This window comes from Pseudomonas sp. 65/3-MNA-CIBAN-0223 (assembly GCF_040310425.1).
GTDB classification, from domain to species: Bacteria; Pseudomonadota; Gammaproteobacteria; order Pseudomonadales; family Pseudomonadaceae; genus Aquipseudomonas; species Aquipseudomonas gregormendelii.
In genome coordinates, this window is record NZ_JBEOPV010000012.1 from 1 (window position 1) to 115,343 (window position 115,343).

Annotated in this window: 100 protein-coding genes, 1 tRNA gene and 3 pseudogenes (1 of these 104 running past the window's edge); 54 read left to right on the plus strand and 50 right to left on the minus strand. The window is 61.7% G+C overall.

From position 1 onward, the window contains the following. Positions 1-256: 256 nt before the first annotated feature. Genes AAEZ09_RS16210 through AAEZ09_RS16220 form a run of 3 tightly spaced genes read right to left on the minus strand, consistent with a single transcriptional unit; the run spans position 257 to position 2,279 of the window. Positions 257-895 carry a response regulator gene (locus AAEZ09_RS16210; protein WP_350600021.1) on the minus strand — a complete coding sequence of 213 codons (639 nt, stop codon included), beginning with the start codon at positions 893-895 and terminating at the stop codon, positions 257-259. Next, positions 895-2,154, minus strand: a complete 1,260-nt coding sequence (locus AAEZ09_RS16215; RefSeq protein ID WP_350600022.1) for a HAMP domain-containing sensor histidine kinase — start codon at positions 2,152-2,154, stop codon at positions 895-897. The genes AAEZ09_RS16210 and AAEZ09_RS16215 overlap by 1 nt, the downstream gene beginning before the upstream one ends. Positions 2,155-2,156: 2 nt before the next feature. Further along, positions 2,157-2,279, minus strand: coding sequence for a hypothetical protein (locus AAEZ09_RS16220; protein ID WP_269082902.1), 123 nt, complete (start codon positions 2,277-2,279; stop codon positions 2,157-2,159). 158 nt (positions 2,280-2,437) lie between these two features. Here AAEZ09_RS16220 and AAEZ09_RS16225 point away from each other — a divergent pair, with 158 nt between their 5' ends. From AAEZ09_RS16225 to AAEZ09_RS16250, 6 genes are all read left to right on the plus strand, one after another. Next, complete coding sequence (locus AAEZ09_RS16225) at positions 2,438-3,622, plus strand: lanthanide ABC transporter ABC transporter substrate-binding protein PedA1 (RefSeq protein WP_350600023.1); 1,185 nt, start codon at positions 2,438-2,440, stop codon at positions 3,620-3,622. Between the two features lie 45 nt (positions 3,623-3,667). Next, positions 3,668-4,627: a YVTN family beta-propeller repeat protein gene (locus AAEZ09_RS16230; protein WP_045060438.1), complete on the plus strand. Its 960-nt coding sequence runs from the start codon at positions 3,668-3,670 to the stop codon at positions 4,625-4,627. 5 nt (positions 4,628-4,632) lie between these two features. After that, positions 4,633-5,364: a lanthanide ABC transporter ATP-binding protein PedB/LutE gene (locus tag AAEZ09_RS16235; protein ID WP_045060437.1), complete on the plus strand. Its 732-nt coding sequence runs from the start codon at positions 4,633-4,635 to the stop codon at positions 5,362-5,364. Beyond that, a complete protein-coding gene (locus AAEZ09_RS16240) occupies positions 5,361-6,152 on the plus strand; it encodes a lanthanide ABC transporter permease protein PedC (RefSeq protein ID WP_350600024.1) in 792 nt (263 codons plus the stop codon). Before AAEZ09_RS16235 ends, AAEZ09_RS16240 begins: the two co-directional genes overlap by 4 nt. A gap of 167 nt (positions 6,153-6,319) precedes the next feature. Beyond that, a complete protein-coding gene (locus AAEZ09_RS16245; protein WP_205892750.1) occupies positions 6,320-6,877 on the plus strand; it encodes a PQQ-dependent catabolism-associated CXXCW motif protein in 558 nt (185 codons plus the stop codon). Positions 6,878-6,933: 56 nt separating this feature from the next. After that, entirely contained in the window at positions 6,934-7,599 is a 666-nt protein-coding gene (locus tag AAEZ09_RS16250) for a response regulator (protein WP_045057702.1), read from the plus strand. Positions 7,600-7,665: 66 nt separating this feature from the next. On the opposite strand, the gene nahK is transcribed toward AAEZ09_RS16250, so the two are convergent. From nahK to AAEZ09_RS16270, 4 genes are all read right to left on the minus strand, one after another. Next, positions 7,666-10,260 carry a hybrid sensor histidine kinase/response regulator NahK/ErcS' gene (gene nahK, locus AAEZ09_RS16255; protein WP_350600159.1) on the minus strand — a complete coding sequence of 865 codons (2,595 nt, stop codon included), beginning with the start codon at positions 10,258-10,260 and terminating at the stop codon, positions 7,666-7,668. Then, a complete protein-coding gene (gene nosP, locus AAEZ09_RS16260; RefSeq protein ID WP_350600026.1) occupies positions 10,229-11,392 on the minus strand; it encodes a nitric oxide-sensing protein NosP in 1,164 nt (387 codons plus the stop codon). The genes nahK and nosP overlap by 32 nt, the downstream gene beginning before the upstream one ends. Positions 11,393-11,726: 334 nt before the next feature. Then, complete coding sequence (locus tag AAEZ09_RS16265; protein WP_350600027.1) at positions 11,727-12,911, minus strand: porin; 1,185 nt, start codon at positions 12,909-12,911, stop codon at positions 11,727-11,729. Between the two features lie 173 nt (positions 12,912-13,084). After that, positions 13,085-13,891 (minus strand): sulfite exporter TauE/SafE family protein, encoded by an 807-nt coding sequence (locus AAEZ09_RS16270; protein WP_045057698.1) that lies wholly within the window; start codon positions 13,889-13,891, stop codon positions 13,085-13,087. A 158-nt stretch (positions 13,892-14,049) separates the two neighbouring features. On the opposite strand from AAEZ09_RS16270, the gene AAEZ09_RS16275 reads away from it, so the two are divergent. After that, complete coding sequence (locus tag AAEZ09_RS16275) at positions 14,050-14,913, plus strand: MBL fold metallo-hydrolase (protein WP_350600028.1); 864 nt, start codon at positions 14,050-14,052, stop codon at positions 14,911-14,913. 110 nt (positions 14,914-15,023) lie between these two features. Here the strand turns inward: AAEZ09_RS16275 and bkdR are convergent, their stop codons facing one another. After that, the gene (gene bkdR / locus AAEZ09_RS16280) at positions 15,024-15,512 is read right to left on the minus strand and encodes a Bkd operon transcriptional regulator BkdR (protein ID WP_122839594.1); all 489 of its coding nucleotides are present in this window, start codon (positions 15,510-15,512) and stop codon (positions 15,024-15,026) included. Positions 15,513-15,697: 185 nt separating this feature from the next. On the opposite strand from bkdR, the gene AAEZ09_RS16285 reads away from it, so the two are divergent. The 5 genes from AAEZ09_RS16285 to AAEZ09_RS16305 all read left to right on the plus strand — a co-directional run bounded on the left by AAEZ09_RS16285 (position 15,698) and on the right by AAEZ09_RS16305 (position 21,916). After that, a complete protein-coding gene (locus AAEZ09_RS16285) occupies positions 15,698-16,933 on the plus strand; it encodes a 3-methyl-2-oxobutanoate dehydrogenase (2-methylpropanoyl-transferring) subunit alpha (protein ID WP_350600030.1) in 1,236 nt (411 codons plus the stop codon). A 1-nt stretch (position 16,934) separates the two neighbouring features. After that, positions 16,935-17,993: an alpha-ketoacid dehydrogenase subunit beta gene (locus AAEZ09_RS16290; protein ID WP_045057695.1), complete on the plus strand. Its 1,059-nt coding sequence runs from the start codon at positions 16,935-16,937 to the stop codon at positions 17,991-17,993. Further along, the gene (locus AAEZ09_RS16295) at positions 17,994-19,265 is read left to right on the plus strand and encodes a dihydrolipoamide acetyltransferase family protein (protein ID WP_350600032.1); all 1,272 of its coding nucleotides are present in this window, start codon (positions 17,994-17,996) and stop codon (positions 19,263-19,265) included. A gap of 3 nt (positions 19,266-19,268) precedes the next feature. Further along, complete coding sequence (gene lpdA / locus AAEZ09_RS16300; protein ID WP_350600033.1) at positions 19,269-20,654, plus strand: dihydrolipoyl dehydrogenase; 1,386 nt, start codon at positions 19,269-19,271, stop codon at positions 20,652-20,654. 242 nt (positions 20,655-20,896) lie between these two features. After that, positions 20,897-21,916, plus strand: coding sequence for a branched-chain amino acid aminotransferase (locus AAEZ09_RS16305; protein WP_225568458.1), 1,020 nt, complete (start codon positions 20,897-20,899; stop codon positions 21,914-21,916). Between the two features lie 205 nt (positions 21,917-22,121). Here the strand turns inward: AAEZ09_RS16305 and AAEZ09_RS16310 are convergent, their stop codons facing one another. The 3 genes from AAEZ09_RS16310 to AAEZ09_RS16320 form a co-directional block, all read right to left on the minus strand. Then, complete coding sequence (locus AAEZ09_RS16310) at positions 22,122-22,967, minus strand: TIGR03915 family putative DNA repair protein (RefSeq protein ID WP_350600035.1); 846 nt, start codon at positions 22,965-22,967, stop codon at positions 22,122-22,124. After that, positions 22,964-24,184 carry a putative DNA modification/repair radical SAM protein gene (locus tag AAEZ09_RS16315; protein ID WP_350600036.1) on the minus strand — a complete coding sequence of 407 codons (1,221 nt, stop codon included), beginning with the start codon at positions 24,182-24,184 and terminating at the stop codon, positions 22,964-22,966. Before AAEZ09_RS16315 ends, AAEZ09_RS16310 begins: the two co-directional genes overlap by 4 nt. Positions 24,185-24,350: 166 nt before the next feature. Continuing rightward, positions 24,351-24,689, minus strand: coding sequence for an FKBP-type peptidyl-prolyl cis-trans isomerase (locus tag AAEZ09_RS16320; RefSeq protein ID WP_045057689.1), 339 nt, complete (start codon positions 24,687-24,689; stop codon positions 24,351-24,353). Between the two features lie 129 nt (positions 24,690-24,818). Here AAEZ09_RS16320 and AAEZ09_RS16325 point away from each other — a divergent pair. Continuing rightward, positions 24,819-25,878, plus strand: a pseudogene (locus tag AAEZ09_RS16325) (M4 family metallopeptidase). Beyond that, positions 25,875-26,198: a protealysin inhibitor emfourin gene (locus AAEZ09_RS16330; protein WP_045057687.1), complete on the plus strand. Its 324-nt coding sequence runs from the start codon at positions 25,875-25,877 to the stop codon at positions 26,196-26,198. The pseudogene AAEZ09_RS16325 and the gene AAEZ09_RS16330 overlap by 4 nt, the downstream one beginning before the upstream one ends. Before the next feature lie 101 nt (positions 26,199-26,299). On the opposite strand, the gene AAEZ09_RS16335 is transcribed toward AAEZ09_RS16330, so the two are convergent. Then, positions 26,300-26,608, minus strand: coding sequence for an RcnB family protein (locus AAEZ09_RS16335; RefSeq protein WP_045057686.1), 309 nt, complete (start codon positions 26,606-26,608; stop codon positions 26,300-26,302). Between the two features lie 193 nt (positions 26,609-26,801). Between AAEZ09_RS16335 and AAEZ09_RS16340 the strand changes: the two genes are divergently transcribed. Further along, a complete protein-coding gene (locus AAEZ09_RS16340; RefSeq protein WP_350600038.1) occupies positions 26,802-28,613 on the plus strand; it encodes a monovalent cation:proton antiporter-2 (CPA2) family protein in 1,812 nt (603 codons plus the stop codon). Positions 28,614-28,769: 156 nt separating this feature from the next. Further along, positions 28,770-29,870, plus strand: a complete 1,101-nt coding sequence (locus AAEZ09_RS16345; RefSeq protein WP_350600039.1) for a DNA alkylation repair protein — start codon at positions 28,770-28,772, stop codon at positions 29,868-29,870. 94 nt (positions 29,871-29,964) lie between these two features. On the opposite strand, the gene AAEZ09_RS16350 is transcribed toward AAEZ09_RS16345, so the two are convergent. Continuing rightward, a complete protein-coding gene (locus AAEZ09_RS16350) occupies positions 29,965-30,867 on the minus strand; it encodes a LysR family transcriptional regulator (protein WP_350600041.1) in 903 nt (300 codons plus the stop codon). Positions 30,868-30,988: 121 nt separating this feature from the next. Here AAEZ09_RS16350 and AAEZ09_RS16355 point away from each other — a divergent pair, with 121 nt between their 5' ends. From AAEZ09_RS16355 to lldD, 3 genes and pseudogenes are all read left to right on the plus strand, one after another. Further along, complete coding sequence (locus AAEZ09_RS16355; RefSeq protein ID WP_350600042.1) at positions 30,989-32,635, plus strand: GMC family oxidoreductase; 1,647 nt, start codon at positions 30,989-30,991, stop codon at positions 32,633-32,635. Positions 32,636-32,835: 200 nt separating this feature from the next. Beyond that, positions 32,836-34,458: an MFS transporter gene (locus AAEZ09_RS16360; RefSeq protein WP_045057681.1), complete on the plus strand. Its 1,623-nt coding sequence runs from the start codon at positions 32,836-32,838 to the stop codon at positions 34,456-34,458. 241 nt (positions 34,459-34,699) lie between these two features. Beyond that, a pseudogene (lldD, locus tag AAEZ09_RS16365) lies at positions 34,700-35,855 on the plus strand (FMN-dependent L-lactate dehydrogenase LldD). A gap of 11 nt (positions 35,856-35,866) precedes the next feature. Here lldD and AAEZ09_RS16370 read toward each other — a convergent pair. Together AAEZ09_RS16370 and AAEZ09_RS16375 are read right to left on the minus strand one after the other, a co-directional pair. After that, positions 35,867-36,229, minus strand: coding sequence for a DUF427 domain-containing protein (locus tag AAEZ09_RS16370; protein ID WP_045057679.1), 363 nt, complete (start codon positions 36,227-36,229; stop codon positions 35,867-35,869). Between the two features lie 131 nt (positions 36,230-36,360). Next, the gene (locus AAEZ09_RS16375; protein WP_350600044.1) at positions 36,361-36,519 is read right to left on the minus strand and encodes a hypothetical protein; all 159 of its coding nucleotides are present in this window, start codon (positions 36,517-36,519) and stop codon (positions 36,361-36,363) included. Between the two features lie 38 nt (positions 36,520-36,557). Between AAEZ09_RS16375 and AAEZ09_RS16380 the strand changes: the two genes are divergently transcribed. The 4 genes from AAEZ09_RS16380 to AAEZ09_RS16395 all read left to right on the plus strand — a co-directional run bounded on the left by AAEZ09_RS16380 (position 36,558) and on the right by AAEZ09_RS16395 (position 40,594). Further along, positions 36,558-38,507 (plus strand): DNA topoisomerase III, encoded by a 1,950-nt coding sequence (locus AAEZ09_RS16380; RefSeq protein ID WP_350600045.1) that lies wholly within the window; start codon positions 36,558-36,560, stop codon positions 38,505-38,507. Positions 38,508-38,585: 78 nt separating this feature from the next. Further along, positions 38,586-39,215 carry a glutathione S-transferase family protein gene (locus AAEZ09_RS16385; RefSeq protein WP_045057677.1) on the plus strand — a complete coding sequence of 210 codons (630 nt, stop codon included), beginning with the start codon at positions 38,586-38,588 and terminating at the stop codon, positions 39,213-39,215. A gap of 25 nt (positions 39,216-39,240) precedes the next feature. Further along, complete coding sequence (locus AAEZ09_RS16390; protein ID WP_350600047.1) at positions 39,241-39,744, plus strand: GNAT family N-acetyltransferase; 504 nt, start codon at positions 39,241-39,243, stop codon at positions 39,742-39,744. Positions 39,745-40,264: 520 nt separating this feature from the next. Then, the gene (locus AAEZ09_RS16395) at positions 40,265-40,594 is read left to right on the plus strand and encodes a hypothetical protein (protein WP_045057705.1); all 330 of its coding nucleotides are present in this window, start codon (positions 40,265-40,267) and stop codon (positions 40,592-40,594) included. Between the two features lie 70 nt (positions 40,595-40,664). On the opposite strand, the gene AAEZ09_RS16400 is transcribed toward AAEZ09_RS16395, so the two are convergent. Beyond that, positions 40,665-42,167: an aldehyde dehydrogenase family protein gene (locus tag AAEZ09_RS16400; RefSeq protein ID WP_350600048.1), complete on the minus strand. Its 1,503-nt coding sequence runs from the start codon at positions 42,165-42,167 to the stop codon at positions 40,665-40,667. Positions 42,168-42,396: 229 nt separating this feature from the next. On the opposite strand from AAEZ09_RS16400, the gene AAEZ09_RS16405 reads away from it, so the two are divergent. Next, positions 42,397-42,912, plus strand: a complete 516-nt coding sequence (locus tag AAEZ09_RS16405) for an HvfX family Cu-binding RiPP maturation protein (protein WP_350600050.1) — start codon at positions 42,397-42,399, stop codon at positions 42,910-42,912. A 52-nt stretch (positions 42,913-42,964) separates the two neighbouring features. After that, the gene (locus tag AAEZ09_RS16410; protein ID WP_045057673.1) at positions 42,965-43,663 is read left to right on the plus strand and encodes a dienelactone hydrolase family protein; all 699 of its coding nucleotides are present in this window, start codon (positions 42,965-42,967) and stop codon (positions 43,661-43,663) included. A 75-nt stretch (positions 43,664-43,738) separates the two neighbouring features. Here the strand turns inward: AAEZ09_RS16410 and AAEZ09_RS16415 are convergent, their stop codons facing one another. Further along, positions 43,739-44,353, minus strand: a complete 615-nt coding sequence (locus AAEZ09_RS16415) for a cell wall hydrolase (protein WP_045057672.1) — start codon at positions 44,351-44,353, stop codon at positions 43,739-43,741. A gap of 199 nt (positions 44,354-44,552) precedes the next feature. Here AAEZ09_RS16415 and AAEZ09_RS16420 point away from each other — a divergent pair, with 199 nt between their 5' ends. The 4 genes from AAEZ09_RS16420 (at position 44,553) to cahR (ending at position 49,043) form a co-directional block, all read left to right on the plus strand. After that, the gene (locus AAEZ09_RS16420) at positions 44,553-45,404 is read left to right on the plus strand and encodes a CAP domain-containing protein (protein ID WP_045057671.1); all 852 of its coding nucleotides are present in this window, start codon (positions 44,553-44,555) and stop codon (positions 45,402-45,404) included. A 199-nt stretch (positions 45,405-45,603) separates the two neighbouring features. Continuing rightward, a complete protein-coding gene (chrA, locus tag AAEZ09_RS16425) occupies positions 45,604-46,962 on the plus strand; it encodes a chromate efflux transporter (RefSeq protein WP_350600051.1) in 1,359 nt (452 codons plus the stop codon). A 92-nt stretch (positions 46,963-47,054) separates the two neighbouring features. Then, the gene (locus tag AAEZ09_RS16430) at positions 47,055-47,933 is read left to right on the plus strand and encodes a serine hydrolase domain-containing protein (RefSeq protein WP_350600053.1); all 879 of its coding nucleotides are present in this window, start codon (positions 47,055-47,057) and stop codon (positions 47,931-47,933) included. Positions 47,934-48,038: 105 nt separating this feature from the next. Beyond that, positions 48,039-49,043, plus strand: coding sequence for a transcriptional regulator CahA (cahR, locus tag AAEZ09_RS16435; protein ID WP_045057668.1), 1,005 nt, complete (start codon positions 48,039-48,041; stop codon positions 49,041-49,043). A 37-nt stretch (positions 49,044-49,080) separates the two neighbouring features. On the opposite strand, the gene AAEZ09_RS16440 is transcribed toward cahR, so the two are convergent. The 3 genes from AAEZ09_RS16440 to AAEZ09_RS16450 all read right to left on the minus strand — a co-directional run bounded on the left by AAEZ09_RS16440 (position 49,081) and on the right by AAEZ09_RS16450 (position 52,875). Then, positions 49,081-50,409: an MFS transporter gene (locus tag AAEZ09_RS16440; protein WP_350600055.1), complete on the minus strand. Its 1,329-nt coding sequence runs from the start codon at positions 50,407-50,409 to the stop codon at positions 49,081-49,083. Positions 50,410-50,614: 205 nt separating this feature from the next. Further along, positions 50,615-51,826 carry a creatinase gene (creA, locus tag AAEZ09_RS16445; RefSeq protein WP_045057666.1) on the minus strand — a complete coding sequence of 404 codons (1,212 nt, stop codon included), beginning with the start codon at positions 51,824-51,826 and terminating at the stop codon, positions 50,615-50,617. Between the two features lie 14 nt (positions 51,827-51,840). Then, positions 51,841-52,875 (minus strand): GlxA family transcriptional regulator, encoded by a 1,035-nt coding sequence (locus AAEZ09_RS16450; RefSeq protein ID WP_350600056.1) that lies wholly within the window; start codon positions 52,873-52,875, stop codon positions 51,841-51,843. Between the two features lie 233 nt (positions 52,876-53,108). On the opposite strand from AAEZ09_RS16450, the gene speF reads away from it, so the two are divergent. Next, positions 53,109-55,292, plus strand: coding sequence for an ornithine decarboxylase SpeF (speF, locus tag AAEZ09_RS16455; protein ID WP_045057665.1), 2,184 nt, complete (start codon positions 53,109-53,111; stop codon positions 55,290-55,292). A 203-nt stretch (positions 55,293-55,495) separates the two neighbouring features. Here the strand turns inward: speF and AAEZ09_RS16460 are convergent. Then, positions 55,496-57,172 (minus strand): annotated as a pseudogene (locus tag AAEZ09_RS16460) (MFS transporter). A 421-nt stretch (positions 57,173-57,593) separates the two neighbouring features. On the opposite strand from AAEZ09_RS16460, the gene AAEZ09_RS16465 reads away from it, so the two are divergent. From AAEZ09_RS16465 to AAEZ09_RS16490, 6 genes are all read left to right on the plus strand, one after another. Further along, positions 57,594-58,904, plus strand: coding sequence for a flavin-containing monooxygenase (locus tag AAEZ09_RS16465; RefSeq protein WP_350600057.1), 1,311 nt, complete (start codon positions 57,594-57,596; stop codon positions 58,902-58,904). 21 nt (positions 58,905-58,925) lie between these two features. After that, entirely contained in the window at positions 58,926-59,342 is a 417-nt protein-coding gene (locus AAEZ09_RS16470; RefSeq protein ID WP_045057663.1) for a RidA family protein, read from the plus strand. A 139-nt stretch (positions 59,343-59,481) separates the two neighbouring features. Next, the gene (locus tag AAEZ09_RS16475; RefSeq protein WP_045057662.1) at positions 59,482-60,159 is read left to right on the plus strand and encodes a DUF1028 domain-containing protein; all 678 of its coding nucleotides are present in this window, start codon (positions 59,482-59,484) and stop codon (positions 60,157-60,159) included. After that, entirely contained in the window at positions 60,156-61,307 is a 1,152-nt protein-coding gene (gene argE, locus AAEZ09_RS16480; RefSeq protein ID WP_350600060.1) for an acetylornithine deacetylase, read from the plus strand. Before AAEZ09_RS16475 ends, argE begins: the two co-directional genes overlap by 4 nt. Positions 61,308-61,603: 296 nt before the next feature. After that, positions 61,604-63,019 (plus strand): purine-cytosine permease family protein, encoded by a 1,416-nt coding sequence (locus AAEZ09_RS16485; RefSeq protein WP_045057660.1) that lies wholly within the window; start codon positions 61,604-61,606, stop codon positions 63,017-63,019. Positions 63,020-63,178: 159 nt separating this feature from the next. After that, positions 63,179-63,397: a PLD nuclease N-terminal domain-containing protein gene (locus AAEZ09_RS16490; protein WP_122839556.1), complete on the plus strand. Its 219-nt coding sequence runs from the start codon at positions 63,179-63,181 to the stop codon at positions 63,395-63,397. Between the two features lie 240 nt (positions 63,398-63,637). Here AAEZ09_RS16490 and AAEZ09_RS16495 read toward each other — a convergent pair whose 3' ends face one another. The 4 genes from AAEZ09_RS16495 to AAEZ09_RS16510 all read right to left on the minus strand — a co-directional run bounded on the left by AAEZ09_RS16495 (position 63,638) and on the right by AAEZ09_RS16510 (position 68,806). After that, entirely contained in the window at positions 63,638-64,186 is a 549-nt protein-coding gene (locus tag AAEZ09_RS16495) for a cupin domain-containing protein (protein ID WP_045057658.1), read from the minus strand. Between the two features lie 243 nt (positions 64,187-64,429). After that, positions 64,430-65,713 carry an NAD(P)/FAD-dependent oxidoreductase gene (locus AAEZ09_RS16500; protein ID WP_350600062.1) on the minus strand — a complete coding sequence of 428 codons (1,284 nt, stop codon included), beginning with the start codon at positions 65,711-65,713 and terminating at the stop codon, positions 64,430-64,432. A gap of 54 nt (positions 65,714-65,767) precedes the next feature. Then, the gene (locus tag AAEZ09_RS16505) at positions 65,768-67,258 is read right to left on the minus strand and encodes an aldehyde dehydrogenase (protein ID WP_350600063.1); all 1,491 of its coding nucleotides are present in this window, start codon (positions 67,256-67,258) and stop codon (positions 65,768-65,770) included. A 171-nt stretch (positions 67,259-67,429) separates the two neighbouring features. After that, on the minus strand, positions 67,430-68,806 hold the full coding sequence (locus AAEZ09_RS16510; protein ID WP_350600065.1) for a glutamine synthetase family protein: 1,377 nt from the start codon (positions 68,804-68,806) through the stop codon (positions 67,430-67,432). Positions 68,807-69,086: 280 nt separating this feature from the next. Between AAEZ09_RS16510 and AAEZ09_RS16515 the strand changes: the two genes are divergently transcribed. The 5 genes from AAEZ09_RS16515 (at position 69,087) to AAEZ09_RS16535 (ending at position 74,415) form a co-directional block, all read left to right on the plus strand. Continuing rightward, on the plus strand, positions 69,087-69,848 hold the full coding sequence (locus AAEZ09_RS16515) for a gamma-glutamyl-gamma-aminobutyrate hydrolase family protein (protein ID WP_045057654.1): 762 nt from the start codon (positions 69,087-69,089) through the stop codon (positions 69,846-69,848). Between the two features lie 321 nt (positions 69,849-70,169). Continuing rightward, on the plus strand, positions 70,170-71,312 hold the full coding sequence (locus AAEZ09_RS16520; protein WP_205894210.1) for an ABC transporter ATP-binding protein: 1,143 nt from the start codon (positions 70,170-70,172) through the stop codon (positions 71,310-71,312). Between the two features lie 29 nt (positions 71,313-71,341). Next, positions 71,342-72,223 carry an ABC transporter permease subunit gene (locus AAEZ09_RS16525; RefSeq protein WP_205894213.1) on the plus strand — a complete coding sequence of 294 codons (882 nt, stop codon included), beginning with the start codon at positions 71,342-71,344 and terminating at the stop codon, positions 72,221-72,223. Further along, a complete protein-coding gene (locus tag AAEZ09_RS16530; protein WP_045057651.1) occupies positions 72,220-73,101 on the plus strand; it encodes an ABC transporter permease subunit in 882 nt (293 codons plus the stop codon). The genes AAEZ09_RS16525 and AAEZ09_RS16530 overlap by 4 nt, the downstream gene beginning before the upstream one ends. Positions 73,102-73,317: 216 nt before the next feature. Further along, entirely contained in the window at positions 73,318-74,415 is a 1,098-nt protein-coding gene (locus AAEZ09_RS16535) for a polyamine ABC transporter substrate-binding protein (protein WP_045057650.1), read from the plus strand. Positions 74,416-74,637: 222 nt separating this feature from the next. On the opposite strand, the gene thpR is transcribed toward AAEZ09_RS16535, so the two are convergent. After that, complete coding sequence (thpR, locus tag AAEZ09_RS16540; protein ID WP_350600067.1) at positions 74,638-75,177, minus strand: RNA 2',3'-cyclic phosphodiesterase; 540 nt, start codon at positions 75,175-75,177, stop codon at positions 74,638-74,640. Positions 75,178-75,237: 60 nt separating this feature from the next. Here thpR and AAEZ09_RS16545 point away from each other — a divergent pair, with 60 nt between their 5' ends. Further along, positions 75,238-75,432, plus strand: a complete 195-nt coding sequence (locus AAEZ09_RS16545) for a hypothetical protein (protein WP_045057648.1) — start codon at positions 75,238-75,240, stop codon at positions 75,430-75,432. Between the two features lie 14 nt (positions 75,433-75,446). On the opposite strand, the gene AAEZ09_RS16550 is transcribed toward AAEZ09_RS16545, so the two are convergent. From AAEZ09_RS16550 to AAEZ09_RS16560, 3 genes are all read right to left on the minus strand, one after another. After that, positions 75,447-75,800 (minus strand): DUF1428 domain-containing protein, encoded by a 354-nt coding sequence (locus AAEZ09_RS16550; protein ID WP_350600068.1) that lies wholly within the window; start codon positions 75,798-75,800, stop codon positions 75,447-75,449. Positions 75,801-75,802: 2 nt separating this feature from the next. Continuing rightward, positions 75,803-76,885, minus strand: coding sequence for a hypothetical protein (locus tag AAEZ09_RS16555; RefSeq protein WP_045057646.1), 1,083 nt, complete (start codon positions 76,883-76,885; stop codon positions 75,803-75,805). A gap of 92 nt (positions 76,886-76,977) precedes the next feature. Further along, positions 76,978-77,139 carry a hypothetical protein gene (locus AAEZ09_RS16560; protein WP_160298059.1) on the minus strand — a complete coding sequence of 54 codons (162 nt, stop codon included), beginning with the start codon at positions 77,137-77,139 and terminating at the stop codon, positions 76,978-76,980. Positions 77,140-77,323: 184 nt separating this feature from the next. Here AAEZ09_RS16560 and AAEZ09_RS16565 point away from each other — a divergent pair, with 184 nt between their 5' ends. Beyond that, the gene (locus AAEZ09_RS16565) at positions 77,324-77,602 is read left to right on the plus strand and encodes a hypothetical protein (RefSeq protein ID WP_045057645.1); all 279 of its coding nucleotides are present in this window, start codon (positions 77,324-77,326) and stop codon (positions 77,600-77,602) included. 56 nt (positions 77,603-77,658) lie between these two features. Here AAEZ09_RS16565 and srmL read toward each other — a convergent pair whose 3' ends face one another. Further along, the gene (gene srmL, locus AAEZ09_RS16570) at positions 77,659-78,807 is read right to left on the minus strand and encodes a PheS-related mystery ligase SrmL (RefSeq protein ID WP_045057644.1); all 1,149 of its coding nucleotides are present in this window, start codon (positions 78,805-78,807) and stop codon (positions 77,659-77,661) included. Positions 78,808-79,065: 258 nt separating this feature from the next. Next, on the minus strand, positions 79,066-80,103 hold the full coding sequence (locus tag AAEZ09_RS16575) for a GGDEF domain-containing protein (RefSeq protein ID WP_350600070.1): 1,038 nt from the start codon (positions 80,101-80,103) through the stop codon (positions 79,066-79,068). Positions 80,104-80,380: 277 nt separating this feature from the next. Between AAEZ09_RS16575 and AAEZ09_RS16580 the strand changes: the two genes are divergently transcribed. Together AAEZ09_RS16580 and AAEZ09_RS16585 are read left to right on the plus strand one after the other, a co-directional pair. Beyond that, positions 80,381-82,006, plus strand: coding sequence for an NADP-dependent glyceraldehyde-3-phosphate dehydrogenase (locus AAEZ09_RS16580; RefSeq protein WP_122839543.1), 1,626 nt, complete (start codon positions 80,381-80,383; stop codon positions 82,004-82,006). 44 nt (positions 82,007-82,050) lie between these two features. Then, complete coding sequence (locus AAEZ09_RS16585) at positions 82,051-83,094, plus strand: FUSC family protein (protein WP_350600161.1); 1,044 nt, start codon at positions 82,051-82,053, stop codon at positions 83,092-83,094. 9 nt (positions 83,095-83,103) lie between these two features. On the opposite strand, the gene AAEZ09_RS16590 is transcribed toward AAEZ09_RS16585, so the two are convergent. Beyond that, on the minus strand, positions 83,104-83,997 hold the full coding sequence (locus tag AAEZ09_RS16590) for a DMT family transporter (RefSeq protein ID WP_350600072.1): 894 nt from the start codon (positions 83,995-83,997) through the stop codon (positions 83,104-83,106). Positions 83,998-84,132: 135 nt separating this feature from the next. Between AAEZ09_RS16590 and AAEZ09_RS16595 the strand changes: the two genes are divergently transcribed. Together AAEZ09_RS16595 and AAEZ09_RS16600 are read left to right on the plus strand one after the other, a co-directional pair. Next, a complete protein-coding gene (locus AAEZ09_RS16595; protein ID WP_045057639.1) occupies positions 84,133-84,570 on the plus strand; it encodes an Lrp/AsnC family transcriptional regulator in 438 nt (145 codons plus the stop codon). Positions 84,571-84,627: 57 nt separating this feature from the next. Continuing rightward, on the plus strand, positions 84,628-84,957 hold the full coding sequence (locus tag AAEZ09_RS16600) for a YceK/YidQ family lipoprotein (protein WP_045057638.1): 330 nt from the start codon (positions 84,628-84,630) through the stop codon (positions 84,955-84,957). A 57-nt stretch (positions 84,958-85,014) separates the two neighbouring features. Here AAEZ09_RS16600 and AAEZ09_RS16605 read toward each other — a convergent pair whose 3' ends face one another. Beyond that, a complete protein-coding gene (locus tag AAEZ09_RS16605; RefSeq protein WP_045057637.1) occupies positions 85,015-85,686 on the minus strand; it encodes a Bax inhibitor-1/YccA family protein in 672 nt (223 codons plus the stop codon). A 123-nt stretch (positions 85,687-85,809) separates the two neighbouring features. On the opposite strand from AAEZ09_RS16605, the gene AAEZ09_RS16610 reads away from it, so the two are divergent. Both AAEZ09_RS16610 and AAEZ09_RS16615 read left to right on the plus strand, forming a co-directional pair. Beyond that, positions 85,810-85,897, plus strand: a tRNA-Ser gene (locus AAEZ09_RS16610). A 272-nt stretch (positions 85,898-86,169) separates the two neighbouring features. After that, entirely contained in the window at positions 86,170-86,448 is a 279-nt protein-coding gene (locus AAEZ09_RS16615) for a hypothetical protein (protein WP_163019433.1), read from the plus strand. An 83-nt stretch (positions 86,449-86,531) separates the two neighbouring features. Here AAEZ09_RS16615 and AAEZ09_RS16620 read toward each other — a convergent pair whose 3' ends face one another. From AAEZ09_RS16620 to AAEZ09_RS16690, 15 genes are all read right to left on the minus strand, one after another. Beyond that, entirely contained in the window at positions 86,532-89,087 is a 2,556-nt protein-coding gene (locus AAEZ09_RS16620) for a bifunctional diguanylate cyclase/phosphodiesterase (protein WP_350600073.1), read from the minus strand. A gap of 148 nt (positions 89,088-89,235) precedes the next feature. Next, positions 89,236-89,418 (minus strand): hypothetical protein, encoded by a 183-nt coding sequence (locus AAEZ09_RS16625; protein WP_045057847.1) that lies wholly within the window; start codon positions 89,416-89,418, stop codon positions 89,236-89,238. Between the two features lie 53 nt (positions 89,419-89,471). Then, positions 89,472-91,298, minus strand: a complete 1,827-nt coding sequence (locus AAEZ09_RS16630) for an ABC transporter ATP-binding protein (RefSeq protein ID WP_350600075.1) — start codon at positions 91,296-91,298, stop codon at positions 89,472-89,474. Between the two features lie 100 nt (positions 91,299-91,398). After that, positions 91,399-92,607 (minus strand): acyl-CoA dehydrogenase family protein, encoded by a 1,209-nt coding sequence (locus AAEZ09_RS16635; RefSeq protein WP_350600076.1) that lies wholly within the window; start codon positions 92,605-92,607, stop codon positions 91,399-91,401. Positions 92,608-92,631: 24 nt separating this feature from the next. Then, complete coding sequence (locus tag AAEZ09_RS16640; protein ID WP_350600078.1) at positions 92,632-94,344, minus strand: dipeptide ABC transporter ATP-binding protein; 1,713 nt, start codon at positions 94,342-94,344, stop codon at positions 92,632-92,634. Beyond that, positions 94,341-95,204 (minus strand): ABC transporter permease, encoded by an 864-nt coding sequence (locus AAEZ09_RS16645; protein WP_350600079.1) that lies wholly within the window; start codon positions 95,202-95,204, stop codon positions 94,341-94,343. Before AAEZ09_RS16645 ends, AAEZ09_RS16640 begins: the two co-directional genes overlap by 4 nt. Then, positions 95,201-96,193 carry an ABC transporter permease gene (locus AAEZ09_RS16650; RefSeq protein ID WP_350600081.1) on the minus strand — a complete coding sequence of 331 codons (993 nt, stop codon included), beginning with the start codon at positions 96,191-96,193 and terminating at the stop codon, positions 95,201-95,203. The genes AAEZ09_RS16645 and AAEZ09_RS16650 overlap by 4 nt, the downstream gene beginning before the upstream one ends. After that, entirely contained in the window at positions 96,190-97,788 is a 1,599-nt protein-coding gene (locus tag AAEZ09_RS16655) for an ABC transporter substrate-binding protein (protein WP_350600082.1), read from the minus strand. Before AAEZ09_RS16655 ends, AAEZ09_RS16650 begins: the two co-directional genes overlap by 4 nt. Positions 97,789-98,092: 304 nt before the next feature. Continuing rightward, complete coding sequence (locus tag AAEZ09_RS16660) at positions 98,093-99,751, minus strand: dipeptide ABC transporter ATP-binding protein (protein WP_350600084.1); 1,659 nt, start codon at positions 99,749-99,751, stop codon at positions 98,093-98,095. Continuing rightward, positions 99,748-100,635 (minus strand): ABC transporter permease, encoded by an 888-nt coding sequence (locus AAEZ09_RS16665; protein WP_350600085.1) that lies wholly within the window; start codon positions 100,633-100,635, stop codon positions 99,748-99,750. The genes AAEZ09_RS16660 and AAEZ09_RS16665 overlap by 4 nt, the downstream gene beginning before the upstream one ends. A 47-nt stretch (positions 100,636-100,682) precedes the next feature. Continuing rightward, positions 100,683-101,735 carry an NADP(H)-dependent aldo-keto reductase gene (locus tag AAEZ09_RS16670; protein WP_350600086.1) on the minus strand — a complete coding sequence of 351 codons (1,053 nt, stop codon included), beginning with the start codon at positions 101,733-101,735 and terminating at the stop codon, positions 100,683-100,685. A 37-nt stretch (positions 101,736-101,772) separates the two neighbouring features. Continuing rightward, the gene (locus AAEZ09_RS16675; RefSeq protein WP_350600087.1) at positions 101,773-103,122 is read right to left on the minus strand and encodes an LLM class flavin-dependent oxidoreductase; all 1,350 of its coding nucleotides are present in this window, start codon (positions 103,120-103,122) and stop codon (positions 101,773-101,775) included. Then, positions 103,119-104,393, minus strand: a complete 1,275-nt coding sequence (locus AAEZ09_RS16680; protein WP_350600088.1) for an acyl-CoA dehydrogenase family protein — start codon at positions 104,391-104,393, stop codon at positions 103,119-103,121. The genes AAEZ09_RS16675 and AAEZ09_RS16680 overlap by 4 nt, the downstream gene beginning before the upstream one ends. A gap of 23 nt (positions 104,394-104,416) precedes the next feature. Then, positions 104,417-105,349: an ABC transporter permease gene (locus AAEZ09_RS16685; protein ID WP_350600090.1), complete on the minus strand. Its 933-nt coding sequence runs from the start codon at positions 105,347-105,349 to the stop codon at positions 104,417-104,419. Further along, on the minus strand, positions 105,346-106,941 hold the full coding sequence (locus AAEZ09_RS16690; protein WP_350600091.1) for an ABC transporter substrate-binding protein: 1,596 nt from the start codon (positions 106,939-106,941) through the stop codon (positions 105,346-105,348). Before AAEZ09_RS16690 ends, AAEZ09_RS16685 begins: the two co-directional genes overlap by 4 nt. Before the next feature lie 1,231 nt (positions 106,942-108,172). Here AAEZ09_RS16690 and AAEZ09_RS16695 point away from each other — a divergent pair. The 3 genes from AAEZ09_RS16695 (at position 108,173) to AAEZ09_RS16705 (ending at position 111,031) form a co-directional block, all read left to right on the plus strand. Continuing rightward, positions 108,173-110,326, plus strand: coding sequence for a TonB-dependent receptor family protein (locus AAEZ09_RS16695; protein ID WP_350600093.1), 2,154 nt, complete (start codon positions 108,173-108,175; stop codon positions 110,324-110,326). A gap of 91 nt (positions 110,327-110,417) precedes the next feature. Continuing rightward, positions 110,418-110,585, plus strand: coding sequence for a hypothetical protein (locus tag AAEZ09_RS16700; RefSeq protein WP_350600094.1), 168 nt, complete (start codon positions 110,418-110,420; stop codon positions 110,583-110,585). A gap of 155 nt (positions 110,586-110,740) precedes the next feature. Further along, the gene (locus tag AAEZ09_RS16705) at positions 110,741-111,031 is read left to right on the plus strand and encodes a hypothetical protein (RefSeq protein WP_205893780.1); all 291 of its coding nucleotides are present in this window, start codon (positions 110,741-110,743) and stop codon (positions 111,029-111,031) included. A gap of 248 nt (positions 111,032-111,279) precedes the next feature. Here AAEZ09_RS16705 and AAEZ09_RS16710 read toward each other — a convergent pair whose 3' ends face one another. Next, positions 111,280-111,477 carry a YbdD/YjiX family protein gene (locus tag AAEZ09_RS16710; protein ID WP_122839522.1) on the minus strand — a complete coding sequence of 66 codons (198 nt, stop codon included), beginning with the start codon at positions 111,475-111,477 and terminating at the stop codon, positions 111,280-111,282. Between the two features lie 10 nt (positions 111,478-111,487). After that, the gene (locus tag AAEZ09_RS16715) at positions 111,488-113,545 is read right to left on the minus strand and encodes a carbon starvation CstA family protein (protein ID WP_350600095.1); all 2,058 of its coding nucleotides are present in this window, start codon (positions 113,543-113,545) and stop codon (positions 111,488-111,490) included. A 397-nt stretch (positions 113,546-113,942) separates the two neighbouring features. Here AAEZ09_RS16715 and AAEZ09_RS16720 point away from each other — a divergent pair, with 397 nt between their 5' ends. Then, positions 113,943-115,304, plus strand: a complete 1,362-nt coding sequence (locus AAEZ09_RS16720; protein WP_205893781.1) for a cache domain-containing protein — start codon at positions 113,943-113,945, stop codon at positions 115,302-115,304. 30 nt (positions 115,305-115,334) lie between these two features. Beyond that, positions 115,335-115,343, plus strand: the beginning of a protein-coding gene (locus AAEZ09_RS16725) for a response regulator (protein WP_350600097.1). 624 nt of this gene lie beyond the right edge of the window; 9 of the gene's 633 nt are visible here — the first part of the coding sequence; its start codon is at positions 115,335-115,337; its stop codon lies off the right edge, out of view.

Consider the following 115,343-nt stretch of genomic DNA (forward strand, 5'->3'; position numbering starts at 1 on the left):
AACACATCTTTGTATGTCAGCACCAACGAGCTTAGACCTCTCTCGCTGGGTGCTGGGTCAACATACAAGGAGCTGCCAAGTGAAACGAGGCTGCGATCTTTTGATTTTGGTGGTGGCTAAACCAGATCAAAAGATCGCAGCCTCGTTTCACTCGTCAGCTCCTACACAATGGTTTGCCTCCCAAACGTCATGATTGATGTACAACATTTTGTGGGCAGACCAAGCTCGCTTCTACCGTGGAAATGGGTGTGTTCTTTCACCCCGCCTTGCGCACCACTCCCATATCGATGCCCAGATGCACCAGCTCGGCGTGGGAGCTGACTTGCAGTTTGCTCTTGAGCAAGGTCAGGTGATTGGAGACGGTCTTGGCGCTGATGCTCAATTGCTCGGCAATCATCCGGGCCGGGGTGCCCTTGGCGAGCATCACGAAAATCTCCAGCTCGCGCTGGGTCATGCTCTTCAGGCGCGGGTCGCTGGCGTCGTGTTGCGGATGGCAGGCCAGTTGCGTGGCCAGGGGTTGTTCGATATAGGCGTGCCCGGCCAGGATGCGCCGCACGGCTTCGATCAGCACCTCAGGTGCCGAGCTTTTCGTCAGGTAACCCGCAGCACCCGCTTCCAGTGCCTGGCGCACCAGCGGTAATTCATCGTGCATGCTGAAAAACAGCACACGCAATTGCGGCAGGCGCTGACGCAGGCGGCGGGTGGTCTCCAGGCCGCTGATGCCTGGCAGGCCAAAATCCATGATCACCAGGTTCGGTACTGCTTCCTGGACGCGGATCAAAGCCTCTTCGCCAGTGGCCGCTTCACGCACCTCCAGGGCGGGCAGCAGCGCGCGCAGCAAACTGGCGTAGCCCTGGCGGACCACGGCATGGTCATCAACCAGCAGAATATTCATCACACCTCCAATGGCATGTTCAAGGCCAGCGCCCAACCGGCACCGGGATAGCTGATAATCCGCAGCACGCCGCCCAGGCTGCGGGCGCGCTCGCACATCGAGTACAGGCCGACGCCCGGTTGCTGCGGTTGCCGGGCGCCTCGGCCGTTGTCGCGCACCAGCAAACGCAAGCGCCCACCCTGATGCTGCAGGCGGATCCGCACCTGGCTGGCATCGGCATGGCGCACGATGTTGGTCAAGGCCTCCTGCAGCAGTCGATAAAGATGGGTTTTACTGCTGCTGGACAACGCTGGCATCTGCACGCTGACCCGCAGCTGGCATTCGATGCCCTGGCGCACCTGCCATTGCTCCACCAGCAAAGCCACTGCCTGCTCCAGGGGCAGATGCTGCAGTACTACCGGGTAAAGGTCCTGCACCAGGGCGCGAAATCCTTGCTGCAGATGCTCGCAGTGGTGTTCCAGTTCGCGCACCGTGCGTTCCACTGCTTGCGGCTGGTCCGCGACCCAGCGCAGCAGACAGGCCTGGGCGCGAATACCCGCCAGGTACTGGCCGAGGTCGTCGTGCAGGGTCTGCGCCAGATGAGTGCGCTCCTGCTCCTGCACTGCCAGCAAGGTCCGGGTCAAATGCGCGTTATCGGCGCAAGCCTGCTCCAGCGCCTGGGCCATCTGATTAAAATGCGTCGCCAGCTGCCGTGCTTCAGGAACCCCTTTGGTGGGCAGGCGCACCTTGAGCTGGCCGTCGGAGACTTGCTTCAGTGCTCGGAGTAATTCATCGAGCAGGCCCATGCCGCGGCCAACCGCCCAGCGAATGGTCAGCAGGCTCACCAGCAGCGCAAGGCCGCACAATGCCAACAGTTGCTGGAGGGAATCCCAGACCTCGTCGATCTCGTCACGCGGATCGACCGCAATCTGCACCCGACGGCCATCCTGCAGCTCCAGCACCCGCTCGTGGTGCCGCGCCTGGGCAAACAGCACGCTGGCAAGCCACGCGTCCGGGCCATGTTGGGTGCCCGCCCGAGGCGCTTCGCCGGGTTCCAGCCAGCGCACCCGCACATGCCGCAAGCTGCGGGTGAGCCCGGGTTGCAAACTGGCCGGGTCGCGCCCGGCCGTTTCACTCAGGTACTCGACCACGGCCTGGGCCGATTGCAGTTCTCGCTCCACATCCGCCAGCGCCTGATGCAACAGCAAGCCCGTGCACGCCAGCGTCACCAGGGTGAAAAACCCGCACACCCAGAGGTTGATTCGCCATAGCGCCGACATGCCTAGCGCCCCGGCGTCGCGGAGAACACCGCCAGCGGCGCGGGGCGCGAGCCATGCAGTTTATCCACGCCGATCAGGCTGAGGATCAGCAGGAACGGCAGCAGTAGCGCTTTGAAAATCCGCATTGCCCAGCGCCTCCAGAGGTCGTGGCTGTTACAACCCATGCTAAAACCGCGCTGCGCAGGTGGAGTTACTACCTTGGTACTGGCTGACTGGTACTTTCTGCATATTTCTTATCGCCCTTCGGGTTCCTATGCTGGCGCTACCTGGAACGGAGTGCACCATGCGCCAGCTAGCCCCCTACGCCCTGACCTGCCTGCTGGTAATCGCCTGCACCGCCCTGCCGTCCGCTCACAGCCGGGCCGCCGAGGCGCCGTTGCAGGTGCGGATCGGCTACCTGGGTTATCGCCCCGACCCGGGTCCCTTGCTGTCGAACATCATTGCCGAACCGGTCGATGCCGGCTTGCGCGGCGCCGAACTGGCGATCACCGACAGCAACAGTACCGGGCGCTTTCTCAACCAGAGCTACACCCTGGTCGACGGCAGTGCCGACAGCCCGCAAGCCCTGCTCGAGGCCGCCCAGGCGCAATACCGGCAAGGTCTGCGGTTGTTCGTGGTGAACGCCCCGGTCGACAGCCTGCGCCAACTCAGTGCGGCCCTGCCCGACAGCCTGCTGTTCAACGCTGGCAGCCCCGACGACAGCTTGCGCACCACCGACTGCCTGGCGAACGTGCTGCACAGCCTGCCGAGCCGGGCGATGCTGGCGGACGCCCTGGCGCAATTCCTGGTGGTGCGCAAATGGCAGCGGGCGCTGCTGATCGTCGGCCCGACCGCCGACGATCAAGCCTATGCTGCGGCCCTTCGGCGTGCAGCGAAACGCTTCGGCTTGAAGCTGGTGGCGGAGAAAGCCTGGAGTTTCGACAACGACCAGCGCCGCAGCGCCCAGGCCGACATGCCACTGTTCACCCAGACCGCCGAGTACGACGTGGTGCTGGTAGCCGATGAGCGCGGCGACTTTGGTGAATACGTGCCCTACCAGACCTGGTACCCACGCCCCGTCGCCGGCACTCAGGGCCTGACCCCGGTGGGCTGGCACAAAACCGTGGAAACCTACGGCGCCGCGCAGTTGCAGAAGCGTTTCGAAGCCCTGGCCGGACGCTGGATGAACGACCGGGATTTTGCCGCCTGGATCGCCGTGCGCAGCGTCGCCAGCGCGGTGAGCAAGCTGCGCCAGGCAGATCCCCTGGCAATCCGTCAGCTGCAACTCAGCGATCAACTGCCCCTGGACGGTTTCAAGGGCCGCAAGCTCAGTTATCGGCCGTGGAACGGTCAACTGCGCCAGCCCATTCCTGTCGTGCAACCCCGGGCGCTGGTCAGCACCTCGCCCCAGGACGGCTTTCTGCACCCCTTCAATGAGATGGACAGCCTGGGCTACGACAAGCCCGAGGTCAGCTGCCGCTTTCCCTGACCCCTGACTTTCAAAAACTACAACAACAACAAAAAGGAATTCGCCATGCGCCGCACCCTGCTCTCATGCGCCCTGCTGCTCGCCGCCGGGCATGCCGCGGCCAGCACCGCCTGGGTCTCCAACGAGAAGGACAACAGCCTCAGCCTGATCGACATGCAGACCCTGCAAGTCACCGATACCCTGCCCGTCGGCCAGCGTCCACGAGGCCTGTTGCTGTCCCACGACAACACGCTGCTGTACATCTGCGCCAGCGACTCGGATCGCGTGCAGGTCATGGACGTCGCCACGCGCAAGATCATCAAGGAACTGCCATCCGGCAAGGACCCCGAGCAGTTCGCCCTGCACCCTAACAATCGCTGGTTGTATGTCTCCAACGAAGACGATGCGCTGGTGACGGTGATCGACACCGAAACCTCCAAGGTGCTGGGCCAGATCAGTGTCGGCGTCGAACCCGAAGGCATGGCCGTCAGTCCCGACGGCAAATGGGCGGTCAACACCAGCGAAACCACCAACATGCTGCACTGGATCGACACCAGCACCCAGACCCTGGCGGACAGCACGCTGGTAGACCAGCGCCCGCGCTTCGTCGAGTTCACCCCAAACGGTGCGCAATTGTGGGCCTCGGCGGAAATCGGCGGCACGGTGACCATTCTCGACGTTGCAACCCGCCAGGTGCTCAAGACCCTGACGTTCCAGATCAAGGGTGTGCACCCGGACAAGGTGCAGCCGGTGGGCATCAAGCTCAGTGCCGATGGCAAATACGGCTTCGTTGCCCTCGGCCCGGCCAATCATGTGGCGGTGATTGATGCCAAGACCTTCGAGATCCTCGATTACCTGCTGGTGGGCCGGCGAGTCTGGCAGATGGCGTTTACCCCGGATCAGAAGCAGCTGCTGGCCACCAACGGGGTCAGCGGTGACGTATCGGTGATCGATGTCGACAGCCTCAAGGTCAGCAAGTCGGTCAAGGTTGGACGTTATCCGTGGGGCGTGGTGGTCACGCCATGAACGCCATGAACGCGCTGGAGGTCAGCGACCTGAGTTTTGCCTACGGCGCGCGGGAGGCGCTGCGCAAGGTGAGTTTCAGCCTGGCGCCAGGGCGGTTTGCCGCATTACTGGGGCCCAACGGCGCCGGCAAATCCACGCTGATCGCCTTGCTCACCCGACTCTACGACCTGCAACGCGGCGACATTGTCGTGGGCCAGTGCTCACTGCGCACTACGCCACGCCCGGCCCTCAGGCAGTTGGGTGTGGTGTTCCAGCAAAGTACCCTGGACCTGGACCTCAGCGTCGAACAGAACCTGCGCTACCACGCGGCGTTGCATGGCCTGGGCCGCCGCCAGACCGCGCTGCGGGTCGATGCCGAGCTGGCCCGCCAGGGCCTGACCGAGCGGCGCGGTGAACGGGTTCGCGAGCTCAATGGCGGGCACCGCCGCCGGGTGGAAATCGCCCGTGCGCTGTTGCACGAACCGCGCCTGCTGCTGCTCGACGAGGCCAGCGCGGGCCTCGATCCAGCCAGCCGCCTGGCCCTCAACCAGCATATCCGCAGCCTGTGCCGCGAGCAGCAGATCAGCGTGCTCTGGACCACTCACCTGCTCGACGAAGTGCAAGCCGGCGACGACCTGTTGATTCTGCATCAAGGACGCCTGGTCGCCAGCGGTCAGGCTGATGCCCTGAGCCTTGAGCACGGCGGCGACCTGGGTTCGGCTTTCGCGCACCTGACCAACCCGGGAGCTTCACGATGAATGCCTACTGGCAATGCTTCAGCGGCATCGTGCTGCGCGAATGGCTGCGCTTTGTGCTGCAACGCACGCGTTTCCTCAGCGCGCTGGTGCGGCCTTTGCTGTGGCTGCTGGTGTTCGCCGCCGGTTTCCGCGCAGCGCTGGGGATCGCGATCATCGAGCCCTACGACACCTACATCCCCTACGAGGTGTACATCATCCCGGGCCTTGCCTGCATGATCCTGCTGTTCAACGGTATGCAGGGCTCGCTGTCGATGGTCTACGACCGGGAGATGGGCAGCATGCGCGTGCTGTTGACCAGCCCGCTGCCGAGGACCTTCCTGCTGGGCAGCAAGCTGCTGGCCACCGCGCTGATTTCGCTGTTGCAGGTGTATGCCTTCCTGGCGATTGCCTGGGTGTACGGCGTGCAACCGCCGGCCATGGGCCTGCTGGTCGCCTTGCCCGCGTTGCTACTCGTGGCGTTGATGCTCAGCGCACTGGGGTTGTTGCTGTCCAACGCCATCCGCCAGCTGGAGAACTTCGCCGGGGTGATGAACTTCGTGATTTTCCCGTTGTTTTTCCTGTCTTCGGCCCTGTATCCGCTGTGGAAGATGCGCGAGTCGAGTGAGTGGTTGTACTGGCTGTGCGCGATCAACCCGTTTACTCATGCGGTGGAGTTGGTGCGGTTTGCGTTGTATGAGCGGTTCAATCCGCTGGCGCTGGCCGTCTGTGCTGCATTGACCCTGGTGTTTGCGCTGCTCGCAGTGTTGACCTTCAACCCGCAACACGCGGCCCTGCGCAAATCAACCTGAGCCCGCATCGTGTTGGGCACCCCGACAGTGGAGCTTCATTCATTCACCGGGAACGGGGTGCGCAGGGTAAAAATTACTACTTTAGTACTGGTTTTCCTGTCTATCGTCGCATTCCCAAAGCACCGCGACTGGCATGTAATGGGTGCATAACTATAAGGATTGCCCCCATGCCCCGTGCCCGACGTCGCCTTCTGCGTCCCACACTCGCTGCGCTGTCCCTGAGCTTGCTCCTTTGCACCGCCCACGCCGAGACCGCGTTGTTCTCAGCCGACGGTTATCGCATCGGGTTGTACCGCAGCCCTACCCCGGCTCAAGCGCAGGGCGCGACGATCATCGACACCGCCGCCCTGCAAGCCCTGCTGAGCCAGACCCCGCGTCCGGTGTTGATCGACGTCTACCGCCGCCAATGGCTGCAAGGGAAATTCATCGAAGACCAGCCCCACGAAAATCTACCCGGCAGCCATTGGCTGGCCAACACCGGTGACGGTGACCTGACTGCGGCCTGGGCAGAGTATTTCGCGCGTAACCTTGAAGCCTTGACCCAGGGTAATCAGGCACAACCACTGGTGTTCTACTGCCGCTCCGACTGCTGGTTGAGCTGGAATGCGGTCAAGCGCGCTGCCGCGATGGGCTATAAGACACTGTACTGGTACCGCGACGGCCTGGACGCCTGGCAGGCGGCCGACCTGCCCGTGACACCCGCCCAGCCCGAACCCTTTCCCTGATCTTTACGCGTGCGTGTTGTTGCCCCACCATAATCAAAATAATGAGGTGAAAGGCTATGTACAAAATTCTGATTGCCGACGATCACCCGCTGTTTCGCGAAGCCATTCACAATGTCATCAGCGACGGATTCCCCGGCAGTGAAGTGATGGAAACCGCCGACCTGGACAGCGCCCTGCTGTTGACCCAGGACCACGACGACCTGGACCTTATCCTGCTCGACCTGAACATGCCCGGCATGCATGGCCTCAATGGCCTGATCAACCTGCGCAACGAGGCGCCGACCATTCCGGTGGTGATTGTCTCAGCCGAACAGGACAAACAGATCGTGCTGCAAGCCATCACCTATGGCGCGGTGGGCTTCATCACCAAATCCTCGCCACGGGTGCAGATGACCGAGGCCATCCAGCAGATCCTCAACGGCAACGTCTACCTGCCGCCGGACATCATTCGCACGCAGAAAAGCGGCACCCATCGGCGGATGAACGATACGCCCAGCTTTCCCCCGGAACTGCTCCAGGCGCTGACGCGCAAGCAGTTGCTGGTACTGGAGCGCATGACCAAGGGCGAATCGAACAAGCAGATCGCCTACACCCTGGAAATCGCCGAGACCACGGTGAAGGCGCACGTATCGGCGATTCTGCGCAAACTCAATGTGCACAATCGGGTGCAGGCGATCTTGAGTGCAGGGGATATAGATTTCGGTTCATACCTGCGGCGTTAAGTGGCCTGCAAGATCGGATCGTGCCCATCGCGAGCAGGCCGGCAGTACCGGCTCAAGACTCAAGGCTCAAGGCCTGCCAAGCAAATGACTCATCGCCGTCTTCAGCTTCATTGGCCGCACCGGCTTGTGCATCAGGGTGTGGCCCAGCTCGCGAATCTGCAGTTTCAGCTCGTTGCTGTAGTTGGCGGTGATCATCATGGCCGGGATCGTGCAGGCCCGGCGCGCATTGATGCGGGCCACAGCGTCCACGCCGTTCTGCTCGTTATCCAGATGATAATCGGCGATCAGCAGATCGGCGTCCTGGTGGTAATTGTCCACCTGCCTCGCCAGGTCCTGCTCTGACAACGCGGTGACCACCACACACCCCCAGGTCTCCAGTAACGTGCGCATGCCCGCGCAAATGGCGGCGTCGTTATCCAGCACCCATACCCGTGCCCCGCGCAGGCGTTCCAGCATGGGCTCACTCATCAACGGGTTGGGTAACGCCTTGGGCGCAGTCGCGCTGATCGGCACCTCGACAGAAAACATCGACCCCCTGCCCGGCCATGAACGCACGTGAATCCGGTGCCCGAGTATCCCGGCAATTTTTTCCACGATCGCCAGGCCCAGCCCCAGGCCGCGATCCTGATCCGGACGCTGCACATCGCCGCGCTTGAACTCCTGGAAAATCTCCTCCAGGCGGTTCTCCGCGATGCCCATGCCGCTGTCCCAGACCTCGATCGACAAGCGCTGGTGATGCCGTCGACAACCCAGCACCACACGACCGCTGTAGGTATAGCGAATGGCGTTGCTGAGCAAGTTGCGCAGGATCCTGGCGAGCAACTGGATGTCGCTGCGCACCAATGCCGAACAGCCGATGAAGTGCAGTTCAAGTCCCTCGCTGCGGGCCACCTGGGTGTACTCGGCGGCGAGGTTCTCCAGCAGTTCGCTGAGGGCGAACGGCGCGATGTCGGCCTTGATCACCCCGGCATCAAGCTTGGAAATATCCACCAGGGTGCCCAGCAGGTTTTCCACGTCCTCCAGCGAATTGCTGACGTTGCGCACCAGGATTTCGTTGGCCATCGGCTCCCGGCGCTCAAGCAAGGCACTGGTGAACAGACGCGCGGCATTCAGTGGTTGCAGCAGGTCGTGGCTGACCGCGGCAAGAAATTTGGTCTTCGACAGGTTGGCCTGTTCGGCTTCGAGCTTGGCCTCGCGCAGCCGCGACTCCACTCGTCGACGCTCATCGATTTCACGCAGCAACTGGTCGTTGAGGGTGGTCAGTTCCGCCGTGCGCTCACGCACGCGCAGCTCCAGGTTCTGATACGCCTGATGCAGCGCCTCGGCGGTACGGCGGCGCTCGGTGATGTCGCGGATCAACACGAAGATCCCCACCACTTCCCCGGTGGCCAGGCGATTGGGCACGTAGGAGCGCAACATGTAGCGCTCCTGGTTATTGATATTGGTTTCGGCGAACTCGAACGTCACGCTCTCCCCGGCCAGGGCCCGGGCCACATAGGCTTCCAGGCGCTGATAATGTTGTTCGCTGTGCACCTCGCGCAGGCTCTGGCCGAGCATTACGCCCCGGGGCCAGCAGTACCATTCTTCGTAGACCTTGTTGGTGAACTCGTAGACCAGGTCGGCATTGAGGTAGGCGATCAGCGCCGGCACGTGGTCGGTGATCAGGCGAATCCAGCGCTCGCTCTCGCTCAGGGCTTCAGCGTGCTGGTAGCGTTCGGTGATGTCGGTGAAGGTGTTGACGAAGCCGCCGGTGGGCAGCGGGTGAGTGCGAATTTCCAGCACCCGGCCATCGTACAGGCGCTGTTCGCACTCCTGCACCGGCCGCCCGTTGACGTCGCGGCTGGCAGGGGTCAACAGGTGCAGTTCACTGTCGGCGATCACCTCGGCAAACGGTCGGTGGGCCGCCACGGGCGCCAGGCCACTCAATTCGAGGAAGCGCCGGTTCCACAGTTCCAGCACGCCGTCGGCATTGACCATCGCCACACCCTGGGACAGGTTGTCGACCGCACGCTGCAACAGGTGGGATTTTTGCGCCACCGCCTGCTCGCGGCGCAGGGTCTCGTTGAGTTTGACGTCTGTGATGTCGGTAAACAGGATCACCCGGCCGCCTTCCTGGGTCGGCCGCTCGCTGACTTGCAACCAGCGCCCGTCCTGCAGACGATACAACAGGCTTTCGTCGGCGTGCCCACGAGGCTCTTCGGTGAACAGCCCGGTCGCGCTCATCAGCCGTTTGACCTCGGCCAGGCGCATGCCCGCATTGATCCGCACGCGGCTATGGATCCAGAACGCCTTGAAGCGGCTGTTGAACAGGACGATGCGCTGGTCGGCATCGAACAGCACGAATGCATCGGAAATACTTTCGATGGCGTCGATCAAATGCTGGTGGGCCGTTTCCGCGCGCAGGCGTGCTTCGCTGAGCAAATGGTTGCCCGACTTGAGCTCGGCCATGGCCTGGTTCAACGCATCGGTGCGCTCACGCACCTGCTCGGCCAGTACCACTGAGTGCTGGAAGGCCGCGTAGGGATCATTGCCCCGGGTGACGCCCGACTCGATGCGCTCGATCAGCGCGCTGTTGATCCGCTGCAGTTTGTGGTTTTCGTGCCGCAGGCTGGCGAGTTGCGCCTGGAGTTCAGCGCTGTCCAGGGCTGCGGCCCCGGGCAATGGCAACGCCGGTGAAGGTCTGGTTGATATGCATGCCATTGAACTGTTCTCCGTAGGTGTTGAAACCCATCACCCGCTGGTCACGCAAAAATGCCCCGACCTGCTCCAGGTTGCCGCTGTTTTCCAGCTCCATGCGCCGCAGGAAACAGTCGCAGCCGAGGGTCAGCAGCAGCTCGCCAAGTCGCTCGTGCAAGCCGTCGAACAGGTCTTGCAGGTTGGGCAGCATCGGCCCCGGCGTCATGACCGTGAGGACGATGCCGTTTTCCACCGCGCAATAGAAACTCAGGCTCAGGTCCGGATGAACCTGCTGGATGGCCCGCACGTAGTACTGGTCGTTGATGCGCACCGCCAAGGGGTGCGCGGCGAAGATCCGGTGATCGAGCTCGGCCACCGGCACGCCGATGTGCCGGGCGTATTCCTCGGCGGCGGGCTCGGCATTGAGCTCAAAGACCCGCCGCGACGCGCTGTCGGCGCCAGTCACCACCAGTTTTTCCGCCCGGGGCAGAATGTGGTGGGTGGTGAACACTTCGAAATCCAGCCAGGTGTTGACCAGCACCACCACGGCCGCGCCGCTGTGGAACTCGCCGCCGAAATACACGTGGGTACGCGTGAGATAGTTGTCGTCACCGGCCGAGCCACCAAAGTGCGGGATATCGCCCAAGGCGGCGCTGAGGGCAGCCAGGACCATTTCTTCACGGCTCGACAAGCCATCGAGCAGGGTCAGGGCGAAGCTGTTGCCCTTGATCGGTGCCAGGGTATTGCTGCGACAACCGCTGACCAGTCGCTCGACCATCTGCTGGGCGTCGATCAGGCTGAAACGCTCCATTTCATCGATGAGCTCAGCGTCGATGGAGAAGTGCCGATGATCAAACCCCACCGCCGTCACGCAATTGCGTCCGTAGCCCAGCGGGGTGATTTCCCCGGCGCTGGTGCAACCGACCAGGCGAATCCCGCCAAAGCTCTGCTGCAATGCCTGGCCAAGCGCCTGCAGGTTGTATTCGGCGGAACAGAAGAACAGCACGAAGCCCAAGTGCGGATGCAGCAACTGCCGCGCCAGCTCCTGGGCCACCTGCTGGGCATCGGTGGCCTGGGACATCGCACTGACCACACCGTCACTGTAAACCTGCTGCATTGTCGCCTCCCGCAGGTGCGCGTGTATGAGGCACGAGTGTACGAACCCGGCAGGCTGCGACCTATGCTACTTGGGTAGCGGGTAGCCGCTTCGATGGGATGAGAGTCGCACCGAATATCGCAAACACGCCCCCCTGTAGGAGCGAGCTTGCTCGCGATGGACATTAACGATAACGCGACCTGCCTGCATACACGCGAGACCTGTGCCCCCATCACTGTAGGAGCGAGCTTGCTCGCGATGGACGTTAACGATAACGGGGACTGCCTGCATACACGCGGTGCCTGTGCGTCCATCGCGAGCAAGCTCGCTCCTACAAGGGGGGGCGAATTTGCTCTTACCAGGTCAACACCGCCCCCACTGCAAAGGTATCGGTGTCTTCATTTTGCGCACTGGTGTCGTGCCCGTTGATTTCGAACTGGTTGTACTCGGCCACCAGCTTGAGGTTGCTGTTGACGTCATGGAACAGCGCAATACCGCGGGTCTCGTAATCCGCGCCGCTGCCGACCACGCCATTGCCGTCGTCCTGGGTCTTGCCATAGGACAGCGCCAGGCGGTTCTTGCCGAGTTTGTAAGAGCCCTGCAGCAGGTAACCGTCGCTGTCGACGTTGCGCAACGTCGGCTCCCCGGCGTTGTTGGTGAAGAACGGGTTGATGCCCTTGGCCTGGAAGCCGGAACCGGTCAGCGACAAGCCACCCATCTTCGCCTGCACACCGTAACCAACGCCCTTGGAGGTCACGGACTCGACGCTTGAGTCAGTGTTGTCCGAGGTCTGGTAGCTGCCGTTGACCCAGCTGTAGATCTGCGCACCGGCCAGGTCGAACTGGTAGGTGATCTCGCTCTCGGTTCGCGGGTTCTCCTGGTAGGCCTTGCCCGTCGGACTGCTGTCGTTGGTGTCCACCGGGTCCATGATCCCCACCGCCACCCGCAAACCGTCCATCACCGGCGTTCGGTAGGTGATCTGCGAAGTGGGGAACGGGTACGGATAACCACTGCCGATATTGCCGAACGACACGCCGCCACCGTCCACCAGGCCCAGGGTATCGCTGACCTGGCCGTAACCGGCGAGCAGTTCGTCGAGCAGGATGTTGGAGCGGGCAAACAGGCCGAAGTCCTTGCCGATCAGCACCTCGCCCCATTCGGGATTGGCGACCGTGCCGTAGAACTGGCGGACGTCGATGGCCGTGTCGGTGCCATTGGTTTGACTGTCGTTGATGGTTACCCAGAACGAAGCGCGCGCACCGAGCTTCAGGTCATCGATCTGCTTGCCCATGTTGAAGCCCAGGTAATTGGGCAGGAAGCCCATCTTGACCCGCGACTGGCGCCGGTCGTACTGCTCGCCCTCGCGGTCCACATCACTGTTGACGTAAAAGGCGTTGATGTAGCCGTCGGTGGAAAAAGTCGTCTGGTCCTTGTCGTACAGCACGATCTCGGCTTGGGCCATCGGGCTCAAGCCCAGGGCCGACAGGCTGGCGATCAGGGCAGGCAAATAACGATGCTTGAAATTCTTATTGTTGTGCATGACGCGCTCCGCAGCGGGGACTGGATGTCGGAGGCGATTATCGAAAGTGCACCGGCGGCGTCATACGCTGCCTTTGGGGCGATCAGCAGGTGCTTTGGACTGGCTGGCGTGAGGCGGCAAGTTGGGCGTAAGACCGGCCCGCGCCTGGGCCCGCCACTTAGGGTGTAAGACGCTCAGACGCTTGCGCGCAGCAACATACAGGCCGCGATGACCAGGCACAGGCTGGCGAACCCGACCTGCAGCGCCCGGGGCGGGACCCGCGCACAGAATCGCCGGCCGATGATCATGCCGACGATGCTGGCGATAATGAAGCTCACGCCCAGGCCTTCGATGCGCACTCCCGCGTGGAAAGCGCCGATCACACCGATGGCCGAGATCAGGCTGATCACCATCAGGGAAGTGGCGACGATGCCGCGCATCTGCACGTCGGTCAGTTGCTTGAACGCCGGGACGATCAGAAACCCGCCGCCTACCCCAAGCAAGCCGGACACCACTCCCGTGACTGCGCCCAACGCGGCCAGGGTCGCGGTGCATTTGGCGGTCCAGGAAAAGCGCCCGGTCTGCTGGTCGAGCATGCAGTTTTTCTGGCCCCAGTTGGCATGGCCGTGGTCGCTCGGCCCCTCGCCCTGGCGCTCGCGACGCAGCATGCGCCAGGCGACCATGATCATCAGCAGGCTGAACAGCATCATCAGGGCCTTTTCCGGAAGCTGATGAGCGAAAAAAATCCCCACCGGCGAAAAGATCGCCCCCAGCAGCGCAATGAGCAACGCTGCGCGATAACGCACCAGCCCGTGGCGCAGACCGTCAATGGCGCCCACTGCGGCCGCACTGCCCACGGCAAACAAGGCAATGGGCGCTGCCTGGGTCATGCTCAGGCCCAGCCCCAATACCAGCGCCGGCACCGCCAGAATGCCGCCCCCCGCCCCGGTCAACCCAAGGACCAGGCCCATCACCCAACCAAAAAAAATTGCCAGTAGCATAAAAAATCTTAATCCATGAAAAGCCGGGAACGCCCAGTATCGCTGGTGTACAGGATAGAGCCAGGGCGCGATTTTTCCTTCCCCCAATTGCCAGGGGCTGGCCAATCCGGGGCAAATGAATCTACGCTGACCGCTTGTTCAACAAAGAACCGGCCAACATGCCTGCCCTGATTGAAGCTTTTCTTGACCCTGCCTCATCGACCTGGAGCTACGTGATCCACGAGGGCGATGGCAGTGCCTGCGCCATCGTCGACCCGGTGCTGGATTACGACGCGGCGGCCGGTCGGACCGGTACGGTCCAGGCCGATCGCATCAGTGCATTTGTGCGTACTCACCAATTGCAGGTGCAGTGGTTGCTGGAAACCCACGCCCATGCCGATCACCTGTCAGCGGCGCCCTACCTGCGTCGCGAACTGGGCGGCAAGATCGCGATTGGCCAGTCGATCAGCAAGGTCCAGGACGTATTCAAGCACCTGTTCAACCTGGAGCCCGGGTTTGCCGTCGATGGCTCGCAGTTCGATCACCTGTTTGCACCGGACGAGTCATTCATGATCGGCAATCTCAAGGCGACGGCCTTGCACGTGCCCGGGCACACCCCGGCGGACATGGCCTATCTGATCGACAGCACGCTGATTCTGGCGGGCGATACGCTGTTCATGCCGGACGTAGGCACCGCCCGCTGCGACTTTCCAGGGGGAAACGCGAACCAGATGTTCGCTTCCATCCAGAAGCTCCTGGCGTTTCCGGCCGGCGTAAATTTGTACGTCTGCCACGATTACCCGCCAGAGGGCCGCGAGCCCAACTGCGTGACCACGGTTGGTGAGCAGCGCCGAAGCAATATTCATGTGCGTGACGGCGTCGACGAAAGCGAGTTTGTGGCCATGCGCAACCAGCGCGATGCCGGTTTGGGCATGCCGAACCTGTTACTGCCGGCGATTCAGGTGAATGTGCGGGCGGGGAATTTGCCGCCGGCTGAAGACAATGGCGTGAGTTACCTGAAAATCCCGCTGAATACATTTTGACTGCGAAAGATCGCAGCCTCGTTTCTCTCGACAGCTCCTACGGGATTGAGGCGGCGCATAGGCTCAATGTAGGAGCTGGCGCAGCCTGCGATCTTTTGATCTTTTGATCTTCAGGTAGCCAGCGTCAACCCATTCGCCGGCAACGGCAGCGCGGTCTTATAGCGCACCTGCTTGAGCGCAAAGCTGGAGCGGATGTTCGCCACCCCCGGCACCTTGGTCAGAAAATCCATCATGAAACGCTCCAGCGACTGAATGGTCGGCACCAGCACCCGGATCAGATAGTCCGGGTCGCCGGCCATCAGGTAGCACTCCATCACTTCCGGGCGATCGGAAATCGCCTCCTCGAAATGCTGCAACGCCTCCTCCACCTGTTTTTCCAGGCTGACGTGAATGAACACGTTGACGTGCAACCCCAGCAGCTCGGCGTCCAGCAGCGTGACCTGCTCGCGAATCAGGCCCAATTCTTCCATCGCCTTGACCCGGTTAAAGCACGGGGTGGGCGACAGGTTGACCGAGCGCGCGAGGTCGGCGTTGGTGATGCGCGCATTCTCCTGAAGGCTGTTGAGAATGCCGATGTCGGTACGGTCCAGTTTGCGCATGAGACAAAATCACCTGTTTTTTATGTTTATGCAGGTTTTTTATCCTCAAATGATCTTCGGCGCAACGAAACAGAGAGAAATATTCTTCTTGAGCCGGCCTATGATTGTTGTAGGACAAGATTTCTTCCACAGAAGAATGACCGTCAGCTCACTACAAGAAATTCACAAGATCGAGCGTAGAAGCCATGAATCAAGCGTACGAACCGCTGCGCCTGCACGTGCCCGAACCTTCGGGTCGCCCAGGCTGCAAAACCGACTTCTCCTACCTGCGTCTGACCGATGCCGGCACGGTGCGCAAACCCCCAATCGACGTTGAACCGGCCGACACCGCAGACCTGGCCAAGGGCCTGATTCGCGTGCTCGACGACCAGGGCAATGCCCTGGGTCCATGGGCTGAAGGCGTACCGTCCGAGATCCTGCGCACAGGCATGCGCGCCATGCTCAAGACGCGCATCTATGACAACCGCATGGTGGTTGCCCAGCGTCAAAAGAAAATGTCGTTCTACATGCAAAGCCTTGGCGAAGAAGCCATCGGCAGCGGCCAGGCCCTGGCGCTGAATGTCGATGACATGTGCTTCCCGACGTATCGCCAGCAGAGCATCCTGATGGCGCGCAACGTGCCGCTGTTGGACCTGATCTGCCAGCTGCTGTCCAACGAGCGCGACCCGCTCAAGGGACGCCAACTGCCGATCATGTACTCGGTCAAGGATTACGGCTTCTTCACCATTTCCGGCAACCTCGCCACCCAGTTCGTACAGGGCGTGGGTTGGGGCATGGCCTCGGCGATCAAGGGCGACACCAAAATCGCCTCGGCGTGGATCGGCGACGGCGCCACCGCTGAGTCGGACTTCCACACCGCCCTCACCTTCGCCCACGTCTACCGTGCACCGGTCATCCTCAACGTGGTCAACAACCAGTGGGCGATCTCGACTTTCCAGGCGATTGCCGGTGGTGAAGCCACGACATTCGCCGGTCGTGGCGTAGGTTGCGGCATTGCCTCCCTGCGGGTCGATGGCAACGATTTCGTCGCGGTCTACGCGGCTTCTGCCTGGGCCGCCGAACGCGCCCGCCGCAACCTTGGCCCAACCATGATCGAATGGGTCACCTACCGCGCCGGCCCGCACTCCACCTCCGATGATCCATCCAAATACCGACCTGCCGACGACTGGAGCTGCTTCCCGTTGGGCGACCCGATTGCGCGCCTCAAACAGCACCTGATCAAGATCGGCCAGTGGTCCGAAGAGGAACACGTCGCCGTCAGCGCCGAACTGGAAGCCGAAGTCATTGCCGCGCAGAAAGAAGCCGAGAAGTACGGCACCCTCGCCGGAGGCCAGATTCCGAGCGCCGCGACCATGTTCGAGGATGTCTACAAAGAGATGCCGGAGCACTTGAAGCGCCAGCGTCAGGAGTTGGGGATCTGACATGAACGATCACAACAACAATATCGAGCTGGAAACCGCCATGACCACGACCACCATGACCATGATCCAGGCCCTGCGCTCGGCCATGGATGTGATGCTTGAACGTGATGACAACGTCGTGGTCTTCGGCCAGGACGTGGGCTACTTCGGCGGCGTGTTCCGTTGCACCGAAGGCCTGCAGACCAAATACGGCACCTCGCGGGTGTTCGACGCGCCGATTTCCGAAAGTGGCATCGTCGGCGTAGCCGTCGGCATGGGTGCCTATGGCCTGCGTCCGGTGGCAGAAATCCAGTTTGCCGATTACGTTTACCCGGCCTCCGACCAGATCATTTCCGAAGCGGCGCGCCTGCGCTATCGCTCGGCGGGCGAATTCACCGCTCCGATGACCCTGCGCATGCCTTGCGGCGGTGGCATCTACGGTGGCCAGACCCACAGCCAGAGCATCGAAGCGATGTTCACCCAGGTTTGCGGCTTGCGCACGGTGATGCCGTCCAACCCCTACGACGCCAAGGGCCTGCTGATCGCGTCAATCGAGAACGATGACCCGGTGATCTTTCTGGAGCCTAAGCGCCTGTACAACGGCCCGTTCGACGGGCATCACGACCGCCCCGTAACCCCTTGGTCGAAACACCCGTCGGCGCAAGTGCCGGATGGCTACTACACCGTACCGCTGGACGTGGCCGCGATTGCGCGTCCGGGCAAGGATGTGACCATCCTGACCTACGGCACCACGGTCTATGTGTCGCAAGTTGCCGCGGAAGAAACCGGCATCGACGCTGAAGTCATCGACCTGCGCAGCCTGTGGCCGCTGGACCTGGAAACCATCGTCAAATCGGTGAAGAAGACCGGACGTTGCGTGATCGTTCACGAAGCGACCCGCACTTGCGGTTTCGGCGCCGAACTGGCCGCCCTGGTGCAGGAACACTGCTTCCACTACCTGGAAGCGCCCATCGAGCGCGTCACCGGTTGGGACACCCCCTACCCGCACGCGCAAGAGTGGGCGTATTTTCCTGGCCCGACCCGAGTGGGCGCGGCTTTGCATCGGGTTATGGAGGTCTGAATGGGCACGCACGTTATCAAGATGCCGGACATTGGCGAAGGCATTGCAGAAGTGGAATTGTCGGTATGGCACGTCAAGGTCGGTGACCTGGTCGTCGAGGACCAGGTGCTGGCCGATGTCATGACCGACAAGGCGATGGTTGATATTCCATCGCCGGTTCATGGCAAGGTGATTTCACTGGGCGGCGTGCCCGGGGAAGTCATGGCGGTCGGCAGCGTCCTGATCAGCATTGAGGTCGAAGGCGCCGGCAACGTCAAAGAGTCGGCCCAGCCGGTGGTTGCCGCTGTAAAAGAAGCACCGGCACCGAAAGTCGAAGCCGCTGTAGCACACAAACCGGTCGCCGCTGCGCCGCCACGAGCAGCTGTTTGCCAGGGCCCGATAGTCGCTCGCGAGGCCGATGAACGCCCGCTGGCCTCTCCGGCCGTGCGCAAACATGCGCTTGATCTGGGCATCCAGCTGCGTCTGGTGCGTGGCACCGGCCCTGCCGGTCGGGTGCTGCACGAAGACCTCGACGCCTACCTGGCGCAAGGTCAGTCGAGCGCATCGAGCGTCACCGCCGCGTACGCGCCGCGTAACGACGAAGAGCAAATCCCGGTGATCGGCATGCGCCGCAAGATTGCCCAGCGCATGCAGGACGCCACCCAGCGCGCCGCCCATTTCAGTTATGTCGAGGAAATCGACGTCACGGCCGTGGAAGAACTTCGCGTGCACCTGAACGAAAAACACGGCGCGACCCGCGGCAAGCTGACCCTGCTGCCGTTCCTGGTCCGCGCCCTGGTGGTTGCCCTGCGTGATTTCCCCCAGATCAACGCCCGCTACGACGACGAAGCCCAGGTCATCACCCGCCTTGGTGCCGTGCATGTCGGCATCGCCACCCAGGCCGACATCGGCTTGATGGTGCCGGTGGTGCGTCACGCCGAAGCCCGCAGCCTGTGGGACAACGCCGCAGAAATCTCGCGCCTGGCCAGCGCTGCACGTAATGGCAAGGCCAGCCGCGACGAGCTGTCCGGCTCGAGCATTACCCTGACCAGCCTTGGCGCGTTGGGCGGTATCGTCAGCACGCCGGTGCTGAACCTGCCGGAAGTGGCCATTGTCGGCGTGAACAAAATCGTCGAGCGCCCGATGGTCGTCAAAGGCCAGATCGTGATCCGCAAGATGATGAACCTCTCCAGCTCCTTCGATCACCGCGTGGTCGATGGCATGGACGCGGCGCAGTTTATCCAGGCCGTTCGCGGCTTGCTCGAACAACCCGCCACCCTGTTTGTGGAGTAGGTCATGCATCAGACTTTGAACACCACGCTGCTGATCATCGGCGGCGGCCCTGGCGGTTACGTGACCGCGATCCGTGCCGGCCAGTTGGGCATCCCGACCATCCTGGTGGAAGGCCAATCCCTGGGCGGCACCTGCCTGAACATTGGCTGCATTCCGTCCAAGGCACTGATTCACGTCGCCGAGCAGTTTCACCAGACTCGCCACCACAGCCAGCACTCGGCCTTGGGGATAAGCGTGGCGGCCCCCACCCTGGACATCGGCAAGAGCGTCGAGTGGAAGGACGGTATCGTTGATCGCCTGACCACTGGCGTTGCCGCGTTGCTGAAAAAGCACAAGGTCCAGGTCATTCAGGGCTGGGCCAAGGTCATCGACGGCAAAACCGTCGAGGTCGGCGACACGCGAATCCAGTGCGAGCATCTGGTGCTGGCCACCGGCTCCACAACCGTGAACCTGCCGATGCTGCCGATTGGCGGTCCGATCATCAGCTCGACTGAAGCCCTGGCGCCGACCTCGGTGCCCAAGCGCCTGATCGTCGTTGGCGGAGGTTATATCGGCCTGGAGCTGGGGATTGCCTATCGCAAACTGGGCGCTGACGTGAGCGTGGTCGAGGCGCAGGAGCGCATTCTGCCGGCTTACGATGCCGAGCTGACCCAGCCTGTGCATGACGAGCTGAAAAAGCTGGGCGTGAAGCTTTACTTGAAGCATAGCGTCCAAGGCTTTGATTCTTCTAGCAATACCCTCCAGGTTCTTGAGCCGGGGGGCGACACGCTGAATCTGGAAATGGATCAGGTGCTGGTGGCCGTCGGTCGCAAACCCAACACCCAGGGCTGGAACCTTGAGGCCCTGAACCTGGACATGAACGGTGCAGCGATCAAAATCGACGGCCGCTGCCAGACCAGCACGCGCAACGTGTACGCCATCGGCGACCTGAGTGGCGAACCAATGCTCGCGCACCGCGCCATGGCCCAGGGCGAAATGGTCGCCGAGCTGATCAGCGGCAAATCCCGCGAGTTCAACCCGACCGCCATTGCTGCCGTGTGCTTCACCGACCCGGAGCTGGTGGTGGTCGGCAAGACCCCGGACGACGCCAAGGCTGCCGGGCTGGACTGTATCGTTTCCAGCTTCCCGTTCGCGGCCAATGGCCGGGCAATGACCCTGGAATCGAAAAGCGGCTTCGTGCGGGTCGTGGCGCGTCGGGACAATCATGTGATTGTCGGCTGGCAGGCGGTCGGCGTCGGGGTTTCGGAGTTATCGACAGCGTTCGGCCAGAGCCTGGAAATGGGCGCTCGCCTGGAAGACATTGCCGGCACCATCCATGCGCACCCGACCTTGGGGGAGGCGGTGCAGGAAGCGGCGTTGCGTGCTCTGGGGCATGCGTTGCATCTGTAGTTCAGAACAATGGATGGCGGCAGAAATGGCCCCATCGCCAACAAGCTAGCTCCCACATTTGGAACGCGTTCCCCTGTGAAAGCTAGCCCGCTGGCGATTTCTTGAGGCCAACTCGATTTATCTGCCTGTCATCCGATAGTCCGGGCTGCGAAACAGGCCCGGAATGAAGTATTGTTGTCCCCATCCAAAAAACGTCAGAAGCCTTGAACCGCTTTGGCGGTTGTTCAGTGATAGAGGGTGTCATGGGTAACGAAAGCATCAATTGGGACAAGCTGGGTTTTGATTACATCAAGACAGACAAGCGCTATCTCTCGTACTGGCGTAACGGCGAGTGGGACAAAGGCACCCTGACCGAAGACAACGTGCTGCACATCAGCGAAGGCTCCACGGCCCTTCACTATGGCCAGCAATGCTTCGAAGGCATGAAGGCCTATCGTTGCAAGGATGGCTCGATCAACCTGTTCCGCCCTGACCAGAATGCCCTGCGCATGCAACGCAGCTGTGCGCGCCTGCTGATGCCGTTCGTCGAAACCGAGCAGTTCATCGAAGCCTGCAAGGAAGTGGTTCGTGCCAACGAGCGTTTCATCCCGCCTTACGGTACCGGTGGCGCGCTGTACCTGCGCCCGTTCGTGATCGGCGTAGGTGACAACATCGGCGTGCGTACTGCGCCGGAGTTTATCTTCTCGATTTTCTGCATTCCGGTCGGTGCCTACTTCAAGGGTGGCCTGACGCCGCATAACTTCCTGATCTCCAGCTATGACCGCGCGGCCCCGCAAGGCACCGGTGCGGCCAAGGTCGGTGGCAACTACGCGGCCAGCCTGATGCCAGGTTCCCAGGCGAAGAAAGCCCACTTCGCCGACTGCATCTACCTGGATCCGATGACCCACACGAAAATCGAAGAAGTCGGCTCGGCCAACTTCTTCGGGATCACCCACGACAACAAGTTCGTCACGCCGAACTCGCCGTCGGTGCTGCCGGGCATCACCCGTCTGTCGCTGATCGAGCTGGCCAAATCGCGCTTGGGCCTGGAAGTGATTGAAGGCGACGTATTGATCGACAAGCTGTCGGACTTCAAGGAAGCCGGTGCTTGCGGTACTGCTGCGGTCATCACGCCGATCGGCGGCATCAGCTACAACGATCATCTGCACGTGTTCCACAGCGAAACCGAGGTTGGCCCGGTTACCCAGAAGCTCTACAAGGAGCTGACGGGTGTACAAACCGGCGATATCGAAGCGCCCGCTGGCTGGATCGTCAAGGTCTGACCTGACGCTCGCGACACCCTGGCCCTCTATTGCTGCTGCAGTGGGGGGCTTTTTTTTGCCTGGGGTATAACAGAATCGGATAGGTCTGTAGGAGCTGACGAGTGAAACGAGGCTGCGATCTTTTGATCTGGCTTTTTCAAAAACAAGATCAAAAGATCGCAGCCTCGTTTCACTCGTCAGCTCCTACCCAGCTCCTGCGGGGCTCTTACCGGGTTCCACGGGAAGACTCAATGTTGGTTTGACCAATCCGCTTGCCCTGGCGCCCCTTGATCCCGCTGGCCTGGCCATCCTGCTGCTTGCCCGTACGGGCCTGGGTGATCAACCCCGGGATCAACGCCCCCTCCGGCAGGTTCTTCCAGAATCGGGCGGGCAAGTGCCCTTCCATGACCTTGGGGTTCAACCGCGCCGGGTTGAAAATATGGCTGTAGTAGGTCAGCCACATGTCACCGTGCGGATCGTCTACGTTCTGCGCCATCTGCTGCCATTGCACCGGGCATTGACGCAGGTAGTTCAACTGCTCGCCATCGTAATAGACCCCATCCCTGGGCGTGGCAATCATCCAGCGATGGCGCCCCATGCGGCCAATGAAATGCTCGCTTGCACTGTGCAGAATGTCGTGGGCGGGCTCATGCCAGGCGACATATTGCGGCCCGACGCAGCCGGGCAATTCAACGAATCGCACAAATGCATGTAAATGATGAGACTCACGCTGTACCTGTTTGATTCTTCTCTGTAATTCACTGCCCAGCTTGTCCCCGGACATCATTGCAGTGCGATCCCCATGACTGACTCGCCACAGCACCTCATACAACAGGCTCCAGCGCTGATCACCGCGATAACGGGCGGCTTGTTCGAGGGTGTCGAGCAGCGTTCGCGGAATGCGCGCCAGGAACGGCCCCTGTGATTCGGGCAGCGCGTGATCGCTGGCGAACAGGTCCTGCACGCCTTCGCTGGCCCACGCCACCAGGCTTGGATCAACCTCATGGCTCAGGAGCCAGCGCGCTTGCAGGCGCCAGGTCTCGAACAAGTCGTCGCAATCGAGATTGATCATCCCCACAACCCCATTTGCTGCGGCTGCGGGCGGTCGCGCAGTTGTTGATACAGCAGATGGCTGGTGACTTCCGCTTGCTGCGGATGGTAGTCGCTGGTGATGAAGAACGGCTTGGCCTTGGCCAGCACACAGCGCATGCGCGCCAGGTCTTCGTAACGGATGCGACGCTGACGACGCAGTTCCACCAGACGCTCGGTCGTGCGCAGGCCAATGCCGGGAATGCGCGAGATCAGGGACGCCTCGGCACGATTGAGGTCCAGTGGGAAAATATCCCGATTCTCCAGCGCCCAAGCCAATTTAGGGTCGATGTCCAAGGCCAGGTGGCCCGGGCCTTTGAACAGCTCCCCGGCGGTGTAGCCATAACTACGCAGCAGGAAGTCAGCCTGGTACAACCGGTGCTCGCGCATCAAAGGCGGCGCGGCCAGGGGCACGCTTTTCGGACTGTCGGGGATCGGACTGAACGCCGAATAATAGACCCGGCGCAATTTGAAGTTGCCGTACAGCGACTGGGCGCTGTGGAGAATGGTGCTGTCATCGGTGTCATCGGCGCCCACGATCATCTGCGTGCTCTGACCGGCTGGCGCAAACCTCGGCGCTCGCGGCTCGTTGAGAACGGTTAGAACGCCCGTGTAGATCGTCTGCATCGCGCCTTTAATCGAGCCAATGTGTTTTTCCGGTGCCAGGGTTTGCAAGCTGGCGTCCGTGGGCAACTCGATATTGACGCTGAGCCGGTCGGCATAGCGCCCCGCTTGCTCGATCAGCGCCGGATCGGCCTCGGGAATCGTCTTGAGATGGATATACCCGCGAAACTCATGCTCTTCACGCAACAGCCGCGCCACCCGAATCAACTGCTCCATGGTGTAATCCGCCGAACGGATGATCCCGGAGCTCAGGAACAACCCACTGACGCAGTTACGACGATAGAAGTCCATAGTCAGCGTCACTACTTCTTCCGGCGTGAACCGCGCCCTTGGCACGTCGCTGGAGCGGCGGTTGACGCAGTACTGGCAATCATAGAGGCAGAAATTGGTCAGCAGGATCTTCAGCAACGACACACAGCGCCCGTCGGGGGTATAGCTGTGACAGATGCCCATGCCATTGCTCGCCCCGAGGCCGCTTTTGCCCTCGGAACTGCGCTTGGGCGCACCGCTGCTGGCGCAGGACGCATCGTATTTGGCGGCGTCGGCGAGAATGCTGAGTTTGTCGATGAGTTCCATGGGGGGCACGCCGCTAACTGTTTGGATATACAGTATAGGGTCGCTGGTCGGGGTTCAAGTTGTTAAACAGCCCTTGGTCCGATTTTTGGAGGGATCAGAGAAGGTCAAAAGATCGCAGCCTCGTTGCACTCGGCAGCTCCTACAGAGTTGAACACGCGGCCAGCGCTCAATCGTCCCGGGTCAGTACTTCCAGCAATTCGATCTCGAAGATCAGGTTCGAATTCGGCGTAATCGCGCCCATGGTCCGCTCGCCATAAGCCAAATGCGCCGGCACCAGCAATTTACGCTTGCCGCCCACCTGCATGCCGAGGATTCCCTGATCCCAGCCCTTGATGACTCGACCCGTGCCAATCACGCACTGAAACGGTTTGCCCCGGCTGTAGGATGAATCAAACTCCGTGCCGTCTTCCAGCCAGCCGCGGTATTGAGTGGTGATCAGGGCGCCCTTGACCGCCGCCTTGCCGTCGCCTGGCAACAGGTCAATGATCTGTAATTCGTCGTTCATGAATCTTGCTCGCTAGCGGTTAATCAGGGCGTTGTCGCAGAATTCGGCGTGGTTGGCAATCCATGGAACTGAAACGGCAACCGTCCGTCCACATGAGTATCGACTCCGTACTCAGGAAAGGACGCTCTGATGACCGACCCACCGCACAGTTTCATTCCGCCCTATATCCTCAACCGCTTCATTGGACGCGGCTCCGAGCGGCAGCGTTCCAGTGCGCTGAGCACCCTCACCCACGTGCGTACGCTGCGCCACACTCCTCGCCCGCCGACGCGCCCGCCTGCGACCACCTTGCTGCCACCGTCCACTCGGCCCGGCTTGGCCGAGCGCAGTATCCATGACACCCAGGGGCAAGATGCTCCTGCCGGGGATGCCAGTACGTGTTGAGGGCCAGTCGGCGACGGGCGACCCAGCGGTCGACGAAGCGTATGACGCCTTGGGGGCCAGCTATGATTTCTTCTGGAAAGTGCATGGCCGCGACTCGATCGACAATCAGGGTTTTGCCCTCATTGGCAGCGTGCATTACGGGCAGGAGTACGAGAATGCGTTCTGGAACGGTACGCAGATGGTGTTCGGCGACGGCGATGGCGAAATCTTCGAGCGCTTCACTCGCTCCCTGGATGTAATCGGCCACGAATTGACCCACGGCGTGATCGAAAGTGAAGCCGGGCTCCTTTACGCCGATCAGTCCGGGGCGCTGAATGAATCGATATCGGACGTGTTCGGTGTATTGATCAAGCAGCATGTACTGGGCCAGACCGCCGAAGAGGCTGACTGGTTGATCGGCGCCGACCTGCTCGCGCCACAGATCAAGGGCGACGGCCTGCGCTCAATGGCCCACCCCGGCACCGCTTACGACGACCCGCTGCTCGGCAAAGACCCGCAACCCGGGCACATGCGCAATTTTGTCGTCACCGAGGAAGACAATGGCGGCGTGCACATCAATTCCGGCATCCCCAACCGGGCGTTTTACCTGGCGGCCCAGGCGCTGGGCGGATTCGCCTGGCAGAAAGCCGGCCATATCTGGTACGACACGTTGTGCGACCCGCGTCTGGGCACGCAAGCGTCATTCAGTGAGTTTGCCGCGCTGACCATTGAGCAGGCGCTCAAGCGCTTTGGCCCGGACGAACAGTCCGCGGTGGCGCAAGCCTGGGCTGATGTGGGTGTAGAACAGAATCGGGAGTCATTATGAAAACCCTGCCAACCTTGGGCGATGATGCAGTCGTCCACCTTTCCCGCCAGGGCGGCGTCGCCGCCATCCATGCCCTGACACGCCCGCGCAGCATCGAATTCGCGCAATGCGACATCGAGCAGCGCTCTCGCATCTGCAGCGTGCTGGAAGGCTGCCTGCCCTACACCGAACAGGCAGCAGGCCAGGGTGATCAGCGCTTTTATGAAATCGAAGTGCTCTATCGTAGCGGCGAGCAGGATGACCGGATGGTGATGAAAGTGCCTGAAGACCAGGCACCTGGAGATCTGGTACATCTGTGGGACAAGGGCGAAGTGTTTTAAGTCAGCCGAAGGCTGGCAACTCAACCTCCGGTTGCCTGGCAAGGGGCTTCAGACGCAGCCTTTATCCCGCATTGCCGAAGCTTCACCGCATGACCGGGCGTTTATTTTTCCACCGGCGTGATATCGACGATCGTACCGTTGGTGATCATCACCATCATGTACTTGTCATGCACCTGCACCCACTGAGCTTGCTCTACAGGGGCTTTCAGGCCTTTAGCTTTCCAGTTTTTCAGCGCTTTTTCAGGGCGCTGATAGATATCCGGGGCGCGGTCATTGACATTCAGTTCACGGGTATTGGTAGCACTTGGCTGCACGGTTTTTTCAGGTGGGTCAGCCGCTTGAACGATGGGACTGATTCCGGCAACGCCGGCGGCAATGGCCAGGGCGGCGATGAGGGTTTTGCTGTTCATGGTTGATCCTCCAGAAATGTCGTAATACCTGAACTCCGACTACGGGCGGAGAAAATCATTCACTCACGACGCAACGATTCGCCAAGGCCGGCAAACAGGCTGCATTCATACAATCATGCCGGCCCATGGCTGACGCATCCGGTTACAGGCTTTATCCTTGTCGCCCCCGCCGTACCGAGTTCTGGAGTAAGCCATGCCCCATGAAGGCAACCTGTTGCAAGCCGCTGTCGTCTTTCTGTTTGCGGCGGTGCTGACCGTGCCCCTGGCCAAGCGCCTGCAACTGGGCGCGGTGCTGGGCTATCTGTTTGCGGGAGTGATCATTGGCCCGTCGGTGCTGGGCCTGATCGGCAATCCACAGAGCGTCAGCCATATTTCCGAGCTCGGCGTGGTGTTGCTGTTGTTCATCATTGGCCTGGAGTTATCACCGAGACGGTTGTGGGTGATGCGCAAATCCGTGTTTGGCGTCGGCCTTGCACAGGTCCTGCTGACCGGGTCGGTGATTGGCTTGACCGCCTTGTTCATGTTCGGCCAGCCGCTCAACAGTGCCATCGTGCTGGGTCTGGGCCTCGCCCTGTCCTCCACCGCCTTCGGCCTGCAGAGTCTCGCCGAGCGCAAGGAACTGACCAGCCCCCACGGCCGACTGGCCTTTGCGATCCTGCTGTTCCAGGACATCGCGGCGATCCCGCTGATCGCCATGGTGCCGCTGCTGGCGGGAGGCGACCACACCTCCACTGCAGCCGAAGATGTCAATCATGGGTTGCGGGTGCTCGGCAGTATCGCCGTGGTGGTGATCGGCGGGCGCTACCTGTTGCGGCCGGTGTTTCGCGTGGTGGCCAGGACGGGGCTGCCGGAAGTGTCCACCGCCACCGCGTTGCTGGTGGTGATCGGCACGGCGTGGCTGATGGACCTGGTGGGCGTGTCGATGGCCCTGGGGGCGTTTCTCGCCGGGCTGCTGCTGGCGGACTCCGAGTACCGTCATGAACTGGAAGCGCAGATCGAACCGTTCAAGGGTTTGCTGTTGGGCCTGTTTTTCATCAGCGTCGGCATGGGCGCCAACCTGAGCCTGCTGCTGAGTGCACCGATCACCGTGCTGGGCCTGACCCTGTTGCTGATCGCCATCAAGTTGCCGCTGCTGTTTGTTGTCGGGCGGCTGGCCGGCGGCCTGGGCAAGGTCAGTGCGATTCGCCTGGGTATCGTGCTGGCGGCGGGCGGTGAATTCGCTTTTGTCGTGTTCAAGATCGGCCGCGACCAGGGCCTGTTCGAGCCGCGCCTTTACGATTTGCTGGTGTTGACCATCACCTTGTCCATGGCCGTGACCCCGCTGCTGTTGCTGGTGTGCGCACGCCTGGTGAGCCCGAAGGTGCAGCCGGTGGTGGTGCCGGAGAAGTTTCGTGAGATCGACACCGACGCCCCGCGAGTGGTGATCGCCGGCATGGGCCGCATGGGGCAGATCGTCGCGCGGATCCTGCGGGCGCAGAACATCAAGTTCGTCGCCCTCGACACGTCAGTGGAAACCATCGAATTGTCTCGCAGTTTTGGCGGCGTGCCGGTGTTCTACGGCGATCCAATGCGCCCGGAAATCCTCAGCGCCGCCAAGGTCGAGCAGGCGGAGTATTTTGTGATTGCAACCGATGACCCCGACGCCAACATCAAGACTGCCGAGGTGGTGCACAAGCTCTACCCGCACATCAAGATCATCGCCCGCGCCCGTAACCGCCAGCATGTGCACCGCCTGGTGGACCTGGGAGCCGAGGCGATTCGGGAAACCTACTATTCGAGCCTGGAAATGAGCCGCCGCACGCTGGTAGGGTTGGGCCTGACCCAGGCCCAGGCCGACGCCCGCATCAAACGCTTCAAGCATCACGATGAACAGGTGCTGGAAGCCCAGCATGCGATTTATGACGATGAGGCCAAAGTGCTGCAGACGGCGCAGGAAGCCAGGGCGGAATTGGCGAAGCTGTTTGAGTCGGATCAGCTGGAGGAGGAGAAATTGGGTAAGGTTTGAGTTGTTGTTGTGTGGAAGACCGCCATCGCGAGCAGGCTCGCTCCCACATGGGAGCAGTGCATTGTCTGCGCCGCCTCTGGTTGCTCCGGGTGGCGTCTCGACGATGAACGATGCCGCGGCAGATTCAGATAAGTAATGAATTCAAAGGAACCCACAATGGCTGCTGATCAACCCGCTCCTGCGCTCAAGGAAATCTTCAACGCCGAGCGCCTCCGGCACATCGCGACCGAGATGAGCGCGGTGTATCCCGAGTTCAATGCCAAGGCATTCATGAAGATGGCCAACGAAGGCCTCGCCGAATTGTCGATCATGCAGCGAATGGCCCGGGTCAGTGACTGCCTGTATGCGGTGCTGCCGTTGAGCTACGAGGAAACCCTCGGCGTGCTGCGGGCCTTGGCGCCTCGGTTGAACAGCGGTTTCGTCAGCATTTCATTGCCGCATTATGTCGCGACCTACGGCAGCCATGCGTTCGAAGAGTCGATGGCCGCCCTCAAATACTTCACCACGTTCGGTTCATCGGAGTTTGCAATCCGATATTTCCTGCGCAGCGATTTCGAGCGCACCCTGGCGGTCATGCACCAGTGGTCGCTGGATGACAACGAACACGTCCGCCGCCTGGCGAGCGAAGGCAGCCGGCCGCGACTGCCCTGGTCTTTCCGGCTGGAGCGGATTCAGGCTGATCCGGGCCTGGCCGCGGCGATCCTCGACAACCTCAAGGCCGACGACAGCCTGTACGTGCGCAAGTCCGTGGCCAATCATTTGAACGACATCACCAAGGAGCATCCCGACTGGGTGCTGGACCTGATCGAGGGCTGGGCGCTGGAGAACCGGCACACTGCCTGGATCGCCAAACACGCCCTGCGCAGCCTGATCAAGCAAGGCAATCGACGGGCGCTGGCGATCATCGGCGCAGGCGGCAAGGCCGAGGTCCAGATCACGGACGTTCGGGTTGAGCCGCCAGTCATTACGCTTGGTGAGAAGATCACTCTGTCGTTTGCCGTGCAATCCACGGTCGAGCACGGCCAGCGGCTGGTGATCGATTATGCGATCGACTACGTCAAGGGCAATGGCAGCACCTCGGCGAAGGTGTTCAAGCTCAAGGCGCTGACCCTGCCGGGCAAGGCTTGCGAACGAGTAGCGCGCAGCCAGCAGATCAAGGAGCTCACCACCCGCCGCCATTACGCGGGCAAGCACGCGGTGCATGTGATGGTGAACGGCGAGCGGTTGGCCACAACGGCCTTCGAGATCCTGCCGTGAAACACCAATCCCTTGTTCGCGATGGAGGTACACGATAAGGCGGGGCAACAGGTTACCCGCCGCGACCTTTAGACCATCGCGAGCAAGCTCGCTCCTACAGTGCAGCTTGATCCGTGCCCAGCAACAGGCCCTGCTCGCTCTCACACAACGCCACCACGTAGTCCCACAACACCCGCAGCCGCACCGACTTGTGCAACTCGCGGCGGGTGCTGATCCAGTAGCTGCGCAGAAGGCTTTCATCCGGCAGTAGCGCCACCAACCCCGGGTCGGCACTGGCCATGTAGCACGGCAGCACCGCGATCCCCAGCCCCGAGCGGGCCGCCTGCTGCTGGGCGATGACGCTGGTGCTGTGGAACACCACCTGGGGGTTGCGGCAGAAACTGTTGAGAAACATCAGTTCCTGGCTGAACAGCAGGTCGTCGACATAGCCGATCCACGCATGCCGGCCGAGGTCTTCGCGGCTGCGCAGCGGGGGCGCACGATCCAGGTAATCCTGGCTGGCATAGAGCGCCAGGCGGTAGTCCGTGAGCTTGCGGGTGACCAGCATGTCGGCCGCCGGCCGTTCCAGGTGGATGCTGATTTCGGCTTCGCGGTTGAGGATGCTGACAAAACGCGGCACCGCGACCAGCTCCACTTCCAGACCGGGGTAACGCTCGAAGAGGTCGCTCATGCGGCTGGCGAGAAACATGATGCCCAGCCCCTCGGTGACCCCCACGCGGATCTTGCCGAGGGGCGCCGTCGATTGGGTCATTTCTTCCTGGGCCAGCAACGCGACGTTTTCCATGGCCTCGGCGTGTTTGAGCAGCGCTTCGCCAGCAGGCGTCATCTGGTAACCCTGGGCATGCTGGACGAACAGCGCGGTCCCCAGGCTTTTTTCGATGGCTTCGATATGCCGGGCGACGGTGGCATGGGTGGTGTTCAAACGACGCGCGGCGGTGAGCAAGCGCCCGCTGCGCTGAAGTTCAAGAAAAAACCGCAGGTCATTCCAGTCGAACATCGATCGTCCCCAAGGCCGCACTGTTTAAAAACGCACAGCGGCTGCGCAAAAATTAACATTCTTTAAACGAAAGCTAACAACTAGGATGACTGACAACAAGAACAACAATACGAGGTCAGGGATGCCGACTTCCCTTGATGAATACGACTATGTAGTGGTCGGGGCCGGTCCGGCCGGTTGTTTGCTGGCCAATAGACTCTCGGCCAACCCGCAGCATCGGGTGTTGCTGCTCGAAGCGGGCGGTCGCGATAACTATGCGTGGATTCACATTCCGGTGGGTTACCTGTTCTGCATCGGCAACCCGCGTACCGACTGGTGCTTCAAGACCGAAGCGCAAGCCGGGCTGCAAGGGCGCGCCCTGAGCTATCCACGGGGCAAGGTGCTGGGCGGCTGCTCCTCGATCAACGGCATGATCTACATGCGCGGCCAGGCGGGCGATTACGACAACTGGGCCGCCGACGGCAACCCCGGCTGGGGTTGGGACCAGGTGTTGCCCCTGTTCAGGAAAAGTGAAGACCACTTTGCCGGCGACTCGCAGTTTCATGGCGCTGCCGGGGAATGGCGGATCGAACGCCAGCGCCTGTCCTGGCCGATTCTGGACGCATTCCGTAGCGCCGCCGAACAGAGCGGAATTGCCAGCGTCGATGACTTCAACCAGGGCGACAACGAAGGCTGCGGGTATTTCCAGGTCAACCAGAAAGCCGGGGTTCGCTGGAATGCGGCCAAGGCGTTTCTCAAGCCCGTGCGGCACCGGCCCAATCTCACGGTACTGACTGACGTCGAAGTTGATCGCGTACAACTGGACAATGGCCGCGCCTCGGCGGTCATCAGCCGCTGCCAGGGCCAACCGAGAACCTTCAGGGCTCGCCAGGAGATCATCCTGTGCGCAGGCGCCGTTGGCTCGCCAAGTATCCTGCAACGCTCGGGCATCGGCCCTCGCCCACTCCTGCAATCACTCGGCATCGGTGTGGCCCATGAACTAGCGGGGGTTGGCGGCAACCTGCAGGATCACCTGCAACTGCGGCTGATCTACAAGCTGGAAAATGCCCGCACCCTGAACCAGATCGCCGGCAGCGTGTGGGGCAAGATGGGCATGGGCCTGCGTTACCTTTACAACCGCAGCGGGCCGCTGTCGATGGCGCCGAGCCAGTTGGGCGCTTTTGCCCGGTCGGGGCCGGAGCAAACCTCGGCCAACCTCGAGTACCACGTGCAGCCGCTGTCGCTGGAGCGCTTCGGCGAGCCGTTGCATGCCTTTCCCGCCTTCACTGCGTCGGTGTGTGATTTGCGCCCCCAAAGTCGTGGTCGCGTGGAAATCCGCAGCGCGAATGCCCAGGACGCGCCACTGATCCAGCCCAACTACCTGAGTCATCCGCAAGACCTGCGGGTCGCGGCGGATGCCATTCGCCTGACCCGGCGCATCGTGTCGGCACCCGCCCTCGCCCGCTTCAACCCGGTGGAATATCTGCCCGGGGACAGTTTGCAAAGCGAGGAAGAACTGCACGAAGCGGCCGCGCGCATCGGCACGACGATTTTTCACCCGGTGGGTACCTGCCGCATGGGCAACGATCGGGACGCGGTGGTCGACGCGCAGCTCAAAGTCCACGGCATCCCCGGTCTGCGGATTGCCGACGCTTCGATCATGCCAAGTATTACCTCGGGCAACACCTGTTCGCCTACGCTGATGATTGCGGAAAAGGCCGCTGAATTGATCCTCAATCCAACCTTAAGGAGCACCACCACGCTAAAGGAACGGGTCACCACCACCTGAAACCCCCGCGCCCCCCCGTAGGAGCTGCCGGAGGCTGCGATCTTTTGATCTTGAAAAGCAACATCAAAAGATCGCAGCCTTCGGCAGCTCCTACGGCGGCGGGGCCTGCACGCACTACCTACATCGAAGTACCGGCACCCGCCCACAAGGCAGGCGCCGACAGTGGAACAAAAAAAACAATCACTGTAAGGGATACCGATATGTCAGAACATGTTCAGCCGCTGGAGACCGTGGGCCGCGCCGAGATCGGTCACGACACCCGCAAGGTCATCTTCGCCTCGTCACTTGGAACGGTCTTCGAGTGGTACGACTTTTTCCTCTACGGCGCGCTCGCCGCAGTGATCAGCAAGCAGTTTTTCTCGGGGGTCAATGACACCACGGCGTTCATCTTTGCCCTGATGGCCTTCGCGGCAGGCTTCATCGTGCGGCCGTTCGGCGCGCTGGTGTTCGGCCGACTGGGCGACATGATCGGGCGCAAGTACACCTTCCTGGCGACGATCGTGCTGATGGGCGTGGCGACCTTCTGCGTCGGCCTGTTGCCCACCTACGCCAGTATCGGCATTGCCGCGCCCATCATCCTGGTGGTGCTGCGCATGCTCCAGGGCCTGGCCCTGGGCGGTGAATATGGGGGGGCGGCTACCTACGTGGCGGAACACGCACCGATCGGCAAGCGCGGCTTCCACACCAGCTGGATCCAGTCCACCGCAACCCTCGGCCTGCTGCTGTCGCTGCTGGTGGTACTGGGTTGCCGCTATTTCACCGGCGACCAGTTTGAAGTCTGGGGCTGGCGGATTCCGTTCCTGTTTTCCATCGTGCTGCTGGGGATTTCCACCTGGATTCGCCTGAGTCTGCACGAGTCCCCCTCATTCGTGAAAATGAAAGAGGAAGGCAAGCTCTGCAAGCAGCCGATTCGTGATTCCTTCGGCAAATGGGAGAACCTCAAGGTGGTGCTGATTGCCCTGTTCAGCATCAACGCCGGTCAGGCCGTCACCTTCTATGCGGCACAATTCTATGTGCTGTTCTTCCTCACCCAGTTCCTGAAAATGGACCCGGCCCTGGCCAACAGCCTGCTGATCATCAGCGTGATCATCGGCGCGCCGTTCTTCATCTTCTTCGGCTGGCTGTCGGACAAGGTCGGGCGCAAACCGGTGCTGATGCTTGGACTGCTGCTGGCCACGGTCCTGTACTTCCCGATCTTCAAATCCCTGGCGCACTATGCCAACCCGGCCATTGACCTGGCCAGCCAACAGGCGCCGATCACCGTGCTGGCCGACCCGGCCACCTGCACCTTCCAGTTCGATCCAGTGGGCAAAGCGAAATTCGACAGCCCATGCGACAAGGTCAAGACCTTCCTCGTCAAGCAAGGGCTGCCCTACAGCAGCGCCGCAGCCCCCGCTGGCAGCGCCGTGCAGGTCAGCGTCGGCGACGTGAAGATCGATGGCTATGACGAAGCCGCCCTGCGCGGTGCGATCACCCTGGCCGGTTATCCGTCACAGGCAGACACCCAGCTGATCAACAAACCGATGATCGTGGCATTGATCGTCGGGCTGATCATCATCTCCGCCATGTGCTACGGCCCGCTGGCAGCGTTGATGGTCGAGCTGTTCCCGACGCGGATTCGCTACACCTCGATGTCCCTGCCCTATCACATCGGCAACGGCTGGTTCGGTGGCTTCCTGCCGACGGTGTCGTTTGCGCTGGTGGTGTACACCGGGGATATTTTTTACGGACTCTGGTACCCGGTGCTGATCACCGGGGTGAGCCTGGTGGTCGGCTTGATCTGTTTGCGTGAGACGAAAAACGTCGACCTGGACACCAACTGACAGCAGACGAAAAAACGCCCCGCACACGCGGGTAATGCTATCCAGTTAAGGCTTTTGCTGGAGCGAGCTTGCTCGCGAAAAACGCATAGACACCGCGTTTAACCAGGCTTAACGCGTTATCGTTGACGTTTTTTCGCGAGCAAGCTCGCTCCTACAGTGGTCGGTTTTCGTTTAACTGAAGAGTATTTCGGTAACCTGAGCACATGGGTCATCGCAATCACCAGACCGAGGCAGCGTCTTCATGATCATTTCATCTGCATCCGACTATCGCGAGGCGGCGCGGCGCAAACTCCCGCGCTTTTTGTTCGATTACATCGACGGCGGGGCCTATGCGGAGCATACGTTGCGCGCCAACAGCGCCGATCTTAGCGGCATCAGCCTGCGCCAGCGGATCCTGAAAAACGTCGAGACCCTGAGCCTGGAGACCACCCTGTTCGAACAGAAACTCGCAATGCCAATCGTGTTGGCGCCGGTCGGCCTGACGGGCATGTTTGCCCGACGGGGTGAAGTCCAGGCCGTCAGGGCTGCGCAAAACAAAGGCATCCCCTTGTGCCTTTCGACGGTATCGGTGTGTTCGATCGAGGAAGTCGTCGCCCAGAGCCAGCAACCGATCTGGTTTCAGCTGTACGTGCTCAAGGACCGCGGTTTCATGAAAAACGCCCTCGAGCGAGCCAAGGCGGCCGGCGTAAAGAACCTGGTGTTCACCGTGGACATGCCCACGCCCGGCGCGCGTTATCGCGATGCGCATTCAGGGATGTCCGGCCCGTATGCTTCGTCACGGCGCATGCTGCAAGCCATGACCCGGCCCGACTGGGCTTTCAACGTCGGCCTCATGGGCCGTCCCCATGATCTGCAACATTTCCAGATACCTCGGCAAGGCCGTGACCCTGGAGGATTACATGGGCTGGCTGGCGAATAATTTCGACCCGTCGATCAGCTGGAGTGACCTGGAGTGGATACGCGATTTCTGGCAAGGACCGATGATCATCAAGGGCATCCTCGATCCCCAGGATGCCAGGGACGCGGTCAGCTTCGGGGCTGATGGCATCGTCGTGTCGAACCATGGCGGCCGCCAACTGGACGGCGTGCTCTCGACCGCCCGGGCATTGCCGCCGATCGTGCAAGCCGTGGCGAATGACCTGACCGTGCTGGTTGACTCGGGCATTCGTTCGGGACTGGACGTGGTGCGCATGCTCGCGCTGGGTGCCAAAGGCGTCCTGCTGGGACGATCAATGGCCTACGCGCTGGCCGCCGACGGTCAACGCGGAGTGGAAAACATGCTGGATATCTTTGCCAGGGAAATGCGCGTGGCCATGACCTTGACCGGGGTGACGTCGATCGATCAGATCGACGAAACCACCTTGGTCCAGGCACAGCGGCTATCGGACCTGGTTTAACTGGCGTTTTATCAGACCTCGGCGTCCAGCAATTCGAACTTAACCTGATTCGGGTAGAACGCGACGTAATCCTTGATCTGCGCCACCGACACCTTGGGCTTCTCGTAACTCCACACCGCGTTGGCCCCCTCATGCCCGGGAACCTGCAGGCTGAAATAGCTGGCGTCGCCCTTGTACGGGCAATAACTGGTGTGATCGGTGCGGGCGAAGTACTTCTCGTCGATGTCTTCGCGCGGGACGTAATACACCGGCGGGTAATTGGCCTCCAGCAGCACCAGCGCGCGCGAGGACGCGGCCACCTGGATGCCGTGGAATTTCACCAGAAGGCAGCCCGGTTGTTCAGCAATGGTAATGACAGCGGGGGGAGTTGACATGGAGTGGATTCCTCTTGGAAGACTTGACTCAATCGGTGCGAAAGCTTGTACCCGCGGGGGGCGAGCATCCTCATAAAGGGCAGCTTGGCGTGGTCAAAACCTGCATCACCAGCTATCAGGTATAACCCAAGTTACGCCTGCACGAACGCTTCACAGCCGAACGGAAGCTTCACTCCACGCCCTTCGGTGACGGGCTCGGCCCAACGGCAGTGGCTCAGGGCAACGAACGGAAACTCATCCGCTGTACATCCATACAGATAAAGATTGATCCCTCGCCCGTCAACCGCCATTCTGTGCACCTCTCGTACACTGAACATCGATGGTGGTCATGCGGCTGTACCTCTGTGAAAAACCTTCCCAGGCCAAGGATATTGCGGCCGTGCTCGGCGCCCGGCGTCGCGGCGATGGCTGCTGGCTGGGTACGGACGTCACGGTGACCTGGTGCATCGGCCACCTGCTGGAAACCGCGCCACCGGATGCCTACGACGCACGCTACAAGCGCTGGGTGCTGGCAGACCTGCCGATCATTCCTGATAAATGGAAGATGACTGTCAAGCCGCGCACTGCCAGCCAGTACAAGGCAGTCAAACGGTTGCTGGGCGAAGCCGATGAGCTGGTGATCGCCACGGACGCCGACCGCGAAGGCGAAATGATCGCTCGGGAGCTGGTCGAACATTGCCGGTATCGCGGGCCGATTCGTCGCCTCTGGTTATCGGCGCTGGATGACGCATCAATTCGCAAGGCGCTGGCGGCGCTCAAGCCGGGAGCCGAGACGTTCAGCCTGTACCACTCCGCCCTGGGCCGCTCCCGGGCCGACTGGCTGATCGGCATGAACATGAGCCGCTTGTTCACCCTGCTGGGACGGCAGTCCGGTTATCAGGGAGTGTTGCCGGTCGGTCGAGTGCAAACGCCCACCTTGCGCCTGGTGGTGGATCGGGATCGCAGCATTGCCGATTTCGTCCCGGTCGCCTATTGGGCGATTGACGTGCAACTGCTGCACGACGGCACACCATTCACCGCGCAATGGCGCGCAGCTTCCGAGGTTTGCGACGACCAGGACCGCTGCCTGAACCCGGAACTGGCCCGGCAGGCCGCAGCAGCTATCAGCCAGGCGGCCAGCGCCCGGGTGGTCAAGCTGCGTACCGAGCGCCTGCGTGAAGTCGCCCCCCTGCCCTTCGACCTGGGCACTTTGCAGGAGGTCTGTTCGAAGAAACTGGGCCTCGGTGCCCAGGAGACGCTCGACATCGCCCAGGCACTCTACGAAACCCATAAAGTCATCACCTATCCTCGAAGCGACTGCGGCTACCTGCCGGTCAGTCAGCACGGCGAGGCGCCCGGCATTCTGGCAGCGTTAAGGCAGGCCGATCCCGGCCTGAACGCATTGAATGATCACCTTGAACCGCACCGACGCTCCCGCGCCTGGAACGATGCCAAGGTCAGCGCTCACCACGGGATCATCCCCACGGCGGCAGCAAAGAACCTCGAGCGACTGGTGGGCAAGCAGCGGGCGGTGTACACATTGATTCGCGCACGCTACCTGGCGCAGTTCCTGCCCAACCACGAGTATGACCGGACCCAGGCCGACTTCGACTGCGCCGGGCAAGCGCTGCGAGCTGTTGGCAAGCAGATCGTCGAGCCTGGCTGGAAACGCGCCCTGCCCGAGGCCCTGGCCCCGGCCAAGGGACGCGAAGCGCCGGTTCCGCAAACCTTGCCGACCCTGGCCGAAGGTCGTGAATGCAAGGTTGTCGACGTCAAGCTCAAGGACCTCTGGACTCAGCCGCCCAAACCCTTCACCGAGGGCGACCTGATCAAGGCGATGAAAAATGTCGCCAAGCTCGTGGAAGATCCGCTGCTCAAGCAAAAACTCAAGGACACTACCGGCATCGGTACCGAAGCGACTCGCGCGTCGATCATCCAGGGGCTGCTCGACCGCGGCTACCTGATTAAAAACGGCAAGGCGCTGGCCGCGACCCCGGCGGCATTCAGCCTGATCGACGCCGTGCCCCGGGCCATTGCCGACCCGGGTACCACGGCGATCTGGGAACAGGCGCTGGACATGGTGCAGAGCGGCGAGATGAGCCTGGAAGAGTTTGTCACCAAACAGGCCGCCTGGATGAGCAAACAGGTGGCCCGCTGCGCAGGCCTGAGCCTGACCATCAGCGGGCCTGCAAGCCCGGCAGGGCGCGGAGCCACGCCGTGGAAAAACAAACGCAAACCGTCCAAGCGCAAACCGGCCACCAGCACCCGGCGCACGGCAAAACCGGCAAACAAACCATAAGGGCACTTCGCGCGGACTGTGATGGTCTAGTGTTGTTCAAGCCCGGCGCCAGCCCTACTACCTGAAAAGGCCAAGAACATGATTATCGTCCATCACCTGAACAACTCTCGCTCGCAACGGATTCTCTGGCTGCTGGAAGAACTGGGCATCCCCTATGAGCTCAAGCGCTACCAGCGTGACCCGAAGACCAACCTGGCACCGCCGGAGTTGAAGGCAGTCAATGCCCTGGGCAAATCCCCGGTCATCGAAGACGGTCAACAGACGTTGATCGAGTCTGCGGCCATCATCGATTACCTGATCCGACGCCACGGCCAGGGCCGCCTGCAACCTGACCCCGCCACAGCCGCCTATGATCAATACGTGCAATGGCTGCATTTCGCCGAAGGTTCGGCGATGCTGCCACTGATGCTGAACCTGTACGTGGGTCGACTGGGCGAGGCTGGCGCGCCATTGCATCCACGGATCAACTCGGAAGTGGCCAACTACCTGGGTTACCTCGACACGGCGCTGAGCCAGGGCGACTACCTGCTGGGCGCTGAATTCAGCGCCGCGGACATCCAGATGAGCTTTATCGGCGAGATCGCCAGGGCGCAAGGCAAACTCGGTCAGTACCCGCACGTCGCCGCCTGGGTCGACCGCTTCCAGAAACGCCCAGCCTACGCTGCCGCACTGAAGACCGGTGGTCCATACGATTTCGCGCCCCACTGATCGACCTGGTCAGGAGCCACTTTTAATGCCCGTGATAGAACTGCACGCCGCCCAACGCGACGATCTGGACACCATTGAAAACCTGATGCAGTTCTACCTGTACGACTTCAGTGAATGGCTCCCGCTGAAGCTCGCAGGGCACGGTTTCTTCAGTATCCAGCCCCAGGTGGACTACTGGAGAAAGTCGGCCACCCGGCCCTTCCTGATTACGGTTGACGGCGAACTGGCCGGCTTCGTGACCGTCGACGACCAGACCCACCTCGATGGCGCGCAGTTGAACTTGGGTTATCTGTTCGTCACTCGACGTTTTCGTGGCCAGGGCGTCGCGAAGTTTGTCGTCTCTGCCCTCTTGAGCGTCCACCCGGGCCAATGGCAAATTTTCCATATCGATGCAAACCAGCCGGCACGGCGGTTCTGGGCCGGACTCATACCGATTCTCACAGGCCACCAGTACAGCATGCACCAGCGACCGGTGGATGGACATCCCTGCACCTTTTACCGCTTCGAAACCCCGCCCCAGGCCGTCTGAACGGGGCGCGCTGCCTCGCCCTGCTCATTCCAAACCGCTTTGTCCGACAATATGTAGTGAACAAAAATAATCACTACATAACCATTGACGCCTCCGATTTGCCCTTGCATGATGCAGACATCTCCCCGATCGGGAGTACGGCAACATGTTTGAGCAAGCTCGTCTGACCGCCGAGCTGTTATTCCCGGATACACGCTGCCCACAAGGCAGATTGAAGAAGCTGACCTGGCCCGAACGTCCAGTACAAGGACGAGAAGCGCTGGCGATCAATCCTCATGAAGCTTGTGGCCGACCCTGAAAAGTCGGCAGTGGCCTCCAGGTTTTCGCTGCTTCTCTTCGTTGTGACGCTATTGCGTAGCAGTTATTCAACACGACTACATGCAACAGACGCGGGACCTCGCCACATTCGGCGAATGAACGCTGACGTCCTGGTTTCGGTGCCAGGGATCAACTAACCGGATGGGCTACCTGTATTAGCGAACCAACTTTGAAAGATCACCAAATGGTCAAGGGGCAAATCATGAATCTGAACAATCAACCCACTATCGAAGAACTGGCTCGCATGTTCGCTGCGCAAAAAGACAGCCACGACAGCCATATTCTGTGGATCAGCAAGTCGGGCCAGGTTCATATGGACTGCCTGGCAACGCACGCCGATGAGACGGAATTCGACAAGAACAACCAGAACCTGCTTGCCCGACTGAAGATGTACCGTCGCGGCCAGGGCTACGTTGGCAAGAAAGCCGCCGCTGATAAAGACTTCATCGGCAGTGTTCTGCAAACGCTGAAACAGGCGTGGGCGTCGATGCAGAACCAGAACGAAGTTCGGGTGATTGACCGGTTCTACTGATACTTCACACCTCTAATATAAAAAGGGCCTGCTCTCGCCAAAGAGCAGGCCCTTTTTTGTAGCCAGCTTTTTAGCGTTTAACGCCCAGATCAATCTGGGTCATGCGACTGCGAATGGTGAACACCCCATCCCCCGAGAGAATCGCGCTGCGTGCAAACAGGCGACCGCTCTCCCAGTTCGAAAGGCCCAGCTCCGGCTTGTTCAATGCGTACTGGCCATCCACCCAACGGGTGATTCCGTTACCCACGAAAGGCGCATTCACCGCGTTGTAGAAGCGCTCCTGGATGCTGGCGTCCTCACTGATCAACGACACCGTGAATTGCGGGCTGTAGCGGTTGAACAGGTCGATGGACTGATCCAGGTCATCCACGATTTTCAGACTGACTTCGGGCGTTTCCTCCCATTCCCATTCACGCCCCAGTTGAGCCTCGGGCAATGGCTCAGCCAGCGCTTCGGTGCGGTAGCCATCGGCGCGATAGACCTCGACACTCGCCGTTTGCCACTCCGGCGGCAAGCGCCCTTCGCTGCCCTCGACGATGTGCAATTTGCAGCCTTGACCACGGCTGTTGCCGGCCTGCTGCAGGGCGTCGAGAAACAACGGCACCAATTCAGCGGCCCGGTCGCGGTGAATCAGGCAGACGTTCAGGGTGTTGCAGACTTTACGGTCGAGGGAGTTGCGCACCACGGCGGCAAAACGCCGGGCGTCGGCGTCCTTGTCCGCTATCAGCCAGGCACCTCCGGTGCCGTGCAGGCTGACGGCGGTGCCGGCCTGCTGGGCGATACTGCCCAGCTGGCTGACTGCGCGGCCAGAACCTCGGGCCACAGCCAGCGACAGGCGCCGGTCGGCGAACATGGCCCAACCCGCTGCGTGATTGACACTTTCCACCAGCGACACAGCGCCGGCGGGCAAGCCGGCATCCGCCAGCGCCGGGTTCAATGCATGGGTAACGATGGCCTGGGCAGTGCCCAACGCATCACTGCCGATGCGCAGCACGGCGGTGTTGCCCGTACGCAGAACGCCAGCAGCGTCGGCAAAGACATTCGGTCGACCCTCGAATACAAACGCAACAATGCCCAGCGGTGAGACCACCTGCTCGACCTTCCAGCCGTCATGCTCGACGCAACTGATGACTTTGCCGCGAGACGCCGACGCATCGCGCCAGGCCTTGAGTCCGGCGATCATGTCGCGGCGCATCGGCTCATTGGCCAGCAGTCGCGTGGTGGAACGTCCCCGGGCCTTGGCCCGCTCGATATCGGCCAGGTTCGCCGCCTCGATCAACGCCCAGGCCTGCGGGCTTTCCAGGCGCTGCGCGAAGTGGTCGAAAAATTCGCTGATCGCCTCATCCGACACGGCCGACATCGCCTTGAAAGCCGCTTCGGCGCGCTCGATCGCCACGGCTGCCGCTTGCTGGTCAGCCACCGGAATCAAGAGCAATTCACCACTGACCTGCTCCACCAGAAGGTGGTCGCCGGGCTGGAACCGCTCAGCCAGTTCCGGGCTGACGACAGTGACACGATTCCCGGCGAATGGAATGGGCGTGCCAGCGACTAGACGATCGAGCGCAAGAGACATGAAGCGGTTTCACCATGCAATGGAGGGGCAGAAAAGGTACCGGAAAATCCCCGAAGCGTCATTCCCGGCATTTCAACCAGCTCAAGCGTATCCATGTGTATCCACCCCCATCCCCGACACACTAACCCTCCAGTCCCCTGGCCCACGACACATCGCTGATACACCCGGCTGATGAAATCCGCCTGTCGATTGGCCAGGCCGATCAAAACGCGCAACGGAGATCCCGCCCATGAACACCTCACTCTCTTCGGCCGTCAAAGGCCTGCACTTCAACCTCGACCGCGCCGGCCGCTGGATGGCGCCGCTGACCTTGCGGGTGTTCCTGGCCTGGGAATTCTTTGAGTCGGGCCTGGAAAAGTGGAACGGGCAGAATTGGTTTGCCGGCATTCAGGAGCGATTTCCGTTTCCGTTCAACCATGTCCCCGCCACCTTCAACTGGGAACTGTCGATGTGGGCCGAGCTGATCTGCGCCCTGGCCCTGCTGGTGGGCCTGGGCACGCGAGTCTCGGCGCTCATCCTGATGGTGGTGACCGTCGTCGCCACCGCAGCGGTCCACTGGCCGGCCGATTGGTCTACATTGAGTGAGCTGGCCCAGGGCTACGCCATCAGCAACAAGGGACATGGCAACTTCAAGCTGCCGCTGATTTACCTCGCCGCTCTCCTTCCGCTGGTATTGACCGGAGCAGGCAAACTCAGCCTCGATGCGCTGCTGGCATGCACTTTCTGGCGCCGTAACATTCGTTGAAATGTTACCGTGGCAAGCTACACCCCCCTCACTCGCGTAGACAGGAGCCACCATGAGCGTAACCACCCAATGGATCGAGATCGACAGCGCCGACGGTAAATTCGGTGCTTACCTGGCGATTCCCCACACGCAAAAAGGCCCGGGGATCGTATTGATCCAGGAGATCTTCGGCGTCAACGAGCACATCCGCTCGGTCGCCGAACAATACGCTGCCGACGGCTACCTGGTGGTCGTGCCGGATCTGTTCTGGCGTAGCGGCGCGCGCATCGAGTTGACGTACGACGAAGCCGGCTGGAAACGCGCCGTCGAACTGATGAATGCCACGGACATCACCAAAGCCCAGGACGACATCAAGCTGGCCATTGCCGCTCTCAAGGACCAGCCGGGCCTGGATGGCGGCGTGGCCTCCATTGGCTACTGCTTCGGCGGCCTGCTGTCCTACCTGACCGCCGCCAACGGCCTGGTGGACGTGGCGATCACCTACTACGGTGGCGGTATCCAGGACCAATTGGACCGCGCCGACGAAATCACCGTGCCGCTGTTGATGCACTTCGGCGAAGAGGACAGCCACATTCCACTGGAAGCGGTGGAAAAAATCGCCGAGCGCTTCGAGAACAACGACTTCGTGGAAATCGTCATCTATCCGCAAGCCGAACACGGTTTCAACTGCTCGCACCGCGACAGCTACAACCAACGGGCTGCGGCTGAAGCCCATGGCAATACGCTGATCTTCCTGGGTCAGGAACTGTAAGACGGCGGCACACGAAAAAGGCACCTGAGAAGGTGCCTTTTTTGTCGCCCATTCCTGAAGCTCGTCTCCACGCCCCTACTTCGCGTCCCCGCCCCGCGGCTTGTAGAACCTGAACCTGCCGATATCCGCCGTCTTGATGTACTTGCCCGCCCAATCCGGCCGCACCGTTTTGTCATGGAAATACATTGCCCCCAGTGTCCGGTCATTGAGCGTGCGGTTCAGCGCCTTGCGCGCGATTTCCTTGGCGACCGCGTACTCGGCATCCTCCCTGACCTGATCCGAACGCCCGTCGCACCACCAGGAAAACTGACAGTTACGGCTTTCCGAGCCCTCCTTGACCACTGCGCATACCGTGTCGGGAAAACCTTCGTGCCCCAGGCGGTTCATGACCACGCTGGCCACGGCTTCCATTTCCCGGGTCTGCCTGCCCTTCGCCTCCCAGTAGATGGACCGCGCAAGACAGGTTATGGCGTCATCCAGCGGCGCCGAGCCGGCGGGATCGACCGCCTGCACCTCCGAGGTGGTGATCGCCTCGGCTTTGGGCACCGGTACGTCGGGGCCTTTTTCCGCCGCCTTTTGCTCAAGCACCTCAGCCTTGTCCTCGGCTTTTTGCTGTTCAAGTTCAGTGGCCATCACCTGGCCGCCGACCAGGGAGAGTGCCAGGCAGGTTGCAGTCCACATCAAGCGCATGATCGACCCTTCTCAAAGAACCGGATGGGGCAGCGCATTATCGACGCTGTTAAGCGCTAATCGGCGGCCTGGCTTGATTGTAGTCGCCCCAATTCATTTCATCCGGCGGCCAATAAAACTGTTTCCTGGCACAAAAAGGCATTGCGCAAGCGGGGGTGAAATCGCGCATCATGGGCGCAGTCTGCCCAAGGGGATTTTCATGCGCTTCATTTCATCCGTTATGCGCCTCGCCGCGTTGTCGCTGGGCCTGTCATTCGCCGCCCAGGCGCTGGCGGTCGATGAGAAACAACTGATCGATTCGATCAACCTCTACCGCACCCAGCCCCAGCGTTGCGCCGACCAGGTATCACCGGAACTGCCGCCACTGGCAGGTGATCCACGCCTGGCACTGTCGGCGACAAACGTGCGCAACCTGCAGCAAGCCATGGCCAGTGCCGGCTACCCGATGGTCAATGTGCAGGCGATCACCCTGTCCGGCCCGCGCGATGCGCAATCGGCCATGCAAGCCATTCGGGAAAGTTTCTGCCACGTGGTGCTCGACCCGCAGTTTGTCGACATCGGCGTGAGTCGCGACGACCGCGATTGGCGCATCGTGCTGGCGCGGCCGCTGATGTCCGCACGCCTGGGCGATTCCCAGGCCGAAGGCCAGAAAGTCCTGACCCTGCTCAACAACGCCCGCAGCCAGGCTCGCCAGTGCGGCACGCAATCGTTCGCTGCCACCACCCCGCTGGCCTGGAACGCGACACTGGCGAGCGCCGCCGAGACCCATTCGCGAGCCATGGCCAACAACAATTTTTTCGACCACAAGGATCGCGACGGCCGCACGCCGGGTGACCGCGCGGAACTGGCCGGCTACATCGGCCAGCAGATCGGCGAAAACATCGCCGCAGGGCAAGACACCGTGGGCAAGGTCGTCGACGGCTGGATCGCCAGCCCTGGTCACTGCGCCAACCTGATGAACCCCGCGTACAAGGAACTGGGCGCGGCCTACGCGGTAGACCCGAAGAGCGATGCGGGGATTTACTGGACGGCGATGTTCGGCACCCAGTAATGACCGAGGTATCAATTGCTTCGATCTTTCAAATCATGAAGGCGAATTTTTTATTTCTGCGCGACCTGTTCAAGATGGCTGCACTTTTAGCACTCTACGGAACAAGCCCTCATGAACCTCAATTTCGCGTTTGCGTGCATGATCGTCGTGTCGTTTGCGATCGCGTTGGGTCACGGTTAAGTCATTCGGGAGCACCTGTTTGAGCCATCCCCCCTGCTCCACCGACGAACAGGCTCAGGCACCACCCCGGGCGGTCCCGCTAAGGGAAGCCTTCGGGTTCTGGCTCAAACTGGGGTTGATCGGTTTTGGCGGCCCGGCCGGGCAGATCTCGATCATGCACCAGGAACTGGTGGAGCGCCGGCGCTGGATCTCCGAGCGCCGGTTTCTGCACGCCCTCAACTACTGCATGTTGCTACCGGGCCCCGAAGCTCAGCAACTGGCGACCTATCTCGGCTGGTTGATGCACCGCACCTGGGGCGGCGTGATTGCCGGCGCGCTGTTCGTGCTGCCGTCGTTGTTCATCCTCATTGCATTATCCTGGGTCTACATTGCTTTCGGCGAAGTGCCGGTCGTGGTCGGTGTGTTCTACGGGATCAAGCCGGCGGTCACCGCCATCGTGCTGCAAGCCGCGCACCGCATGGGTTCCAGGGTGTTGCAGAACAACTGGCTGTGGAGCATTGCCGGCGCCTCCTTTGCCGCTATCCTGTTGTTGAACGTGCCCTTCCCTTTGATTGTGCTGGCCGCAGCACTCATCGGGTACGTCGGCGGACGCCTTGCCCCCGGAAAATTCACGGTCGGCACAGCGCTGGCCAAGGGTAAATCGTTTGGGCCCGCGCTGATCGATGACGATACCCCGCCACCCGCACATGCCCGCTTCAGCAGCCTGAAATTGCTGCGCCTGGCGTTTATCGGGGCAATCCTGTGGACGCTGCCGATGGGCGCGCTCACCCTCCTGTTCGGTTGGCACGGCACCTTCACCCAGATGGGCTGGTTCTTCACCAAGGCCGCGCTGCTGACCTTTGGTGGCGCCTATGCGGTGCTGCCCTATGTGTACCAGGGCGCGGTCAGTCATTACGGATGGCTGACACCCACCCAGATGATCGACGGCCTGGCGCTGGGCGAGACCACCCCAGGTCCGTTGATCATGGTGGTGGCGTTCGTCGGCTTCATCGGCGCCTACGTGCAACAGGTATTTGGCCCGGACCAGGCGTTCCTGGCGGGCGCGCTCGCGGCGGCGCTGGTGACCTGGTTTACGTTCCTGCCCTCGTTCCTGTTCATCCTGGCTGGCGGTCCCCTGGTGGAATCGACCCACAACCAACTTAACTTCACTGCGCCGCTGACCGCCATCACCGCAGCGGTGGTCGGGGTGATTCTCAACCTCGCGGTGTTTTTCGGCTATCACGTGCTGTGGCCAGGCGGGTTCAGTGGCGGGTTCGACTGGGTGTCGCTGTTGCTTGCACTGGTGGCGGCGATCGCGCTGCTGGTTTTCAAGCGCGGTGTGATCGAAGTACTGCTGGCATGCGCGCTGGCGGGCGTGCTGGTGCACTGGCTGCGCTAAGGTCATTCAGCAATGGCCGGATGTAAACATTTGATCACCGGCTTTTGCATTCTGGCAAACTCTCGCCGCGCCCCCTTTCAGAGCAGCCAGCAATGCTTTTCTCCCTTATTTCCAACGGTACACCCCTGACCCCGGATCGGTCCGATGCGACGATCCCTTGGTGGAGCTTTACCAAGACCGTGCTGGCGGCTGCCGCCCTGACGCTGGTGCGCGATGGCCTGATCGAGCTGGATCAGCCACTGCCCGAAGGCCCCTTTACCCTGCGCCAATTGTTGCGCCATGAAGCAGGCCTGGCGGACTACAGCGAACTGGCCGATTACCACGGCGCAGTCGCCCGCGGCGACGTTCCCTGGCCGGCGGATGAAATGCTGCAACGCCTTGACGCAAGCCGCCTGCGTTACGCACCGGGAGATGGCTGGCACTATTCGAATGTCGGTTATCTGTACGTGGCGCGACTGATCGAGCGCTTGACTGGCCTTGCCCTGGATGAAGCCCTGGCGCAACGGGTGTTCGTACCGCTTGGCCTGTCCCGGGTCCGTCTCGCCAGGCGTGAAGTCGATCTGCACGGGGTAAACATGGGCGCTGTCGCCACCTATGACCCGGGCTGGGTGTACCACGGGCTGCTGGTAGGGCCGTTGGTGGAGGCCGCCTTGTGCCTGGACCGTTTATTCGCTTCAGACTTCCTGGCGCACTCCTTGCTTGCTCAAATGCAGGCAGTGCGCACGCTCGGTGGACCGATCCCGGGACGTCCCTGGATCGCCCCCGGTTACGGCCTCGGCCTGATGCACGGGCCGGTCGAGGGTGGACGCATCCTCAGTGGTCATACCGGCGTCGGCCCCGGCAGTGTCGTGGCGGTTTATCGCAGTGTTTGCGGCCCGGATATCACCACCTGCGCGGTCTTTTCCGATGGCACCGACGAAGGCGCCGTGGAGGCCGAGGCCGTGCGCCTGTTGAGCGAGCACTGGGTGTAATATTCAAGCACTCGGTACCTGCACATGACCCTCATGAAAACGCGATGATGCCGCAACAGGTTGCTACCTGCGCAGAACGCGTCAATGGTACAGCGGAGAGTATTGATGAAGGCGAACACGCCGCCCGTGGACGGCCCGGCAGGTGAACAACGGCCGGTGAAAACCGTTGGCTTTCTGGTCATTCCCAATTTCACCACTATTGGCTTTGCCTCCTCCGTGGAAACCCTGCGCATGGCCAATATGGCGGCGCGCCGGCCGATGTTTCGCACGGTGGTGATCGGCGCCACACTGGACCCGGTCACCGCCAGCAACGGGATGCGCATCCTGCCTGATTACTCGATCGTCGACGCACCCGAGCTGGACATTCTGTTCGTGGTCGGCGCAAACCCGATAGTCTCCAATCACAGCAGCCGGCCACTGCTCAACTGGCTGCGCAAGCTTGCCCATCAGCAGGTCACGCTGGGCGGCATCTGCACCGGCAGCCACCTGCTGGCGCGCGCGGATCTGCTCAAGGGTTACCGCTGCACCATTCACTGGGAAGATATCGAGGCACTCAAAGAGCGGTTTCCCGGGATCATCATCTCCAATCAGCTGTTCGAACTGGATCGCGATCGCTACACCTGCTCCGGCGGCGTGGCGTCCATGGACATGACCTTGCAACTGATCGCCCGCGAACCCGGTGGCCGCGACATCGCCGCCCATGCCGCCGAGTTGCTGCTGTGCGACCGGGTGCGCGGGGCGCAGGAGCAGCAGCGCGTGCCTTTAAGGCAGAAGCTGGGGACCTCGCAGCCCAAGCTCAGCCAGATGGTGGCGATCATGGAAGCCAATCTTGAAGAGCCGGTCAGCCTGGAAGAGCTCGCGCGTTTGAACGAAGTGTCGGTGCGCCAGCTGGAGCGCCTGTTTCACAAACACCTGCAGCGCACCCCCAGCCAGTACTATCTGGAGCTACGCCTGTCGCGGGCGCGGCAATTGCTGCTGCGAAGCGAGTCGCAGGTCCGCGATATCGCGCTCGCCTGCGGCTTTGTGTCCCCGGCACATTTTTCCAAATGCTATAGCCGGTTTTTTGGAGTGTCGCCGATCGGTGAGCGCAAGCAGTTGGCAGTGCATTGATGCAAGGACGCCATCGCGGGCAAGCCTTGCTCCCACATTAATCCTGCAAAGCCTTGTGCGCCGTCTCCCGGCTAGCCAGCATGGCCACCAACGCCACCGCTGCAGCGGCCAGCAGATACCAGGCTGGTGCCATCTTGTTACCGGTCATCTGGATCAGCCAGGTCGCGATAAACGGTGCGGTCCCGCCAAACACCGCATTGGCGATATTGAAGCTGAAGGCAAACCCGCTGAAGCGCACGCGAGTGGGAAATATCTCCGCGAGGAAACACGGCAAGGTGCCGTCATTCATGGCCAGGATTGCACCGAATGCGATCTGGATCATCAACACCACCAGCAGTGGCTGATGATCGAGCATTCCGAACAACGGGAAGGTCAGCAACAGGAATAATACCGAAGCCGTCAGCAGCATGGTCTTGCGCCCAAAGCGGTCCGACAGCCTGCCCATCAGGAAAATCAGGCCGATGTAGGTCGCCAGGGACACCGTTGACGCCAGGAACGAATCACTTTCGCTCATGCCCATTTCAGTCGACAGGTACGTCGGCATGTAGCTGAGCAGCAGGTAGAACGCCACGGCGTTCAGGCAGGTCACGCCGATGCCGATGATCACGCTGCGCCGGTGCACGGTCAGCAGCTCGCGAACCGGGGCATGGGTCGCACACTCCTTGGCTTCGAGGCGCTTTTCCATCTCCAGGAACTTGGGCGTGTCCTGCAGGCTCATGCGGATGTAACGCCCCACCAGGCCAAACGGCGCCGCCAGCAGAAACGGCAAGCGCCAGCCCCAGCTGTGCAGGTCCTCGACGCTGAGCCAGGCATGCAGGCCCGCCACGAAGACCGCGCCAAACAACAAACCGGCGGCGGTACTGGCCGGGACAATGCTGGTGTACAGGCCGCGCTTGCCTTCCGGGGCGTACTCGGCGAGGAATGCCGACGCACCGGCGTATTCACCGGACGCAGAGAACCCCTGGAACAGGCGGATCACCAGCAGCAACGCCGGTGCCCACAGGCCGATGTGATTGTAGGTGGGCAGGATGCCGATGCAGAACGTCGAGACCGACATAATCAGGATCGACCAGGACAACGCGCTGCGCCGCCCATACTTGTCACCAAAATGCCCCCAGACCAGGCCACCCAGGGGACGGACGATGAACGACAGGGCAAACACCGCGAACGTCGCCAGCAAGGCGCTGGCCTTGTCGGTCTGCGGGAAGAATGTCAGGGCGATGACGGTGGCCAGGTAACCGTAGGCGGCGTAGTCGAACCATTCGACGAAGTTACCCATGAAGCTGGCACTGGCCGCGCGCCGCAGGGCTTTGCGCTCGGAAGTTCTTTCGTGGGTCTGCGCGAGGGTGAGGCTTGCGGTGCTCATTGCGCACCTCCCGGGGTGGAGGTGCAAAAACGGGGAAGAACAGTCGAGACATGTGACATGACAAATACCCTCTATTGTTTTACTTGGCAGGGATCAAGGTCAGTAAGTGCTGCACGTTCTTGGGCGCGCATGCCGTATGGTGTCCAGCAATGGTCGATAAACAAGCGTGGGAGCGGCGAAGCTCCCACGACGGTCTGTTACGCCGTTACTTGCGAATGATGTTGTGCTCCGGCCCGTACGGGAATTGGGTGATGTTCTCGCCGCCCTGCTCGTTGACGATCAGGATATCGTGCTCGCGGTAACCGCCAGCCCCCGGCAGGCCTTCGGGCAGCATGATCATCGGTTCGATGGACACCACCATCCCCGGCTCCAGCACCGTGTCGATGTCTTCACGCAGTTCCAGCCCGGCTTCGCGGCCATAGTAATGGCTCAGGGTGCCGAACGAGTGCCCGTAACCGAAAGTGCGGTACTGCAGCAGATCGTGTTCAAGGAAAATCTCATTGAGTTGCTCGGCGATATCGCAGCAGCGCATGCCCGGCTTGATCAGCTTCAGCCCGGCTTCGTGGACCTTGACGTTGACTTCCCACAGGCGCAGGTGCTCATCGGAACAGTGGTCGAGAAACAGCGTGCGTTCGAGCGCCGTGTAGTAGCCGGCGATCATCGGGAAGCAGTTGAGGCTGAGGATATCGCCCTTGTTGACCTTGCGCGAGGTCACCGGGTTGTGTGCGCCATCGGTGTTGATGCCGGACTGGAACCAGGTCCAGGTGTCCATCAGCTCCGAGTCCGGGAAGGTCCGGGCGATCTCGCGCACCATGGCCTGGGTCGCATGCAGCGCCACTTCATATTCCGGCACCTGGTCACGCAGTGCTTCGACGATCGCGGCGCCGCCAATGTCCGCCACCCGTGCACCGTGACGGATAATCGCGTGTTCTTCGGCCGACTTGATCATACGCATGCGCATGCAGGGTGCAGCGATGTCCACCAGCTCGGCCTGGGGGTAGCGGCTGGCCAGTTTGTCGCGGTTGAGCAGGTTCAAGTGATCGAATTCGATGCCAATGCGCCCCGCCTTGGGCAAGGCTTGCTGGATGGCGACGAAGTAGTTGTCGCGCTGCCAGTCGGTGTAGACGATGTTCTCGGTGCCCACGGTCCGGCGCCAAGGCTGGCCGCCATCGATGTTGGCGCTGATGGTGACGGCGCTGTCCTGAGTCACGACCAGGGCGTAGGGGCGGCCGAACGAGCAATAGAGGAAATCGCTGTAGTAGTTGATGTTGTGATAGGAAGTGAAGACTGCCGCGTCGATGTTGTTTTGCGCCAGATAAGCGCGCAGTTTGCCCTGGCGGTTGGCGTATTCCTGAGCCGAGAAGGTCGGACTGACTTTTTCGCCGTTCTTGATCTGGATGGTTTTGGGCATTTGCATGTCATTGATCCTTGTCAGTGATTGAGCGACAGAGGGCGCCACTCTGGTGGGCCGCTGGAGATCATTCGAACAGATGCAAGACGAGGTTTTTTGCGCGAATCCGACCTGTAGTTGGTCAGATCCGCTGTGCACGCAACCACATGTTCACGCGGATGCGCGCCGAAGTACTGGCGATAGCAGCGAATGAAATGCTGCACCGCGACGAAGCCGCATTCGCCGGCGGTTTGCGCGATCGAGCGGTCACCCGCCTGCAGCAGGCGCCGGGCCTGTTGCAGGCGCAAATCAAGATAATGCCGGGACGGCGAACAGCCGAGGGTGCGCTTGAACAGACGCTCCAGGTGACGCCGGGATATCCCCATGGCCTCGGCCAGTTCGTCGATTGCAAGCATATGGGTGAGGTGCTCGCTCATCAGGGCCAGCGCCGTCTGAAGTTTTTCCGGGGCTTGATGCAGCGGCTGCAATGGCCGTGTCTGGCGTACGAGGTGTTGCTCCATGCGCAGTACCAGGGCGCGCCCGTGGACCTGGGCCAGCAGCTCGCAGACCAACCCTCGCACGGCCTCGGGCCCGACGCACGTCAGGCGCGGGCCATCGACACAGAACGGCGCGGCCACCGGGCTCAGCGCTCTGGATGCAGCAAAGGCCAAGGGCGAGTCGGGCTCCGGCAAGCTGCAGCGAAAACCGTCCAGCGCACCCATTTGCGCCAGCAACCAACCGGCCTTGCCGAGCGCGCCAAAGAGGATTGGCTGCGTGGTCCAGTAGTGCAGTTTCTGCTCAAAATCCGTCGCAAGTGGCAGGTGTTCGCCCGCGCACAGGATCAACACGTCCAGCGCTGATGCCTGATCCAGTCGTGCTGTGGAGGTAGCGATCGCGTTACTGGCGCTGAGCGAATGCCCCTCCAGGCTGAGTATTTGCCATTGGCACACCGTGCGCCCCGCCACCTGATTGGCCAGGCGCAAGGGCTCCAGGGCATTGGCCAGGGTAAACAGGTCGAAACGCTCCGTCAGCCAGAAGCCGATTTTCAGTACTTCATCAACGCGGGTAGCCACCATGGATTTCGCACTCCACTGCAAAAAGATTCAGGCACCCGGCGGATTGTCAGCGTCAGGGACAGGCATGGCTTGTCCGGAGTCGACCCCGGATTGTCCGTTGCTACCAATCTGGCCAAACACGTCTATAACCAGTGTTGGCATGATTCAGGTCAGGGAACCTTGATGGTTCCCTCGGTACATTGATTTCTTGCAAACGGTGGACAAGTGAGTGTCCGCCAGGAGATTTCCCCCGCATGAAAATTTTGAAAATTGCTGCCAGTGATTCCGCGATCGACTGCTTCCAGACTTATCGGCAAGTGGTGCCGCTCAGTCAGACCGACTACACCGACATCGCCGTCGCCGTGTTTTCGGTGGAAGACGTGATGGCCGGGGCCCTGGAATCGCTCCAGCGCACCGGCTTCGATATCCCGATTTTCCTCGCCACCTCCCCGGGTACAGGCAACCGCGCGCGTGATGTGTACAAGCACCTGGAAGACGTGCTGCTGCAGGTCAACGGCATCTTTGACCGTTCGCGCAACAATGCCGAATATCATGGCAACCAGCTGGAAACCGCGGCCAAGGCCTATGAAGAAAGCCTGTTGCCGCCATTCTTCGACTCGCTCAAACGCTATACCGAATCAGCCAACGTCACCTTCGCCTGCCCGGGCCATCAGGGCGGCCAGTTCTTCCGCAAGCACCCGGCCGGCCGACAGTTCTTCGACTTTTTCGGCGAGACGCTGTTTCGCGCCGACATGTGCAACGCCGACGTCAAACTGGGCGATCTGCTGATTCACGAGGGCCCTGCGCTGCTGGCGCAGAAACACGCGGCCAAGGTGTTCAACGCCGACAAGACCTACTTCGTGCTCAACGGCACCTCCGCCTCCAACAAGGTGGTAACCAATGCCCTGCTGACGCCCGGCGACCTGGTGCTGTTCGACCGTAACAACCACAAGTCCAATCACCAGGGCGCACTGATCCAGGCGGGCGCCACGCCGGTCTATCTGGAGACCGCGCGTAACCCTTACGGCTTTATCGGCGGCATCGACGCCCATTGCTTCGAAGAGAGCTACCTGCGCGAATTGATCGCCGAAGTGGCACCGGACAAGGCCCAGGTCGCCCGCCCGTTCCGCCTGGCGATCATTCAGCTCGGCACCTATGACGGAACCGTCTACAACGCCCGCCAGGTGGTCGATCGCATCGGCAAGCTGTGTGACTACATCCTGTTCGACTCGGCCTGGGTCGGCTACGAGCAGTTCATCCCGATGATGAAGGACTGCTCGCCACTGCTGCTGGACCTGCACGAAGACGACCCGGGCATCTTCGTCACCCAGTCGGTGCACAAGCAGCAGGCCGGTTTTTCCCAGGCCTCGCAGGTGCACAAGAAAGACCGGCACATCAAGGGCCAGGCCCGCTACTGCAACCATGCGCAGCTGAACAATGCATTCATGGCCCAGGCCTCCACCAGTCCGTTCTATCCGATATTCGCCTCGCTGGATGTCAACGCACGTATCCACGCCGGCCGCAGTGGCCTGAAGCTGTGGGATGACTGCGTGAAATTCGGCATCGACGCGCGCAAGCTGATCCTCGAAGCCTGCACCATGGTCCGCCCGTTCGTTCCCGCGACCATTGAAGGACGTGCGTGGGAAGACTACCCGACCGAAGAAATCGCCAATGACCTGCGGTTCTTCGAGTTTCATCCCAAAGACCGCTGGCATGCCTTCCAGGGCTACGGCGAGAAGCAGTACTTCATCGACCCCTGCAAGTTGCTGTTTACGACCCCGGGCATCGACCCGGTGGATGGCAGCTACACCGACTTCGGCATACACGCCGGCATCCTCGCCAACTTCCTGCGCGAAAATGGCATCGTTCCGGAAAAGTGCGACCTGAACTCGATCCTGTTCCTCCTGACCCCGGCGGAAGACTGGGCGAAGATGACTCATCTGGCCGCGCAGATCGCGCGTTTCGAGCGCTTCGTCAATGACAACGCGCCGATGAGCCGGGTCTTGCCGGCGATCTATGCGCGGTACGAGGAGCGTTATCGCAACTACACGATCCGCCAGCTGTGCCAGGAAATGCACGACCTGTATCGCAGCCACAATGTGCAGCAACTGCAGAAAGCAATGTTCCGCAAGGAACACTTCCCAGTGAAGGCGATGAACCCGCAAGCGGCGCAGTTCGAGTTCATCCGCGGCAACATCGAGCTGGTGGCGCTCGCCGATGCCGATGGTCGCATCGCCGCCGAGGGTGCGCTGCCCTACCCGCCTGGCGTGCTGTGCGTGGTGCCCGGGGAAATCTGGGGCGGCGCGGTGCTCAAGTACTTCCTGGCGCTGGAAGAAGGCATCAACTGCCTGCCAGGCTTCACCCCGGAACTTCAGGGCGTGTATTTGAAGGAAGTTGAAGGGCGTATTCGCGCGTATGGGTACGTGATCAAGAACTGACCGGGGTGTACGCAGCGGACTCGCCGCGATCTGCCGCTGCGTTATCCAGAATGACGCCAAGGGTGTTGAGAAACAGATCACTGCTTCGCCGAAAACGCGGCGTCGATTGAGTGATGCTTCTCGGGGTGGGAACCGGTTGGGGCATGCGGCGGCGTGATGGTTCAGAAACAGCCCCCTCCCTTACGAGAGAGGGCCTCGCGGGATCAGTCGTTGAGGATGTCGCGATCCTTGGTTTCCGGCAGGAAGAAGGTGCCCAGCACAGCAGTCATTACGGCAATGACGATCGGGTACCACAGCCCGTAGTAGATATCACCCGTGGCCGCGACCATGGCGAACGCCACCGTCGGCAGGAAGCCGCCGAACCAGCCGTTGCCGATATGGTATGGCAGCGACATCGAGGTGTAGCGGATGCGCGTGGGGAACAGCTCCACCAGCCAGGCGGCAATCGGGCCATACACCATGGTCACGTAGATCACCAGGATGGTCAGCAGCAGCAACACGATGGGGTAGTTGGTCTTCGCCGGGTCGGCCTTTTCAGGGTAGCCAGCCTCCTTGAGCGAAGTGCTCAGCGATGCAGTGAAGGCGTCGTTGCGGGTCTTGAAGTCGGCAGCCGGCATGCCGGTGCCTTCGAAGCTGGTGATCACCTTGTCGCCAATACGCACCTGCGCCACCGTTCCCGGCTCGGCCTTCTCGTTCTTGTAGGGGATGGCGCGCTTGGCCAGCAGGGTCTTGGCCAGATCGCAGGAGCTGGTGAATTTGGCCTTGCCCACCGGGTCGAACTGGAACGAACACTGCTCGGGATCAGCCACCACCGTGACCGGATTGCGCTCCTGGGCGGTGAACACGTCGGGGTTACCGTACTGAGTCAGCGCATGGAAGATCGGGAAGTAAGTGAGCGCGGCCAGAATGCAGCCAGCCATGACGATGCCTTTGCGCCCGATACGGTCGGACAGGCTGCCAAATATCACAAAGAACGGCGTACCGATCAGCAGCGAACCGGCGATCAGCAAGTTGGCAGTCTGCGGGTCGATCTTCAGCGTCTGCAGCAGGAAAAACAGCGCGTAGAACTGCCCGGTGTACCAGACCACAGCCTGCCCTGCCGTGCCGCCCAGCAACGCCATGATAACGATCTTGAGGTTGTCCCAGCGGGCGAAGGACTCGGTCAGCGGCGCCTTCGACGCCTTGCCTTCGGCCTTCATTTTCAGGAACGCTGGCGACTCGCTCAGTTGCAGGCGGATGTACACCTAGATGACCAGCAGCAGGAGCGACAGCAGGAATGGAATCCGCCAGCCCCAGGCCTCAAAGTCTTCGGTGCCCAGAATGGTGCGGCAGGCCAGGATCACCAGCAAGGACAGGAATAGCCCGAGGGTGGCCGTTGTTTGAATCCACGAGGTGAAGAAACCCCGCCGGCCTTTCGGCGCATGTTCGGCCACATAGGTCGCCGCGCCCCCGTACTCACCACCCAGCGCCAGGCCTTGCAACATGCGCAGGGTAATCAGGATGATCGGTGCGGCCACGCCGATAGTCGCGTAACCGGGCAGGAAACCCACCACGGCCGTGGAGATCCCCATGATCACAATGGTGATCAGGAACGTGTGCTTGCGCCCGATCATGTCGCCCAGACGCCCGAACACGATCGCGCCGAAAGGCCGTACGGCAAACCCGGCGGCGAACGCCAGCAGCGCGAAGATAAAGGCGGTGGTCTCGTTGACCCCGGCGAAAAAATGCTTGGCGATGATCGCGGCGAGCGAGCCGTACAGGTAAAAGTCGTACCACTCGAATACCGTGCCCAGGGAGGACGCGAAGATGACCTTGCGCTCCTCCCTGGTGATCCCCTGATTGGGCGGGCTGCCCGTGGTGGTGTTGTCGATTGCGGCCATGAGTGTTCTCCGTGTGTCTCTTGTTGTAGGCCGGAGTACCCCACTACCAAAACGCCGCACCCAGGCCCTGGGGCTGATGTCGTAACGCATGCGAACAGGCTGACGACCTCGCATCGCTGCAAGGTTTCCTACAGCATAATCAGCTTCGCGCAGTTATCCACTCGACTGCGCGATAAAGCTGGCCTGGCGACTAACCGCGGGCGCCTGTCTGCGGCATCAGGCTGCTATCGACCCGACGATTGAGTTGTTGATCGATCAAACGCATATCCTGCAAATCACCTCAAGCCAAAGCCTCTGCCTCAGTTATTTGTACTCAAATGCCAGCTTAATAATATTTTACCGATACCAGGGTCATCCCTAGTCTTGAGCCCAACAGATGGCAGGCCATCAGCGCCTGAATCCCATGTCGAAGGGTAGAGAGATGACCACTGAAATAACAAAAACAGACACGCTGATTGTCGGCGCCGGTCAGGCTGGCGTGGCGATGAGCGAGCACTTGAGCAAACTCGGGGTGCCGCACCTGGTGCTGGAACGTGAGCGCATTGCCGAACGCTGGCGCACTGGCCGTTGGGATTCGTTGGTGGCCAACGGCCCGGCCTGGCACGATCGGTTTCCCGGCCTCGAATTTGATGACCTGAGCCCCGATGGCTTTGCGCCGAAAGAACGGGTTGCCGACTACTTCGAAGCCTACGCGAAAAAATTCAATGCCCCCGTGCGTACCGGGGTGGAGGTGTTGAAGGTCGAGCGCAATGTCGGTCGCCCTGGCTTCACCATCGAAACGTCCCAAGGCGTGATCGAAGCCAACCGGGTCGTCGCGGCCACCGGGCCGTTCCAGCGCCCGGTCATTCCGCCCATCGCACCGCAAGATACACCGTTGCTGCAGATCCACTCCGCTGATTACCGCAACCCTGGGCAACTGCCGGAAGGCGCAGTGCTGGTGGTGGGCGCGGGCTCGTCCGGGGTGCAGATCGCCGATGAACTGCAACGTGCCGGGAAAAAGGTCTACCTCTCGGTGGGCGCCCACGACCGCCCGCCTCGCGCTTATCGCAACCGGGATTTCTGCTGGTGGCTGGGGGTGCTCGGCGAGTGGGACCAGGCGGCGATGAAGCCCGGTCGGGAGCATGTGACCATCGCCGTCAGTGGTGCCCATGGCGGGCGGACGGTGGATTTCCGCGGCCTGGCTCATCGCGGCATGACGCTGGTGGGGTTGACCCAGGCCTTCAACGGAAGCGTGGCGACGTTTCGGCCGAACCTGGCCGAGAACCTGGCCCGCGGCGACGAGAACTACCTGGCGCTGCTTGACGCGGCCGACGCCTACATCGAACGCAATGGCCTGGACCTGCCCCATGAACCCGAGGCGCGCCACACCTTCCCCGATCCGGACTGCGTGACCACGCCGATTCTCGAGCTTGACCTGGCCCGGGCCGGCGTGACCTCGATTATCTGGGCCACCGGGTTCGCCACCGATTACAGCTGGCTGCACGTCGACGCGTTCGATGAGCACGGCAAGCCCAGGCATCAGCGCGGTGTGTCCAACGAGCCCGGCGTGTATTTCCTCGGCCTGCCGTGGCAGTCCCGGCGCGGTTCGTCGTTTATCTGGGGGGTGTGGCATGACGCCAAATACGTCGCGGACCACATCGCCATCCAGCGCTCATACCTCGACTACCACAATGCCGCACAGCGCCAGGCCGAGACCCTTTCGATCGCGTCCAAAACGCCGATCAGTGCCTAATTCCCTGTTCAGGAGCTCCACATGTCCACGCCAACTCATACCCGTATTCGCATGTTCAACACCAAGGAAACCTACCCCAACCAGAGTTTGGACAACGACCTGTGCCAGGCCGTGCGCGCCGGCAATACGGTGTATGTCCGGGGTCAGGTCGGCACCGATTTCGAGGGCAACCTGATCGGCCTCGGTGACCCGCGGGCGCAGACCGAGCAGGCCATGCGCAACGTCAAGCAGTTGCTGGAAGAGGCCGGCAGCGACCTGAGCCACATCGTCAAGACCACCACTTACCTGATCGACCCGCGTTACCGCGAGCCGGTCTATCAGGAGGTGGGGAAATGGCTTAAAGGCGTATTTCCGATTTCCACCGGGCTGGTGGTGTCGGCGCTGGGGCAGCCGCAGTGGTTGATGGAGATTGATGTGATTGCGGTGATTCCGCAGTAAAGACCGCGGCGCGGCCATCGCGAGCAAGCTTTGCTCCCACAGCTAGTCACTCTGGGATTCCCACTGTGGGAGCAAAGCTTGCTCGCGATGAGGCCAGCTCAGACACCACCCTAAAAAAGGCCAACCTAGGAGCCCCCCCATGACCTTCTCCATCGCCGCCCGCTGCCCCGAAACCGGCCAGTTCGGCATCGCCATCAGCTCCTCCAGCATCGCCGTCGGCGCCCGTTGCCCCTGGCTGCTGCCAGGTGTCGGTGCCGTCTCGACACAGAACATCACCCTGCCCTCCCTCGGCCCGGAAACCCTGGCCCTGATGGAACAGGGCCTGGCACCCGCAGAAGCCCTGGACAAGGTGCTGACAAGCAATGGCTACAGCCAGTACCGGCAAATCACCGCCATCGACCACCTGGGGCGCACCGCCCATTTCAGCGGCAGCGAAACCCTCGGCAAGCACAATGCAGTGTCCGGTGAGCAATGCGTTGCTGCCGGCAACATGCTCGCGGACCGTTCGGTGATCGAGGCCATGGTCAGCGCATTTGAACACGGTGAAGGGCAACTGGCAGACCGCCTGATCACCGCCATGAACGCCGCGATCGAAGCAGGCGGTGAAGCCGGGCCGGTGCATTCCGCAGCGCTGGTGGTGGTCGGTGAACTGACCTGGCCGATCATCAACCTGCGGGTCGATTGGGCTGACGAAGCGCCGATCGCGCAACTGGAAAAGCTCTGGGAAGCCTACCGTCCCCAGGTCCAGGACTACATCGACCGCGCCCTCGCCCCCGACAGGTCCCCGGGCTATGGCGTCGCTGGAGATGATCGATGAGTCACAGCGTCGACCTGCTCAAAACCCTGGTGGCGTTCGACACCACGAGCCGCGAATCCAACCTGCAGCTGATCGAGTTCGTGCGCGACTACCTGGCGAATTTTTCAGTGCCCTGCGAGCTGATCTACAACGAACAGCGCAGCAAGGCCAATCTGTTCGCCAGCATCGGCCCGGCGGATGTGCCGGGCATCGTCCTCTCCGGCCACACCGATGTGGTGCCGGTCGACGGCCAGCCGTGGACCCTGCCGCCGTTTGCGCTGACCGAGCGCGAGGGCAAGCTGTACGGTCGTGGCACCGCAGACATGAAAGGCTACATCGCCTGCGTGCTCGCCCTGGTGCCGGCCCTGGTGCAGGCGGATCTGCGCATGCCGGTGCACATTGCCCTTTCCTACGATGAAGAAGTCGGCTGCCTGGGTGTTCGCTCGTTGCTCAAGGCGCTGCAGCAGCGACCGGTCAAACCCAGGCTGTGCATCATTGGCGAGCCGACGGAGTTGAAACCGGTGCTGGGTCACAAGGGCAAACTGGCGATGCGCTGCGATATCCACGGCGAGGCCTGCCATTCCGCGTATGCGCCGCTCGGGGTCAACGCGATTGAATACGCCGCCGAGTTGATCGGCGAACTGGGACGGATCGGCAGTCGGCTCAAAGCCCCCGAGCATCAGGACGCCCGTTTCGACCCGCCTTTCAGCACCGTGCAGACCGGCGTCATTAGCGGCGGCAAGGCGCTCAACATCGTCCCCGCCGATTGCCGTTTCGACTTTGAGATTCGCGCGCTGCCGGCCCAGGATCCGAGCGAGGTTGCGCAGCAGCTGCAGCTGTACGCCGAGCAGCAACTGCTGCCGCGCATGCGCGCCGTGAGTGAGCACAGTGGTATCAGCTTCAGCGAACTGTCGGCGTACCCGGGATTGGCGACCGACGCGCACAGCGAAGCGGCAGAACTGCTCGCCGCATTCTGCGGCTCCCGCGAGTTCGCCACCGTAGCCTTCGGCACCGAGGGCGGCCTGTTCGACGCCGCTGGCATACCCACCGTCGTCTGCGGCCCGGGCAGCATGGACCAGGGCCACAAACCCGACGAGTTCGTCAGCCTCGACCAACTCGCTGGCTGCGATCAAATGCTGCAACGAATGCTGCTATCCATTTGCAGATAAAGCCCGGCTCGAGCAACTTTCTTCCCTGCAAAAATTCCCTGTGGGAGCGGGCTCGCTCGCGAAGATGGCCTGACATTCAACACCCATAGCGACTGTCAGTCCGCCTTCGCGAACAAGCCCGCGCCCACATTTTTACCGCACCCGCAGACCTACTTTTTTTAACGTCTATACCAACAAACTTACTAATTTATCTATCCCGCCCGACCGCACATCATCGACTCCAACAAGAAAAGCGTTGCCCTCGGGCAGCGCTCACCGAAGTACGTCCACGTACTCAAATTGCCTTGGAGTTCCTCATGGTCACCTCTGCAGCAACCTCAGCTCCGCTCATTGAAAAACACACGATCGGCTACGTGCCTCCCGAAGATCGGCATGGAAAAACCCGGGACCTGTTTACCCTCTGGTTCGGCGGCAACATAGCGCCGCTGCCCATCGTCACCGGCGCCCTTGCCGTGCAAATGTTCCACCTCAACCTGGTGTGGGGCATCGTTGCCATCCTCGTTGGGCACCTGGTCGGCGGCGTACTGATGGCGCTGCACTCGGCCCAGGGGCCGCAGATGGGTATTCCGCAAATGATCCAGAGCCGCGCCCAGTTCGGCTCACTGGGTGCGCTCCTGGTGGTGCTGATCGCCGGCATCATGTACATCGGCTTCTTCGCCTCCAACATCGTCCTGGCCGGCAAGTCTTTGCACGGCGTGGTCGACAGCGTGCCGGTGCCGGTGGGCATCGTCATCGGCGCGCTTGGCTCAGGCATCATCGGCATCATTGGCTACCGCTTCATCCACGTGCTCAACCGCATCGGCACCTGGGTGCTCGGTGCCGGCATCGTGCTGGGTTTCGGCTACATTTTCACCCACGTGCAGACCGCCGATTTCCTCACCCGCGGCAGCTTCAACATCTCCGGCTGGCTGGCAACCGTGTCCCTGGCCGCGCTCTGGCAGATCGCCTTCGCGCCCTATGTCTCCGACTACTCGCGCTACCTGCCGGCCAACGTGCCGGTAGCCGCCACGTTCTGGACCACCTACCTGGGCACCGTGCTCGGCTCCAGCCTGTCGTTTATCTTCGGCGCCGTGGCTGTGCTGGCCACGCCCGCAGGCATGGACACCATGGACGCAGTCAAACTCGCCACCGGCTCCATCGGCCCACTGATGCTGGTGCTGTTCCTGCTCAGCGTCATCAGCCATAACGCCCTTAACCTCTACGGCGCCGTGCTGTCGCTGATCACCCTGGTGCAAACCTTCGCCTACCGCTGGATCCCCACCGCCAAAAGTCGCGCCGCCATCTCGATCATCGTCCTCGCCGGCTGCTGCTTCGCCGCCGTCGGCGCCTCGGCGGACTTCATCGGCCACTTCGTCGACATGGTGCTGGTGCTGCTGGTGGTGCTGGTGCCGTGGACCGCGATCAACCTGATCGACTTCTACGCGATTCACCAAGGCAAATACGACATCAACTCCATCTTCCAGGTGGATGGCGGAATCTACGGCCGCTACAACCCACAGGCACTGCTGGCCTACGCAATCGGCATCGTGGTGCAGATTCCGTTCATGAACACGCCGCTGTACGTCGGGCCGATTTCCGAGCACATCAATGGCGCGGACTTATCATGGCTGGTCGGTTTGCTGATCACTTCGCCGCTCTATTACTGGCTGGCCAATCGCGACACCGCTTACAAGCGCCGCCTCTCCACCGGCAAACTGGCCAACTCGATCTAACCCGCACCGCTGGCTCCCTGGGGGCGCGAGCCCTGCTCGCGATGGGTCCGTGACAGCCAATAACTGCCCCGACGGGACACTGGTGGAACTCTGTACGCCAATAAAATGAACCCTGAGCGCCCCTGCCCGCCTAACTGAAGGACTATCAGGAGGTGGCTTATGCAAATCGAAACGATCTGGATCGTACTCGCGGCAGTTCTGGTGCTGGTCGAGTTGTGGGCGATTAATCGGGTGCGTAAAGCCGAGGGCAAGTCGAGTAACAAGCTGGTATGGATCGTGGTGATCGTCTTTGTGCCACTGTTCGGATTGCTGGCATGGGCCGTGGCTGGACCCAAGCACACGGCCCGTAACCCGCATTCACCACAGGCCAGGCAGTAAAGCCGGCGACACTCGCCAATAAATCAAAAAAAGCCCCGACGATTCGGGGCTTCGTTATTTCAACTGACACACACCTCCCGTAGGAGCTGCCGAAGGCTGCGATCTTTTGATCTTTGGCGTCCGAAAATGGCGTAGGAAATCCCCTCCTGCCGCAAGAATCGAACAGCGTGGCTTGGAGCCGCCTGTGACATAGCGAGCTGCGGACGCAGCCTTCGCCACCTGCTGCAGCCCGCAGTGATATCAGAAGTTGGCCGGGGTGTTGGCGCTGATGATTTCCGCTTCATCCTGGCCAATATTGCGGAAGCGGTGCGGCAGCGTCGTCGGGAAGTAATAGCCATCGCCCGCATTGAGCACGCTGATCTGGCCATCGACGGTCAACTCGACCGTGCCGCGCGTCACCAGCCCACACTCCTCGCCTTCCGAATGCACGATGGGCTCTTCCCCCGAGCTCGCCCCAGGTGCGTACTGCTCGCGCAACAGGCGCATCTGCCGACTCGGCACCGAAGCACCGATCAGCAGCAGCCGCAGCCCGTGACGGCCAAGATCCGGCTGTTCGCTGGCGCGGAAGACGTATTGGTGCTCGCGGGGCGGCTGGTCGAAGGTGAAAAAGTCCGCCAGGGACATGGGGATGCCTTCGAGCAGTTTTTTCAGGGAACTGACGGAGGGACTGACGCGATTCTGTTCGATCAGGGAGATGGTCGCGTTGGTGACGCCGCTACGCCGCGCCAGCTCGCGCTGGGAGAGTTTGTAGCTTTCGCGTACTAGTTTGAGTCGTGAGCCCGTGTCCATGACAGCCTTATGCGAGGAAAACTTAAGGGTTATGGGGGTGGATGGCGGGCGACTTTTGGCCGCGAAGGTACCGCTTCCCTGTCCCGGAGATTTGAAAGTCGGGTATTAAATCACGTTTGGGGGTGTTGCTGTAGGAGCGAGCTTGCTCGCGAAGAACGTCCAGACAACACGTTCATGCAGACAGCACGCGTTATCGTTGACGCCCATCGCGAGCGAGCTCGCTCCTACAGGGAGGCGCCTGCTTTAGATACCGAAGCGATCACGCAGCGCGTAGTACGCGGCGCCCATGGCGGTCAGCGGGGCCTGGAAGGTGCGCCCGCCAAGCATGGGCATGTGCGGCAAGGAGGCGAAGGCGTCGAAGCGTTCGGCGTCGCCGCGGATCATTTCCGAGATCAGTTTGCCGGCCAGGTGCGAGCAAGTGACACCGTGGCCGCTGTAGCCTTGCATGTAGTAGGCGTTTTTCTCGATGCGACCAAATTGCGGCATGCGCGACATGGTCAGCAGGAAGTTGCCGGTCCAGCGATAGTCGATCTTCACGTCCTTGAGCTGGGGGAAGGTCTTGAGGATCTTCGGCTTGATCAGCTGTTCGATGTCGTCCGGCTCGCGTGCACCGTAGACCACGCCACCACCGTACAGAAGGCGGTTATCGGCGGTCAGGCGGTAGTAGTCGAGCAGGTAGTTGCAGTCTTCGACGCAGTAGTTGTTCTTGATCAGGCTGCGCGCCACCTGTTCGGACAACGGCTCGGTGACAACGATTTGCGAACCGCACGGCATGCTTTTGCTGGTCACTCGATTGTCGAGGCCCTGCGGCAGGTAGGCGTTGCCGGCGATCAGCAGGTACTTGGCGCGCACTACGCCCTTGGCCGTACGCACGGTAATCGGCTCGCCATAGGTGATTTCCACCGCCGCCGATTGTTCGTAGATCTTGCCGCCCAGGCCGATGATCGCCGAGGCTTCGCCGAGCGCCAGGTTAAGCGGGTGAATGTGGCCGCCCTGCATGTCGAGCAGGCCGCCGACGTAATTGTCGCAACCGACTTCACGCTTGATATCGGCCGCATCGAGCATTTTCAGGTTCTTGTTGCCGTAGCGTTCCCAGCTGCTTTTCTGCTCGGCCAGTCCTTTGAGCTGCTTCTTGTTCAGCGCAGCGAAAATACCGCCCGGCTTGTAGTCGCACTGGATGTCGTAGTGCTGTATGCGCTGGCGAATGATGTCTGCGCCTTCGAAGATCATGCTACCGAGCACTTCGGCGGTCTTGTCGCCATAGCGCTCTTCGATCACGTCGACGTCGCGGCTGTAGGAGTTGACCAGTTGCCCGCCATTGCGACCACTGGCACCAAAACCGACTTTGGCGGCTTCGAGCACGGTCACGCTGTAGCCCGCCTCGCAGAGGAACAGTGCCGAGGACAAACCGGTGTAGCCGGCGCCGATCACGCAGACGTCGCAGTCCACCGCGTGTTCCAGCACCGGGAAGTCGCCGGTGAAGTTGCGGGTGGCGGCGTAGTAGCTGTTTACATGTGTCTGTTTCATAGGTTTCTCCGATGGCCGCTGGCATGTGCCGGCGACCGTCGCTTTTTATAGGGTTTAGAGCTTGATCCAGGTCGCTTTCAGTTCGGTGTACTTGTCGAACGCATGCAGCGATTTGTCCCGACCGTTACCCGACTGCTTGTACCCGCCGAACGGCGCCGTCATGTCGCCGCCGTCATACTGGTTAACCCACACGCTACCGGCGCGCAGGCCGCGAGCGAAGGTGTGGGCCTTGCTCAGGTTGCTGGTCCAGACACCCGCCGCCAGGCCGAAGATGCTGTCGTTGGCGATGGCCAGCGCTTCTTCAGCGGTATCGAAGGTGATCAGCGACAGCACCGGGCCAAAGATTTCCTCCCGGGCGATGGTCATGGCGTTGGTCACACCGTCGAAAATCGCCGGCTCCACATACAGCCCACCGGTGGCTTCCAGGGTGCGACTGCCGCCCGCGATCAGTTGCGCGCCCTGGTCTTTACCGACCTGGATATAACGCAGCACGTTGTCCAGTTGACGCTGATCAACCACGGCACCGACAGTGGTTTGCGGATCCAGGGCGTGCCCCGGTTTCCAGGCCTGCAGTGCCTCCACCAGCAGCGGAATAAACTGCTCGCGAATCGAGCGTTCTACCAGCAACCTCGAGCCAGCGGTGCAGACTTCGCCCTGGTTGAAAGCGATAGCACCCGCAGCCGCCTGGGCCGCCGCGCGCAGATCCGGCGCGTCGGCGAACACCACGTTCGGGCTCTTGCCGCCCGCTTCGAGCCAGACGCGCTTCATGTTGCTTTGCCCGGAATAGATCAACAGCTGCTTGGCAATCGCGGTGGAGCCGGTGAACGCCAGCACATCGACGTCCATGTGCAGCGCCAGGGCCTTGCCGACGGTATGACCGAAGCCCGGCAGTACGTTGAACACGCCTTTGGGAATGCCGGCATCAAGCGCAAGCTGCGCGATGCGGATGGCGGTCAGTGGCGATTTTTCCGAAGGCTTGAGGATGAACGAGTTGCCGGCGGCGAGCGCCGGGGCGAACTTCCAGCTGGCCATGATCAGCGGGAAATTCCACGGCACAATCGCCGCCACGACACCGGCAGGTTCGCGGGTGATGAGGCCAAGCTGGTCGTGGGGCGTGGCGGCGACTTCGTCGTAGATCTTGTCGATGGCTTCGGCGCTCCAGCGGATCGCGTTGGCGGTCGCCGGGATGTCGATGTTCATCGAGTCGTTGATCGGCTTGCCCATGTCGAGGGTTTCGAGCAGGGCGAGTTCTTCCTGGTGCGCCAGGATCAGGTCGGCGAAGCGGATCAGGATGCGCTTGCGTTCGGCCGGTGCCAGATTGGCCCAGATGCCGGAATCGAAAGTACGGCGCGCGACCGCCACGGCTTCGTTGGCGTCGGCTTCGTCGGTGCTGGCGACGTTGGCCAGAAAGCGGCCATCGACCGGGCTGATGCATTCGAAAGTGTCACCGCTGAGCGCTGCGCGGTATTGGCCGTCGATGAAGGCGCGGCTTTCGATGGAGAGTGACTGGAAGCGTTGCTCCCAGTCGCTGCGGGTGTTTGTCATGGTTGTGACTCGACGCAGGAAATTAGTGATCGTTGGAATGAATGCCCTGTAGGAGCTGCCGAAGGCTGCGATCTTTTGATTTTGATCCTTAAAAAGCAAAGTCAAAAGATCGCAGCCTTCGGCAGCTCCTACAGGGTTATTTGCCCGCCATCAAAGATGGGTGTTGGCCAATCAAACCGTGTGCAGGTACCAGTTGTACTCAAGGTCCGAGATGGAGTTCTCGAACTCGGCCAGCTCGCTTTCCTTGCATGCCACGAACACGTCGATGTACAGCGGGTCGATGTAGCGCGCCATGACTTCGCTGTCGTCCAGCTCGCGCAATGCGTCGCGCAGGTTGTTGGGCAGGCTCTGCTCGTTCTGCTCGTAGCTGTTGCCTTCCACCGGTGCGCCCGGTTCGATTTCGTTGGTCAGGCCATGGTGAATGCCGGCCAAAACCGACGCCATCAGCAGATACGGGTTGGCATCAGCCCCGGCAACGCGGTGTTCGATGCGCACCGAGTCTGGCGAACCGGTTGGTACCCGCACCGCCACGGTACGGTTGTCGATGCCCCAGCTGGGCGAGTTCGGCACGTAGAACTGCGCGCCGAAGCGACGGTACGAGTTGACGTTCGGGCACAGGAACGCCATCTGCGCCGGCAGGATCTCGAGCACACCGCCGATCGCGTGTCGCAGCGCGGCGTTCTGCTCGGGATCCTCGCTGGCGAAGATGTTGTTGCCTTCTTTATCCAGGATCGAGATGTGCACGTGCAGACCATTGCCCGCCTGGCCCGGATACGGCTTGGCCATGAAGGTGGTGTCCATCTCGTGGTCGTAGGCGATGTTCTTCACCAGGCGCTTGAGCAACACCGCATAGTCGCAGGCCTTTATCGGGTCGGACACGTGATGCAGGTTCACTTCGAACTGCGCCGGGGCGCTTTCCTTGACGATGGCGTCAGCAGGGATGCCCTGCTCCTTCGCGCCTTCGAGGATGTCTTGCAGGCAGTCGACGTACTCGTCCAGGTCGTCGATCAGGTACACCTGGGTAGACACCGGACGCTTGCCCGATACCGGTGAGCGCGGCGACTGCGGACGGCCGTTCACGTTGTCCTGGTCAATCAGGTAGAACTCAAGTTCGAAGGCGGCGCAGATGGTCAGGCCCAGGTCGTCGAACTTGCGCACCACGTTGGCCAGCACTTCGCGGGGGTCTGCGAAGAACGCCTGGCCTTCGAGTTCGTGCATGGTCATTAACAGTTGCGCGGTTGGGCGCTTCTGCCACGGCTCAATGCTGAGGGTGCCAGGGATGGGGAAACAGATCCGGTCAGAGTCGCCGATGTCCAGACCCAGGCCGGTGCTTTCCACCGTAGAGCCGTTGATGTCCAGGGCGAAGAGTGACGCCGGGAGGTTGATGCCTTTTTCGTAAACCTTATGAAGACTGGTGCGCTCGATGCGCTTGCCGCGCACCACACCGTTCATATCCGCAATCAGAAGGTCGACGTACAAAACCTCAGGATATTTCTTAAGGAATGCGTTTGCTTCGTTGAGTTGAACGGTACGCAGAGGGACCGACATGATGCACCTATTAGCTGTTAATTATTATGTTCACTACCTTGTTGCGAGCCCAGTCAATCCGAAAGGCCAAGTGAAGTCAATAGCGAACACCTGGCCTGTAAAGCTTTATTTTCGGGCCTTTTACGGGGACGAGAGTGCCAAATCGCCCGCGCACACCGCGCATTCCCTAAGGATCAGACGCGCGGCGTTTAGAATTTTTTACATGGGAGTTGTTAATTAAAATCAACAAGGCTAAGCTCCGGAAAAGCTCGTTCAAGTGTGAAACTTCGAGGTGATAAAAATGGCATTCAAGCCATTGATCGGCGTTACTGCGTGCGTCAAACAGATTGGCCTGCACCCCTATCACATCAGCGGCGACAAGTACCTGCGTGCTGTCAGCGTCGCTGCGTTGGGGCTGCCTGTGGTCATCCCTTCCCTGGCTGAGCTGATCGATATCGAGGACCTGCTCGGGCAACTCGACGGCCTGCTGCTGACCGGCTCGCCATCGAATGTGGAACCCTTCCACTATCAAGGCCCGGCCAGCGCCCCCGGCACGGATCACGACCCGGCGCGGGATGCCACCACCCTTCCCCTGTTGCGTGCGGCCATTGCCGCGGGCGTTCCGGTGCTGGGCATTTGCCGCGGCTTTCAGGAAATGAACGTGGCGTTCGGCGGCAGCCTGCATCAAAAGGTCCATGAGCTGCCGGGCATGCTCGATCACCGCGAAGCGGACAGCCCGGAACTGGCCGTGCAGTACGCACCGGCCCATGCCGTGACCACCCAGCCGGGCGGCGTGTTTGAAGCGCTGCAGTTGCCCGCCGAGTTCATGGTCAATTCGATTCACAGCCAAGGCATTGATCGACTGGCACCCGGGCTGCGCGCCGAAGCGGTTGCGCCGGACGGTTTGATCGAAGCGATTTCGGTGCAGGACAGCCCGGCGTTCGCGCTCGGGGTGCAGTGGCATCCGGAGTGGCAGGTGCTGGCGAATCCGCCGTACTTGAGTATTTTCCAGGCGTTTGGCAACGCGTGCCGGCAACGGGCCGCGCTGCGTAACACTCGCTGACCTGACATCAACCCTTTACTGCCCCCGTGAGTCTGCGGGTGCGTCTTTGCGCACCCGTGACTGGCGAAACAACACACTGCGATAACAACAAGTACGACCCAGGCAGCCAGGATGGCGGCGCCGAACAAGCCAGGGCCGATGGGGTAGCCCCCGTAGGAGCTGCCGAAGGCTGCGATCTTTTGACTTTGTTCTTCAAGATCAAAAGATCGCAGCCTTCGGCAGCTCCTACAGGGGTCGCCATCAGCTGACAGCCCAGGTTTGCAATTCACTCTTAAGTCAGGCCGCGTTGGCCCGACGACTGAAACCTGTTGGGAGTTTCACATGGCAAACGCCTCCAGCATCTACAGGAAGGCTCTTGAAGGTCACCAGGCACCGAAAAAGGTGCTGGTGAAAGTCGACCGCGTCACCAAGAAATTCGACGAAACCACCGCAGTCGATGACGTCTCGCTAGAGATCCATCAAGGCGAGATCTTCGCCTTGCTCGGCGGTTCCGGCTCCGGCAAATCGACCCTGCTGCGCATGCTCGCAGGCTTCGAGCGGCCGACCGAAGGACGCATTCTGCTCGACGGCGTCGACATCACCGACATGCCGCCGTACGAACGGCCGATCAACATGATGTTCCAGTCGTACGCCCTGTTCCCGCACATGACCGTGGCGCAGAACATTGCCTTCGGCCTCAAGCAGGACCGTTTGCCTGCCAGCGAAATCGACGCCCGCGTTGAGGAAATGCTGCGCCTGGTGCACATGACCCAATACGCCAAACGCAAGCCACATCAACTGTCCGGCGGCCAGCGTCAGCGCGTGGCCCTGGCCCGCTCGCTGGCCAAGCGCCCGAAGCTGTTGCTGCTCGATGAGCCGATGGGCGCACTGGATAAAAAGCTGCGCTCGCAGATGCAACTGGAACTGGTGGAGATCATCGAGCGAGTCGGCGTGACCTGCGTGATGGTGACCCACGACCAGGAAGAGGCCATGACCATGGCCCAGCGCATCGCGATCATGCACCTGGGCTGGATCGCCCAGATCGGCAGCCCGGTGGACATCTACGAAGCACCGGTCAGCCGCATGGTGTGTGAATTCATCGGCAATGTGAACGCCTTCGAAGGCACCGTGGTCGAGGACCTCGAGGGTCACGCGATCATTCACAGCAAGGACCTGGAGCAGAAGATCTACGTCGGCCACGGTGTCAGCACTTCGGTCCAGGACAAGTCGATCACCTACGCCATCCGCCCGGAAAAAATGCTGGTCAGCACCACTCAACCAGAGTTCCGCTACAACTGGTCCAAGGGCAAGGTCCACGACATCGCCTACCTCGGGGGCCACTCGGTGTTCTACGTTGAATTGCCCGGCGGCAAGATCGTGCAGTCGTTCATGGCCAACGCCGAACGCCGTGGCGCGCGCCCGACCTGGGACGACCAAGTCTACGTGTGGTGGGAAGACGACAGCGGCGTGGTACTGCGCTCATGAGAACCTTCAACCAGCAATTCCTCAGACTGGTGCCCAGCGGGCGCAAACTGGTCATCGGTATTCCGTTCCTGTGGTTGTGCCTGTTCTTCCTGTTGCCGTTCTTTCTGGTGATGAAGATCAGCTTCTCGGAAGCGGCCCTGGCCATTCCGCCGTACTCGGAGATCTACACCTTCGCCGAGCAGAAATTCCAGCTGCTGCTCAACCTTGGCAACTACTCGTTGCTGACCCAGGACGAGCTGTACATCTCAGCCTACTTGGGTTCGCTCAAGGTGGCGTTCCTGAGCACCCTGATGTGTCTGGTGCTCGGTTTTCCGATGGCCTACGCGATCACCAAGGCGAGCAAGGAAACGCAAAACGTGCTGTTGCTGCTGATCATGATGCCGACCTGGACCGCGATCCTGATCCGCGTGTATGCGTGGATGGGCATCCTCAGCAACAACGGGCTGCTCAACGCTTTCCTGATGTGGACCGGCCTGACCTCGCACCCGATCGAGATCCTCAACACCAACACCGCTGTCTACATCGGCGTGGTGTACGCGTACCTGCCGTTCATGGTGCTGCCGCTGTACGCCAACCTGGTCAAACATGACAACAGCCTGCTGGAAGCGGCCTCTGACCTGGGCTCGAGCAACTTCAACAACTTCTGGAAGATCACCGTGCCGCTGGCCAAGAACGGCATCATTGCCGGCTGCATGCTGGTGTTCATTCCAGTGGTCGGCGAGTTCGTGATTCCGGAACTGCTCGGCGGCCCTGAGACCCTGATGATCGGCCGCGTGCTGTGGCAGGAATTCTTCAACAACCGTGACTGGCCGGTGGCTTCCGCCCTGGCGGTGGTGATGCTGTTGATCCTGATTGTGCCAATCCTGTTGTTCAACCGTAGCCAGGCCAAAGAGATGGAGGGTCGGGGATGAAACGCTTCGGATTTTCAAAGTTCATGCTGATTTTCGGCCTGTCGTTTATCTATCTGCCGATGCTGATCCTGGTGATCTACTCGTTCAACGCCTCGAAACTGGTGACGGTGTGGGGGGGCTGGTCGGTCAAGTGGTACGTCGGCCTGCTCGACAATACCCAGCTGATGGGCTCGGTGCTGCGCTCGCTGGAAATCGCCTGCTACACCGCGATTGCGGCGGTGGCGCTGGGGACCCTGGCGGCGTTCGTGCTGACGCGGGTCACCCGTTTCAAGGGTCGCACTCTGTTCGGCGGCCTGGTCACGGCGCCCCTGGTGATGCCGGAAGTGATCACGGGCCTGTCGCTGTTGCTGCTGTTCGTCGCTATGGCGCAGTTGATCGGCTGGCCGATGGAGCGTGGCATCGTCACTATCTGGATCGCCCACACCACCTTTTGTGCTGCTTATGTCGCGGTGGTAGTCTCCGCCCGCTTGCGGGAGCTGGACCTGTCCATCGAAGAGGCCGCCATGGACTTGGGGGCGAAGCCGTTCAAGGTGTTTTTCCTGATCACCATTCCGATGATTGCGCCGTCACTGGCGGCCGGCGGCATGATGTCGTTTGCCCTGTCGCTGGATGACCTGGTGCTGGCAAGCTTCGTCTCCGGGCCAGGCTCGACGACCCTGCCTATGGAAGTGTTCTCGGCGGTGCGCCTGGGGGTGAAACCTGAGATCAATGCGGTCGCCAGCCTGATTCTGCTGGCGGTGTCGATCGTGACGTTCATGGTCTGGTATTTTAGTCGTCGTGCTGAAGCCACGCGCAAACGCGCGATCCAGGAAGCGATGGACCAGACGGCCAGCGAGTCGTGGCAGCCTGGTAAGCAAACGGTGGGCGCCACCGCTTGATGCAGGAGCTGCCGCAGGCTGCGATCTTTTGATCTTCGCTTCTATAGAAGCAAAAAAGATCGCAGCCTCGTTTCACTCGACAGCTCCTACGGGGTCCGGCGGGGTCCGATAGGGTCCGATAGGGTCCTGGGGAGTGACGGGGACGTCGGCGGACGGTTTTAGGTTGATTGCAATGTTGCTTTGCGTTTTTGAATAAAAAGAAATGGAGTTGTATCGATGAAAATGTTTGGCAGGACTTTGCTGATACTGGCTTTATCAGGCGCAATCGCCACCGGCGCCCAGGCCAATGACAAGGTGCTGCGCGTGTACAACTGGTCGGACTACATCGCCCCGGACACCGTGAAGAAGTTCGAAGACGAGACCGGTATCCGTGTCACCTACGATGTGTTCGACAGTAACGAAACCCTGGAGGCACGGCTGCTCGCCGGCAAATCCGGCTACGACATCGTCGTGCCGTCCAACAGTTTCCTCGCCAAGCAGATCAAGGCTGGCGTTTATCAGGAGCTGGACAAGTCGAAGCTGCCGAACTGGCAAAACCTCAACCCGGTGCTGTTGAAAAACGCCTCCGCCAGCGACCCGAATAACGCGCATGCCTTCCCCTACATGTGGGGTTCGATCGGCATCGGCTTCAACCCGCAGAAGGTCAAGGAAGTACTCGGCGCCAACGCCCCGACCAATTCCTGGGACCTGCTGTTCAAACCGGAAAATGCGCAAAAGCTCAAAGCCTGCGGCATCAGCTTCCTCGATTCACCGACTGAAATGCTCCCCGCCGCCCTGCACTACCTGGGTTATCCCGTGAACTCCCAGGACAAGGCGCAGATCGCCGAAGCCGAGGCGCTGTTCATGAAGATTCGGCCATCAGTGGCGTACTTTCATTCCTCCAAGTACATCTCCGACCTGGCCAACGGCAATATCTGCGTGGCCGTCGGTTACTCCGGCGACGTGCTGCAGGCCAAGGCCCGCGCCCAGGAGGCCGGCGGCAAGGTGACGGTCGACTACAGCATTCCCAAGGAAGGCGCCGGCAGTTTCTACGACATGGTCGCGATCCCCCGGGACGCGGCGAACGTCGACAACGCCTACCTGTTCATGAATTTCCTGATGCGCCCGGACATCATTGCCGAGATCACCAACAACATCGGCTACAGCAACGCCAATTCGGCGGCGACGCCATTGGTGGACGAGGCGATTCGCGATGACCCGGGGTCGTACCCGTCCCAGGCGGTCATCGCGACCTTGTATGCCATTCCGGATATGCCGATCGGGGTCCAGCGGGTGATGACACGGGGCTGGACCCGGGTAAAGCTCGGCAAATAGCACGACTGCTCATGTAGGAGCTGCCGCAGGCTGCGATCTTTTGATCTGTTCTGGCCTTATGAAGATCAAAAGATCGCAGCCTGCGGCAGCTCCTACGGGTACCTCCGGCAAAAATTTTCCGTTCCGGCAGCGCCTTACCACCGCTGCATTTCTTTCATGAAGAACGGCCTCACCTGGCTCCCTCGGCTCAGGTGAATTTGGCGCCCTCCTCGGGCGCTTTTTTTATGCGCCGCCGAACGGCCAGTCAGCCAGCGCCCGATAACGCCCCTTGTGGGACTCAAACAAAACGAATCGATCAGCCCGCAGAAAAAACGCCGGTGGCGTCGCTGACTCGGGCACCTGCGCCCGGTAATCGCGCATCAGCGTCAGGTGCGGGCGGAACTCCTTCGGCGCATTCTCCAGCCCGAACGGCAGCATCGTTTGTTCCAGCCCATACACCAGGCGCAGCAACGGCGCAGGTGCCTGCTCCGACGCCAGCACCAGCGCGCCCACCCGACGCCAGGCATCCAGGCGATCAAGTTCAACCCGCAGGGGCTCATCCGGCACCGCAACCTTGCCAGCCGCCGTGCAGATCTCGGCGATCTGCGCCACGCTGACCGAACCGAGAAACAGCAGTGTCAGGTGAAAATTTTCCGCCGGCACCGGGCGCCCGGTCCTCAATTGCAGCGCGCTGCGCCATTGGGCGATGGCCTTGCGCTGGGCAGGTGCGCAGTCCAGGGCGAAAAACAGCCGCTTGGTCGGCTCGTGGGCTTCGTCGCTCATGCCTGGCAGCTCCTGATAGGCAAGTTATAGTTCAGACAACCCCATCAACGGGAGCGGGTCATGCGAGAGATCATCAGCAAGGAACCCTGGTGGGCAATGCCACCGCGGCCGGGTCAGGACGAGTCCGAGCTGGACTGGGGATGGCTGGTTCACTATAGCGAAGGTGAACCGCGTTTTGAGTTTATCAAAGAGCGACCGACGGACATCGAAATCCGCAACCGCAAGAGCTGCAGGATCACCCCGTCGGCGGAGTGACCCTGCGCCCGGCCTCAGGCCTGCACGATGATGTTAAATCCGCCGAACACCATGCGCTGGCCATCGAAGGGCATCGGGTTGACGTCCGGCTGCATGCGCGGGTCGGACATGAGCTTGTTCATGCCGGCATCGCGGGTGGCCTTGTCCGGCCAGACGATCCAGGAAAACACCACGGTTTCGTCCTCCTTGAGTTTCACCGCCATGGGGAACGACGTGACCTTGCCGTCGGGCACATCATCGCCCCAGCATTCAACAACGCTCAAGGCACCGTTTTCCTTGAAGATGACCGCGGCAGACTCGGCGTGTTTCCTGAATTTTTCACGATTGGCGGTGGGTACCGCAGCGATCAAGCCATCAACGTAAGACATGGTTATTCTCCTGCCGGGGGTAGAGGGTCGAGCTGCTGGATAGTCGATTCCGTCGGGCTCCAGTCGACAGCTGCGCCTTGGGATCCGACCGACGGCTGTTCGACCCTCCCGCCAAGGTTCCCCTCCACCTGCCCCGCCATATACAAGGTGCCGGCCATCACTCCGGTCGTCGGGTTCTGCACCAGCTTCTGCCAGGCCTTGTCGAAGGTGTTGCCCAGGCTACTGCGGATCAGCGCCTCGCTGTCGGGGCGGTCGTTGGCCCGGATGATTGCGCGTATGCCCGCCACCCCCACGGTGATCAGGCCTCCCGCCAGCTTGCCGGCCGCTGCGGCCACGGCACTGGCGGCGCCGCGCGGGGCCATTTCGGCCTCCATGCGTTGACTGGCACGCTTGGCCACGGGCGCCATGGCCGTATCCGTCGAACCCACGCCCCTGTCACCACCGGCCACGTGAATTTTTTCGATCAGCGCCGAATACGCCGGCAGTGTATTGAGGTCGGTGTGAATGACCTGATAAAGCGAAGCGTCCCGCGCAGCCGGCGGGCCCAGGGCAATGGCCGGGATCTTGTTGGCGCGGGCGTTGAGCTGGTCCATGGGCACGCGATGACGCTGGGCAATCACCTGCAGCTGCTGGCCCATGAGCTGCACGTAGAACTCGGTGGCCTGATGCAGAATCGCATCCGGGTCGACCTCGACGGCCACCGGCGCCAGCACCCTTTCCTGGTATTCATCAAGCAGGTACTGCGCGAGACGATTGGCCGAGGCGTCCTGCTCACCCTTGGCGCTGATGGTGTACCAGCTGACCTTCATCGACATCCATTCCTGGGTCCAGTAGCTGCTGAACCAGGGGATGAAGTTCTCTTCAGTCTGCTCGTAGATTCGCGTGCGCCAATGCTCCATGGAGCCACGCGCGAAGACTTTGGCTTGCTCGGTGGCCGACCGGGAGGCCGCTACGATCTCCCGATCCACCTGTTGCCAGGTGGCCTGCGCCACGATGATCGGGGGTTGTCTGACAGGCGCACGCTCAGGCGTGGCGCATCCCGCCACGACCAACAGCACGGCGACGATCAGCGAACGCAGGTTCAAGGTCGCGGCTTCCTGACAAACGTGAGGCCAAACAGGATGCTCGGCGCTCGCAGGTATTGTGGTTTGAGTATAGGCGGCGGTGGCGTGCGCCTTCAGATCGTTTTTACTTTCAGCACCGCCATCGCGAGCAGGCTCGCTCCCACAGGTATTGGTGGTGGACGCAGCAGTTGTGTACGGCGGACATCCCTGTGGGAGCCGGGCTTGCCCGCGATGGCGTCGGTCAGTACACCGCCAAAACCGACCATCATTCCCATCGATAACCACCATCGCCGCGAATGCCTTCCGCAAAAATTTCGTCAGCGTAGGATCAATCCCATCAAGCCATCACCCCACACCTGAGGGGCCCATCATGTTGATTCATCTCCTGACCTGCCTGGCCCTGACGGCCGTCACGCTGAGCATTTTTTCCTGGCTCATCTTGTCCGAGGAGCAACCGTCATGATCCACTCCGTCACCCTCTCCGTGAGCTTTCCGGTGTTTGGCAATAACTACTATTCCCAGCAAGTGGCATCGCGCAAAGTGTTCGCGCTGGTGTTCGACAAACAGTTTGAAGACCTGCTGATGCCGGCCGCCGCCAATCACTTCAGTAACGAAGTGGTCGGCCTGAACGACCAGTTCCGCTTCCTCAACGACGTGCTGGCCGACCATCTGGCCAACCACGCTACTACCGCGCAAGCGGCACGGCCTTCGCAACAGGCGCAGCGGATAGTGCGCTGATCGTTCAGGGCCAGCCCGGTGTAGCACGATCGACGCGCTGATGCGCGCCTGGGTGCTCAGATCGTGCTCAGATTCATCCTGCTGCCCTTTCCCGGAACCCCTTCATGCAATGCTGACTGGATCACCGAATACACTCTATTGGCCTCTGCGGTGGTGATCGACCTCGAACAATTGCGCAACACCACACGCAGCAGCACGCTCTCCTGGCCCGGCAGTATGCCCAGCCGTTCAATTGCATGAGGTGGCAACTGGGTATATTTCCAGCGATTCTTGAGCTGTACCTCCTCAATCCAGCCAGAGCACTTGCCGGCAGCCAGGCAAATGCGTTCGGTCAACACCTCCTCACTCAGCCCTGGCGTGACCCCCAGCGAAACATCCCGGGCAATCGCCGGCGAACGTGACACGGCGACCCACGGCTTGAGGTCGTGCATCTGCGCCTGCACTTGCTCGTTCTGGTCGCGCAACAGGCGAATATCCGCGATGCCCTTGCGCAACATGGTTAGGCGATCCAGGCCCATGCCTACAGCCAATCCGCCGTGGCGCAGCGGATCGATATCCAGTCGCTGCATTAACGATTTGGCAATGAGACCGCACTCCAGGACCTCGACCGGAATGCGCTCATTCAACACGCTTACTTCGATTCCACCCTCGGTGTAATGATGCCGACTGTCGGTGAAGATCCAGGATTTTTCCGGTACCGCCGATTGCATCACATCGTCGACCAGGCGCAGCAGATGTTCTCGAGTCGACAACGACGGATCGCCCAACACCCAGATGTCCATCTGGTGCGGCTGCGCACAATGCCAGCGATCGCGACTGTCGCGCCGGAACGTAATCCCCGGTGCGGCCAGCAGGATGGTTTCCCCCGGCTGGCGCAATGCCGCCACTCGCTGCAGCGCGGCAGGAATCTGGCTGGTGGTTTGCGTGCGCAGCAGCGAGAACTCATCCACCCAGCAGGTGTGCGCACTGCCGAGCCTGACTTCTGCGGGCTCGTAACCGAGCAGACCGTAATTATCTTCGGCAGAGACAATCCTCGGACCGGTCAACTCCTGCGCCACGGGCCAGCCCTTCGCCGCCAGCCCCCCGAGGACCTCGTCGACCAGCAGTCGCACGGCGTGGTCGGGGCTACCTTTTTCGGTCAGATCGACCTGGGTCAGGGCTTGGTGGACGGCGGCATACGCCAGGAATTTCTTGGGTGCTTGCACTAGGTGATCCTCTATCGACAGTTGTCCCCGGCCTCCTCTGAACAATGAAGCCTGCGGGTTAACGTAACGACACCAGGTGACCTGTCACAACCGAAAAAAGCGCAAAAAAGCATTTTCAGAATGGCGCTACAGACGCGTCCTACCGACGAGGTCCTGCTGACCGCGACCTCCCTGTGGTGCGGGCTTGCTCCGGGCGGCATTACGACGAAGAGGCCGGCACATCCAACATCAACATCGCCTGCCCCACCACCCATCACATCACATCACCTGATTGCGCCCATTATGCTTGGCCCGGTACAGCGCATCGTCAGCACGGACCAACAGGCTGTCGAGGGTGTCGTCGGGCTGGGCCAAGGCGGTACCGAATGACGCCGTGATGGTGTCCAGCAGCTTGCCATCGCCGCGGGTCTTGATGCGCAGGGACTGGATCTTCAGCCGCAATTGCTCGGCGAAGGCCCGGGCGGTGGCGTGGTCGGGGCACTGTTCCAGCACCACGCAGAACTCTTCGCCGCCATATCGCGCGGCATGGGCATGGGCCGGCAAGGCGTTGCGCAGGGTTTGCGCGACATGCTGCAGCACCCGGTCGCCCAGGGGGTGACCATATTGGTCGTTGAACTGCTTGAAGTGGTCAATATCCAGGATTACCAACGCGAGCCCTTGCGATGGCCTGGCCAACGCCTGTTCCAGAACGTGCGTGAGCGCTGCGCGGTTGAGCAGTTCGGTCAGGCCGTCGAGGGTCGCAGCCAGTTGTGCGCGCTGGAGCTTGTCGCGCAGGCTCTTGATCTCGTCCTGGGCGCTGTGCAGCTGGGACAGGAAGCGCTCCTGCTGACTCTGCATCAGCCGGGTACTTTGCTGCAATTCGCTGAGGATATCCGGCAAGCGCTCGTCGGCGGGCGCCTCGAGCATGTCCAGGCAGTGACCCAGACTGGTCTGGAAACTGCGATTACCCTCCACACTGCGCGACACGTTTCGCGCCATGTCATCGACCAGATTGATGGCCTGCTGTTGACCCGCCCGTGCCACTTCCAGCTCGTCACGAATGATGTAGTCGCGAAACAGCTTCGAGGCGGACTCCGGCGGAAACTGCGGGAAGTCCTCCAGTACTTTGTCCAGCTGGCGGTTGAGCTCCGGCACCTGGCCTTTGCTGTAGGTGTACCAAAGCGCGTAGTGCACCGGGTTAGGCGGGATATTGTGACGAACCATCAGGGGGACGGCCTGCTTGAGCAGCGCCGCAGCTTCGCGGGAGTCTTCCGGGTACAGCGCTAGAACAGTCGCTCGCGTCTCTGATTGGCTCATAACGTCACTGTAGTTATTCATCATTGGCAAATAGAAAACCCCCGGAGCATAACCGTCCGTCCGAAGCACGCATAGCCACTGGCCATAATTCACTGCGAAAAAAAGACGGGTTTACCCTGGCGCCGTACACCCCAACAAGGGCTAGGCTTTTCCAGTGAATCGGATTGCTCAACGGCTGCGCTTTCCCAGCCGCCGCGCACATCAACCATGACAAGCGCGGGCCAGGTCTGCTAAAACGTTTCATCTGCGCATCAGCCAATCCAGACGGGGTAGCGACATGACCACTGCACATATCCTTGACCACCTGTTCCCTGAAGCCGGCAGCATCCCGGAGAAATACCGCCTTGAGGGCCAGACCGAACAACGTGAGTACCTGGTCGACGGCGAACTGAAAACCTGGAACGGCCCCCTCGCCCAAGTGCGAAGCCCGGTGTACCTGAGCAGCGATCAGGGCGACCAGCAGGTGATCCTTGGCAGCACGCCGCTGCTGGATGCCGAGACCGCGTTGACCGCCCTCGACGCCGCCGTGCGCGCCTACGACCGGGGCCAGGGTTTGTGGCCGACCATGCGCGTGGCCGAGCGCATCCAGCACGTTGAGACCTTTCTGCGGCACATGCGCGAACAGCGCGAGGCGGTGGTCAAGTTGCTGATGTGGGAAATCGGCAAAAACCTCAAGGACTCGGAAAAAGAGTTCGACCGCACTTGCGACTACATCGTCGATACCATCAATGCGCTCAAGGAACTCGATCGCCGCTCCAGCCGGTTCGAGCTGGAACAGGACACCCTCGGGCAGATCCGGCGTGTACCGCTGGGCGTGGCGTTGTGCATGGGGCCTTACAACTACCCCCTGAACGAAACTTTCACCACGCTGATTCCGGCCCTGATCATGGGCAACACCGTGGTGTTCAAACCGGCCAAGCTTGGCGTGCTGTTGATCCGTCCATTGCTGGAGGCGTTCCGCGACAGCTTCCCGGCCGGGGTGATCAACGTGATCTACGGCAGCGGTCGCGAAACCGTCAGCGCGCTGATGGCCAGCGGCAAGATCGACATCTTCGCGTTTATCGGCACCAACAAGGCCGCCAGTGACCTGAAAAAACTCCACCCCAAACCGCACCGCTTGCGTGCGGCCCTGGGCCTGGATGCAAAGAACCCCGGCATCGTCCTGCCGGAAGTGGATCTGGATAACGCCGTCAACGAAGCCGTGACCGGTTCGCTGTCGTTCAACGGCCAACGCTGCACCGCGCTGAAGATTCTGTTCGTCCATGAAGACGTGGTCGATGCCTTCATCGAGAAGTTCAACGCCAAACTTGCCACCCTTAAACCCGGGATGCCGTGGGAAAACGGCGTGTCCCTCACCCCCCTGCCGGAAGCGAGCAAGGTCGATTACCTGCACGCCCTGGTGGCCGATGCGCAGAGCAAAGGCGCCAGCGTGGTCAATCCCAACGGCGGTGAAACCCGCGCGTCCTTCTTCTACCCGGCGGTGTTGTACCCGGTGACGCCGCAGATGCGTGTCTACCAGGAAGAACAGTTCGGGCCGGTGGTGCCGATCGTGCCGTACCGTCATCTGGATACGGTGATCGACTACGTGCTGGAATCGGATTTCGGCCAGCAGCTGAGCATCTTCGGCACCAACCCGGTGGCGGTGGGCCGGCTGGTCGACACCTTTGCCAACCAGGTCGGCCGGATCAACCTCAATGCCCAGTGCCAGAGGGGACCGGACACCTACCCGTTCAACGGCCGCAAGAATTCTGCAGAAGGCACGTTGTCGGTGCATGATGCCCTGCGGGTGTTTTCGATCCGCACACTGGTGGCGACCAAGTTCCAGGAAAACAACAAGGAACTCATCAGCGAGATCATCAGCGGGCGCAATTCAAGCTTCCTGACGACCGACTACATCTTCTGAGGACAGCCGATCTGACCCTATTCAGAACGCACCGACTGCCACCCCTGCTGCGCCGGTTACTGCGTCCGTTGCTGGACCCGTACCGGCGTTACCAACACGCCAGGCTGATCCATGCGGTGCGGGTTTCGCTCGGGCTGCTGGCGTCGATCCTGCTCACCACCGGCATCAACCTGCCCCATGGCGAGTGGGCGTCGGTGACCATGCTGGTGGTGATCGGGGGCTTGCAGCATCACGGCAACATCGGCAAAAAAGCCGCCGAGCGCGCCGTCGGCACACTGGTCGGTGCCACTATCGGCCTGCTATTGGTGCTGCAGCAGAGCTGGCTGGGAATGCCGTGGCTGACCTATTTCGCGATGTCGGTGGTCTGCGGTTTTTTCTCCTACCACGCCATCGGCAAAGGCGGTTACACCGCACTGCTGGCGGGCATCACTGTATTTATCGTCGCTGGCCATGGGGACAACCCGGTCAGCGATGGCTTGTGGCGCGGGGTCGACATCCTCATCGGGATTGCCCTGGCGCTGGCGTTTTCCTTCGCCCTGCCGCTGTACGCGGTGTTCTCCTGGCGCTACAACCTGGCCGACGCCCTGCGCGACTGCGCGACCCTCTACGGGCGCATCATCAACGGCCAGTCGGTCACGGACGACGAGCACCATCGACTCATGGGCCGGTTGAACAACGTGATGGTGCAACTGCGCTCGCTGATGCCCTCAGTGTCCAAGGAAGTGAAGGTTTCCATGAGCGAACTCGACGCCCTGCAGCGCAACCTGCGCATGTGCGTGTCGACCCTGGAAATACTTGCCAACACCCGCCCCGAGGCCAGTGATCCAGCTGCCATGGGCCAGTTGCAAGCCCTGTTGAAAGCCGAGCACCGGCTGATTCGAGTGCAGCTGGTGGGCATGGCCCGGGCACTGAAAACCGGCACATACCAGCGTCTCAACCGGCCTGTAGAGCCGACGCCAGCCCCCAGCCTGGGCGCGCCGGTGTACAGCGCGCTGGACGGTAACCGGTTACTGATTTTGCAGCTGCTGGCCAACGTCGACCAGATGCGCCAACGCCTGGCGAAGACAGCGCCGCGTTGGAGTATTTGACCGACTGCCCTATTGCGCCAACCGATGGCGCAACCTCAGGCCCCACCCTTGCTGCATACCCGCCGCTGCAAGCAAAATCGCCGCGACGCCGATCCACTGCAGCACCTGCAACTGATGACCAAAGGCAAACCAATCGACAAAGATCGCCGCAATCGGATAGATAAAGGACAACGCCCCGGTCAACGCCGTGGGTAATTTCTGAATCGCCCCATACAGCAACACATACATCACCCCGGTATGAACAATGCCCAGCGTCACCAGGCTGGCCCAGGCACTCGGCGCTTGCGGCAGCGCGGAAAAATGCGCAAACGGCGCCAGCAGCAGAACCCCGGTACAGACCTGGATCAACGCGATCAAATGCGGCGCAGTACCGGTCAGGCGCTTGATGATCAAGGCGGCGATGGCATACAGAAACGCCGCGCCCAACGCCAGCGCGATGCCCACCAGGTAGTCATCGCCACTCTCGCCCTGAGTGCCGTGGGCACTGACAATCGCCAGCATCCCCATGAACGAAATGCCCAGCCAGAACAGTTTCTGCAGGGTAATTTTTTCGTTGAGGAACACCGCCGCCAGCCCCACCAGCATGAACGGCTGGACGTTGTACACCGCCGTACCGATGGCAATCGATGCCCGGGAATAGGACGCAAACAGCAGCACCCAGTTGCCGACAATCGCCACGCCGCTAAGCACCGCCAGCAGGAACGTGGTGCGAGTCAACAGGCCGGGACGCAGGAAACCAAAGGCCGCGCAGATCAGCAGCAAGGTGCCGGCACCAAACACACAACGCCAGAACACCACGTCCAGCACCGGCTGCCCGGACACCAGTACAAACCAGCCGATGGTGCCGGAAATAAGCATGGCGGCGGTCATCTCGAATGACCCGCGACGGATTGATTTGTCCATCATGTGACTCCTGTAATTGAAGCCAGATTATGCCCATCAGCTGCCCGGCGCCTCCATAGCAAAAAGCAGGCTAGAATCCCCATCTACCTTTTTTACAAAGGTGAATCTGGTTATCGACCTAACGGAGGGTTTGCCATGACCGACGACATCGACCAGGTGCTGATCAAGGCCCTCATGGAAGACTCGCGACGCTCGCTCAAGGCCCTGGCAGGTATCAGCGGCCTGTCCTCGCCCAGCGTGGCCGAGCGCTTGCGCCGCCTCGAAGAACGCGGCGTGCTCAAAGGTTACACCGTCGAGATCGACCCCAAGTGCTTCGGTTATCAGCTGCAGGCCATCGTGCGCATCCGTCCGCTGCCAGGGCAATTGCAGGAAGTGGAACGGCAGATCCAGGCGATCCCCGAATTCACCGAGTGCGACAAGGTCACCGGCGACGATTGTTTCATCGCCCGCCTGCATGTGCGCTCGATGGAACAGCTGGACACCCTGCTCGACCGCCTCAACACCCATGCCGAAACCAACACCGCAATCGTGAAAAAGACCCCGGTAAAACGCCGACTGCCGCCGATGGAATGAGTGATATTTTGTTGCGAAACACGTAGATTGGATGTTTTCCAGCTAAGGATTGGCAGCATGAAAATTCAGGTCATGGCATTGGCAGCGCTGATGCTCGGGGGTTGCGGTACGGTCCAGACGGTGGTGCGCGGCGACGAAGTAGCCTCCCGGGTTCTCAAGGAACAGCAGAGCTATTGCGGCGCAGTCCCGCGTATCTACAGCGGCGTGATCTTCGACTTCTGCTACCTCAATGCCCCGCTCGAAAGAGGCCGCGAAGCCAATACGCCTACCACTGCGCCGGCCATCGTCCTGGTCGATGTGTTGCTGTCAGGCGTTATGGACACCCTGGTGCTGCCTTACACGGTCTACCGGCAACAGGCCGACGGCAGCATTATGGTCGCCCGGTAACCGGGATTGCAGGCAATAAAAAACCCGCCGAGGCGGGTTTTTTATTATAGCCTGCGATCAATCATCGCGGCTCATGATGCCGAACAGCTGCAACAAGCTGACGAACAGGTTGTAGATCGATACATACAGGCTGATGGTAGCCATGATGTAGTTACGCTCGCCGCCGTGAATGATGGCGCTGGTCTGGAACAGAATGCAGACCGAGGAGAACAGCACAAAACCGGCGCTGATCGCCAGCTGCAGGCCGCTGATCTGGAAGAAGAAGCTGGCAACCACCGCGCCCAGCAACACGAAGAAACCGGCAGTGATGAAACCACTGAGGAAACTCATGTCCTTGCGCGAGATCAGCACATAAGCCGACAGGCCGCCGAACACCAGCGCGGTCATTGCGAAGGCCGAGCTGACCACTTCCGCACCGCCCTGCATGCCCAGGTAGCGATTGAGGATCGGGCCGAGCAGGAAACCCATGAAACCGGTCAGGGCAAACGCCGACACCAGGCCCCACGCGGAATCACGGAGTTTGTTGGTCAGGAAGAAAAGGCCGTAGAAACCGATCAACACCACGAAGATGTTCGGGTAGCCGACACGCATCTGCTGGGCGACATAGGCCATCACGCCGCTGAATGCGAGAGTGAGGGCGAGTAGGCCGTAAGTGTTGCGCAGGACGCGGCTAACCTCTAGCTGCTCAGCCTGCACGCTGTTATTAACTGCGTAATCCTGTTCGCGCATGGCGACACTCCTGTTGGTTTGAAACGTTCAGTCGCAAAGATCATAACAGACGCCTTGTAACAAGCTACTCAGAGAGTTTGACAGTGTGTTTCATTCAGGTATTATGGCGCCCGCAACGCAAACGGAGGTGTGGCCGAGTGGTTTAAGGCAACGGTCTTGAAAACCGTCGACTGTAACAGGTCCATGAGTTCGAATCCCATCGCCTCCGCCATATTTGTACCGACAAAGCCCTGATTATTCAGGGCTTTGTCGTTTCTGGGGTTTCGGCTCCATCTGCTGTGCGCGCGCGAATTCTTGCACTTGTTCCCCCAACTCCTCCCCTCCTGCGCTCCCCCCAAATGCCCCCTTCAGTTCCCATCAATTCATCGACCGAAGCCATTCCGACGCATCAAAAAATTTGAACCGCTTTTGTACACGCTCGCCTAATGATCAGCTTGTGAACATTTGCACAGGCAATGTGCCAATACCGGCATACTCCGAGAGGTGGTCAACGTGGCTAAAGACGAGAAAAAAAGCAAAGGTGACGCTTCCAAAGCCAGCAAGGAATTGAAAGACAAAAAGTCATCACCGGCCAAGAAATCAGCGGCGGCTTCGGCGCTTTCGAAATCTTCCGACAAGAAAGACAAGAAAACAGAGGCCGAGCCGAAAAAATCTGCAAAAAAGGCTGATAGCAAGCCAGAGAAGGCCAAGAAAGCTGATAGCAAGCCAGAAAAGGCCAAGAAATCAGAGAAGTCAGACAAGCCGGCAAAAAAGAAGAAGTGACATCTGCTGTCAGCTAGGGCGTTACGCCCTAGCCTCCTCAGGCCGCTGGTCACCCGGGGCTCAAGGAAGCCGCTTCACACGGGCTACGCGCTGACCGACACCAAATCATTGAACGCGTCGACATCCAGCGGTCGACTCAGGTAATACCCCTGTCCTTCATCGCATGACACCGCCTTGAGCAGTTTCAGGTGCTCGGCAGTTTCAATGCCCTCCGCAGTCACCGTCAGCGACAGGGCCCGCCCCAAGCCAACGATCGCGCGGATGATCGCCTTGTCATCCTCACTTTCATCCAGCCGGTTCAAAAAGCTGCGGTCAATTTTTAGGCCGTCGAACGGGAATGCCCGCAGGTAACTCAGCGAGGAGTACCCCGTGCCGAAATCGTCCATGGAGATCCGCACGCCCAGGCGCTTGAGCGTGCGCATCACTTCCAGTGCGCCAGAAGCATCTTCAAGCATCACACTTTCGGTAATTTCCAGTTCTACCCGACCGGGGTCTATGCCGGAATCCTTGAGTGCCTTCTGAATGCGCTCGACCAGATTGCCGCGCTTGAACTCGGTAGACGACAGGTTGACTGATACGAACAAATGCTCCGGCCACAGGACCGCGCAATGGCAGGCGGTGTCGAGCACCCAGTTGCTCAAGGACAGAATCAACCCTGACTCCTCGGCAATGGGAATAAAGACATCCGGGGGTACCAGCCCACGCTCGGGATGCTGCCAGCGCACCAGCGCCTCCGCACCCACCATCTGCCCGTCGGCGATCCGATAGCGTGGTTGAAAATGCAGTTTCAGTTCGCCGTGCTTGATCGCGAACCGCAGATCGTTTTCCAGGCGCCTGCGCTCGATGATCCTGGTGTTCATTTCGCCTGCGTAAAAGCGCCAGGTATTGCGGCCTGCGGCCTTGGCCTCATACAGCGCGATATCGGCATAGCGCAGCAGTTCGGCCGCCTCGCATGCATCGTTTGGCGCCATGGCGATGCCGATGCTGGCACTTACGAACACCTCCTGATCGCCCACCAGCACCGGCCCTTCGATGGATTCGATAAGGCGCTGACAGAGCGCTTCCACTTCGTCCTGGGAACTGACATCGGTGAGAATCAGCACGAACTCGTCACCGCCGACCCGAGCCACCAGGTCCCCGTTGCGTATGCAGTCTGCCAGGCGGGTCGAGACTTCATTAAGCACAAAGTCGCCTGCCGCGTGCCCGAGCAAGTCATTCACCGGTTTGAATCGATCCAGGTCCAGGCTGAGCATCACCAGCGGTTGCTCCGCCGTCGGCACGGCCTTGAGCTTGCCGTCGAGGAACTCTTGCAGGCGTGTCCTGTTAGGTAATCCGGTCAAGGCGTCATGCTGGGAAAGGAATTCGATACGGCGGCGGGCTTCGACCTCCTCGGTGACGTCCGTGGCCGTACCGCGAAAGCCCTGGCCCGCCATATCCCGCGCAGACAGACGGGTGATGCGCTGGCGCCCTTGGCTGTCGACGAAATAGCACAGGATGCTGATGTCCGGACGGCGATTCGGGATGCTCAGCCACTGAGTCAACGTCCCCAATTCCGTGCTGAGCAGGGCATTGATGGATTCACCGATCCAGGTGCTTCCAGAGAGGCCGGTCACTGCATCAAAGCGATCCGACAAATAGGTGAAACGCCCGCCCCTGTCGATTTCCCACACCCAATCCGAGCTGGCTTCGACCACATCGCGAAACCGTGCTTCGCTGGTGGCGAGCGCATCCTGGCTGCTTTTGAGCGTCGCGAAACTGGCATCCAGCACCCGTGCACCGGCGGTGGTGCGCCGCAGGATGGCCCAGGTCATGAGGCACACCAGCAGCGCCGCGAGGCCGATCAATGGCAACCCTACCGCCAGCAAGCGCGCGCCCGGGGTAGATGGACGCCAGTGCAGGCTGCCCGCCGAACCGTCGTCACCTAACGCAAACACCGATGTCGCTTCGTCCGGTGTGGCGACTCGTAGCTGATTGATGCCGAACTCTTCGCCCATCTTCGCCAGTTTGGCATCGGTAAAAACATCCACGAAGATCAACACCGACGGTGGCCTGCCATCAGGCACCACGGTCGGATCAGTGCCCGGCGTGATGGCTGCTGCCGCCACCAGGGCCGGCACTCCGGCGACATTGATGAATGTCGTCGTAGCCGTTTCCGTCTCCGCGCCCGCTCGGGCCTCGGCAAGAATTCCGGGCAGGGCCTGATGCAACCACTCGCCGGCGGCGACGGACTGCAGTTCACCCTCGATCACTGAGTAAACAGTGTGATCGAGCGCATCAACGACAAACAAACCCTGGAAACCGAAATCCGAATACAGGGTCGGCCCGACGTTTTGTCGCACGAAGGCCCAGTCCGGATCGACTTTGACATGCAGATGCCGGTAGGCATCGCCCCAGAAGGCGTAGTCCTTCACGGTTGTGCGCAGGGACTTTTCCAGCGCTTGCACAGCCTTGCGGGTGTAGAAGGCACTTTCGACTTCTTCGTTCCGATCCAGGTCACGTGCCAGGTAAATGAGCGAGCAGCTGGCCAGGACAAATACCCCCGCCAGCAAGCCGACAAACTTGAACAGCGAGCCACGGGCCAGCGCTACGCTTGAGCGGTTGGACGATGCGCAGGTGACAGCAGGTAGATTGTTGGGCATAGGTTCACGCTATTCGTTGAGGCAACCTTGCCTTAAAGCAAGTTATCGGCCGCTGTCAAAAAATAGTGAGTGCCCGGGTCACTACCGCTCGTCACCGATGAGCGAGCAAGCTCGCTACAAGGGCCGGGGTGTACGCGGGGTTTACAGGCTAAAACCGAAACGCCACCCCGTTGGTCACGTTGATCGCATCCCCCGGATAGAAATTCGCCGAGTCATTGCCCCTGGCGTCATACGCCGTATTCGCCGCCGTGGCATAACGCTCATTGGTCTGGTTGCGCGCGTCGAGAAATTCGCTGGTATTGGTCCCGGTGGTGTAGTCGATTTGCGTCAAAGGTGTAGGTGGTCTTGCTGCCCAGCAGCGTCGAGCCGTCCTTGCGCCAACAGTCAGGCCAGCGCGGCATCCGCCTGCGCACTGAACTGGCGACTCCACAAGCGGAAATACTGCCCGCCCTGACTCAGCAATTCGTCGTGGCTGCCGTCCTCGATCACCCGGCCCTTGTCGAACACCAGGATGCGGTCCAGGTGTGCGACGGTCGACAGCCGATGCGCCACCACCAGCACCGTCTTGTCGCCCATGATTTCGTCCAGTTTGTCCTGGATAAAGCGCTCGGTAATCGAGTCGAGGCTCGAGGTTGCTTCGTCCATCACCAGGATCGGCGCGTTCTTGAGCAGCACCCGGGCAATGGCGATGCGCTGGCGCTGGCCCCCGGACAACTTGACGCCCCGCTCGCCCACCAGCGACTCGTAACCGTCTTCCATGCTGTCGATGAATTCGCTGGCACCGGCGCGATGAATCGCCTCGGCCACCTCCTCCATCGAGGCATCCAGGCGCCCGTAATGAATGTTCTCGCGAATGCTGCGGTGGAACAGCCCCGGCTCCTGGGGAATCAGGCCGATTTGCTGGTGCAGGGAATGTTGCGTGGCGCCGCGCACATCGACGCCATCAATCAGCACCGCGCCCTGCTGCACATCGTAAAGACGCAGCAGCAGGTTGAGCAGCGTGGATTTGCCCGAGCCCGATGAACCCACCAGCCCGACCTTCTGCCCCGCCGGAATGAAAATATTCAGGCGCTGGAAGATCGGCTGGTCAGCACCGTAATTGAAGCCGACATCGCGAAATTCGATATCCCCGCGCTTGACCTGCAACGCCGTTGCACCGGGTCGGTCGATCACTTCATGGGGGCGAATCAGCGTGCGCACCCCATTGGCAATGTTGCCAGTGGCCTCGAAGAACTCGAGAAAGCGCCGGGACAGGTTGCCGACGTCGCTGATGATCAGCAGCGACAGGCTGGTGGACATGACAAACGCGGCGATGTCGATGCGCTGGTTGCGCCACAGGTACAGCGCCAGCAGCAACAACCCCAGCTTGAGCACCACGCCGCAACTGGTCTGGAACCAGCGAATCTTTTCCATGTAGCCCAGCGAGCGATAGGCCGCCGCCACTTCCTTGTCGAGAAACCGGCCCAGGTAGCCGTGCTCGAAAGCGTGGCGGGCAAACAGGCGAATGTTGGCCAGGTTGGACACCGCATCCACCACCTTGCCCGAGCTGGTGCTGCGCGCCGCGGAGTACTGTTGCGCCAGTGGATGGCTGCGCCGGGCCAGCAGGTAGCACACGGCGATAAACAGCAGCGACCAGCCGGCCATGAACAGTGCCAGCAGGGGTGAGGCTGTCCACAACAGCACAGTGGCCAGGCTCAGGGTCACCAGCAGCGGGATCAGATCGAACAGCAGGATGCTCAGGGTCTGGTTGACCCCCAGGGCGATTTCGGAAACCCGGTGCGCCAGGGCGCCGGCGAATTCGTTGCTGATGAAGCGGTGCGAGTGCTTCTGCAAGTAGGCAAACACCACATGGGTGACTGTGCGCCGCTGCAACGGCAGGACGTGGATATGGCAACCGGCAGCGGCCCGAGTGAACAGCACTTCCAGCACCAGCAGTGCGCCGAACAGTGTCAGCGGCCACTGCAAAACTTCGAACGCGCGCTCGGCTTCCAGGCCATTGCTGACGGTGCGGGTAATCTGTCCCAGCCCCCAGGGAATCAACAGGGTGCAGATGACCGCAGCGATCTGCAGCAGCAGGATCGCCACGTACCAGCCCTTGAAATTGCCGATGAAAAATCGCACGAAAGCCCCGGGTGTCGCAGGCAAATGCTGCACGTTCCAGTGAAGTGTCCGGCGATCGGATGGGGGCAGCGATGAAAAGGACCAAGTCATGACCAAGGGCATTCCTGAATGACGCCTGTGGCCGCGCAGCTTTCAGGCAAAAATGGGCACACGCGGTGCCCGGTTCAATGGTGCGAGTCCAGCCCCGCGCTTAAAACAGCCCCGAAGTCGGCGGTGGCGTGCCCTTCAATTGCCAGGCCCCAACGGCCGCGGCTTTCCAGTGCCGCGGGTTGTGATTGGCCACGGTGCGCGCATTGCGCCAATGGCGGTCAAGGTTGTGTGCGCGGCCGGTGGTGGACGCGCCACCAACGTCGAACACCAGTTCTGCGGCCTTGAGCGCCGACTCGGCCGCGATGTATTGCGCCTGGGCGACGGCAATGGCCGCCTGGTCCACCGCCTGGGCATCGAGGTCACTGGCCCAGGCCCGATCAATCGCTTCGGCTGCGCGCAGCACCACCGCTTCGGCCGTGAACGCACGGGCCGAGATGTCGCCGACACTGAGCTCGACATAGGGATCATCCACCGACCGCGAGGCGCTGCTGTGCTTGATCGGGCGGGCGTGATCGTTGGCAAAGGCCACGGCATCGTTCAGCGCATTGCGCGCGATGCCCGCCTGCACGGCGGCGAGGAACAACTGCAGGAACGGCGTGACGATCGTGCGCTTTCCCTCTTCCACAGTGCGGGTGCGGATTTCATCCGAGCGCACCAGCACATCATGCAGGTGAGTGGTGCCGCTAGCCGTCAGGCGCTGGCCCATCGCGTCGAAGTCATCGAGCAGCTCCAGGCCCTTGCGGTCACGCGGCAGGATGAACGACACCGGCTGCTCGTTCTCATCCAGGGCGACGGCGCTGACCCAGTCGGCATACAACGAACCGGTGCTGTAGTACTTGCTGCCAGTGGCCCGATAGTGCTCGCCGTCGCGCACGATCCGCGCGCTGATTGAACCATTGGCGCCACCGACTTCCCAACCGGCATTGCCCACCACGGCGCCCTGCAGATAGCGCTCGAACCAGCGTTCGCGCTCGCCCTCCGCGCCCTCGGCACCAGACGCCAGCAAGCCCTCGATAAAGCCGAAACCGGGACGCAATGCCTGGGCGACATTGGAGTCGGCCGAGGCGATGCGCATCAGCAAGCCGATCAGATCCTTGACCGAGCCTGCGGCGCCGCCAAAACGGGTCGGGATGCGCGTGGTGAACAGCCCCGCCTTGGCGATCTGCGCCACTGCCTCGTAAGGCAGTTGCCGCTCACGCTCGCGCTGCGCCGCACCGGCGGCAATGAGCGGCAGCAACACGTCCGCCCGGGCATTGAGTTCTTCCACCGAGGCAACCGGGGCCTTGGGTACGGCAGTCAACGTAGTCATGGCAATTCCTTGTTCAAGTCGAGCTTAAATGGCGATTTTCCAAAGCCGGGATTCATCGAACAGCCACCCCGGGTTTTCCGGTTCCAGTGGCGGCACGACAAGGGTCACGCCAGCGCCCGGCAGACGCGGCACCGCGCCGAGCAGACGCTGGGTGTATTCATGCTGCGGGCTGTGAAAGAGCGTCTCGACCGAGGCGCTTTCGACGACCTTGCCGTGGCGCATCACCAGCACTTCATCGCTGACGTGCCGGATCACCCCAAGATCGTGGGAGATGAACAGATACGCCAGGCCCAGGGAGGCTTGCAGATCTGCCAGCAGGTCGAGCACCTGGGCCTGGACCGACACATCAAGTGCCGAGACCGGCTCGTCGCAGATGATGACTTTAGGGTTACTCGCAATGGCTCGGGCGATGGCCACGCGCTGGCGCTGGCCGCCCGACAGCTGCAAGGGGCGACGCGCGGCCAGCTCCCTGGGCAGGCGCACCTGGGTCAGTAGTTCTGCGATCCGTGCGGTCTGCTGCGCGCTGGCAATGCCGGCGACATCCAGCGCATCGGCGAGGATTTGCCCGACGCTCCAGCGCGGGTCGAACGAACTCAGCGGGTCCTGGTAGATCACGCTGATGTCCCGTCGGTGCAGACGCCGCTGCCGTTCTTCGATTCGCTGCGTGCCGGCACCGGACCAGGGCTGGCCGAGAAATTGCACCTGGCCGGCATCCGGTTCCAGCAGGCCAAGGACGATGCGGGCCACGGTGGTCTTGCCGGAACCGGACTCGCCGACGATGCCCAGGGTGCGTCCGGCGCGCAGCTCGAAACTCACGCCATCGACCACTTGGCGCGACTGCTGGTCAGGCCCGACATAACGTTTGCCCAACTGCGTGGCTTGCAACACCACAGGGGCGTCCGTGCCCGGCCGGGGTGGTGCGACCACGGCCGTGCGCTGCGGTGACAGCCGCGTGCCCCGCGCATGCTCGGCCGGCACCGCGTCGAGCAAGGTGCGGGTATAGGGATGGCGCGGGTGGCGCAGCACCTGGTCCATCGGCCCCTGCTCGACCACTTCGCCGTGGCGCAATACCAGCACCTCATCGGCCAACTGCGCGACCACGGCCAGGTCGTGGCTGATGATCAGCAATGAGTCGCCGCGCGCCTTGATCTCCTGCAGCACTTGCAGAATCTGCGCCTGCACCGTGGCATCCAGCGCCGTGGTCGGCTCGTCGGCGATCACCAGGCCAGGGCTCAGGGCCAGCGCACTGGCGATCAGGGCGCGCTGACGCAGGCCGCCGGACAACTGATCCGGTCGCTGGCGGGCACGCAGCTGCGGTTCGGGCACACCGACTTTTTCCAGCAGTTCGATCACCCGCCCGGCGCGGCTGCGACGGTCACCCCAGTTGTGCGTCTTGAGTACCTCGAGGATTTCCTTGCCCACCGGGCGCAGCGGGTCCAGCGACACCAGCGCGTCCTGCAGGACAAAACCGATGCCTTTGCCGCGCAAGTCGCGCCAGCTGCGTTCGGACAACCCGAGCAGATCCTGCCCGCCGTAACTCAGGGTTCGCGCGCTCACTCGCGCACCGGCTCCCGCCAGGCCGATCAGGCTGCGGGCGGTGACGCTTTTGCCGGAGCCGGACTCGCCCACCAGGGCCAGGGTCTTGCCCGGGGCCAACGTGAACGACAGATCCCGCACCACCGACTGGCCGGCAAACTCGATGGACAGGCCCTCGACGATCAGATGTTTGTCACTCATGTCAGACGGCCCTCCAGGCGTTGTTGCAGGTAACGGCCAGCGACCGTGGTCGACAGCGTGGTCAGCACGATGAACAGCCCGGGGAAGAACGTCAGCCACCAGGCATTGGCAATGAAATCGCGTCCCATCGACAGCATCGTCCCCCACTCCGGCGCCGGTGGCCGGGCGCCAAGGCCGAGGAAGCTCAAGGCGGACGCCCAGACGATGGCCTGGCCGACGCCCATGGTCAGCGTGACGATCAGCGGGCGCATGGCGTTGGGCAGCAGTTGGCGCGTGATGATCCGCAGGGGTGGATGGCCAAGGGCTTTGGCCGCCTCGATGTACCCGGCATTGCGCACCGCCAGCACCTGGCCGCGGACCATTCGCGCATAGCCCGGCGCCCCGCCCAACCCGGTGGCCACGATCAGCGGGCCAATGCCGCTGCCGAACACCGCCACGAACAGCAGCGCGAGGATCAGGCTGGGGAACGCAAACAGAATTTCCAGCAACCAGCCGACGCCGCGATCCAGGTATGCGCCCCCCAGGCCGCCGAGCAGACCGAGGACGATGGCAATGCTCATCGCCAGGGCGGTGGCGGCCAGGCCAATGAACAGCGACTGCCGGGTGCCGTGGATCACCCGGGAAAAGATGTCGCGCCCGGATTGATCGGTGCCGAACCAGTGCGCCCAACCGGGTGGATGGAAGGCATCGTGCGGCACGATCGCCAACGGATCGCTGTGGGCGAACCACTGCGGCAACAGCGCCGCGATGATCAGGAATGCGAGAAAGCTGACGGCCAGTAACGGCCCCAGGCGCCACTTGCTTGCAACACGCTGCACCCGGGTGCCCGGCAGCGCTGCTTCGAGGGTGAGTTCACTCATGCCGACTGCTCCTGTTGGCGCGGGTCGACCCACAGGTACAGCAGGTCGACGAGGATGTTGGCCAGGACGTATCCGGCGGCGACCACGAGGCTGATGCCGATGGTCAGCGGCAGGTCCTGAGCCTGCACTGCCTGGTACAACTGGCGACCAAGACCCTTGCGGGAAAAGATCACCTCGATGACCACCGCGCCGCTGATCAGGGCGCCAATGGCCCAGCCCGACAACGAGATGCCGGGCAGCACCGCGTGACGCAACGCGTGCCTGAAACGCACTGCCGTGTCGCTCAGGCCGCGGGTGCGGGCGGTGAGCACGAAGGGTTGATCCAGGGTCATTTCCAGCGACTCGCGGGTGACCTGCGCGATAAATCCGGCCAGGGGAATGGCCAGCGCCACCGACGGCAACACCAGCGTGCGCCAGCCATCGCTGCCGGCTGGCGGGAACAGGCGCAGGCCGAAGCCGAACACCGCCAGCAACAGGATCCCCAGCCAGAAATGCGGCAGCGCCGCCGACAGCGTTTCGGCCAGGGAAGCCAGGCTCGACACCCAGCGCCGGCGTCCCGCCGTCAGCACGGTGAGCGCCAGCACCAACACCCAGGCCAGCAACAGCGAAGTGAGGGTCAGTTCCAGCGTCGGCCATGACTGCTCGGCGAGCACCCGGGTGACTGGCAGATGCTGGGAATAGGACACGCCCAGGTCGCCCTGGACCAACCGACCCAGGTACAGCACGTATTGCACCGCCAGGGGCTTGTCCAGGCCATATTCGCGCTTGGCCTCGGCAATGGTTTCTGCGGTTGGATTGCCGCTCGGCCCGCCCAGGATCGCCAGCACCGGGTCCCCCGGCATCAGGCGCAGGGCGAAAAACGTCAGCGTGGCGACCGCCCACAGCACCAGCACGCCTCCCAGCAGGCGCCACAGAACACGCCGACCCAGACGAACCAGGCGCTCGCGGCGCGGGTTGGGCCGTTCAGTGGCCAGGGTTTCACTCGTCATTTGTTCACCCATGCGTCATAGAGGTAGGTCACTGCCAGGGAAGGCTCCAGGCGCACGCCCTGGGTGGTCTTGTAGATGCCCAGGCGCGAGCTCTGCGGGTAGGTGGTCAGTTGCAGGTACTGACTGGAAGCCAGCTGCTGTGCCCGGTAATACAACGCCCGGCGCTGTTCGGCGTCCTGGGTGGTCAAGGCGCCCTGCACCAGGCCTTCGAACACCGGATCGGTGTACCCGGCGGTGTTCTGGTGATAGCCACCGACGCCGGCCGGGCTGATGAAATCGGCGCCGAAGATGATCCGCAGCACGTCGGCGGTGTTGGTGTTCCAGTAGCCAAGACGGATGTCGTAATCCCAGTCAGCCTGGCGCTTGGTGCTCTGCACATCGCTCATCTGCTCGACGATCAGCTCGAAGCCGGCCAGGCGCGTGGTCGCCTGCACCTGCTCCCACAGGGTGTATTCCGAGGGCGGCGTGCGGTTGCCCATGATCACGCGCACCTGCAAGCGCTTGCCGTCACGGGTGCGATAGCCCTCGGCATCGCGCGTGGTCCAGCCGGCTTCGTCCAGCAGCCGTGCGGCCCTGGCCGGTTGGTAATCCTGGGCATGCTGGAAGTCCGGGCTGTAGAAACGCGTGGCGGAACTGAGCGGGCCGCCTGCCCGGGGAAACTCATTGAAGTAAACGCTCTTCAACGCCCCCTCGACATCGGCACTGCGCACAAACGCCTCGCGTACTTTCAGGTCATTGAACGGCGCGCGGGTGATGTTCAGCGTGCCGTTGGTGGGGTTGCCGGGACGCTGGGCGATGATCAGCGCCAGGTCCGGATTACGCCGGGCGGCTTCGTGGGATTCGGGCGGCAGCGCCTCGATCACATCCACCTCGCCGGCTTGCAGCGAAGCAAAACGCACCGACGGCTCCTGGATGAATTTCCACACGATACGCTCGAGCCACGCCGGGCCCTGGTGTTTGGCGGTGGGCGGCGCCCAGTTGTAATCGGCATTGCGTACCAACTCGACCTGGCTCTGGCGATCCCAGCGCACCACCTTGAACGGCCCGCTGCCCACCGGGCTTTCGCAGTTCACATCACGCGGGCGCGCCAGTGCCGTGGGCGACTGGATACCGAGAAACCCTTGGGCCAGCACCTCCAGGAATGCAGCATAGGGTGTGGCGAGGTGCACGACCGCGGTGTGCGCATCCACCACGTCGGTGCTGCGGTACTGGCGGATGTAGCCGCCGGCAGTACTGGACTGGGTCTTCGGGTTGGCCATGTGATCGAGGTTGGCCTTGACCGCCGTTGCATCGAACGGCGTGCCGTCGGTGAAGCGCACGTCATCGCGCAGGTGGAAGGTGTAAGCCAGGCCATCGGCGGAAACCTCCCAGCGCTTGGCCAGCCAGGGCCCGATGCGGCCTTCTTCGTCCATCGACACCAGGGAGTCGAGGTACTGCTGCGCGACGAACACTTGCGGCATGTCCCCGCCCACATGGGGATCAAGGCAGGTGGGTTCGCGGTCAGTGGCGTACACCAGGGTCCCGCCGCTGACCGGCTGATCGCTGCGGGCAACAGCGGATTGATCCTGGTCGCAACCCATCAACAGGCTGCACATCGCAGCGAATCCAAGGAGGGGCAAATGCTTGAGCGACAAGCTGGATCGGCGGTCGCAAGGTCGCAAATGAGGGGCAAGTAATCGCATGGGTCCTGATGCCTATAGTCCGGGAACAGGGCTATTGCACAAGGCATGCCGGGTTTTTTCGGCAGTAAACAGGGGGTTTTCGGCGCGAATCAGGCCTATGAGCAAGGCCAGAAAGAACAATGTGCTTAGCAGGTGTTGATGGGCCAACAGTTGCAGTCAGTTTAGGCAAGCGTACATCCGGGATGATTGGGGCGTGCATCAGTGCGTATCGCAAGCCTCAAATCGCCAGTTGCAGATAGAACGCCACAGGCGCGCGTTCGGCTTCCAGGATCGGGATCGCGTCGATCAGTGCCCGGGTGTAGGCATGTGCGGGGCGGTCGAACACGGTGCGCACCGAGCCGGACTCGACCACCACGCCGTCCTTCATCACCAGCACCCGCTCGCTGACGTGATTGATCACCCCCAGGTCATGGGAGATGAACAGGCAGGCCAGTCCCAGGCGCCGCTTGAGGTCGTCGAGCAGCTCGAGAATCTGCGCCTGCACCGACACGTCCAGCGCCGACACCGGTTCATCGCAGATCAGAATCTGCGGTTGCGACGCCAGCGCCCGGGCGATTGCGATGCGCTGGCGCTGTCCGCCGGACAGCTCAATCGGCCGACGTGCCAACAGGCTGGCATCGAGGCGAACCAGATCGAACAACTCCACGGCCCGCTTGCGCCAGTCCCGGCGCGGCAGCCCCGCCACCGCCAGCGCCTCGAACAATACCCGCTGCACGGTGTAACGTGGATCGAAGGAGTTCAGCGGGTCCTGGAACACCACCTGCACCGCACGCCGCGCCTGGCGCTTTTGCCTGGCATCGAGTGCCGACCAGCGCTGTCCGTTGATCCAGACATCGCCCGCGTCGGCGCTTTCCAGCCCGAGGATCAGGCGGGTCAAGGTCGTCTTGCCTGAACCCGACTCCCCGACGATGCCCAGGGTCTCGCCGCGACGCAGCTGCAACGACACCTGGTCCAGCACCGTACGCCGACGCTGGTCCGGGCCAATAAAGGATTTGCTCAGGCCGCGAGCTTCAAGCAACACCTCGCCCTGGGGTTCAAGCTCGGGCTCCACCACCGCGAGCAGTCTGCGCGCTGGCTGGAAATGCACCGCCCTGGCGGCCCGCAGCAGGGACTGGGTGTACTCATGCTGCGGATCCTGCAGCACCTGCTCGGCAGTGCCCTGCTCGACGATGACGCCATGGCGCATCACCGCCACCCGATCCGCCAGGCGCAAGACCACGGACAGGTCGTGACTGACCATCAACAGCGCGTTGTCGGCGCCGCGCAGGCTTTCCAGCAGGGCGATAACCTGGGCTTGCACCGTTGCGTCCAGGGCCGTAGTGGGCTCGTCGGCAATGATCAGCCGTGGATTGCAGGCGATGGCCGAGGCAATCAACGCCCGTTGCCGCAAGCCGCCGGACAACTGCCACGGGTATTGGCGGGCGCGTAGCTCCGGTTCGGGTACGCCGACATCGCGCAGCAGCTCCAGCACACGCAGCCGGCGCGCTTCGAGACCCAATGCAGTGTGCAGCTGCAGCGGCTCTTCGATCTCGGCACCCACCCGACGCAACGGGTCCAGTGCACCCAGCGCGTCCTGCATGACAAAGCCGATACTCGCCCCGCGCAAGCGCTGCCAGTCGCGCTCGTGCAGCTGCCGCAGGTCGATGCCCTGGAACGCCAGTTTGGCAGCATGTACCTGCGCGCCCCGGCCGGTGAGCCCGGCCAGGGTCCGCGCGGTCACGCTTTTGCCCGAGCCCGATTCGCCCACCAACGCCAGGCATTCACCACGATGCAGTTGCAGGCTCACGCCATGCAGCACCGGTTGCGCCTGGCCGAATCGTACGGTCAGGTCGCGGATATCAACCAACGGGCCGAGGGCCTGGATGTTTGCATTCATAGCGGTTTTCCTTCGCTGCGACGCAGCAGTTCGCGGCCGATGGCACTGATGGAGACGACGGTGAGGGTGATGATCAATGCCGGCCAGGCCACCAGCCACGGCGCATTCGCCAGGAAGCTGCGACCTATCGCCATCATCGCGCCCCACTCCGGCGCGGGCGGCGGCGCGCCGAAGCCGAGGAAGCTCAGGGCGGCACCGGCGGTAATGGTCCCGCCAATGCCAATGGTGGCGAGGATCAGCACCGGCTTGAACGCATTCGGCAGGATATGCCGCAGCACCACCGCCAGCCGCGACTGCCCGAGGGTCACCGCCGCTTCGACATAACCGGCATGGCGCACATTGAGCGTCTGCGCGCGCACCAGCCGGGCATAACGGGGCACCCCGGCAATGCCCACCGCAAGGATCAGGTTGGCCGTGCCCTGGCCGAAAAACGTGATGATCACCAGGGCCAGCAACAGGTCCGGAAACGCCAGCAGCACATCAATGCCGCGCATCAGCGCCGCGTCCAGCCAGCGCGGCCCAAGCCCCGACGCCAGGCCCAGTACCGCGCCCCAGGCCAGACCCAGCGCGGTGGCGGCCAGGCCCATGAACAACGACGAGCGCACCCCGTGAATCAACCGGCTGAGGACGTCCCGGCCATTTTCATCGGTGCCCAGCCAATGCAGCTCGCTGGGTGGCTGAAACGCCAGCCGCGCCGACGCGTCCAGCGGATCGAACGGCGCCAGCGCCCCCGGAATCGCCGCCGCCAGGAGCAACAGCAGCACGAACAGCCCGGCCAGCCACAGACCCGGGCGCACCTGGCCGAGCCTGGCCAGGCGCAACGGCCGATACCCGCCCTCGCCCGCTGCCGGTCCCACAATCACCGTCGCAAGTGTCTGCGCCATTCACCTTTCCTTATTGTCGAGCCAAGTCAGTCTGCGTGCGCCTCGGGTCACGGCGCGGGATTGGGAATTCGCTGGTGGATCGCCTGGACCTGCGCCCGCACCTCGTCGCTGAGCGTGACGTCCAGCGCGCCGAGGTTGTCGCGCAATTGCGCCAGGCTGGTTTGCCCGGTCAAGGCACTGGCCACGAACGGCTTGTCGATGACATAGGCCAGCGCCAGTTGCGCAGCGCTCAGGTTGTGCTGTTTGGCGATCTGCACATAACCGGTGATGGCGTCCTGCGCCGACGCACTGTCATAACGGTTGAAGGTGCGATACACCGAAGACAGCCGCGAACCTTCGGGACGTGCGCCCCCCAGGTACTTGCCGGTGAGCGCACCAAACGCCAGGGGCGAATACGCCAGCAGGCCGACACCCTCGCGATGACTGAACTCCGACAGGCCACCCTCATACAGCCGATTGAGCAGGCTGTAGGGGTTCTGCACGCTGACAATGCGCGGCAGCCCCAGGCGCTCGCTGTGCTTGAGAAATTCGGCCACGCCCCAGGGCGTTTCGTTGGACACGCCAATGTGCCGCACCTTGCCAGCCTTGACCTGCTCGGCCAGCACCGTGAGGGTTTCCTCGATGGCGACGCTCTCGGCATCGTCCTGGTAAGGGTATTCACGCTGGCCGAAAAAGTTGGTCTTGCGATCGGGCCAGTGCAGCTGATACAGGTCCAGGTAGTCGGTGTGCAGGCGCTGGAGACTGCCGTCCAGGGCTTCGACGATGTTGCGCCGATCATGCCGGCTGAGGCCATCGCGAATATGGTTCTGCCCTGCCGGATCCCGCGCGGGACCGGCGATTTTACTCGCCAGCACCACGTCGCCGCGCCGGCCACTGTTGGCCAGCCAGCTGCCGATGTAGCGCTCGGTGGTGCGCCAGGTGTCGGCCTGGGTCGGCGTCGGGTACATCTCGGCGGTGTCGATGAAATTGATGCCTTCGGCCAGGGCCAGCTCGATCTGCTGGTGGGCATCGCTTTCGCTGTTCTGGTGGCCCCAGGTCATGGTGCCCAAGCCCAGCACGCTGACTTGCAGATCACTGTTGCCTAATTGACGGTAACGCATGGTTCATCCTTTTGTTTAAACAGAGAAACGCCCGGGCTCAGGCCCGCAGCGCGTATTGATTGCCTGGAAACGGCAAGCCAAGGTGCTCGCGCAAGGTGCTGCCGGTGTATTCGTGACGGAACAGGCCGCGCTTTTGCAGCAGCGGCACCACCTCGTTGACGAAGATCTCGACGCCGGAGGGGAACATGTCCGGCATGATGTTGAAGCCGTCTGCGGCGTGCGCCAGGTACCAGTGCGACAAGGTCTCGGCGACCTGCTCGGGGGTGCCCACCAGCAACCGATGGCCCACCAGGATGCGCCGCGACAATTGGCGAATGCTCAGGTTTTCCCGCCGCGCCAGGTTCAACTGTGCCTCCAGAAACCCCTGGGAGCCGCGCTCGAAATCCGCCACCGCGCCAATGCGCTCCCATGGCAGCGGCGCGTCCGGATCCAGCTCGCTGGCGGCAATGCCGACCCGCCCCGCTACCTGTTCCAGCAAGCCGTGTTCGCCGTGCCAGGCATTGAGCTCATCGAACCGCGCATGGGCCTCGGCCTCGGTACTGCCGATCACCGTCGACAGGCCCGGCATGATCTTCAGGTGCTGCGGGTTGCGTCCCCAGCCGAGGGCGCGCTCTTTCATTTCCTGATAGAAAAACTGCCCGTCTTCGAGGGTGGTCTGGGTGGTGAAAATCGCATCGGCGTAACGCGAGCCCAGGGCCTTGCCACCCTCGGACGAACCGGCCTGCACCAGCACCGGCCGGCCTTGGGGCGAGCGCGGCACGTTCAAAGGGCCCTTGACGCTGAAGTGCTTGCCCACAAAATCGATGGTGTGGACTTTTGCCGGGTCGGCAAATCGCCCGGAGCGCGCATCGCCGATGATTGCGTCGTCTTCCCAGCTGTCCCACAGCTTCACCGTGACGTCGATGAATTCGTCGGCGCGGGCGTAGCGATCCACGTGCAAGGGCGCGCCGGCGAGACCGAAGTTCTGCGCGGCGGCGTCACCGGCATTGGTCACCACATTCCACGCCGCGCGCCCACCGCTGATATGGTCCAGCGAAGCGAAGCGCCGGGCGATGTTGAACGGGTCGTTGTAGGTGCTGGACGCCGTGGCGATCACCCCGATGCGCTGGGTGGCGAGTGCCACGGCGGTCAGCAACACCGTCGGCTCCAGGCGCCCGGCGGGCTGGCTGGCGACATCGCCACCCAGCGCCGGGCCGTCGGCCAGGAAAATCGCATCCAGGCACCCGCGCTCGGAGATCCGCGCGATGTTGCGGTAGTACTCCACGTCCAGATACGCCGTGGCGGGCACTTCAGCCGCACGCCAGGCGCCCGAGTGCGCGCCGAAGCCGAGGATGTTCATGCCCAGGCTCATCTGTCCTTCACGGGTATTGCTCGATACTTTGCTCATACGGCACTCGCTTCGTCACGGGCGCCGCCGGCCTGCTGCCCGGCATCGGCTGCCTGCAGCTGGCGCCAGGCGGCGTTGGGGCTGATGTGGTTGAGGTAGTAGTTACCCAGCGCACGCTCGCGCAGGATCGCCGGGTTATGCGAGGCCAGCGTGCGGGCATTGCGCCAATGCCGGTCAAGACGTCGCGACTCGCTGGTGGCGGAGGCCCCGCCCACTTCAAACAGCAAGGTGGTGGCTTCCAGCACTTGTTCGAGCACGATCTGCTGCGCCTGATAAGCGCGAATTTCCGCCTCGGTGTAATGCTGCTCGGTGGCATACCCGCCCTGCTCGGCGTCATGCACCTCCTGCAGCACCTGCGCCACCGCCAGCACCTGGGTACGGGCGGCATAGGCCAGGCTGGACAAACGTCCGATCACCCGCTGCACCAGCGGATCGTCCTTGGGGCTGGACTGCCCCGGGATGCCAAAGGCGCGGGTGCGGCCCTGGACGAACTCGGTGGCGTCACGCAGCACCGCATTGGCGATGCCGGCCAGCGTGGCGAGGTGGAACAGCTGATAGAAAGCGGTCAGGTACGATTCGGCGCGTAATTCGTCTTTCTTGAAACGACGGACGATGTGCGCGGCCGGCACTTTCACCCCGTGGAAGCGCGTGGTGCCACTGCCCGTCAGGCGCTGGCCGAAACCGTCCCAGTCGTCCTCGACCGTCACTCCCGGCGCATCGGTGGGCACCGCCACGCTGACAAAATCATCGCCGTCCAGGGCCACCGCCGCAATCCAGTTCGCGTACAGCGTGCCGGTGCAATAGTACTTCTCGCCATCGAGCAGCCAGCCCGCCTGGTCATTGCCCGGCTCCACGGCACTCAGGGTCACCGAGTTGCGCGTGGTGTCGCTGCGCTCGGCCATGGCCGCGCCCCACAGCTGCCCATCGACCACCTTGGCGAACCAGTAGTCCTGGGAATCGCGATCGCGGCTGGACAACCGGCCCTCGACGAACCCGAAATGCGCCCGCACGATTTGCGGCAGGTTCGAGTCGGCTTCACCCAGGTCGATCAACAGGCCGAACAACTGCGGCAGGCTGGCCCCCAGGCCGCCCTGCGCCACCGGCACGCGCAATGCGCCAAACCCGGCCGCGCGCAGCCAGCCTACCGCCTCATGGGCCAGTTCGCGCTGCTGTTCGCGCACAACGGCGGTCTCGGCAATGCGCGCAAACACGTCGGCAAAACGCTGGCGCAACAGGGCGTCGGTTACTTCAGGAGAAATCGGGGCATTCATGGTTTTTCCTTTTTCGTAGGCACTCACGCTTGATCCGCCCGAGGGTCGATCCAGCGGTTAATCAGATCCACGGCGAGGTTGACCAGCACATACACCGCAGCGGCGAGCAGGGTCACCCCCAGCACCATGGGCACGTCCTTGTTGCTGGTGGCGTCGAGCATCAGGCGGCCGATACCCTGGCGGGCAAACAGCAACTCGATCACCACGGCACCGCCCAGCAGGCTGGCAAACACAAAACCGGCCAGCGTCACCAGGGGCACCAGCGCATGCCGCAAGGCATGGCGCAGGCGCACGGCGGTCTCGGACAGCCCACGGGCGCGGGCCATCGCAATAAAGGGTTGTTCGAGGGTGTCTTCCAGGGACTGGCGCAACAGCTGCGTCAGCACCGCCGCCACCGGCAAGGCCAGGGCCACCGATGGCAAGACCAGCGAGCGCCAGCCCACCGAACCGGACGGCGGCAACCAGTGCCAGTGAAACGAGAACACCAGCAACAGCACAATGCCGATCACAAACGAGGGCGCAGACGACATCACCAGTTCGCTGCCGGACGCAAACGAGCGAACCCAGGGCGCACGGTTGGCGGTAAGAATCGCGCAGACCAGCGCCAACACCACTGCCAGTACCGCAGCGCTGACTGACAGTTGCAGGGTTGCGCCGACCTGCTCGCCAATCGCCTGGGCCACCGGGATGCGCAGGCGATAGGACTCACCCAGGTCGCCGTGAGCCAGGCGCTGCAGGTAATGGCCGTACTGCACGATCAGCGGCTGATCCAGCCCGTACTCGGCCCGCACCCGTGCCAGCAATTCAGGGGTGGGCAAGGCATCCGGACCACCCAGAATCGCCAACGCCGTGTCGCCGCCACTGAAGTTCACCGCCAGAAACGTCAGCGTCGCCGCGCCCCACAGCACGCCGATACCGGCCAGCAGGCGCAAGGCAACACGCTTGAGCAGGTTCATGGTTGCCCCCGGTCCAGCCAGATGCTGGTGAAAAACGGAACGTTGTGGGACGTGTCGAAAATCACGCCCTTGACCTGTTGCCCGTACGCGGTCAGCACCTGGCTTTCCACCGAAGGCACCGCCGGCACCGTCTCCACCAGGCGTTGTTGCGCCTGGCGATACAGCGTCTGCAGCTCCACCGGATCCCGGGAGCGCCGCGCCGCGCTGAGCAGCCGATCCAGCTCGGCATCACGGAAGCGTCCGGCGTTCTGGCCAATCAGTTTGGCGGTGCTGATCGACTGGCTGTGATACAGCACGAACAAACCGTCGGGCGTGTTGGTGTGCCAGTAACCGGAGGCGATGGCCTGGAATTTCCCGGCATAACGCTTCTCCGTGACGCGGGTCAGCGGCAGCATCTCAATCGGCATGGCGAAGCCGACTTTTTTCAGGTCCGCCTGGATCGCCACCGACACACTGGCCGGAAAGGCCGGGTTGTCGTAGGTCAGCAAAGCGGCCTGCAGGCGCTGCCCGTTTTTGCTGCGATAGCCCTGGGCATCGCGCCCGGTCCAGCCCGCTTCGTCCAGCAGTGCATTGGCAGCGGCGACGTCATAGGCCAGGGCGCTGTTCTCGGGTTGATAGAAGCGGGTATTCGCAGCCAGCAGGTCGGCCTTGCTCAGGAACTCGCCAAACCCGGAGATCCACGCCAAGCCTTCGCGATCGATCGCCTTGGCCACCGCGCGCCGAACCCGTACGTCATCAAAGGGCGCCTGCTCGACGTTGAAAGTCATGCTGCGGCTCGGATTGCCCTTGCGAATCCGGCTGCGCATCACCAGCCCGGGATTGGCCCGAATCGCCGCCGCATTCTGCGCGGGCGCATCCAGGGCGAAATCCGATTGGCCAGACTCCAGCGAAGTGAAGCGGATCATCGCTTCGGGCACATAACTGAGTTCGATGCGATCCAGATACGCCGCACCCACATGCCGCGTGACCGCCGGCGCCCAGTGATAACCGGAACGTTTAACAAAAACCGCGCCCTGATCCCGGGTATAGCTTTGCAGCAGGAACGGGCCGCTGCCGACCGGTTGCGTGGCAATGGTCTTCGGCGCTTCGCGAATCTGCCTGGGCGAAATCATCCCCAGCCAGGACTGGGCCAGCACGTCGAGGAAAGGCGTATAGGGTTCACGCAGACGGGCCTCGAAGGTGTATTCATCGACCACCTTGCCGTCCAGATACGGCGCAATATAAGCCGCCGCCAATGGCGACTTGGTCGCCGGATCGCGCATGTGTTCCAGGTTGGTTTGCAGCGCCGCGGCGTTGAATTTCTCGCCATCGCTGAAGGTCACGTCGTCGCGCAGGTGAAAGGTGTAGGTCTTGCCGTCCGGGGAAATCTCCCAGGACCGCGCCAGCCACGGGCTGATATTGCCCTGCTCATCCTGATACACCAGGCAATCAAACAGAATGCGCCCCAGCCACTGGATGTTGCCGTTAGACAAGGCATGGATATCAAAACTGCCGGCATCGGACGCGGCGGACACCTTCAGGGTGCCACCGTTGCGCCCTGGAGCAGGCTCATGAAAGTCCGCCGCCGAATAGGTCACCACGCCATTGCTCATGTTCCCGTCAGCACGCTGCGCGCCAGGCTGGGGGGGCGATGGGGGTGAGCAGGCAGTCAGCACACTATATAGAGCGAAAGTGCCGAAAAGTTTGAAGGCCGTTCTCAATGACGCATCCTTGGAGTGGTGACCCGGGAATGTAATCTTTGAGTGGGTGTATGCACTGAGCATGCCAGTGATTGGGGGATGGTGATCGGATTTAAGTTGGTAACCAGAGATGACCGTTAATACTGGGCCGCCGCTAATAACGAATGAACAGCACTTAGCATTTACAGACTTATAAGCCCACAAAATTATTATATCGATATGCATTTATCTGCAGTTTGATTTGTCGTTAAACTTGCAGTTTGTGCAACTGCTGTTGCGCTGCAAACACTTTACATAACACTCGCCAACCATGAGCGCCTGGCAACACCCCCCCAAAATCCCTGTAGGAGCCAGCTTGCTGGCGATGGATTCCGAAGGCGCCGCGATCATCCACAAGCCCGCATTATCGTTGACGTCCATCGCCGGCAAGCCGGCTCCCACAGGGGTTGTGTGTATTCAATAAATGGGCATTACCGTTCACGTCCATCGTCGGAACGCCGCCCGCAGCAGCGCGAGCCTGAAGATGCACACGAACAACCAAGCGCAGCGCGCCGGCTTGACGCCCTGGTCGGCCCGAAGGCCGCCACGGCGAGCTGTAGATTGCAGGCGCCCCGTTAACCACGCTGGCCGAACGCAGGCATTGCGCAGCGGGGAAACCGGCAAGGATGCCGGTTTAGCCGCGCTGGGCCAGGGATGGCCCATCGCGGCGACCCGCGGAGCAATGCCGGAGTGAGGGCACACCGAGCCTAGGCGAGGTGCCGAGTGGTGGGGCAAGAGCGTTTGGTTACTTAGCGCTGTTCAAAGTGACCCGCCGTAAGGGCGGAACCCTAAGTAGCCGTTACCGCAGCAATGGATATGTACACAAAAGCAAGATCAAAAGATCGCAGCCTCGTTTCACTCGACAGCTCCTACAGGAGAAACGTTATGGCCCGCTGTCACGGAAAAAACGGATATGTACACTCAAGTGTTGCCCCACAAACACCAATCCAAATAAAAGAACCCCCAACAGCAAACATCCCAATCAAACTCCCTGCCAAATAGCGAAAAGAAGCACTGGCACACTTACTGCTTAGACCCAACCCAAGCATGACTATACGAATAGAAAGCCCAGACAACTCTATCTATTCATTGGGGATTAACTTTGATGCAATCAGTATTCCGGGGAGAGCTACACACGTTAGCGCACGCCATCCGCCAGGCCATCTGGTTAACAACAGTAGGACTAAGCTCCGCCCTGTTGCTCTCAGGCGCCGCCCAGGCAAATGAACAAACCACCACTGGCTCAACCGAACCACAACTGCAAACCGTCACCGTAAAAGGCCAGCAAGCCACCCCCGCCGAAACCGCAAAAACCCAGCTCGACCAAGTACCCGGCGGCACCAGCATCGTCGACAGCGAACAAGTGTCCAAAGGCCGCACCGCCACCCTGCAAGACACCCTCGCCTACCAACCCGGCGTATTCGTGCAATCCACCGGCGGCAACGACGCCGCCAAAATTTCCATCCGCGGCTCGGGCGCCAACACCTCGCCCGGCTACTTCCGCGAAGGGATCAAATTCCTCTTCAACGGCTTGCCCATCACCGGCCCCGGCGGCACACCCTACGAATTCCTCAACGGCTCCGGGGTCAACTACACCGAAATCCTGCGCGGCGCCAACGCCTTCCAGTACGGCGCCTTGAGCCTGGGCGGCGCGATCAACTTCGTCAACCAGACCGGCTACACCGCCCCGGGCCTGCGTCTGCGGGCAGAGGCCGGCAGCTATGGCTACAACAAACAAAGCGCCAGCTTCGGCGGAGTCGAGGGCGACTTCGATTACTACATCAACGCCGACAACTATCGCAGCGACGGCTTTCGCGACTACAGCCTGTCAAAAAGCCAGGGCGTGGTCGCCAACTTCGGCTACACATTCAGCCCCAAACTCGAAACCCAGCTGATGCTGCGCTACCGCGACGAGTACCACAACGACCCGAGCGCCACTACCCTGGACCAGGTCAAGCACCACAGCGACCGCGCCAGCGCCACCGCTGCCTCCAGCGGCGCCGGCAGCCGTCGCCCGGGCAGCGTCTGGGCCGGCAGCAAGACCACCTACACCTTCGACGACGACGCCACCTTGTCCGTGGGCCTGGCCTACTACGAGTACGCCCACAACAACAGCCCCAACAGCCCGAGCAACCCAAGCTTCTGGACCTGGCACGACCTCAGCGCCGTGATCAACTACGACCGCACTGATCAATGGTTCGGCCACGAAAGCCGCTCCAGCATCGCCTTCACCTCCACCGAACACCTCAAGGGCGAAGTCGACTCCGCCTTCGCCAACAAGCAGACGCGCAAGCGGGTGGACTACGGCTCGTCCTTCGACCACGTGTTCTCGCTGGGTAACGACCTGGAACTGGTCGACGACCTGTGGCTCACCACCGGCGTGTCCGCCATCAACGTGCGTCGCCACGCCAACGTCAAGGAGTCGCTGGTGGCCAACACCACCGCCTTCCCCACCGACGTGACCTACGACAACTGGAGCCTGGCGCCGCGGATCGGTGTGCGCTACCAGTTCAATCCAGACCTGCAGGTGTTCGCCAACGTCAGCCGCTCGGTCGATCCACCGGCGTCCTGGGAATACTCCGGCTCCGGCCCCACCGCGCCTTATGTGCGGCCGCTGGTGGAACAGAAAGCCAACACCGTGGAGGTCGGCATCAAGGGTTCCGCGGGGATTTTCGACGGCAGCCTGGCGCTGTATCGCTCGTGGGTGAAGGACGAGTTGCTCAACGTCCAGTTGATCGGCGCCACGCCTACCGCTGCCGCCGTCACCGGCGCGTTTAATGCCACGCCGACGATTCACCAGGGCGTTGAAGCCGGTTTAAACACTCGCCTGTGGGACAACGACAGCGGCGAGCAGGTCTCCCTGCGTCAGGTGTACACCTACAACGACTTTTACTATCGCCATGACCCAACCTTCGGCGACAACCAACTGCCGGGCATTCCCAAGCACGTTTACCAGGGCGCAGTGCAGTACGAGCATCCAAGCGGCTTCTACACCGGGGTCAACGTGCAGTCGGCCTCGCGCACGGCGGTGGATTACGCCAACAGCTTTTATGCGCCCTCCTACACCATCTTCGGCGCGAACGTGGGCTACGAAACGCCGAACAAGGACTGGAAAGTCTCGCTGGACCTGAAAAACCTGGCGAACAAAAAATACGTCACGGCGGTGCAGCCGCTCTACGACGCCAAGGGCCAGGACACCGCATCCCTGTACCCGGGTGACGGGATCGGCGCCTATGTGGCGGTGGAAATGCGCTACTGATGTCGGGACCGGGGCTTGGATCCAACTCGCCCCACTCTGCCTGGTTCGCTGCTAACCTCAGGTCAGGGACGAACTGGACAGAGGAAGACGTATGGGCAATACACCCAAGCACGGCTGGACCTGGGCCTACCAAAAACTTCGCGGCCTGCACTGCTCGCGTCTCACTGCGCTGTATCGGGCAACCCTGTACGCCGTACGCGGCGATACGGGGACGCTCACCAGCAACGATAACTGGCAGAAGATTCGTCTGCGCCGTTAAACACCACCGATAAACACGCTGAGCCGCCGCGCGCACCCGCGCAGGCGGCGCCAGCTGCCACGAAAAATCGCACCCTACCGTTCGTCCACTGGCCAGCACCTATGGCCGGGGCATCCTTCCAATGCTGTGTTAACCACTCGCAAGGAAGATTCAACATGATGAACAGAAAAATTGCGGTGCTCACGCTTGCAGGCGTCATGTCTGCCTTCTCGCTCAACGCTTTCGCGGCCGGCGAATCCACCAGTGGCACGCCGTCGGCGGATGGCACCAGCCAGACCCGCGACCCGGCGCCTAAAGCCACCAACGCCGATCCGGATGCTGCCTCGCTGCCTCAAGGCTCGGACGGCAACACCACCGACAACGGCCCAACGCCCAGCGGTTCCAAGGCGGGCGGTGCGGACAAGGCCGGTGGCGGCAGCAGCAGCGGTGGCAGCGGCGGTAGCTGATCGCAGCTCAGTTTGCTGCAAACACTATCAGTCACTGCATAAACGACTGTGGGGCCAGCAGTCACTGCGCAAGCAACTGTGGGAGCCCGCAGTCACTGCAAAAACAACTGTGGGAGCCAGCCTGCTGGCGATGAACTCAACAACGACGCGTACATCCAGAATGCACGCGTCATCGTTGAAGTCCATCGCCAGCAGGCTGGCTCCCACAGGTATTACTCAAGCATTTAACAAATCAACAAATCAACAAATCAACAACACTTCGGCCCGGCCTTGCTCCCGTACCGCGCCTCCTGCCGCTCCCTGAAAAACATCTCATAATCCATCATCGGCTGGTCCGGGTGCCGGGTCTGCATGTGCTCGACGTAGTTGTCATAGTCAGGCATCCCCACCATCAACCGCGCCGCCTGCCCCAGGTACTTGCCCAGCCGACTCAAGTCATTAAACATGCCGCCCTCCTCAGGCCTCTGGCAGCGCCTCGTACGGTGCTTCCTTATCGGTGCGTTCCTTGCTACCCCAGGCGGCAATACCGACCTTCAGGGCAAAGAACAGGATGCTGAACACCACCAGCAGGAACAGCGCCGTCAGCGTTGCGTTGGTGTAGGCGTTGTAGATCACGTGCTGCATCTGGTTGATGTCCTTGGCTGGTGCGAGTATCTGGCCGTTGGCCAGCGCATCGCTGTACTTCTTCGCCAGCGCGAGGAAACCGATCGCCGGGTTGGCATCAAACAGCTTGATGAAACCGGCAGTCGTGGTGCAGATCAACAGCCACACCGCAGGCAGCATGGTCACCCACACATAACGCTGACGTTTCATCTTGATCAGCACCACCGTTGCCAGCATCAGCGCGATACCCGCGAGCATCTGGTTGGAGATACCGAACAGCGGCCACAAGGTGTTGATGCCGCCCAGCGGATCGATCACGCCCTGGTACAGCAGATACCCCCACATCGCCACACAGCCGGCGGTGGCAATCAGGTTGGCGGCCCAGGACTCGGTGCGCTTCAGCGCCGGCACAAACGAGCCGAGCAAGTCCTGCAGCATGAAGCGCCCGGCACGGGTACCGGCGTCCACCGCTGTCAAAATAAACAACGCTTCAAACAAGATCGCGAAGTGGTACCAGAACGCCATGGTGTTTTCACCCGGCAGCAACTGGTGCAGGATCTGCGCGATACCCACCGCGAGGGTCGGCGCACCACCGGCACGGGCCAGGATGGTGGTTTCACCGATATCCCGGGCCACCGCTTCCAGCGCGTCCGGCGTGATCGCAAAGCCCCAGCTGCTGACCGTCTGCGCAACCGTCACCGCGTCGGAACCGACGATCGCCGCCGGGCTGTTCATGGCAAAGTACACACCTGGCTCGATCACCGAAGCAGCGACCATGGCCATGATCGCCACGAAGGATTCCATCAGCATGCCGCCGTAACCGATGTAACGGGCATGCCCCTCGCTGGCCAGCAACTTCGGCGTCGTGCCGGAAGCGATCAGCGCATGGAAACCTGACACCGCACCACAGGCGATGGTGATAAACAGGAACGGAAACAGACCGCCTTTCCACACCGGGCCAGTGCCGTCGATGAACTGGGTCAGGGCTGGCATTTTCAGGTCTGGCATGGTCACCAGAATGCCGATCGCCAGGGCCACGATGGTGCCGATTTTAAGGAAGGTCGACAGGTAGTCGCGGGGTGCCAGGATCAGCCACACCGGCAGCACCGCAGCGACAAACCCGTAACCAATCAGCATCCAGGTGATCTGGATCCCGGTGAAGGTAAACGCCTTGGCCCACACCGGATCAGCAGCAATCTGGCCACCCAGCCAGATCGAGCCCAGCAGCAGCAACACGCCCACCACCGAGATCTCGCCAATGCGGCCCGGGCGGATATAGCGCATGTAGATGCCCATGAACATCGCGATCGGCACGGTCGCCATCACGGTGAACATGCCCCACGGACTTTCGGCCAGGGCTTTGACCACGATCAGCGCCAGCACCGCGAGGATGATGATCATGATCAGGAAGCAGCCGAACAAGGCGATGGTGCCAGGGATGCGGCCCATTTCCTCACGCACCATATCGCCCAGGGAGCGGCCGTTGCGGCGGGTGGACAGGAACAGCACCATGAAGTCCTGCACCGCACCGGCCAGCACCACACCGGCGATCAGCCACAGGGTACCGGGCAGATAACCCATCTGCGCCGCCAGTACCGGACCGACCAAAGGCCCCGCGCCGGCGATGGCCGCGAAGTGGTGACCGAACAGCACGTGTTTATTGGTGGGAACGTAGTCCAGACCATCGTTGTTGAGCACGGCAGGCGTGGCTCGGTTGGGGTCCAGCTGCATCACCTTGTTGGCGATGAACAGGCTGTAGTAGCGATAAGCGACGAGGTAGATGGCGACTGCTGCGACTACGATCCACAGGGCGTTGATGGCTTCGCCGCGGCGCAGGGCCACGACACTCAGCGCGAACGCTCCCAGGACAGCCACGGCAAACCAGGCAAGGTGTTTAGCCAGACGGGGCATATGCGTCTCCTGCCGACAGCGCATGGCTGCGGCGGTAATTTTTATAATTGTGTCCGCTGTGCGGAGCGGGCCCAATATCCGCGCATGCCGTCCACAAATAAATCCGCAGAACTACGTACAACCGGACTACGTAGTTCTACGTAGACGCCCCATCGTTTAGATGCCCAAGCCCACCCCTGTGGGAGCGAGCCTGCTCGCGATAGGGTGTGTCATTCAACAATGATGCTGGCTGATCCACCGCTATCGCGAGCAGGCTCGCTCCCACAAGGGGTTTGGCATTTCAATTGATCGAAATCCCCGCTACAGGTCATTCCGTCCAGCAGCGCTACAGAACCCGCGTATCTTTGGCATATGATGCCGGGCCCTCGCTTTCCCCTCGGCCCGGACAGGAGCCCAGATGCAGCTCAAACACAAAATCGTCGCGCTCGGGATCCTGCCGCTGGTCCTGGCCATCGCCGTCATCTGCGCCCTGGTGATCTCCCTCAACCGCCAACTCGGCGACCAGCAGGCCCAGCTCATCGAAGACAGCATCCTGGCCAGCAAGCGCGCCGAACTGAAAAACTACGTCGAAATGGCGCAAAGCCTCATCGCCCCCCTCTACGACGACGGCCACGGCGACGCCCAGGCCCAGCAAAAAGTCCTGGAAGAACTGCGCAAACTCAGCTTCGGCATCAACGGCTACTTCTTCGTCTACGACCGCGAAGGCCGCAGCCTGATGCACGCGCGCCAGTCCGAACTGGTGGGCAAATACCTCTGGGACATGCAAGACCCCCACGGCCTGCCGGTCATCCAGGCCCTGCTGAAAAGCGCCCAATCCGGCGAAGGCTTCCAGCGCTACGCCTGGAACAAACCCTCCTCCGGCCAGGTCACCGACAAACTCGCCTACGTGATCATGCTCGACCGCTGGGGCTGGATGCTCGGCACCGGCATCTACCTCGAAGACGTCGAACGCGCCACCCAGCAAGCCCGTGACGAAGTCGCCCAAGGCATCCGCAAAACCATGCTCGCCATCGCCGCCGTGGCCCTGGTCGCGGTACTGCTGGTCTTCGCCAGCGGCATGACCCTCAACGTCAGCGAACACCGCCTCGCCGACAAAAAACTCCAGCGCCTGACCCAACGCATCGTCAGCCTGCAGGAAGAAGAACGCTCCCGGGTCTCCCGCGAGCTGCACGACGGCATCAGCCAGGTGCTGGTGTCGATCAAGTTCCAGTTCGAACTGGCCAGCCTGGTGCTGGAAAACGGCCAGGATCGCGGCCTGGGCATCCTGCGCGAAGCCACCGAACGCCTGGGCGAAGCCATCGGCGAAGTGCGCAGCCTGTCCCATGACCTGCGCTCATCCCTGCTCGACACCCTCGGCCTGCCCGCCGCAATCGGCCAGCTCGCCGCCGAATTCGAACAGCGCAGCGGCCTGAAAGTGAACTACAACGACAACGAATTCGCCTGCGACCTCGTCGACGGCGCTGCCGTCTCGCTGTTTCGCATCGTCCAGGAAGGACTGACCAACATCGAACGCCACGCCCAGGCCAGCAACGTCGACATCACCCTGCACGGCTGCCCACAGGGCGTGCGCCTGACCCTGGTCGACGACGGCATCGGCTTCAACGTCGCCCAGGTCGAACGTCGCCACACCGGCATCGGCCTGCGTAATATCCGCGAGCGAGTCGACCACTTCGGCGGCCAGTTCACCCTGACATCGACACCGGGCCGCAGCGAACTCGACGTACTGCTGCCCCTCAAACCCACCGGCGCTCCCCGCTGATCACCACCACAACAAGAGTGAATAGCCGCGATGAACCTG

Coding starts and splice junctions, on each gene's coding strand:
- AAEZ09_RS16210 (WP_350600021.1), bottom strand. CDS start 895: ATGAATATTCTGCTGGTTGATGACCATGCCGTGGTCCGCCAGGGCTAC.
- AAEZ09_RS16215 (WP_350600022.1), bottom strand. CDS start 2,154: ATGTCGGCGCTATGGCGAATCAACCTCTGGGTGTGCGGGTTTTTCACC.
- AAEZ09_RS16220 (WP_269082902.1), bottom strand. CDS start 2,279: ATGCGGATTTTCAAAGCGCTACTGCTGCCGTTCCTGCTGATCCTCAGC.
- AAEZ09_RS16225 (WP_350600023.1), top strand. CDS start 2,438: ATGCGCCAGCTAGCCCCCTACGCCCTGACCTGCCTGCTGGTAATCGCC.
- AAEZ09_RS16230 (WP_045060438.1), top strand. CDS start 3,668: ATGCGCCGCACCCTGCTCTCATGCGCCCTGCTGCTCGCCGCCGGGCAT.
- AAEZ09_RS16235 (WP_045060437.1), top strand. CDS start 4,633: ATGAACGCGCTGGAGGTCAGCGACCTGAGTTTTGCCTACGGCGCGCGG.
- AAEZ09_RS16240 (WP_350600024.1), top strand. CDS start 5,361: ATGAATGCCTACTGGCAATGCTTCAGCGGCATCGTGCTGCGCGAATGG.
- AAEZ09_RS16245 (WP_205892750.1), top strand. CDS start 6,320: ATGCCCCGTGCCCGACGTCGCCTTCTGCGTCCCACACTCGCTGCGCTG.
- AAEZ09_RS16250 (WP_045057702.1), top strand. CDS start 6,934: ATGTACAAAATTCTGATTGCCGACGATCACCCGCTGTTTCGCGAAGCC.
- nosP (WP_350600026.1), bottom strand. CDS start 11,392: ATGCAGCAGGTTTACAGTGACGGTGTGGTCAGTGCGATGTCCCAGGCC.
- AAEZ09_RS16265 (WP_350600027.1), bottom strand. CDS start 12,911: ATGCACAACAATAAGAATTTCAAGCATCGTTATTTGCCTGCCCTGATC.
- AAEZ09_RS16270 (WP_045057698.1), bottom strand. CDS start 13,891: ATGCTACTGGCAATTTTTTTTGGTTGGGTGATGGGCCTGGTCCTTGGG.
- AAEZ09_RS16275 (WP_350600028.1), top strand. CDS start 14,050: ATGCCTGCCCTGATTGAAGCTTTTCTTGACCCTGCCTCATCGACCTGG.
- bkdR (WP_122839594.1), bottom strand. CDS start 15,512: ATGCGCAAACTGGACCGTACCGACATCGGCATTCTCAACAGCCTTCAG.
- AAEZ09_RS16285 (WP_350600030.1), top strand. CDS start 15,698: ATGAATCAAGCGTACGAACCGCTGCGCCTGCACGTGCCCGAACCTTCG.
- AAEZ09_RS16290 (WP_045057695.1), top strand. CDS start 16,935: ATGAACGATCACAACAACAATATCGAGCTGGAAACCGCCATGACCACG.
- AAEZ09_RS16295 (WP_350600032.1), top strand. CDS start 17,994: ATGGGCACGCACGTTATCAAGATGCCGGACATTGGCGAAGGCATTGCA.
- lpdA (WP_350600033.1), top strand. CDS start 19,269: ATGCATCAGACTTTGAACACCACGCTGCTGATCATCGGCGGCGGCCCT.
- AAEZ09_RS16305 (WP_225568458.1), top strand. CDS start 20,897: ATGGGTAACGAAAGCATCAATTGGGACAAGCTGGGTTTTGATTACATC.
- AAEZ09_RS16310 (WP_350600035.1), bottom strand. CDS start 22,967: ATGATCAATCTCGATTGCGACGACTTGTTCGAGACCTGGCGCCTGCAA.
- AAEZ09_RS16315 (WP_350600036.1), bottom strand. CDS start 24,184: ATGGAACTCATCGACAAACTCAGCATTCTCGCCGACGCCGCCAAATAC.
- AAEZ09_RS16320 (WP_045057689.1), bottom strand. CDS start 24,689: ATGAACGACGAATTACAGATCATTGACCTGTTGCCAGGCGACGGCAAG.
- AAEZ09_RS16330 (WP_045057687.1), top strand. CDS start 25,875: ATGAAAACCCTGCCAACCTTGGGCGATGATGCAGTCGTCCACCTTTCC.
- AAEZ09_RS16335 (WP_045057686.1), bottom strand. CDS start 26,608: ATGAACAGCAAAACCCTCATCGCCGCCCTGGCCATTGCCGCCGGCGTT.
- AAEZ09_RS16340 (WP_350600038.1), top strand. CDS start 26,802: ATGCCCCATGAAGGCAACCTGTTGCAAGCCGCTGTCGTCTTTCTGTTT.
- AAEZ09_RS16345 (WP_350600039.1), top strand. CDS start 28,770: ATGGCTGCTGATCAACCCGCTCCTGCGCTCAAGGAAATCTTCAACGCC.
- AAEZ09_RS16350 (WP_350600041.1), bottom strand. CDS start 30,867: ATGTTCGACTGGAATGACCTGCGGTTTTTTCTTGAACTTCAGCGCAGC.
- AAEZ09_RS16355 (WP_350600042.1), top strand. CDS start 30,989: ATGCCGACTTCCCTTGATGAATACGACTATGTAGTGGTCGGGGCCGGT.
- AAEZ09_RS16360 (WP_045057681.1), top strand. CDS start 32,836: ATGTCAGAACATGTTCAGCCGCTGGAGACCGTGGGCCGCGCCGAGATC.
- AAEZ09_RS16370 (WP_045057679.1), bottom strand. CDS start 36,229: ATGTCAACTCCCCCCGCTGTCATTACCATTGCTGAACAACCGGGCTGC.
- AAEZ09_RS16375 (WP_350600044.1), bottom strand. CDS start 36,519: ATGGCGGTTGACGGGCGAGGGATCAATCTTTATCTGTATGGATGTACA.
- AAEZ09_RS16380 (WP_350600045.1), top strand. CDS start 36,558: ATGCGGCTGTACCTCTGTGAAAAACCTTCCCAGGCCAAGGATATTGCG.
- AAEZ09_RS16385 (WP_045057677.1), top strand. CDS start 38,586: ATGATTATCGTCCATCACCTGAACAACTCTCGCTCGCAACGGATTCTC.
- AAEZ09_RS16390 (WP_350600047.1), top strand. CDS start 39,241: ATGCCCGTGATAGAACTGCACGCCGCCCAACGCGACGATCTGGACACC.
- AAEZ09_RS16395 (WP_045057705.1), top strand. CDS start 40,265: ATGAATCTGAACAATCAACCCACTATCGAAGAACTGGCTCGCATGTTC.
- AAEZ09_RS16400 (WP_350600048.1), bottom strand. CDS start 42,167: ATGTCTCTTGCGCTCGATCGTCTAGTCGCTGGCACGCCCATTCCATTC.
- AAEZ09_RS16405 (WP_350600050.1), top strand. CDS start 42,397: ATGAACACCTCACTCTCTTCGGCCGTCAAAGGCCTGCACTTCAACCTC.
- AAEZ09_RS16410 (WP_045057673.1), top strand. CDS start 42,965: ATGAGCGTAACCACCCAATGGATCGAGATCGACAGCGCCGACGGTAAA.
- AAEZ09_RS16415 (WP_045057672.1), bottom strand. CDS start 44,353: ATGCGCTTGATGTGGACTGCAACCTGCCTGGCACTCTCCCTGGTCGGC.
- AAEZ09_RS16420 (WP_045057671.1), top strand. CDS start 44,553: ATGCGCTTCATTTCATCCGTTATGCGCCTCGCCGCGTTGTCGCTGGGC.
- AAEZ09_RS16430 (WP_350600053.1), top strand. CDS start 47,055: ATGCTTTTCTCCCTTATTTCCAACGGTACACCCCTGACCCCGGATCGG.
- cahR (WP_045057668.1), top strand. CDS start 48,039: ATGAAGGCGAACACGCCGCCCGTGGACGGCCCGGCAGGTGAACAACGG.
- AAEZ09_RS16440 (WP_350600055.1), bottom strand. CDS start 50,409: ATGAGCACCGCAAGCCTCACCCTCGCGCAGACCCACGAAAGAACTTCC.
- creA (WP_045057666.1), bottom strand. CDS start 51,826: ATGCAAATGCCCAAAACCATCCAGATCAAGAACGGCGAAAAAGTCAGT.
- AAEZ09_RS16450 (WP_350600056.1), bottom strand. CDS start 52,875: ATGGTGGCTACCCGCGTTGATGAAGTACTGAAAATCGGCTTCTGGCTG.
- speF (WP_045057665.1), top strand. CDS start 53,109: ATGAAAATTTTGAAAATTGCTGCCAGTGATTCCGCGATCGACTGCTTC.
- AAEZ09_RS16465 (WP_350600057.1), top strand. CDS start 57,594: ATGACCACTGAAATAACAAAAACAGACACGCTGATTGTCGGCGCCGGT.
- AAEZ09_RS16470 (WP_045057663.1), top strand. CDS start 58,926: ATGTCCACGCCAACTCATACCCGTATTCGCATGTTCAACACCAAGGAA.
- AAEZ09_RS16475 (WP_045057662.1), top strand. CDS start 59,482: ATGACCTTCTCCATCGCCGCCCGCTGCCCCGAAACCGGCCAGTTCGGC.
- argE (WP_350600060.1), top strand. CDS start 60,156: ATGAGTCACAGCGTCGACCTGCTCAAAACCCTGGTGGCGTTCGACACC.
- AAEZ09_RS16485 (WP_045057660.1), top strand. CDS start 61,604: ATGGTCACCTCTGCAGCAACCTCAGCTCCGCTCATTGAAAAACACACG.
- AAEZ09_RS16490 (WP_122839556.1), top strand. CDS start 63,179: ATGCAAATCGAAACGATCTGGATCGTACTCGCGGCAGTTCTGGTGCTG.
- AAEZ09_RS16495 (WP_045057658.1), bottom strand. CDS start 64,186: ATGGACACGGGCTCACGACTCAAACTAGTACGCGAAAGCTACAAACTC.
- AAEZ09_RS16500 (WP_350600062.1), bottom strand. CDS start 65,713: ATGAAACAGACACATGTAAACAGCTACTACGCCGCCACCCGCAACTTC.
- AAEZ09_RS16505 (WP_350600063.1), bottom strand. CDS start 67,258: ATGACAAACACCCGCAGCGACTGGGAGCAACGCTTCCAGTCACTCTCC.
- AAEZ09_RS16510 (WP_350600065.1), bottom strand. CDS start 68,806: ATGTCGGTCCCTCTGCGTACCGTTCAACTCAACGAAGCAAACGCATTC.
- AAEZ09_RS16515 (WP_045057654.1), top strand. CDS start 69,087: ATGGCATTCAAGCCATTGATCGGCGTTACTGCGTGCGTCAAACAGATT.
- AAEZ09_RS16520 (WP_205894210.1), top strand. CDS start 70,170: ATGGCAAACGCCTCCAGCATCTACAGGAAGGCTCTTGAAGGTCACCAG.
- AAEZ09_RS16530 (WP_045057651.1), top strand. CDS start 72,220: ATGAAACGCTTCGGATTTTCAAAGTTCATGCTGATTTTCGGCCTGTCG.
- AAEZ09_RS16535 (WP_045057650.1), top strand. CDS start 73,318: ATGAAAATGTTTGGCAGGACTTTGCTGATACTGGCTTTATCAGGCGCA.
- thpR (WP_350600067.1), bottom strand. CDS start 75,177: ATGAGCGACGAAGCCCACGAGCCGACCAAGCGGCTGTTTTTCGCCCTG.
- AAEZ09_RS16545 (WP_045057648.1), top strand. CDS start 75,238: ATGCGAGAGATCATCAGCAAGGAACCCTGGTGGGCAATGCCACCGCGG.
- AAEZ09_RS16550 (WP_350600068.1), bottom strand. CDS start 75,800: ATGTCTTACGTTGATGGCTTGATCGCTGCGGTACCCACCGCCAATCGT.
- AAEZ09_RS16560 (WP_160298059.1), bottom strand. CDS start 77,139: ATGGGAATGATGGTCGGTTTTGGCGGTGTACTGACCGACGCCATCGCG.
- AAEZ09_RS16565 (WP_045057645.1), top strand. CDS start 77,324: ATGATCCACTCCGTCACCCTCTCCGTGAGCTTTCCGGTGTTTGGCAAT.
- AAEZ09_RS16575 (WP_350600070.1), bottom strand. CDS start 80,103: ATGAGCCAATCAGAGACGCGAGCGACTGTTCTAGCGCTGTACCCGGAA.
- AAEZ09_RS16580 (WP_122839543.1), top strand. CDS start 80,381: ATGACCACTGCACATATCCTTGACCACCTGTTCCCTGAAGCCGGCAGC.
- AAEZ09_RS16590 (WP_350600072.1), bottom strand. CDS start 83,997: ATGGACAAATCAATCCGTCGCGGGTCATTCGAGATGACCGCCGCCATG.
- AAEZ09_RS16595 (WP_045057639.1), top strand. CDS start 84,133: ATGACCGACGACATCGACCAGGTGCTGATCAAGGCCCTCATGGAAGAC.
- AAEZ09_RS16600 (WP_045057638.1), top strand. CDS start 84,628: ATGAAAATTCAGGTCATGGCATTGGCAGCGCTGATGCTCGGGGGTTGC.
- AAEZ09_RS16605 (WP_045057637.1), bottom strand. CDS start 85,686: ATGCGCGAACAGGATTACGCAGTTAATAACAGCGTGCAGGCTGAGCAG.
- AAEZ09_RS16620 (WP_350600073.1), bottom strand. CDS start 89,087: ATGCCCAACAATCTACCTGCTGTCACCTGCGCATCGTCCAACCGCTCA.
- AAEZ09_RS16630 (WP_350600075.1), bottom strand. CDS start 91,298: ATGACTTGGTCCTTTTCATCGCTGCCCCCATCCGATCGCCGGACACTT.
- AAEZ09_RS16635 (WP_350600076.1), bottom strand. CDS start 92,607: ATGACTACGTTGACTGCCGTACCCAAGGCCCCGGTTGCCTCGGTGGAA.
- AAEZ09_RS16640 (WP_350600078.1), bottom strand. CDS start 94,344: ATGAGTGACAAACATCTGATCGTCGAGGGCCTGTCCATCGAGTTTGCC.
- AAEZ09_RS16645 (WP_350600079.1), bottom strand. CDS start 95,204: ATGAGTGAACTCACCCTCGAAGCAGCGCTGCCGGGCACCCGGGTGCAG.
- AAEZ09_RS16650 (WP_350600081.1), bottom strand. CDS start 96,193: ATGACGAGTGAAACCCTGGCCACTGAACGGCCCAACCCGCGCCGCGAG.
- AAEZ09_RS16655 (WP_350600082.1), bottom strand. CDS start 97,788: ATGTGCAGCCTGTTGATGGGTTGCGACCAGGATCAATCCGCTGTTGCC.
- AAEZ09_RS16660 (WP_350600084.1), bottom strand. CDS start 99,751: ATGAATGCAAACATCCAGGCCCTCGGCCCGTTGGTTGATATCCGCGAC.
- AAEZ09_RS16665 (WP_350600085.1), bottom strand. CDS start 100,635: ATGGCGCAGACACTTGCGACGGTGATTGTGGGACCGGCAGCGGGCGAG.
- AAEZ09_RS16670 (WP_350600086.1), bottom strand. CDS start 101,735: ATGCGTTACCGTCAATTAGGCAACAGTGATCTGCAAGTCAGCGTGCTG.
- AAEZ09_RS16675 (WP_350600087.1), bottom strand. CDS start 103,122: ATGAGCAAAGTATCGAGCAATACCCGTGAAGGACAGATGAGCCTGGGC.
- AAEZ09_RS16680 (WP_350600088.1), bottom strand. CDS start 104,393: ATGAATGCCCCGATTTCTCCTGAAGTAACCGACGCCCTGTTGCGCCAG.
- AAEZ09_RS16685 (WP_350600090.1), bottom strand. CDS start 105,349: ATGAACCTGCTCAAGCGTGTTGCCTTGCGCCTGCTGGCCGGTATCGGC.
- AAEZ09_RS16690 (WP_350600091.1), bottom strand. CDS start 106,941: ATGAGCAATGGCGTGGTGACCTATTCGGCGGCGGACTTTCATGAGCCT.
- AAEZ09_RS16695 (WP_350600093.1), top strand. CDS start 108,173: ATGCAATCAGTATTCCGGGGAGAGCTACACACGTTAGCGCACGCCATC.
- AAEZ09_RS16700 (WP_350600094.1), top strand. CDS start 110,418: ATGGGCAATACACCCAAGCACGGCTGGACCTGGGCCTACCAAAAACTT.
- AAEZ09_RS16705 (WP_205893780.1), top strand. CDS start 110,741: ATGATGAACAGAAAAATTGCGGTGCTCACGCTTGCAGGCGTCATGTCT.
- AAEZ09_RS16710 (WP_122839522.1), bottom strand. CDS start 111,477: ATGTTTAATGACTTGAGTCGGCTGGGCAAGTACCTGGGGCAGGCGGCG.
- AAEZ09_RS16715 (WP_350600095.1), bottom strand. CDS start 113,545: ATGCCCCGTCTGGCTAAACACCTTGCCTGGTTTGCCGTGGCTGTCCTG.
- AAEZ09_RS16720 (WP_205893781.1), top strand. CDS start 113,943: ATGCAGCTCAAACACAAAATCGTCGCGCTCGGGATCCTGCCGCTGGTC.